Source organism: Microbacterium sp. SZ1, from assembly GCF_002362255.1.
In the GTDB taxonomy this organism is placed as follows: Bacteria; Actinomycetota; Actinomycetes; order Actinomycetales; family Microbacteriaceae; genus Microbacterium.
Map to the genome: position 1 here is coordinate 337,895 of NZ_LPVV01000004.1, position 82,877 is coordinate 420,771.

Annotated in this window: 87 protein-coding genes and 3 tRNA genes (1 of these 90 cut by a window edge); 39 read left to right on the forward strand and 51 right to left on the reverse strand. The window is 68.8% G+C overall.

Annotated features, from left to right (window positions below; translation table 11 throughout):
• Positions 1-1,152, forward strand: the 3' portion of a protein-coding gene (locus AUC47_RS05055; protein ID WP_096714107.1) for an MFS transporter. Its footprint begins 84 nt before the window's first position; the window shows 1,152 of its 1,236 coding nt (coding positions 85-1,236); the start codon falls outside the window, past its left edge; it ends in the stop codon at positions 1,150-1,152.
• A 34-nt stretch (positions 1,153-1,186) separates the two neighbouring features.
• A complete protein-coding gene (nucS, locus tag AUC47_RS05060) occupies positions 1,187-1,882 on the forward strand; it encodes an endonuclease NucS (RefSeq protein ID WP_096714108.1) in 696 nt (231 codons plus the stop codon).
• Positions 1,883-1,884: 2 nt separating this feature from the next.
• On the opposite strand, the gene AUC47_RS05065 is transcribed toward nucS, so the two are convergent.
• On the reverse strand, positions 1,885-2,154 hold the full coding sequence (locus tag AUC47_RS05065; protein ID WP_096714109.1) for a response regulator: 270 nt from the start codon (positions 2,152-2,154) through the stop codon (positions 1,885-1,887).
• A 129-nt stretch (positions 2,155-2,283) separates the two neighbouring features.
• Here AUC47_RS05065 and AUC47_RS05070 point away from each other — a divergent pair, with 129 nt between their 5' ends.
• Positions 2,284-2,949 (forward strand): HAD hydrolase-like protein, encoded by a 666-nt coding sequence (locus AUC47_RS05070; protein ID WP_096714110.1) that lies wholly within the window; start codon positions 2,284-2,286, stop codon positions 2,947-2,949.
• Between the two features lie 91 nt (positions 2,950-3,040).
• Here AUC47_RS05070 and AUC47_RS05075 read toward each other — a convergent pair whose 3' ends face one another.
• Positions 3,041-3,247 carry a cold-shock protein gene (locus AUC47_RS05075; RefSeq protein WP_067356903.1) on the reverse strand — a complete coding sequence of 69 codons (207 nt, stop codon included), beginning with the start codon at positions 3,245-3,247 and terminating at the stop codon, positions 3,041-3,043.
• A gap of 552 nt (positions 3,248-3,799) precedes the next feature.
• On the opposite strand from AUC47_RS05075, the gene AUC47_RS05080 reads away from it, so the two are divergent.
• Positions 3,800-4,618 carry a shikimate 5-dehydrogenase gene (locus tag AUC47_RS05080; protein ID WP_256999448.1) on the forward strand — a complete coding sequence of 273 codons (819 nt, stop codon included), beginning with the start codon at positions 3,800-3,802 and terminating at the stop codon, positions 4,616-4,618.
• Positions 4,619-4,624: 6 nt separating this feature from the next.
• On the opposite strand, the gene AUC47_RS05085 is transcribed toward AUC47_RS05080, so the two are convergent.
• Entirely contained in the window at positions 4,625-5,815 is a 1,191-nt protein-coding gene (locus AUC47_RS05085; protein ID WP_096714111.1) for an MFS transporter, read from the reverse strand.
• Positions 5,816-5,945: 130 nt separating this feature from the next.
• Between AUC47_RS05085 and AUC47_RS05090 the strand changes: the two genes are divergently transcribed.
• The gene (locus tag AUC47_RS05090; RefSeq protein WP_096714112.1) at positions 5,946-6,395 is read left to right on the forward strand and encodes a MarR family winged helix-turn-helix transcriptional regulator; all 450 of its coding nucleotides are present in this window, start codon (positions 5,946-5,948) and stop codon (positions 6,393-6,395) included.
• A gap of 10 nt (positions 6,396-6,405) precedes the next feature.
• On the forward strand, positions 6,406-7,101 hold the full coding sequence (locus AUC47_RS05095; protein ID WP_096714113.1) for an aspartate/glutamate racemase family protein: 696 nt from the start codon (positions 6,406-6,408) through the stop codon (positions 7,099-7,101).
• Between the two features lie 7 nt (positions 7,102-7,108).
• On the opposite strand, the gene AUC47_RS16670 is transcribed toward AUC47_RS05095, so the two are convergent.
• The 3 genes from AUC47_RS16670 to AUC47_RS05105 form a co-directional block, all read right to left on the reverse strand.
• Positions 7,109-7,255, reverse strand: a complete 147-nt coding sequence (locus AUC47_RS16670; protein WP_179297521.1) for a hypothetical protein — start codon at positions 7,253-7,255, stop codon at positions 7,109-7,111.
• Positions 7,252-8,439 (reverse strand): NAD(P)/FAD-dependent oxidoreductase, encoded by a 1,188-nt coding sequence (locus AUC47_RS05100; protein WP_096714205.1) that lies wholly within the window; start codon positions 8,437-8,439, stop codon positions 7,252-7,254. Before AUC47_RS05100 ends, AUC47_RS16670 begins: the two co-directional genes overlap by 4 nt.
• Before the next feature lie 99 nt (positions 8,440-8,538).
• Entirely contained in the window at positions 8,539-9,483 is a 945-nt protein-coding gene (locus AUC47_RS05105; RefSeq protein WP_256999449.1) for a LacI family DNA-binding transcriptional regulator, read from the reverse strand.
• Between the two features lie 172 nt (positions 9,484-9,655).
• Between AUC47_RS05105 and AUC47_RS05110 the strand changes: the two genes are divergently transcribed.
• The 5 genes from AUC47_RS05110 to AUC47_RS05130 all read left to right on the forward strand — a co-directional run bounded on the left by AUC47_RS05110 (position 9,656) and on the right by AUC47_RS05130 (position 15,831).
• Positions 9,656-11,170 (forward strand): mannitol dehydrogenase family protein, encoded by a 1,515-nt coding sequence (locus AUC47_RS05110; RefSeq protein ID WP_096714114.1) that lies wholly within the window; start codon positions 9,656-9,658, stop codon positions 11,168-11,170.
• Positions 11,167-12,171, forward strand: coding sequence for an L-idonate 5-dehydrogenase (locus AUC47_RS05115; protein WP_096714115.1), 1,005 nt, complete (start codon positions 11,167-11,169; stop codon positions 12,169-12,171). The genes AUC47_RS05110 and AUC47_RS05115 overlap by 4 nt, the downstream gene beginning before the upstream one ends.
• 50 nt (positions 12,172-12,221) lie before the next feature.
• Positions 12,222-13,613, forward strand: coding sequence for an MFS transporter (locus tag AUC47_RS05120; RefSeq protein WP_096714116.1), 1,392 nt, complete (start codon positions 12,222-12,224; stop codon positions 13,611-13,613).
• Between the two features lie 85 nt (positions 13,614-13,698).
• A complete protein-coding gene (gene manD, locus AUC47_RS05125; RefSeq protein WP_096714117.1) occupies positions 13,699-14,925 on the forward strand; it encodes a D-mannonate dehydratase ManD in 1,227 nt (408 codons plus the stop codon).
• Positions 14,926-15,072: 147 nt separating this feature from the next.
• Positions 15,073-15,831, forward strand: coding sequence for a Pr6Pr family membrane protein (locus AUC47_RS05130; protein WP_096714118.1), 759 nt, complete (start codon positions 15,073-15,075; stop codon positions 15,829-15,831).
• A gap of 48 nt (positions 15,832-15,879) precedes the next feature.
• Here AUC47_RS05130 and arr read toward each other — a convergent pair whose 3' ends face one another.
• From arr to AUC47_RS05145, 3 genes are read right to left on the reverse strand one after another with little or no spacing between them, the layout of a single operon-like run.
• Complete coding sequence (gene arr, locus AUC47_RS05135; protein ID WP_096714119.1) at positions 15,880-16,290, reverse strand: NAD(+)--rifampin ADP-ribosyltransferase; 411 nt, start codon at positions 16,288-16,290, stop codon at positions 15,880-15,882.
• Positions 16,291-16,333: 43 nt separating this feature from the next.
• The gene (locus tag AUC47_RS05140; RefSeq protein WP_096714120.1) at positions 16,334-16,591 is read right to left on the reverse strand and encodes a hypothetical protein; all 258 of its coding nucleotides are present in this window, start codon (positions 16,589-16,591) and stop codon (positions 16,334-16,336) included.
• A complete protein-coding gene (locus AUC47_RS05145) occupies positions 16,588-16,821 on the reverse strand; it encodes a hypothetical protein (protein ID WP_096714121.1) in 234 nt (77 codons plus the stop codon). The genes AUC47_RS05140 and AUC47_RS05145 overlap by 4 nt, the downstream gene beginning before the upstream one ends.
• A 154-nt stretch (positions 16,822-16,975) precedes the next feature.
• Between AUC47_RS05145 and AUC47_RS05150 the strand changes: the two genes are divergently transcribed.
• Positions 16,976-17,965, forward strand: coding sequence for an aldo/keto reductase (locus AUC47_RS05150; RefSeq protein ID WP_096714122.1), 990 nt, complete (start codon positions 16,976-16,978; stop codon positions 17,963-17,965).
• A 20-nt stretch (positions 17,966-17,985) separates the two neighbouring features.
• Here the strand turns inward: AUC47_RS05150 and AUC47_RS05155 are convergent, their stop codons facing one another.
• Positions 17,986-18,462 carry a heme-binding protein gene (locus AUC47_RS05155; RefSeq protein WP_096714123.1) on the reverse strand — a complete coding sequence of 159 codons (477 nt, stop codon included), beginning with the start codon at positions 18,460-18,462 and terminating at the stop codon, positions 17,986-17,988.
• Positions 18,463-18,532: 70 nt separating this feature from the next.
• Between AUC47_RS05155 and AUC47_RS05160 the strand changes: the two genes are divergently transcribed.
• The 3 genes from AUC47_RS05160 (at position 18,533) to AUC47_RS05170 (ending at position 20,722) form a co-directional block, all read left to right on the forward strand.
• Complete coding sequence (locus tag AUC47_RS05160) at positions 18,533-19,099, forward strand: mismatch-specific DNA-glycosylase (RefSeq protein ID WP_256999450.1); 567 nt, start codon at positions 18,533-18,535, stop codon at positions 19,097-19,099.
• Positions 19,096-19,818 (forward strand): hypothetical protein, encoded by a 723-nt coding sequence (locus AUC47_RS05165; RefSeq protein ID WP_096714124.1) that lies wholly within the window; start codon positions 19,096-19,098, stop codon positions 19,816-19,818. The genes AUC47_RS05160 and AUC47_RS05165 overlap by 4 nt, the downstream gene beginning before the upstream one ends.
• A 67-nt stretch (positions 19,819-19,885) precedes the next feature.
• On the forward strand, positions 19,886-20,722 hold the full coding sequence (locus AUC47_RS05170) for an aldo/keto reductase (RefSeq protein WP_096714125.1): 837 nt from the start codon (positions 19,886-19,888) through the stop codon (positions 20,720-20,722).
• An 83-nt stretch (positions 20,723-20,805) separates the two neighbouring features.
• Here AUC47_RS05170 and AUC47_RS05175 read toward each other — a convergent pair whose 3' ends face one another.
• The 5 genes from AUC47_RS05175 to AUC47_RS16675 form a co-directional block, all read right to left on the reverse strand.
• On the reverse strand, positions 20,806-21,072 hold the full coding sequence (locus tag AUC47_RS05175) for a DUF6510 family protein (protein ID WP_096714126.1): 267 nt from the start codon (positions 21,070-21,072) through the stop codon (positions 20,806-20,808).
• Positions 21,072-21,791, reverse strand: coding sequence for an FAD-binding oxidoreductase (locus AUC47_RS05180; protein WP_096714127.1), 720 nt, complete (start codon positions 21,789-21,791; stop codon positions 21,072-21,074). Before AUC47_RS05180 ends, AUC47_RS05175 begins: the two co-directional genes overlap by 1 nt.
• Entirely contained in the window at positions 21,788-22,381 is a 594-nt protein-coding gene (locus AUC47_RS05185) for a sulfite oxidase-like oxidoreductase (RefSeq protein ID WP_096714128.1), read from the reverse strand. Before AUC47_RS05185 ends, AUC47_RS05180 begins: the two co-directional genes overlap by 4 nt.
• A gap of 73 nt (positions 22,382-22,454) precedes the next feature.
• Positions 22,455-22,817, reverse strand: a complete 363-nt coding sequence (locus AUC47_RS05190) for a GntR family transcriptional regulator (protein ID WP_096714129.1) — start codon at positions 22,815-22,817, stop codon at positions 22,455-22,457.
• Positions 22,814-23,836: a hypothetical protein gene (locus AUC47_RS16675; RefSeq protein WP_179297522.1), complete on the reverse strand. Its 1,023-nt coding sequence runs from the start codon at positions 23,834-23,836 to the stop codon at positions 22,814-22,816. The genes AUC47_RS05190 and AUC47_RS16675 overlap by 4 nt, the downstream gene beginning before the upstream one ends.
• Positions 23,837-23,968: 132 nt before the next feature.
• Between AUC47_RS16675 and AUC47_RS16680 the strand changes: the two genes are divergently transcribed.
• Both AUC47_RS16680 and AUC47_RS05205 read left to right on the forward strand, forming a co-directional pair.
• Entirely contained in the window at positions 23,969-24,586 is a 618-nt protein-coding gene (locus AUC47_RS16680) for an RNA polymerase sigma factor (protein WP_179297523.1), read from the forward strand.
• Positions 24,583-25,092: a hypothetical protein gene (locus AUC47_RS05205; RefSeq protein WP_096714132.1), complete on the forward strand. Its 510-nt coding sequence runs from the start codon at positions 24,583-24,585 to the stop codon at positions 25,090-25,092. The genes AUC47_RS16680 and AUC47_RS05205 overlap by 4 nt, the downstream gene beginning before the upstream one ends.
• Before the next feature lie 27 nt (positions 25,093-25,119).
• On the opposite strand, the gene AUC47_RS05210 is transcribed toward AUC47_RS05205, so the two are convergent.
• From AUC47_RS05210 to AUC47_RS05265, 12 genes are all read right to left on the reverse strand, one after another.
• The gene (locus AUC47_RS05210; protein ID WP_096714133.1) at positions 25,120-25,971 is read right to left on the reverse strand and encodes a siderophore-interacting protein; all 852 of its coding nucleotides are present in this window, start codon (positions 25,969-25,971) and stop codon (positions 25,120-25,122) included.
• The gene (locus tag AUC47_RS05215) at positions 25,968-26,783 is read right to left on the reverse strand and encodes an ABC transporter ATP-binding protein (protein ID WP_096714134.1); all 816 of its coding nucleotides are present in this window, start codon (positions 26,781-26,783) and stop codon (positions 25,968-25,970) included. The genes AUC47_RS05210 and AUC47_RS05215 overlap by 4 nt, the downstream gene beginning before the upstream one ends.
• Positions 26,776-27,837, reverse strand: a complete 1,062-nt coding sequence (locus AUC47_RS05220) for a FecCD family ABC transporter permease (RefSeq protein WP_096714135.1) — start codon at positions 27,835-27,837, stop codon at positions 26,776-26,778. The genes AUC47_RS05215 and AUC47_RS05220 overlap by 8 nt, the downstream gene beginning before the upstream one ends.
• The gene (locus tag AUC47_RS05225; protein WP_179297524.1) at positions 27,834-28,880 is read right to left on the reverse strand and encodes a FecCD family ABC transporter permease; all 1,047 of its coding nucleotides are present in this window, start codon (positions 28,878-28,880) and stop codon (positions 27,834-27,836) included. The genes AUC47_RS05220 and AUC47_RS05225 overlap by 4 nt, the downstream gene beginning before the upstream one ends.
• A complete protein-coding gene (locus tag AUC47_RS05230) occupies positions 28,877-29,806 on the reverse strand; it encodes an ABC transporter substrate-binding protein (protein WP_256999451.1) in 930 nt (309 codons plus the stop codon). The genes AUC47_RS05225 and AUC47_RS05230 overlap by 4 nt, the downstream gene beginning before the upstream one ends.
• A 135-nt stretch (positions 29,807-29,941) precedes the next feature.
• Positions 29,942-30,952 (reverse strand): Gfo/Idh/MocA family protein, encoded by a 1,011-nt coding sequence (locus AUC47_RS05235; RefSeq protein WP_096714136.1) that lies wholly within the window; start codon positions 30,950-30,952, stop codon positions 29,942-29,944.
• Positions 30,949-31,641, reverse strand: coding sequence for an N-acetylmannosamine-6-phosphate 2-epimerase (locus AUC47_RS05240; protein WP_096714137.1), 693 nt, complete (start codon positions 31,639-31,641; stop codon positions 30,949-30,951). Before AUC47_RS05240 ends, AUC47_RS05235 begins: the two co-directional genes overlap by 4 nt.
• Before the next feature lie 2 nt (positions 31,642-31,643).
• Positions 31,644-32,546 carry an N-acetylglucosamine kinase gene (locus AUC47_RS05245; protein ID WP_096714138.1) on the reverse strand — a complete coding sequence of 301 codons (903 nt, stop codon included), beginning with the start codon at positions 32,544-32,546 and terminating at the stop codon, positions 31,644-31,646.
• The gene (locus AUC47_RS05250; protein WP_256999452.1) at positions 32,543-33,295 is read right to left on the reverse strand and encodes a glucosamine-6-phosphate deaminase; all 753 of its coding nucleotides are present in this window, start codon (positions 33,293-33,295) and stop codon (positions 32,543-32,545) included. Before AUC47_RS05250 ends, AUC47_RS05245 begins: the two co-directional genes overlap by 4 nt.
• Positions 33,292-34,125, reverse strand: a complete 834-nt coding sequence (locus AUC47_RS05255) for a carbohydrate ABC transporter permease (RefSeq protein ID WP_096714139.1) — start codon at positions 34,123-34,125, stop codon at positions 33,292-33,294. Before AUC47_RS05255 ends, AUC47_RS05250 begins: the two co-directional genes overlap by 4 nt.
• Entirely contained in the window at positions 34,122-35,090 is a 969-nt protein-coding gene (locus AUC47_RS05260) for a carbohydrate ABC transporter permease (RefSeq protein ID WP_096714140.1), read from the reverse strand. Before AUC47_RS05260 ends, AUC47_RS05255 begins: the two co-directional genes overlap by 4 nt.
• 32 nt (positions 35,091-35,122) lie before the next feature.
• Positions 35,123-36,469, reverse strand: a complete 1,347-nt coding sequence (locus AUC47_RS05265) for an ABC transporter substrate-binding protein (RefSeq protein WP_096714141.1) — start codon at positions 36,467-36,469, stop codon at positions 35,123-35,125.
• A 182-nt stretch (positions 36,470-36,651) separates the two neighbouring features.
• On the opposite strand from AUC47_RS05265, the gene AUC47_RS05270 reads away from it, so the two are divergent.
• Positions 36,652-37,350 carry a GntR family transcriptional regulator gene (locus tag AUC47_RS05270; RefSeq protein ID WP_096714142.1) on the forward strand — a complete coding sequence of 233 codons (699 nt, stop codon included), beginning with the start codon at positions 36,652-36,654 and terminating at the stop codon, positions 37,348-37,350.
• Between the two features lie 3 nt (positions 37,351-37,353).
• Here the strand turns inward: AUC47_RS05270 and AUC47_RS05275 are convergent, their stop codons facing one another.
• Complete coding sequence (locus tag AUC47_RS05275; protein ID WP_096714143.1) at positions 37,354-37,644, reverse strand: hypothetical protein; 291 nt, start codon at positions 37,642-37,644, stop codon at positions 37,354-37,356.
• Between the two features lie 253 nt (positions 37,645-37,897).
• Here AUC47_RS05275 and AUC47_RS05280 point away from each other — a divergent pair, with 253 nt between their 5' ends.
• The 3 genes from AUC47_RS05280 to AUC47_RS05290 are packed head-to-tail and all read left to right on the forward strand — an operon-like array spanning position 37,898 to position 39,983.
• Positions 37,898-38,353: a hypothetical protein gene (locus AUC47_RS05280; protein WP_096714144.1), complete on the forward strand. Its 456-nt coding sequence runs from the start codon at positions 37,898-37,900 to the stop codon at positions 38,351-38,353.
• A 29-nt stretch (positions 38,354-38,382) separates the two neighbouring features.
• Positions 38,383-39,000, forward strand: coding sequence for an RNA polymerase sigma factor (locus AUC47_RS05285; RefSeq protein WP_096714145.1), 618 nt, complete (start codon positions 38,383-38,385; stop codon positions 38,998-39,000).
• A complete protein-coding gene (locus AUC47_RS05290; RefSeq protein WP_096714146.1) occupies positions 38,997-39,983 on the forward strand; it encodes a hypothetical protein in 987 nt (328 codons plus the stop codon). The genes AUC47_RS05285 and AUC47_RS05290 overlap by 4 nt, the downstream gene beginning before the upstream one ends.
• Positions 39,984-40,126: 143 nt before the next feature.
• Here AUC47_RS05290 and AUC47_RS05295 read toward each other — a convergent pair.
• Positions 40,127-40,209: transfer RNA gene (locus AUC47_RS05295), tRNA-Leu, on the reverse strand.
• A gap of 203 nt (positions 40,210-40,412) precedes the next feature.
• On the opposite strand from AUC47_RS05295, the gene AUC47_RS05300 reads away from it, so the two are divergent.
• The 7 genes from AUC47_RS05300 to pknB are packed head-to-tail and all read left to right on the forward strand — an operon-like array spanning position 40,413 to position 49,283.
• Positions 40,413-41,138, forward strand: a complete 726-nt coding sequence (locus tag AUC47_RS05300) for an FhaA domain-containing protein (protein WP_096714147.1) — start codon at positions 40,413-40,415, stop codon at positions 41,136-41,138.
• The gene (locus tag AUC47_RS05305; protein ID WP_096714148.1) at positions 41,138-41,662 is read left to right on the forward strand and encodes an FHA domain-containing protein FhaB/FipA; all 525 of its coding nucleotides are present in this window, start codon (positions 41,138-41,140) and stop codon (positions 41,660-41,662) included. The genes AUC47_RS05300 and AUC47_RS05305 overlap by 1 nt, the downstream gene beginning before the upstream one ends.
• Positions 41,663-41,669: 7 nt before the next feature.
• A complete protein-coding gene (locus AUC47_RS05310) occupies positions 41,670-42,965 on the forward strand; it encodes a PP2C family protein-serine/threonine phosphatase (RefSeq protein ID WP_096714149.1) in 1,296 nt (431 codons plus the stop codon).
• Positions 42,962-44,347 (forward strand): FtsW/RodA/SpoVE family cell cycle protein, encoded by a 1,386-nt coding sequence (locus AUC47_RS05315; protein ID WP_096714150.1) that lies wholly within the window; start codon positions 42,962-42,964, stop codon positions 44,345-44,347. Before AUC47_RS05310 ends, AUC47_RS05315 begins: the two co-directional genes overlap by 4 nt.
• A 1-nt stretch (position 44,348) precedes the next feature.
• Positions 44,349-45,806, forward strand: coding sequence for a peptidoglycan D,D-transpeptidase FtsI family protein (locus AUC47_RS05320; RefSeq protein WP_096714151.1), 1,458 nt, complete (start codon positions 44,349-44,351; stop codon positions 45,804-45,806).
• Positions 45,803-47,524: a protein kinase domain-containing protein gene (locus AUC47_RS05325; protein WP_096714152.1), complete on the forward strand. Its 1,722-nt coding sequence runs from the start codon at positions 45,803-45,805 to the stop codon at positions 47,522-47,524. The genes AUC47_RS05320 and AUC47_RS05325 overlap by 4 nt, the downstream gene beginning before the upstream one ends.
• Positions 47,525-47,579: 55 nt before the next feature.
• Positions 47,580-49,283, forward strand: coding sequence for a Stk1 family PASTA domain-containing Ser/Thr kinase (pknB, locus tag AUC47_RS05330; protein WP_096714153.1), 1,704 nt, complete (start codon positions 47,580-47,582; stop codon positions 49,281-49,283).
• A gap of 70 nt (positions 49,284-49,353) precedes the next feature.
• On the opposite strand, the gene AUC47_RS05335 is transcribed toward pknB, so the two are convergent.
• From AUC47_RS05335 to AUC47_RS05340, 3 genes are read right to left on the reverse strand one after another with little or no spacing between them, the layout of a single operon-like run.
• On the reverse strand, positions 49,354-49,989 hold the full coding sequence (locus tag AUC47_RS05335; protein WP_096714154.1) for an anthranilate synthase component II: 636 nt from the start codon (positions 49,987-49,989) through the stop codon (positions 49,354-49,356).
• A complete protein-coding gene (locus tag AUC47_RS16685; RefSeq protein WP_179297525.1) occupies positions 49,986-50,141 on the reverse strand; it encodes a hypothetical protein in 156 nt (51 codons plus the stop codon). The genes AUC47_RS05335 and AUC47_RS16685 overlap by 4 nt, the downstream gene beginning before the upstream one ends.
• Positions 50,142-50,162: 21 nt before the next feature.
• The gene (locus AUC47_RS05340; protein ID WP_096714155.1) at positions 50,163-50,957 is read right to left on the reverse strand and encodes a class E sortase; all 795 of its coding nucleotides are present in this window, start codon (positions 50,955-50,957) and stop codon (positions 50,163-50,165) included.
• Positions 50,958-51,043: 86 nt separating this feature from the next.
• On the opposite strand from AUC47_RS05340, the gene AUC47_RS05345 reads away from it, so the two are divergent.
• A complete protein-coding gene (locus AUC47_RS05345) occupies positions 51,044-51,283 on the forward strand; it encodes a cell division protein CrgA (protein ID WP_096714156.1) in 240 nt (79 codons plus the stop codon).
• Between the two features lie 191 nt (positions 51,284-51,474).
• Here AUC47_RS05345 and AUC47_RS05350 read toward each other — a convergent pair whose 3' ends face one another.
• Positions 51,475-52,374 carry a rhomboid family intramembrane serine protease gene (locus AUC47_RS05350; RefSeq protein WP_096714157.1) on the reverse strand — a complete coding sequence of 300 codons (900 nt, stop codon included), beginning with the start codon at positions 52,372-52,374 and terminating at the stop codon, positions 51,475-51,477.
• A gap of 21 nt (positions 52,375-52,395) precedes the next feature.
• The gene (locus tag AUC47_RS05355) at positions 52,396-52,953 is read right to left on the reverse strand and encodes a peptidylprolyl isomerase (RefSeq protein ID WP_096714158.1); all 558 of its coding nucleotides are present in this window, start codon (positions 52,951-52,953) and stop codon (positions 52,396-52,398) included.
• Positions 52,954-53,098: 145 nt separating this feature from the next.
• Between AUC47_RS05355 and AUC47_RS05360 the strand changes: the two genes are divergently transcribed.
• Together AUC47_RS05360 and AUC47_RS05365 are read left to right on the forward strand one after the other, a co-directional pair.
• A complete protein-coding gene (locus tag AUC47_RS05360) occupies positions 53,099-53,611 on the forward strand; it encodes a DNA helicase (RefSeq protein ID WP_096714211.1) in 513 nt (170 codons plus the stop codon).
• A 47-nt stretch (positions 53,612-53,658) separates the two neighbouring features.
• Complete coding sequence (locus AUC47_RS05365; RefSeq protein ID WP_179297530.1) at positions 53,659-54,120, forward strand: aminoacyl-tRNA deacylase; 462 nt, start codon at positions 53,659-53,661, stop codon at positions 54,118-54,120.
• A 9-nt stretch (positions 54,121-54,129) separates the two neighbouring features.
• Here AUC47_RS05365 and AUC47_RS05370 read toward each other — a convergent pair whose 3' ends face one another.
• Positions 54,130-54,552, reverse strand: a complete 423-nt coding sequence (locus AUC47_RS05370) for an NUDIX hydrolase (RefSeq protein WP_096714159.1) — start codon at positions 54,550-54,552, stop codon at positions 54,130-54,132.
• Between the two features lie 154 nt (positions 54,553-54,706).
• Between AUC47_RS05370 and AUC47_RS05375 the strand changes: the two genes are divergently transcribed.
• The 3 genes from AUC47_RS05375 to AUC47_RS05385 all read left to right on the forward strand — a co-directional run bounded on the left by AUC47_RS05375 (position 54,707) and on the right by AUC47_RS05385 (position 57,348).
• Positions 54,707-55,153 (forward strand): iron chaperone, encoded by a 447-nt coding sequence (locus tag AUC47_RS05375; RefSeq protein WP_096714160.1) that lies wholly within the window; start codon positions 54,707-54,709, stop codon positions 55,151-55,153.
• 79 nt (positions 55,154-55,232) lie between these two features.
• Entirely contained in the window at positions 55,233-56,141 is a 909-nt protein-coding gene (locus AUC47_RS05380) for a lytic polysaccharide monooxygenase (protein ID WP_096714161.1), read from the forward strand.
• A 91-nt stretch (positions 56,142-56,232) separates the two neighbouring features.
• Entirely contained in the window at positions 56,233-57,348 is a 1,116-nt protein-coding gene (locus AUC47_RS05385; RefSeq protein ID WP_096714162.1) for a M24 family metallopeptidase, read from the forward strand.
• Positions 57,349-57,474: 126 nt separating this feature from the next.
• Here AUC47_RS05385 and AUC47_RS05390 read toward each other — a convergent pair whose 3' ends face one another.
• Positions 57,475-63,495 carry a GH92 family glycosyl hydrolase gene (locus AUC47_RS05390; RefSeq protein ID WP_096714163.1) on the reverse strand — a complete coding sequence of 2,007 codons (6,021 nt, stop codon included), beginning with the start codon at positions 63,493-63,495 and terminating at the stop codon, positions 57,475-57,477.
• Between the two features lie 192 nt (positions 63,496-63,687).
• On the opposite strand from AUC47_RS05390, the gene AUC47_RS05395 reads away from it, so the two are divergent.
• The 3 genes from AUC47_RS05395 (at position 63,688) to AUC47_RS05405 (ending at position 65,868) form a co-directional block, all read left to right on the forward strand.
• Positions 63,688-64,695 carry a LacI family DNA-binding transcriptional regulator gene (locus AUC47_RS05395; protein WP_179297526.1) on the forward strand — a complete coding sequence of 336 codons (1,008 nt, stop codon included), beginning with the start codon at positions 63,688-63,690 and terminating at the stop codon, positions 64,693-64,695.
• A 71-nt stretch (positions 64,696-64,766) separates the two neighbouring features.
• Entirely contained in the window at positions 64,767-65,270 is a 504-nt protein-coding gene (locus AUC47_RS05400) for a DUF3253 domain-containing protein (protein WP_096714165.1), read from the forward strand.
• 124 nt (positions 65,271-65,394) lie between these two features.
• Positions 65,395-65,868, forward strand: a complete 474-nt coding sequence (locus tag AUC47_RS05405) for a DUF4383 domain-containing protein (protein ID WP_096714166.1) — start codon at positions 65,395-65,397, stop codon at positions 65,866-65,868.
• 31 nt (positions 65,869-65,899) lie between these two features.
• Here AUC47_RS05405 and AUC47_RS05410 read toward each other — a convergent pair whose 3' ends face one another.
• The 3 genes from AUC47_RS05410 to ilvD all read right to left on the reverse strand — a co-directional run bounded on the left by AUC47_RS05410 (position 65,900) and on the right by ilvD (position 69,096).
• Entirely contained in the window at positions 65,900-66,655 is a 756-nt protein-coding gene (locus tag AUC47_RS05410; protein ID WP_096714167.1) for an MBL fold metallo-hydrolase, read from the reverse strand.
• 74 nt (positions 66,656-66,729) lie between these two features.
• Positions 66,730-67,020, reverse strand: a complete 291-nt coding sequence (locus tag AUC47_RS05415) for a hypothetical protein (protein ID WP_256999453.1) — start codon at positions 67,018-67,020, stop codon at positions 66,730-66,732.
• 171 nt (positions 67,021-67,191) lie between these two features.
• Positions 67,192-69,096, reverse strand: coding sequence for a dihydroxy-acid dehydratase (gene ilvD / locus AUC47_RS05420; RefSeq protein ID WP_096714169.1), 1,905 nt, complete (start codon positions 69,094-69,096; stop codon positions 67,192-67,194).
• 76 nt (positions 69,097-69,172) lie between these two features.
• On the opposite strand from ilvD, the gene AUC47_RS05425 reads away from it, so the two are divergent.
• Together AUC47_RS05425 and AUC47_RS05430 are read left to right on the forward strand one after the other, a co-directional pair.
• Positions 69,173-69,997 carry a helix-turn-helix transcriptional regulator gene (locus AUC47_RS05425; RefSeq protein ID WP_096714170.1) on the forward strand — a complete coding sequence of 275 codons (825 nt, stop codon included), beginning with the start codon at positions 69,173-69,175 and terminating at the stop codon, positions 69,995-69,997.
• 57 nt (positions 69,998-70,054) lie between these two features.
• A complete protein-coding gene (locus AUC47_RS05430; protein WP_256999454.1) occupies positions 70,055-70,474 on the forward strand; it encodes a GNAT family N-acetyltransferase in 420 nt (139 codons plus the stop codon).
• An 86-nt stretch (positions 70,475-70,560) separates the two neighbouring features.
• Here AUC47_RS05430 and AUC47_RS05435 read toward each other — a convergent pair.
• The 12 genes from AUC47_RS05435 to AUC47_RS05490 all read right to left on the reverse strand — a co-directional run.
• Positions 70,561-70,633 (reverse strand) — tRNA-Ala (locus tag AUC47_RS05435).
• Between the two features lie 26 nt (positions 70,634-70,659).
• Positions 70,660-70,733: transfer RNA gene (locus AUC47_RS05440), tRNA-Ile, on the reverse strand.
• Between the two features lie 83 nt (positions 70,734-70,816).
• Positions 70,817-71,761, reverse strand: a complete 945-nt coding sequence (locus AUC47_RS05445) for a DUF4097 family beta strand repeat-containing protein (RefSeq protein ID WP_143740704.1) — start codon at positions 71,759-71,761, stop codon at positions 70,817-70,819.
• Entirely contained in the window at positions 71,758-72,447 is a 690-nt protein-coding gene (locus AUC47_RS05450; protein WP_096714171.1) for a LuxR C-terminal-related transcriptional regulator, read from the reverse strand. Before AUC47_RS05450 ends, AUC47_RS05445 begins: the two co-directional genes overlap by 4 nt.
• Before the next feature lie 52 nt (positions 72,448-72,499).
• Positions 72,500-73,768 carry a sensor histidine kinase gene (locus tag AUC47_RS05455; protein WP_096714172.1) on the reverse strand — a complete coding sequence of 423 codons (1,269 nt, stop codon included), beginning with the start codon at positions 73,766-73,768 and terminating at the stop codon, positions 72,500-72,502.
• 159 nt (positions 73,769-73,927) lie between these two features.
• A complete protein-coding gene (locus tag AUC47_RS05460; RefSeq protein ID WP_096714173.1) occupies positions 73,928-74,332 on the reverse strand; it encodes a DUF3566 domain-containing protein in 405 nt (134 codons plus the stop codon).
• A complete protein-coding gene (gyrA, locus tag AUC47_RS05465) occupies positions 74,329-76,887 on the reverse strand; it encodes a DNA gyrase subunit A (protein WP_096714174.1) in 2,559 nt (852 codons plus the stop codon). The genes AUC47_RS05460 and gyrA overlap by 4 nt, the downstream gene beginning before the upstream one ends.
• Before the next feature lie 172 nt (positions 76,888-77,059).
• Positions 77,060-79,129 carry a DNA topoisomerase (ATP-hydrolyzing) subunit B gene (gene gyrB / locus AUC47_RS05470; protein ID WP_096714175.1) on the reverse strand — a complete coding sequence of 690 codons (2,070 nt, stop codon included), beginning with the start codon at positions 79,127-79,129 and terminating at the stop codon, positions 77,060-77,062.
• Positions 79,130-79,247: 118 nt separating this feature from the next.
• Positions 79,248-79,751: a DUF721 domain-containing protein gene (locus AUC47_RS05475; RefSeq protein WP_096714176.1), complete on the reverse strand. Its 504-nt coding sequence runs from the start codon at positions 79,749-79,751 to the stop codon at positions 79,248-79,250.
• Positions 79,744-80,970 (reverse strand): DNA replication/repair protein RecF, encoded by a 1,227-nt coding sequence (recF, locus tag AUC47_RS05480; RefSeq protein ID WP_096714177.1) that lies wholly within the window; start codon positions 80,968-80,970, stop codon positions 79,744-79,746. Before recF ends, AUC47_RS05475 begins: the two co-directional genes overlap by 8 nt.
• 49 nt (positions 80,971-81,019) lie before the next feature.
• Complete coding sequence (dnaN, locus tag AUC47_RS05485) at positions 81,020-82,162, reverse strand: DNA polymerase III subunit beta (protein WP_096714178.1); 1,143 nt, start codon at positions 82,160-82,162, stop codon at positions 81,020-81,022.
• Positions 82,163-82,655: 493 nt separating this feature from the next.
• Positions 82,656-82,877 (reverse strand): helix-turn-helix domain-containing protein (locus AUC47_RS05490; protein WP_306453242.1); only part of this gene is annotated, 222 nt, incomplete at its 5' end.

Consider the following 82,877-nt stretch of genomic DNA (forward strand, 5'->3'; position numbering starts at 1 on the left):
GCGACCTGGGCGTCGCGGGTGCCCAGCATCAAGATCGCCCTCGAGATCGACAAGGCCCAGGTCGGGTTGCTGCTGCTCGGCGGCGGCATCGCGTCGATCATCGGCATCTCGTCGAGCCCCGCGATCTTGGCGCGCACGGGTGCGCGTCTCGGCATGACGCTGTCGATCGCCACGTTCGCCTCCGGCGTCGCGCTGATCGGCATCGGTGCGAACCTCTTCGGCTCGTTCCCGGTGGTGCTGATCGGCCTGGCTCTGTTCGGCCTCGGCAACGGCTGCATCGACGTGATGATGAACGTGGAGGCGACCGCGATCGAACAGCACGCGAGCAAGACCATCCTGCCGCTGTTCCACGCCTTCTTCAGCTTCGGGACCGTCGCCGGGGCCGGCCTCGGCGCCCTCGCCGCGCAGCTGCACATCGACGTCTTCCTGCACACCCTCGCCACGGCGATCCTCATCGCGGCGATCGGGGCAGTCAGCATCATTAACGTCCCCGCGCGCAGCGAGGCGCTCGACCCCGAGGTCGGCTCGGGCGAGAAGCCGCACTGGCGCGAGCGCATGCACCTCGCGCTGGCGGCCTGGCGCGAACCGCGCACCTACGCGATCGGCGTGGTCATGCTGGGCATGTCCTTCGCGGAGGGCGGCGCGAACGACTGGCTCGCACTCGGCGTCGCGGAGGACCACGGCGGTGGTACGGCTCTCGGCGCCGCGGCCCTCGCGACCTTCTCCGTGGCGATGACCGCCGTCCGAATCCTCGGCGGCCCGCTCGTCGACCGCTTCGGCCGCGTCGTCGTGCTGCGCATCCTCGCGCTCACGGCCGCCTCCGGCATCCTGCTGTTCATCCTCGCCCCGTCGCTGCCGCTCGTGTTCGTCGGCGCCGCCCTGTGGGGCGTAGGTGCCTCGCTCGGGTTCCCGCTGGGCATGTCGGCTGCGGCCGACGACCCCGCCAAGGCGGCGGCGCGTGTGAGCGCCGCCGCGACCATCGGGTACATCTCGTTCCTCGGCGGCCCGCCGGTGCTCGGATTCATCAGCGAGCACATCGGGCTCCTCAACACGCTGTTCATCCTCGTCGGACTCGCCGTGCTCTCCGGGCTCTTCTCAGGAGCCGCCCGTCCACTGCGCGAAGACGAGAAGACACCGGTCTCGACGGGCTGACGTCGTCCGCGCCCGATGCGGTTAGGCTCGTCGGGTGCGTCTCGTCATCGCCCGCTGCTCCGTCGATTACTCCGGGCGGCTGAATGCTCATCTGCCTCTCGCCACGCGCCTGTTGGTGCACAAGGGCGACGGCAGCCTGCTCGTGCACTCGGACGGCGGCAGCTACAAGCCCCTGAACTGGATGAGCCCTCCCTGCTCGCTCTCGACCGAGGCGCCGGGCGAGGAGGAGTCGATCGCCGGGGTGACCGAAGTCTGGCGGGTCACGCACAAGAAGACCGGCGATGCCCTGCGCGTGCAGATCTACGAGGTCATCCACGACTCGAACCATGACCTGGGGATCGACCCGGGCCTGCAGAAGGATGGCGTCGAGGCCGACCTGCAGCGTCTGCTGGCCGAGCAGGTCGATCGCATCGCCGACGGTGCGACGCTCGTGCGCCGCGAGTACCCGACCGCGATCGGTCCGGTCGATCTGCTGGTGAGGGATGCCGACGGCGTGGCGATCGCGGTGGAGGTCAAGCGCCGCGGAGACATCGACGGGGTCGAGCAGCTCACGCGCTACCTCGACCTGCTCCGCCGCGACCCCCACCTGTCGCCGGTGCAGGGGGTGTTCGCCGCGCAGGAGATCAAACCGCAGGCGCGCGTCCTGGCGGAGGACCGCGGCATCCGCTGCCTCGTGCTCGACTACGACGACATGAAGGGCATCGAGTCCGGCATCCCCCGACTGTTCTGACGTCAGCGAGACGTGACGAGTCGCGGGAGCGGGCCTTCGAGTCGCGCGATCGCGACCTTCACCTGGGACAGCTCATGCTCCACCCCGCCCATGCGAGTCTCGAGACGATCGATCCGGGCGTCCGCCGCCGCGAACCGTGCCTCCATCCGGGCGTCCGCCGCCGCGTACCGCGCGTCCATCCTGGTGAGGAACCAGCCGCAGGCGCTCACGAACGCGACGATCACCGACACCGCGCAGGCGATGATCGCGATGAGTTCCATCGACACGTACATTCCCCCAGTCTTCTCCGCATCCGCGGCGATGTCCCGACGGTAACCGCATGAGATCCGGCATCCCAGTATCCGTGGAGAAGCCCATCGGGGCGGATTCTGTGCAGGACCGGTGCCCATAGGCTGGAAGGTATGCCTCTCTCCCCTTACTCCTGCGTGCTGTGGGACGTCGACGGCACCATCGTCGACGCCTCCGTCGGCATCCTCCGTCGACTGAACGTGGCGCTCACGCACTTCGGTCGGCCTGCGCCGACGCGCGAGGAGCTGATCCACTGGATCGGCCCGCCCATGTTCGACTCGTTCCAGGCACAGGCGGGGATGACGCCCGAGCAGGCGACGGAGGCCGTGTCGTTCTACCGCACGCTCGGCAAGGCCGACGGCTACACCACGGACATCGCCACCTACGTGGGGGTCCCGGAGATCCTCCGTGACGTGCATGCCGCCGGCATCCCGCAGGCCACCGCCAGTTCCAAGCCCGAGATCCAGGTCGACGCCATCGTCGACTTCCTCGAGCTGCGCCCGTACTTCGTGACGACGGTCGGCGCGACGCCCGACGAGGCGACTCTCGCCACCAAGACAGACATCGTGGCCGAGGCGCTGCGCCGACTGGCCGCCCACGGCATCGACATCTCGCGGCCCGTGCTGATCGGAGACCGCCACCACGACGTCGAAGGAGGCGCCGCGAACGACGTGCCGGTGATCTTCGTCGACTGGGGTTTCAGCGACTCGCACGAGGGCGACGACGCGGCTTACCGCGTGTCGACGGCCGACGAGCTCCGCTCGCTCCTGCTCGGCTGAGACCCGTCAGGACCTGTGAAAGCACAGAACTCCCCGCCGGATGCCGCACTCATTGCGGCACCCGGTCAGGGAGTTCTGTAGGTCGCCCGCCTCAGAGAGGACGGATGTTCTCGGCCTGCAGGCCCTTGGGGCCCTGCGCGACGTCGAACTCGACTCGCTGGTTCTCCTCCAGCGAGCGATAGCCGGAAGACTGGATGGCGGAGTAGTGCGCGAAAACGTCAGCGCCGCCGTCGTCGGGGGAGATGAAGCCGAAGCCCTTCTCCGAGTTGAACCACTTGACCGTGCCCTGGGTGCTCATTTACTGCCTGTTCTGCTGGGAAAAGAAGCCGACGCAGGATGCACCGACGTGGTCCACGCTAGTGGAGCACCGCCGGAGCGGAAGTCCCGGTGTCAGCCCGTAACCCAAATGTTGCATGAGCGACCTCTCGCCGTCACAACAGCGTGACGGTCGCCGGCGTCGCCAGGCCGGAAAATGGTGTGGCCCTCACCGCGGGGGGAGCGATGAGGGCCGAAGACGACCGGAGGGTGCGTCGGAGACCATGCTACCCCCTTCGCGGAGGATTTGTCCCCCATTTGGGGGACAACGGCGAAAATTGCGGAAACCCACAACGATAGCGGCCCCCTCGAGCGGCCCATTGGGGACTGAGCGACTCGAGGGGGCCCAATCGCATGCACGGATCGCCTTTGCCTCTGGGGAAGGCAGCCCGTCATCTGGGGTAGACGGAGCGATCAATCCCCTGTGCATGCACCTTCACCATAAACGAGGAAACGCGTTCGCGCCATGGGGTCCTCGCCGTGTCACGGGAGCGCTCCCGCAGCGCGGCTGCGCGCCCTTGGGTAGCCTGATGCGGTGACCATGCTGAACAAAGACATGACGCTGTGCATCTCGCTGTCGGCGCGGCCGAGCAACAACGGCACCCGGTTCCACAACTTCCTCTACGAGGAGCTCGGACTCAACTGGATCTACAAGGCGTTCGCTCCGACCGACCTCGGGCAGGCGATTGCCGGCGTGCGCGGTCTCGGCATTCGCGGCTGCGCCGTGTCGATGCCGTACAAGGAGGATGTGATCGCTCTCGTGGATCGCATGGACGCCTCCGCCGCCGCGATCGACTCGGTCAACACCGTCGTGAACGATGACGGCGTGCTCACCGCGTACAACACCGACTACAGCGCGATCGCCCAGCTCATCGAGCGGAACGCGCTCGACCCGAAGTCGTCGGTGCTCCTGCGGGGATCCGGCGGCATGGCCAAGGCGACCGCCGCGGCCTTCCGCGACGCGGGCTTCTCTGCAGTGACGATCGCAGCGCGCAACGAGGAGCGTGGTCGCGCCCTCGCCGACCTCTACGACTTCGCGTGGATCCCGGATGCCGACGGCGTCGCCGCAGACGTCATCGTGAACATCACGCCGATCGGCATGGCCGGCGGCGCCGAGGCACAGTCGCTGTCGTTCGACCAGGAGCAGATCGCTGCGGCATCCGTCGTGTTCGACGTCGTGGCCCTCCCCGCTGAGACGCCGCTCGTCCAGGCGGCTCGGGCTGCGGGCAAGACGGTGATCACCGGCGCCGAGGTCGCGACACTGCAGGCGCTCGAGCAGTTCGTGCTCTACACCGGCATCCGCCCGACGTCCGAGCAGGTGCGCGCGGCCGAGGAGTTCATGCGCGCGCAGTGACGCGGCTCAGGCCGAGACGGTCTGCAGCGTGCCCGTCGCCGCGGACGCCGTGCCTCGCCGAGCGAGAACGCTCGCGACCACCATCACCACGAGAGCGGATGCCGTGATCGCGGCGCCGATCCAGATGGGCGAGGTGTAGCCGAGCCCGGCGGAGATGCCGAGTCCGCCTGCCCACGCACCGAGCGCGTTGCCGATGTTGAACGCGCCGATGTTCGCACCGGAGGCGAGCGTCGGTGCACCGCCCGCATACTGCATGACACGGCTCTGCAGTCCGGGGACCGTGCCGAAGCCGAAGGCGCCCATCACGACGAGCAGGCCGATCGTCGCGGGCTGCGACCACGCCAGCATCCCGAAGAGGACGAGGATGACGGCGAGCGCCGCGATGAACCAGAGCAGCGTCCGGTCGATCGCCCGATCGGCGAGCCGGCCACCCACCCAGTTGCCGACCACGAGCCCGGCTCCGAAGAGCACGAGGAGCCACGGCACGGCCGACGCCGAGAATCCGCTGACGCCGGTGAGCGTGTAGGCGATGTAGGTGAAGGCGCCGAACATGCCGCCGAAGGCGAGGGCCGTCACGATGAGCGAGAGCCACACCTGACCGGAGGCGAAGGCACGCAGCTCGTGGCGGAGGCTCACGGATGCGTCGGATACACGAGGAGCGGAGACGAGCAGGGCGATGCCGAGGAACGCGACGACGCCGATCGCGGAGATCACCCAGAACGTCGCGCGCCAGCCGAACTGCTGTCCGATGAAGGTGCCGAACGGCACGCCGAGCACGTTGGCGGCCGTGAGACCGGTGAACATGATCGCGATCGCGCCCGCCTTCTTCGCCGGAGCGACCAGGCTCGCGGCGACGACCGAGCCGATGCCGAAGAACGCCCCGTGGCAGAGGGCGGCCACGATGCGGCCGATCATTGCCGTGGAGTAGTCGGGCGCGATCGCGGTCAGGGCGTTGCCCGCGATGAAAAGCACGACGAGTCCGAGCAGCACGGCCTTGCGCGGCAGACGCGTGGTCGCGGCGGTGAGCCCGAGAGCTCCGACGACGACGCTCAGCGCGTAGCCCGAGATGAGCCAGCCGGCCGTTGCTTCGGTGACGGCGAAGTCGGAGGCCACCTCCGGCAGCAGGCCCATGATCACGAACTCGGTGAGTCCGATCCCGAAGGCGCCGATGGCGAGGGCGATGAGTCCGAGTGGCATGAGTGCGCTCCTTGGTGCTCTGATAAAGTAGTTGCAGACGCGGGATATTGCGTCCGACGCATAATCATTGCACACGCAATTAGTCGGCGCAAGCAACTATCTGCGTCAGCAACGACTCAGGAGGTCACCAATGGGCATCTCGGACGACGCCGTCGAGATCCGCGCGCGCGGCTGGCGCACGCTCGCTGCGCTCCACGGACTGATCGACGCCGAACTCGAGCGGGCGCTCGGCGAGGCCGTCGGGCTCTCGGTCGTGGAGTACACGGTGCTCGACGCGCTCAGCCGCCAGGACGGCTGGCACATGCGGATGCAGCAGCTCGCCCGCGCGACGGCCCTGAGCCCCAGCGCCACCACGCGTCTCGTGACCCGGCTCGAGGACCGCGGTCTGCTCACACGCATCCTCTGCGCCGATGACCGCCGCGGCATCTACACCGAGCTCACCGCCGCCGGGCAGGCGCTCTACGAGAAGGCGCATCCGATCCACGACGACGCCCTCGAACGCACGCTGGGCGACGCCGTCACGCAGCCTGAGCTCGCCCCGGTCGTGCACGCGCTGCAAAGCGCCGCGGTCGGCGTCTGAGAGGCTGAGCATGCAGACGATCGGCGTTCTCGGCGGCATGAGCTGGGAGTCCTCCCTCGAGTGGTACCGGCTCGCGAACGAGCGGGTGCGCGAGCGCCTGGGCGGCCACCACTCCGCGAAGATCGTGCTCGACTCGGTCGACTTCGCCGAGGTCGAGGCGATGCAGGTGCGGGGCGACTGGGATGCGGCGGGCGACCTCCTCGCCGATCGCGCTCGCGCCCTCGAGAGCGCCGGTGCGGAGCTGCTCGTGCTCTGCACCAACACCATGCACCTCGTCGCGGAGCGGATCCAGGACGCCGTCGGCATCCCGTTCCTGCACATCGGCGACGTCGCGGCCGAGGCCGTGAGACGCGCGGGAGTGTCGACGGTGGGTCTGCTCGGGACGGCCTTCACCATGGAGCAGCCGTTCTATCGGGATCGACTGGCCGAGCACGGCATCCGCGCCCTGGTCCCCGACGCCGACGACCGCCTCGCGGTGCACACGATCATCTACGACGAGCTCGTGCACGGCGAGATCCGCGAGGAGTCGCGTGAGCGCTATCGCGAGGTCATCGACCGTCTGGTCGCGCAGGGCGCCGAAGGCGTCATCCTCGGATGCACCGAGATCGAGCTGCTCGTGTCGTCGGCGGACGCGCCGGTGCCGGTGTTCCCGACCACCGCGCTGCACGTCGCGGCGGCCGTCGATCGGGCCCTGGGCGACGTCTGAACAGCCGTCAGCGACCTTCGCGGCGTCGATCGCCCACGTAGAGGAGCTCCCCGGACCCCTCTCCCTCCCTGGCCTCGAGGTGTGCGGTGATCACCGCCTGCGCATCGGACTCCTGCGGTGTGCCGACATTCGACGGTGTGCGCTGCTCGGTCATGCTCTCCCCCTGAGGATCAGGTTCCAGTACACCCACGGCAGAACCCGTCTGTCCATGAGATACGTGAAGCGGCGTTCGCGGTAGAGCGTCCGCCACCACGGGATGGAGGGTTGCAACCGCCCGTGTCGATCGAACTCCGCGAACACCGCCGTGCGACCGGTGACCGTGAACGGCGTCTCGCTGTAACCGTCGTAGCGTCGGCGCCTGCGGGGTCGTGTGAGCGCGTCGGCGATGATCTTCGCCTGCGATCGGATCGCCCCGCCCGAGCGGATGCGGGTGAGAGCGGCGACGTCGCCGAGTGCCCAGATGTTGTCCCACCGCCGGTGGCGGAGAGTCTCGCGATCGACGTCGACGAACCCGTCGTCGCCGTGAAGACCGCTCTCGGCGATCCACCCGGCGGCGGCCTGAGGGGGCGACGCGTGCAGCACGTCGTAGCCGAGCGTGGTCGTCTGTCCGTCGATGACGATGTCGATCTCCGACGCCTCCGACCGCACGCCGACGACGGTCGCGTCGTAGAACGTCTCGATGCCGTACGCGTCCAGTGAGCGACGGAGTTCCGACGCGACGGCCTCGATGTGAAAGGGCGACGACTCCGGAGTGACGAAGACCACCCGTATGCGGTCGAGCACCCCGCGCTTCCGCCATCGATCGCACGCGAGGTACATGGGCTTCTGCGCGACGCCGGCGCAGGATGCCGGTTCCGCCGCCTGGGTGAAGACGACCGTCCCGGAGTCGAGATCCCGCAGCGCTGTGGACGCCGCATCAGCCAGGTCGAGCGTGTAGTTCGAGACCACGGATGCGCTGGCGGCCGCTTCCTGCAGACCGGGGATGGCGTCCCAGCGCTGCTCGATGCCCGCCGCGACGATCAGCTGGTCGTACCTGATGCGTTCGCCGGACGACAGTTCGACCGAGTTCTCGGCCGGCAGCACCGATACGACACGATCGCGCACCCAGGTCACGCCCCGGGGAGTGACCTTCGCCTGCGGGCGGACGACCTCGCGGCGGTCGGCGACACCACCCGCGATATGGGACTGCAGCGGTGCGTAGACGTGCTCCTGACGCGGCTCGATGATCGTCACGTCGGCGACCCCCCGCCGGCGGAGGCGCGCTGCGATCGAGACACCGGCGTTCCCGCCGCCGACGATGACGACGGAACCTGATGCGTTCGACGCAGATCTGCTCATGACACCGAGCATCCCGCTGAATGTCGATCTGCGCCAGGCTCTTGCGCCCAGGGGCGTCATTGCCTGTCGACGGCGAGCGGACAGACGGCCGAGCCGCGATCAGGCGGGCGGGGCCGCCGTCGAGGCGCGCACGATCAGCTGCGATGCGAGCGGCGCGAGGTCGCCCGCCGACCCGCCGGCGAGGAGCTGCAGGAGCAGGTCGACCGCGACCGAACCGCTGCGGTCGATCGGCATCCGCACCGTCGTGAGGGCGGGCGTCACGGCGCCGGCCAGGTCGATGTCATCGATGCCCACGATGCTGACATCGGCGGGGCACCGTCGGCCGAGCTCGAGCATGCCCGCTTCCAGGCCGAGCGCCACGAGGTCGTTGTAGGCGACCACGGCCGTCGCGCCGCTCGCCACAGCCGGAGCTGCGGCCGCCCGTCCCCCTTGAATCGATGCGGCCTGGTGACTGAGCAGGGTGAGGCGGATGCCGTGGCGGTCGCACGCGCGGGCGACGGTGTCGGCGCGACGGATGTCGGCCCAGGATCCGCGCGGTCCCGACGCGTAGGCGATGTGCGTGTGCCCGAGGGCGGCCAGGTGCTCGATCGCCTGGGCCGGCCCGTGCTCGGCATCCATGACGACGCAGGGGGCGCCGTCGATCTGTCGGTTGACCACGACGAACGGGGTGTCGCCGACGAGCGCGAGCACCTCCTCGTCGGGAAGCCGCGGCGAGCACAGCAGCATCCCGTCGAGCTTGCGGGCCTGCTCGATCTGCTCGCGTTCGCGGCGCAGGTCCTCGTCGGCGTCGAAGACGACGATCCGGTGCCGTCCGTGCCAGGCCTGGCCCTGGATCGCCTTGAGCAGGGTGCCGTAGACCGGATTCGCGACGTCGGGCAGGATCACGCCGAACGTGCGAGTGGCGGTGACGGCGGACTGGGGCGTCGCATAGCCGAGTTCCGACGCGGCTTCGAGAACGCGACCGAGGGTCCCAGGAGCGAGGCGGTCGGGTTCGCCGAAGGCTCGTGACGCCGTCGCGATGGACACGCCTGCGTGGCGTGCCACGTCCGTCAATGTCGCTGCCACGAGCACCCTCCGTCTTTCGTGCAATCCTACGATCCCGCCTGAGCATGTAAACCTGCTTGACAAGTTTGTACAACTCATACACACTCGTTTACATGACGATCATCGCCGATCACCCGCAGTGGTGCGCGGCCCACAGCGAAGGAGCCACCGCGTGAGCACTCCCGCATCGGCCCTGAGCCGCACCGCTCGCATCTCGACCACCGCGCCGGCAGCCCCCGCCCGCGCCGGGATCCTGCACCTCGGACTCGGAAGCTTCCACCGCGCGCACCAGGCGGTGTACACCGCCGCGGCTCTGCAGGCGGAGGGCGGCGACTGGGGCATCGTGGGCGTCGCCTCGCGCTCCCGCACCATCGTCGACGCGCTGCACGCGCAGGACATGCTGTACTCCGTCGCGACCATCTCGCCCGAGGCGACGTCACTGTCGATCCCCGGAGCGCACACCGACGCCTTTGTCGGCGCGGAGCAGCCCGACCGCGTCGTCGCGCAGATCGCCGACCCCGGCATCCGCATCGTCACCCTCACGGTCACCGAGAACGGGTACAGCTACTCGGCCGCGACCCAGCGACTCGACCTCGACGACGAGACGGTGCGGGCCGACCTGCGCGGAGGCGCCCCGCGCTCGACCATCGGACAGTTGGCGCGCGGACTCCAGGCCAGGGCAGCCGCCGGCGGCACGCCGATCTCGATCCTCAGCTGCGACAACCTCGCCGCGAACGGCAAGCACACCGAGAAGCTCGTCCGAGAGTTCCTGCAGGAGCTCCCCGGCTCCGAGGGTGCGGAAGCGCTGGCCTTTCTCGATCGCGCCGTGGCGTTCCCGTCGAGCATGGTCGACCGCATCGTGCCGGCCACGACCGGCGAGCTGCGCACACGCGTCAGCACGCTGCTCGGCGCGCGCGACGACATCCCGGTGCCCGCTGAGCCGTTCACGATGTGGGCGATCGAAGACGCCTTCGCCGCGGGTCGCCCCGCATGGCAGGCCGGCGGCGCCGTGTTCACCGACGAGGTCGCGCGGTACGAGCAGATGAAGGTGCGCCTGCTCAACGGCACGCACTCGCTCATCGCCTACCTGGGGGCCCTGAGCGGCCTCGCGACGATCCCGGCCGCGATCGGCATCCACGGCATCGAGCGCGCCGCACGGGCGGTGCTCCGCCACGAATACGAGCCCTCGATCGAGGTCCCGTCTGGTGTCGATATCCGCGCCTACGAGACCGAGCTCTTCGAGCGCTGGGCGAACACCGCCCTCGGCCACCGCACCAGCCAGGTCGGCACCGACGGCTCGGTCAAACTGCGCCAGCGCATCCCTGAGCCGGCGCTGCTGTCGCTGTCGCGCGGCGAGATGCCGCACCTCATCGCGCTGACGGTCGCCGGCTACCTGTCGTGCATCGCCCCGCTGCCGGACTTCGACCCCGGCGTGCACGCCGCAGCCATGACGGATGCCGCGCGCGATCGCCTCGCCTCCCTCGCCGCCACGGCGCGGGACGGCCGCGAGCTCGCCCGACGCGTGATCGCCGAGCTGCATCTGTTCGGCGCCGAGCTCGGAGAGCAGGATGCTTTCATCGAGCGCGTCGGCGAACTCACCGACACCATCCGGCGCCACGGCGTCGACGCGGCGATCGCCGACGCCGTCGGCGCCTCTGTGACCCCCACGAAGGAGATGCTGCCATGAAGGCTCTCGCCATCCACGGCAAGGAAGACATCCGCTGGGAGGACCGCGAAGTCCCCGCCCCCGGCGACGGAGAGGTGCGCCTCCGCGTGAAGTACGTCGGCATCTGCGGATCCGACCTGCACTACTACTTCCACGGCGCGAACGGCGAGTACACGATCCGCGAGCCGCTGACGCCCGGACACGAGCTGTCGGCCGTCGTCGACCTCGACCCGTCCGGCCGTCTCGCGCCCGGCACACCCGTCACCGTGCACCCGGCCCGTTACGGGGCGTCGGTCCCCGGTCTCGAGGATCGTCCGCACCTGCGGTCCGGGGGCGACTACCTCGGCAGCGCGGCGGCGAACCCGCACCGGCAGGGCGGAGCATCCGAGTTGCTGATCGTCGAGGACCACATGATCCGCCTTCTCCCCGAGGCCCTGCCCCTCGAGCGGGCGGCCCTCGCCGAGCCGCTCGCCGTCGCGATCCATGCCGTGCACCTCGCGGGCGACATCGCCGGCAAGCGCGTGCTGGTGATCGGAGCCGGACCCATCGGTCTGCTCGTCGTCGCGGCCGCCGCGCATGCCGGCGCCGCCGTGGTCGGGGCGAGCGACGTGCGCGAGGAGCCCCTCGCCCGCGCGCAGGCGCTCGGCGCGGCCGAGGTCGCCCTCGTCGGCCGCGACACGATCGCCGACGAGTCCTATGACGTCGTGTTCGAGTGCTCAGGAGTGGGCGTCGCTCTGACCCAGGCAGTCCGTGCGGCTCGCCGCGCCGGCACGGTCGTGCAGGTCGGCATGCTCGCGAACGCCGAGATCGGGGTGAATCTCGCACCCATGCTCGCCAAGGAGCTCACGATCCGCGGAGCATTCCGGTTCTCCACCGAGATCGACGACGCGGTCGCGATGCTTGCCGAGTCCGACTCCCTCGACGCGGTCATCTCCCACGTCCTTCCGGCATCCGACGCCGTCCAGGCCCTCGAGCTCGCCCGCGACTCGTCGGCCTCCGCCAAGGTCCTGCTCTCCCTGTAATCACCACCCCACCCAGACACACCCGTTCCCGGTCCGAAGGAGTACCTCCCATGTCAGAACAGCAGACGGCGGCGACAGCCGCCGATCCCGCCGCGAAGAGGTCGGTCCGCGACCTCGTCCGCGCCGCCGTCTCGGGGTGGCTCGGCACCGCTCTCGAGTTCATGGACTACCAGCTCTACTCGCTGGCCGCTGCACTCGTGTTCGCCGACCTCTTCTTCTCCTCGGAGAATCCCGCCGTGGCGGTCGTCGCGGCGATGGCCACCTACGGTGTCGGCTACGTCGCCCGCCCGGTCGGCGCGTTCTTCTTCGCGCGCCTCGGCGACAGGACCGGTCGCACCAAGGTGCTGTTCTACACGATCCTGCTCATGGGCCTCGCGACGACCCTGATCGGCGTGCTTCCCACGTACGACCAGGTCGGCATCCTCGCTCCGATCCTCCTCGTGGTGCTGCGCATCGCCCAGGGCTTCGGCGCCGGTGCCGAGATCTCCGGCGCGGGCGTCATGCTCGCCGAGTACGCTCCGGCCAAGCGCCGCGGCATCATCGCCTCGCTCGTCGCACTGGGCACGAACTGCGGCACCCTGCTCGCCTCCGCCATCTGGGCGATCCTCCTCGTCGCGTACAGCGAGGACGAGGTCATCGCGTGGGCGTGGCGCATCCCGTTCATCGCCAGCGCCGTGATCATGCTGTTCGCGATCTGGGTGCGCTTCAACCTCAAGGAGACCCCTGTCTTCGAGGAGCGCGAGGATGTCGTCGACGGCAAGGCGCTCTCCCGCGAGGAGACCATCCAGCTCGCCACCGAGACCAACGACATCCGCACGCTCGAGGCAATGCAGCGCAAGCCGATCAAGGCGTTCGTCATCGCGCTGCTGCTTCGCTTCGGCCAGGCCGGCAACTCGGGCATGATCCAGACCTACCTGATCAGCTACATCACCGTCGTGCTGCTGCTGGACCGCTCGATCGGCGTGAACGCGGTCATCGTCTCGTCGCTCGTCGCGTTCATCACGGTGCCCCTCTCGGGCTGGCTCGGCGACCGCTTCGGCCGCAAGCGCATGTACATGGTCTGGGCCGTCATCGCTCTCATCGTGATCGTGCCGACCATGCTCATGATCAGCAGCAAGGACACCCTGCAGGTCTTCGTCGGCTACGTCGTGCTGCACAACCTCGCCGTGATGAGCTTCGCCTCCCTCGAGAACCTGACCCTTCCCGAGATCTTCGGCGCCCGGAACCGGTACACCTACACGGCCATGGCCCGCGAGATCGCCGCGATCGTCGCGACCGGCGCCGGCCCCGTCATCGCCGCCGCGTGGGTGTCGGCCGTCACCGGCTCGTTCATCCCGATCGTCATCATGCTCGTGTTCTTCACGCTGTGCGCGCTCGTGGCATCGATCTGGATGCCGGAGGTCGCCGGCCGGGATCTGACCGATCCGCGCGACGCGATCTGAGCGCACCGACGATCACAACCAGGGGTGCGGCCGACCCGAGCGGCCGCACCCCGCACCTCTCATCCCGCACGATCAGGAGAACGCCATGGCCATCGAGCACGTCGACGTCATCATCACCAGCCCAGGACGCAACTTCGTCACGCTCAAGATCACGACCTCCGACGGGATCGTCGGCTGGGGCGACGCGACGCTCAACGGACGCGAGCTCGCCGTGGCCTCGTACCTTTCGGATCACGTCGCCTCGACCCTCGTCGGACGCGACGAGGACCGCATCGAGGACACCTGGCAGTACCTCTACCGCGGACCGTACTGGCGCCGCGGCCCCGTCACCATGGCGGCGATCGCCGCAGTCGACATGGCGCTGTGGGACATCAAGGCCAAGAAGGCCGGGATGCCGTTGTACCAGCTGCTCGGCGGCGCGAGCCGCGAGGGCGTCCGCGTCTACGCGCATGCCTCCGGCACCGACTACCAGGCGCTCAAGAACGCCATCGCCGGATACGAGGAGCTCGGCTACACCGCCGTGCGGGTGCAGACCGGAGTGCCCGGGCTCGGTCAGATCTACGGCGTCTCGAACGCGGGCCCCGGAGTGCGCTACGACTACGAGCCGGCCAAGCGCTCGGGCGACCGCCCCAGCGAGGAGACCTGGGACACGCGCAACTACCTGAACCACATGCCGGGGATCTTCTCGCGCATCCGCGAGGACTTCGGCTCCGATCTGCGAATCCTGCACGACGGCCACCACCGCATGTCGCCTATCGAGGCCGCTCGCTTCGCGAAGGACATCGAGCCGTACGACCTGTTCTGGCTCGAGGACTGCACCCCGGGCGAGGACCAGACCGCGCTGCGCCTGGTGCGCCAGCACTCCACCACGCCGCTCGCGATCGGCGAGGTCTTCAACTCGGTGTACGACTACCAGACGCTCATCACCGAGCGCCTGATCGACTACGTGCGGTCGGCGGTGACCCACACCGGCGGCATCACGGCGATGAAGAAGCTGCTCGACTTCGCCGCGATCTACGGCATCAAGTCCGGCATCCACGGCCCCACCGACATCTCGCCCGTCGGCATGGCGGCGGCTCTGCACCTCGACCTCGCGATCCACAACTTCGGCATCCAGGAGTACATGCCGCACAACGAGCAGACGCTCGAGGTGTTCCGGACGTCGTTCACGTTCGACAGGGGCTTCCTGCACCCGAGCGAGCAGCCGGGACTCGGCGTCGAGCTCGACGAGGAGGCAGCGGCCGGGCACGAGTACACCAAGGCGTATCTGCCGGTGAACCGCCTGCTCGACGGGACCGTGCACGACTGGTGAGCCTCCGCGCGCGGCACGTTCTGCGGCCATGAGCACCTTCTGCGGCCACGGCACCCGCCCGTGGCCGCAGAAGGTGACGATGGCCGCAGAAGTGACGCTCCGGAGTTGCCGGACCGGACGGCCCCGCAAGGCGCGTAGCCTCGAAGCATGTCGAAAGCCGTCGTGACTCCGCCCGCGGCATCCGACCTCCCGGCCATGGAGCCGGGCCCGCGTCTGCTCTCCCGGGCTGCCGTCAACTGGCGGCCGCTGGCCCTCGCGTACCGGGTCATCGCGCTGGCGATCATCGCGACCGGAATCGCGCGGAACGCCGGCATCGTCGACGGAGCCATCGACCACACGACGTTCCTCTACTACACGATGGTCAGCAACCTCCTCTGCGGAGGATGGACCTTGCTGCTCGTCGGCCGCACGATCGGCGACCTTCGCCGCGTCGGCTCACGCGGCACGTCGACGCCGAGCGCCCGATGGAGCGGCGCGGTGATGATGGCGATCACCGTCACGATGCTCATCTACCTGGTCGTGCTGGTGCCTACGCGGTTCGATGCGGGCGACACCGACGTCTTCTCCCTCACCGACAACCTCATCCACATCGTCACACCGGTACTGCTGATCGTCGACTGGCTGCTGTTCGTGCCGAAGGGCGCGTTCCGGTGGGGCGACCCGGTGCTGTGGACGCTGATCCCGTACGCCTATCTCGCGTGGGCGTTCGTCTACGGCGCGCTCGGCGGCGAGTTCGTGACGGGCCAGCGCTACCCGTATCCGTTCGTGGACGTCGACGCACTCGGAATCCCCGGGGTCACGCAGTGGATCATCGCTCTGTCGATCGCCCTGATCGCGGTGGGGTTCGTGTTCGTCGTCCTCGATCGCGCCCTCGCAGCCCTCGCGCGCCGCACCGCAGGTCGTTGAGCGAGCCAAGTGAGACGAAACGCGCCGCCCTCACACGCCGTCCGCGGGTCAGTTGATGATCTCGGCCCGCGGGTCGGAGTGCAGGGCGGCGAGCTTCTCCCGCCAGTCGGCGAGCGCTTCGGGCGAGAGTCGCGTCCAATCGTGCACCTCGCGCACGATGCGCAGCGGATCAGCGCTGCGATACGACCTCGTCGGGTTGCCGGGGAACTTCTTGTCGGTGACGTTCGGGTCGTTCTCGAACTCGCCCACCGGCTCGACCTCGTACACGCGCGGTTCTCGCTCGCCCGGAGCGAGCTCGGCCGCGAGGCCGGCGCCGTCGCGCAGCGCGGTGAAGTAGATGTGATTCATCACGATCTCGGGCCGGTAGTTCGACCGGAACCCCGCGGTCAGCAGGTCGCCGGGTCGCAGATCGGCCTTCGTGCCGTGGAAGAACGGACCGTCGTCGAGTGCGTCTGTCACCCGCACAGCCTACGACTGCGCGGGCGACAGGCAGAAGGGGATCTCAGTCGCCGGAGCGGCGGGTGCCGATTCCCGGCTCGTCGTTGTGGATGGACTCGTCCTTGACTTCACCCTTCGAGGCGGGGTCGACGCGGACCGCGCCGGCACCGCCGGAGTCTGCGCCCGCGCCGCCGGCCGGCACGTCGTCCACGGCATCCGGGTCGTCGCCTCCGCGATCGTCGAGCATCGCGGCGATGCGGTCCTTCGCGTCGGGCTCGGCCGCGGCATCCCGTGCGTCGCCGGCGCTGTCTGAGTGACTCACTCTTCGACCCGAAGATCGTCGGGGGCGTCGCCGCTGTGCTGCGACCCCTCGTCCTCGGGAGCCAGGTCGCCCTGTCCGTCCTCACCGATCTCGGCCTCGAGCGGCTCGTCGCCCTGCGTCTCGGGCTGCTCGGTGTCGGTCGGGAAGGTGCCGTCGGTCGGGTCCTCCGTGCGCGGCACGCCGGGCATCTCCGGCTCGAAGCTGTTGGCGAATGCGTCGATGTTCGTCATGGAGTCCTCCTGTGTGGGTGGCGGATGTCCATGTTCGCGCGCATCCCCGGGGAGCGCAGGGCGGTTGACAGCCGCGTTGCACGGCTGTATCCGCTGCCGACACCTCGGCTCCGCGCATAGTCTTGCCGGTACACGACGAGGACGGGAGAGACGGATGCTCGAGGCGAAGGACAGCGTAAGACTCGGCGGCTCGGGGTTGCGGATCTCCCCCGTGGTGCTCGGATGCATGAGCTTCGGCGTCCCGGACCGCGGGGCGCACCCGTGGTCGCTCGACGAGGAGGCGAGTCGTCCGCTGATCCGACATGCGCTCGAGGCCGGGATCACGACGTTCGACACGGCCGACGTGTACTCCGACGGCACGAGCGAGGAGATCGTCGGGCGCGCTCTCGCCGACGTCGCGCGCCGGGACGAGATCGAGATCGCCACGAAGGTGCACGGCCGCATGGGCCGGGGAGCGAACCAGGCCGGGCTCAGTCGCGGGCACATCCTGAGCGGGATCGATGCGAGTCTGCGCCGCCTCGGCACCGACTACGTCGATCTGTACCAGATCCACCGGTGGGATCCCGAGACGCCCATCGAGGAGACCATGGAGGCGCTGAACGACGTCGTGCGCTCGGGCAAGGCGCGCTACATCGGCGCCTCATCGATGTGGACCTGGCAGTTCGCGACCGCCCAGCACGTCGCGCTGCAGAACGGATGGACGCCGTTCGTCTCGATGCAGGACCAGTACAACCTGCTGCAGCGCGAGGAAGAGCGCGAGATGCACCCGTACTGCCTCGACTCGGGCGTCGGCGTGCTGCCGTGGTCGCCACTCGCCCGCGGACGTCTGACCCGGGACTGGGACGACACGACCGCCCGGACCGAGTCGGATGCGTTCGGCGCGACGCTCTACCGGAGCGAGGAGCAGTCGAACCGCGCGATCGTCGAGGCCGTCGCGCGGGTCGCCGAGGCGCGCGGGGTCTCGCGCGCGCAGATCGCGCTGGCCTGGGTCGCTCAGCAGGATGCCGTGACAGCGCCGATCGTCGGCGCGACGCGCGTCGGGCACATCGACGACGCGGTGGCTGCCGTCGGCATCCGTCTCGAGGAGTCCGAGGTCGAGGCGCTCGAAGCCGCGTACACGCCCCGCGCACCCGAGGGGTTCTGAGCGCGACCCCGCACCGGCCGTCAGCCGCGCTGCGCGGCCGCGAGCTCCCGCAGTGCCGAGGCGACGAGCGCGTGGTCGTCGGCGGACGGCAGACCCGACACCGTCGCCACGGCCACGACGCCCACGCCGCGAACGCGCACCGGAACGGCTCCCCCGGCGACGGCGTAGGTCGCGGCATCCAGCCATCCCGGCTCCATCGGGTCGCGTCCCCCCGCTGCCACCCGCGCTTCCAGCAGCGCCGTGCTGGTCTCGAAACGCAGCGCGGTCGCCGCCTTCTTCGCGACCCACGAGTCGTTGTCGGCCGTCGCGCCGGGCAGCGAGGCGTGGAAGAGCACGCCGGATGCGGTGCGGATGTCGATCGCGATCGGCGCCGACTTCGTCAGTCCGCGCTCGGCGATCTCGCGGCCGAGCCTCCACGCGTCGGCCCTGTCGAATCGGTCGAGCTCGAGCTCCGAGTGCTCCTCCTCGAGGCGGCTGAGCCATGCGTCGTCGGTCATCGTCGTCGATCCTTCCGTTCCGTGGGTGCTCCCCCAGTCTGCCGCCCCGTAACGGGCGTAGAGTCCGAGTGTGCCCGATCCTCGCCCCGCCCTGATCATGCCGCCGCTCATCGACGAGCGGACGCGGCTGCTGTTCGTCGGCATCAACCCCGGGCTGCGTTCGGCCGAGGTCGCGGCACCCTTCGCCCACCGCAGCAACCGGTTCTGGAAGGCGCTGCATGCCGCCGGCATCCTCGACCGGGTGATCGACGCGTATGACGGGGTGGCGCCGGCCGATCGCGAGCACGTCCTCGCGCGCGGTGTCGGTGTCAGCACCCTCGTGCAACGGGCGACCCGCGCGGCCGACGAGCTCGCCCCGGAGGAGCTGGTCGCGGGCGTCGACGGCCTGCGGCGCCTCGTCGCCGCGCACGACCTCGCGGTGGTCGCGATGCTCGGCATCGGCGCCTACCGCACCGGTTTCGGGCGTCGGAAGGCTCGCCAGGGCGTGCAGGAGGAGACGCTCGGCGGCGCCGAGCTGCGGGTGCTGCCGAATCCGAGCGGACTGAACGCCGGGTCGACACTGGCCGACTTGGCGACCGCGTTCCGCGAGGCGGCCGTCGCCGCCGGGATCATCGAGTCAGGGGGAGGCACGCCATGACCGACGCGGATGCCGAGCTCCGCGCCCTGCAGTCGCGGGCGTACGGGCGCGATGCGGACATCACCCGCGACCCCGAGGCGATGCGGCGCCTGGCAGACCTCGAAGCACCTCAACCCGTCGAGCCACCGGTCGCCGTCGCGCCTCCGTCGGCGACGCCCGTGACGGCGGCGAAGGCGTCATCCACGGCTGCGGAATCCGTCGAGTCCGGGCCCGTCCGGCGCACCGGTCCGTTCGATCCACACCCGCGTACGGCGTGGATCGCCCTGGCGTGCGCGGCCGTCGCGGTCGCGGCCGCCGTCTCGGCATCCGTGGCCACGGCCGTCACCGCGGCGGCTCGTCCCGTCGAGCCGGGTCTCGTCGACACGATCGCGGTCGACCCGGGAGCGGACTGGTGGGACGCCCTCGGCGAGCGCACCGACGGATCGGTGCTCTTCGAGGACTGGTACGGCCTGACGTTCGTGCGCAACGAGGGCTGGAGCGAGATCGACGACCAGCGCTGTCTTCTGGGGGTGCCGACCGAGACCGTTCGGTCGGCGTCGAACGGCTTCACCGCCATCGGGATGGAGTGCTCCGCCGGCGCGTTCCCGGCATCCCTCCAGATCATCGTCGACGCCGGGCAGCCAGCGGCGGTGCGCGACCGATTCCCGGAGGGGACGGCCTTGAAGTTCACGCTGCGCGGCGACACGGTCGAGGTCCGCGCCGACAGCCAGGACGGATGATGACGTTCCGCGACAGCAGTTGTCAACGTCTGGCCTCTCAGGCCGGGGCGGCTTCTAGGCTGGAGTCATGACTGTTCCCACCATCGACCTGAACTCCGGCCACTCCATCCCCCAGCTGGGCTTCGGCGTCTTCCTCGTGCCAGCGGATGAGGCCGAGCAGGCCGTCTCCGAGGCTCTCGAGGTCGGCTACCGCCACATCGACACCGCCGCGATCTACAAGAACGAAGAGGGCGTCGGCGCCGCCATCGCGAAGAGCGGCATCCCGCGCGACGAGCTGTTCATCACCACGAAGCTCTGGAACGACCGTCAGTCCGGCGAGCAGCCGCACGAGGCGATCCGCGAGAGCCTCGACAAGCTCGGCCTCGACTACGTCGACCTGTACCTGACGCACTGGCCCACCCCCGAGAAGAACACCTACGTGAACGCGTGGACCAAGCTCATCGAGATCCGCGACGCCGGCCTCTCGCGCTCCATCGGCGTCTCGAACCACCTGCCCGAGCACCTCGACCGCCTCGTCGCCGAGACCGGCGTCGTGCCGGCCGTCGACCAGATCGAGCTGCACCCGGCCTACCAGCAGCGCGACGTGCTCGCCTGGGCCGAGAAGAACGGCACGAAGATCGAGTCGTGGGGTCCGCTCGGCCAGGGCAAGTACCCGCTGTTCGAGAACCCCGCGGTCGCCGACGCCGCCGCGGCGCACGGCGTCACCCCCGCCCAGGCCGTGATCCGCTGGCACCTGCAGAAGGGCTTCATCGTCTTCCCGAAGTCCAGCCGCAAGGAGCGCATGGAGCAGAACTTCGACGTGTTCGGCTTCGAGCTGACGGATGCCGAGATCGCGGCGATCGACGGTCTCGACCCGCTCGACGGCTCCGGCCGCGTCGGCACGCACCCGCTCGACTTCAACTGAGCGAGCGCGTCTGCCGCTGACGGAGAGGGGCGGATGCCGGGTGAGCGCCCGGCATCCGCCCCTCCTTCGTCTGCTGTCCGAGCTCAGGCGCTGAGCGACCGCAGGCTGCCGAACACGAGACGCGGCCGCTCCTCCGTGTGCAGCACGGTGAAGAGGGTGCGCGTGCATGCCCGGCAGCGCACGATCGCGGCGCTGTCGTCGAGCTCGACGACGGCCTCGGCCAGGCAGGCGTCATTGCCGCATCCGTCGCACGTCCCGCGAAGCCCGGTGATGTCGATGCCGAGGATGTCGAGCACCTGACCGGCGATGGCGTTGCCGTCGACGCGGGCGGCGGGGTGGTCGTGACTCATCAGCTGCCTCCGAACCTCTCGGTACGCACGCGCCCGGGCTCGTGGCCCAGCTGCACGAGGATGCTCGACACGTGCTCGACGAATCCGGTCGGCCCGCAGACGAAGACGAGCGGCCGTCGATCCGCCGGCCAGACGGCGTCGGCGACGGCATCCGCGTCGAGCCTTCCCGCCCTGCCGTTCCAGCCCGGAGGAGCCGACCGCGTGTACGCCCAGCGCACGTCGACCGCCACGTCCTCGGCGGCCAGTTCCGCCCCGAACATCGCATCGCCCGCACTGCGAACGGAGTACAGCAGGCGCATCGACGATCCGACGCCCGCCGCGTGCGCCGCACGTGCCATCGCGACCAGGGGGACGATGCCCGACCCTCCGGCGATCAGCTGCACCGGCCCCTCCTGCTCGGGCCGCCACACGAAGAACTGCCCGAGCGGGCCCTTGACCTCGAGCTCATCGCCGACCATCACGTCGCGCACGAGGTAGGGCGAGACCTCTCCGGTCGGGATCTCGTCGACCCCGAGCTCGATGACCGTCGAGTCACCGGACGACGCGAGCGAGTACGAGCGCACGGCCTGATAGCCGTCTTCAGCGGTCAGCCGCACGTCGACGTGCTGACCCGGATCGTTCCCCGGCCACCCGGACACGTCGAGCAGGATGCTGCGCGACGACGCGGTCTGCTCCGTGACGCCGACGACGCGCGCCGGGCGCCATCCGGCGACGATCACCAATAGCGCTCCTCGGTCCAGGGGTCGCCGTGCATGTTGTAGCCGTTCTGCTCCCAGAATCCGGGTGCATCCTCATCCATCAGGGTGAGGCCCCTGACCCACTTGGCGCTCTTCCAGAAGTAGAGGTGCGGCACGATGAGCCTCGCCGGTCCCCCGTGCTCGGGGTCGAGCGGCTCGCCCTCGAACTCGGACGCGATCCATGCCTGGCCGCCGAGCAGGTCGTCGAGGGGGATGTTCGTGGTGTACCCGCCGTAGGAATGGGCCATCGCATACGACGCACTGGTGTCGATGTCGGCCAGCAGGGTGTCGAGCGACACCCCGCGCCAGTTCGTGCCGAGCTTCGACCAGCGCGTCACGCAGTGGATGTCGGTGTGCACGTCCTCGATGGGCAGCGCATGGAGCTCGTCCCAGGTCCAGGACTTCAGGGCGCCGCTCTCGTCGCGGATGCCGAAGCTCCACTCCGACGTGTCGATCCGCGGCGTGGGGCCGGCGGAAAGAACAGGGAAGTCCTCGGTGAGGTACTGCCCAGGAGGGAGGTTCGGCTCGCTCTCGCGCCGCCGCCCGCCGAATCCTCGCGAGATCACAGCCATCCGTCATCCTCTCCCGTGCGCATGGCGCCAGCTTGGCCCGATATATGGGTTGCACGCAAGCGCTGAGCCGGAGTCAGCCGTGCGTCCAGACCACGCGGAGCACGTTCACCACGTCCGCGCTGTCGATCCCGGCGGCCCGGGCGTCGTCGACGAGGTCGCGGATGCGGCGAAGCACCGGCCCGGGGAGCACCGCCGCCTCCGGCGCGACGCGGGTGCCTGCACCCGTGCGGCTGATCACGAGACCGTCCTGTTCGAGCAGCTTGTAGGCCTTGGCGACGGTGCCGGGGGCCACGCCGAGGTCGCTCGCCGTCTGCCGCACCGTCGGGAGGCGCTCGTCGGCGCCGACCTGGCCCGACACGATGAGTCCGCGCAATTGCCGGTAGATGTCCGCGGCGGGGCTCGTGTCGGTTGCGGTCAGCGAGAGGTCCGCCGTCATCGGACGCGCTCCGACTCGCGCGGGGTATTCGCCGAGACCGGGTGGTGCGACATCCGGATCACGACGAGCAGGAGGATCGTGAGAGCGCACACCTCGAGGATCGGAGCACCCCAGCTGGCGACGGAGGCCAGCTCGGTGTGCCGCCATGCCACCTCATACGGCCGCCCCTCGTTCTCACCCATGATCTCCAGACTCGAGACCGACGCCGATCGTCCGATCAGCCGCCAGGCATCGGCGGTCGTGAGCAGCGCGACGGAGGTGAAAATGCTGATCACACCCGCCGCGGTCTTCCTGCGGAGTTCGCGTTCGGCGGCGACGAGACCCGGGCCGAGGAACGGCACGGCGGCGGACCCGTGCAGCACTGCCCAGGTGAGCAGCAGAAGGACTCCCAGCATCACGAGGACGGGGCCGCCGTACGCCCAGCCGTAGAACGAGACGCGGACCGGATCGACGCCGGACACGTTCGGTACGGGGATCTCGAGCATCGTGAATCGCCCCTCGGCATCCGTCGACGAGGCAGCCCCTCCGATCAGACTCGTCGCGACCAGGAGGATCGCGGCGAGGGCGCCTGGGAGAAGGGCGGAACGATGGGTGAAGGTCGCCCAGGTACGGCGGATGCCGAGTACGGGTTCGCCTGGTCGATCATCACGTCGCCGCAGGATGACGACGAGGAGCGCGGCGAAGCCGGCGGCGGCCACGATCAGGAGAAGCGTGAACCGCAGCCACGGCGTCGCGCTCGCCTCGGAGGGCACGAAGACGCGGAAGAGATAAGCCCCGAAGAATGCGACTCCGACGGACGCGGCCAGGATGCCGAGCCCGACGTGCTGCGGCCGGTAACGGCGGCGAAGCCCGTCGTCGACCATCGCAGCGGCGCCCGGCGCGACGTTCGCCTCCGCGCGCGCGCGCCATGCCGAGATGACCAGCGCGAGGAATACGGCGGCGACGAGCGATGTCACGGGAACGGCGAGGAGGAAGGCCGCGATGTCGCCGGCGGTCCAGGCTGTCGTGAGCTGGCGCATGGATGCTCCTTCGTTTGTGCCATGAAGCTAGCACAATTTGTGTCGAATAGTCGATACAAACGAAGGCGGCGCGGAATCGCCGGGAAATCTGCGGCATACACTCGAAAGGTTCGCCGGGTCGGGAGATCGGGTGTGAAGTTCGAAGGTGAGATCGTGCCGCTGTCCGAGACGTCCGGAGGCCCCGACGACGGGGAGCTCCTGTATCGACTCTCGCGCGGCGACGAACCGGCCTACCGGTCGCTGCACAACAGACATCAGGCGACGGTCTTCCGCATCGCTCTCCTCCTGACGGACACGGTGAGGGATGCCGAAGAGGTCGCCGCAACGGCGTTCCTCGAACTGTGGCGAAGACGAGCCAGGGTCCGCCTCGTGCGCACCTCTGTGCTGCCGTGGCTGCTGGTCGCCACGTGCACCGCGGCGACCGACGCGCTGCGATCACGGCGACGATACCGCCGCCTGCTCCGCAGGATCCACGCGGACGGCGGGGCGTCGGATCACGCTGAAGCGGTCGCGCGGGCCGTCGACGCGCTGAAGCTCTCCGATGCCGTCGCCGCAGGCCTGAGACACCTCGGTCGACGCGAATCCAGCGTCGCGGTTCTCTGCCTCGTCCAGGGGCTCGCCACCGCGGAGGCAGCCATGGTCCTCCGCGTTCCGGAGCAGACCGTCGCGTCCCGTCTGACCCGCCTCCGAACCCGACTGCGTCGCGCGCCGAGCCGATACGCATCCCTTACCGAGGAGGCGAACGCATGACTCGATCGGACGGCAGGATGCCGCACCACGACGAGATCCAGGAACTCCTCGTCGAGCAGATGCGCCGTGATCTCGCCCGACCCGTCTGGTGGAAGACGCTCTGGGGCCGCCTGACTATCGCAGGCGGCATCGTCTCCGTCGCGGGGTTGGCTGTCGCCGGTGTCGTCCTCCTCGATGATCGAGCGGTCAGCGAGACGAGCATCGTGTACTGCCTCGAAAACCCGTATCGGAATCCCGACGGCACGCTGTCCGGCGCGGGGGCGAGCGTGGCGACGCCCGACGGCGTCCTCTCGATCGAGGACGCGGAGGCGCTGTGCGTGCAGATGTGGGAGGGCGGGGCGTTCGAGGACAACGACCCGCTGTCGGCCACTCCGACTCCCGGCGTCGCGCCCAGCGACTTCACGACCTGTGTCACGGATGAGGGTGAGGCCGCCGTGGTCCCCGGGATCATCGAGTGCTCGGTCCTCCGCCTCCACCCCTACCGACCCGCAGCGCCCACCGACTGACCGTGCGGGTCGGCCGCGCACTCGACCTCACCCGGTGAGCGGGCCGCCGACACGCCAGTAGCCGAGAAACGCGACCTGTGCCTTGGGCACCCCGACCTCTGAGGTGAGGACGCGGCGGATCCGCGTGGTGGTGCCGGTCTCGCCCGCGATCCATGCGTAGAACCGGGGATCGTCCTTCACGTCCGGTCCGTGCTCGGCGGCCCAGGCGGCGACGGCGCGCTCGGCACCCGTCGGCTCCGTGTCGCCTCGCTCGACGACGTGAATGCCGACGCCGTCGCGCGCGAAGAGCGACACCGTGTCGTCGGCAGGGTCGTCGCACTCGAGGATCACGTCGGCACGACTGTCCGTCGGCATCGCCCCGAGGATGTTGCGCGCGGCCGGGTACGCCGTCTCGTCGGCCACGAGCAGGAAGCGGGTGGCATCGCGCGGTACCCAGTGCAGACCGTACCCCGTCCAGCCCATCCGCTGATCCGGGCCCGTGATGACGGCCGGGTCTCCGGGCTGAGCCGCCGCGGCCCAGGCCGAGGCCGGGCCCGCCGGGTCGTGGAGGTAGAAGTCCACGTCGATCTCGCGCGCTGCCGGTCGGATGCCGGCGGGCGTGTAGGTGCGGAGGACGTTTCGCTTCCCCTCGGGAAGAGCTTTCCAGCGTGTGTACCAGTCGGACGGGTGCGGTGTGGGCTCGTCGAGCAGGCCGAATTCAGCGATCTCCCCGCCGGCGAACGGCAGCACGAGCTTGATGCGCTGATCGGTCCCCCACTCCGCGAAATGTGCGAGGTCGTCACCCGCGAACGTCAGGCGGATGAACCGGGGGCTCAGCACCCGGCGGGCCGAGACGGTCACGCGGAAGGCGCTGTACGCCCAAGGCCGGTCGGGGGTCATGCTCTCTCCGTTCGCAGAGTGCGCAGCGGTACGACCAGAGGGCCGCCGGTGACGGGGTCGTCGATGACGACGTTCGCCAGCCCGAACACCTCGTGCACCCGCTCGCTGGTGATGACGTCTGCGGGGGCGCCCTCCGCGACGATCCGTCCCTCGCGCATCGCGATGATGTGCGTCGCATAGCGGGCGGCGTGGTTGAGGTCGTGCAGCACGGCGACGATCGTGCGACCGCGTCGGTTCAGGTCGGCGAAGAGCTCCATGAGGTCGACCTGGTGAGCGACGTCGAGATACGTCGTCGGCTCGTCCAGCAGAAGCAGGTCGGTCCCCTGCGCGAGGGCCATCGACACCCAGACCCGCTGGCGCTGGCCACCTGACAGCTCGTCGACGGTCCGCTCGCGGAGGTCGGTCGACCCAGTCCACTCGAGCGCCTCGCGGACGGCATCCTCATCGCTCTCCGACCACTGGCGGAACATGCTCTGGTGCGGGTAGCGCCCGCGCGCCACGAGATCCGCGACCGTGATGCCGTCCGGTGCCGTCGCACTCTGGGGCAGCAGTCCGATGCGGCGCGCCACCTCCTTGGCCGGGTAGCTGGAGATGTCCGCGCCATCGAGGATCACGGTGCCGCTCGACGGGCGGAGCAGCCGCGACAGCCCTCGCAGCAGCGTCGATTTGCCGCAGGCGTTCGCGCCGATGATGACGGTGAACGACCCGGGCGGTACCTCCGTCGTCAGGTCGTGCACGATCTCGGCACGGTCGTAGGAGAGGCTGATGTGCTCGGCGCGCAGGCGCGCGGAGTCGGGAGCGAGGTCAGGCACGGCGACGGATCTCCAGAACGATCATGAGGACGAGGTAGGCGCCTCCCACCGACACGGTGACGACGCCGACGGGAAGCACGACGGGGAGCAGGTGCTGGGCGACGAGGTCGGAGGCCAGCAGAAGGACGGCTCCGACCAGGGCCGACAGGCCCGGCGACAGGTACGGGGTGCGGGCGAGCAGGCGCGCCACCTGGGGTGCCGCCAGCGCGACGAACGCCACCGGGCCGGCGACCGTCGTCGCGGCGGCGACGAGCACCACGCCGATGAGGAGCGCCGCGCTGCGGACCAGCGCGGGGCGTGAGCCCGTCGCTGCTGCCACGTCGTCGCCGAGATCCAGCTGGCGGAGCCGCGGCCCCAGGCCGGCGGAGGCGATGACGAACGGCGCCGCGCAGACGAGAGCGGTGAAGAGCGTCTCCGAGGTCACGCCGTTCAACGACCCGGCACCCCAGGCCGACGCGAACATCGCCGTCTCCAGTTCGATCTGCAACAGCATCCACGTGTTGAGCGACGCGAGCATCGCCGAGACCCCGATGCCGACGAGGATCAGGCGGAACCCCTGCACCCCGCCACGCGCTGCGAGGAGCCAGATCACGGCCGCGGCGGCGACCCCGCCGACCAGAGCGCCGACCGTGCGGACGGACGGGCTCGGCGAGACGAGCACGAGGGCGGCGAGCATGCCGGTGAAGGCGCCGTTCGAGAGTCCGAGAATGTCGGGGCTGGCGAGCGGGTTGCGCGTGACGCTCTGGAACAGCGCCCCGGCGATCGCGAGCAGGGCACCGACCGCAATGGCGGCGAGCGCACGCGGCAGCCGCCATTCGAGCACGACCGTGCGGTCGAGCCGGTCTCCGCCGCCGAGCAGCACGCCGAGCACGGCATCCGGACTCAGCGGGAACGTGCCCATCCCGAGAGCGAGGACGAGTAGTGCGGTCAGGGTGACGACGCTCGCCGCGCCGACCAGCAGGCTGCGGACCGGGACCGGAACACGGATCGAGCCGGCGCTGAGCAGCAGTCGGCGGGGGCGAGACGCGAGGAACGACCGACGGATGGAGGTCATAGCGCACGCGCCTTGCGTCGCCGCGCCAGCGCGATGAGGACCGGGGCACCCACGAGGGCCGTGACGATGCCGACGGGCACCTCGGCCGGAGCGATGATGACGCGGCCGAGCACGTCCGACAGCAGCACGATGACGGGCGCGAGCACGGCGGAGAGCGGGATGATGACGCGCTGGTCGACGCCGAAGACCGCGCGGATCACGTGCGGCACCATCAGGCCCACGAACGAGATGGGGCCGGCTATCGCCGTGGCCCCTCCGGCGAGGAGGGTGACGGCCGCGATCACGCCTGTGCGGATGCCGGTGACGTTCGCGCCGTGGCTGCGGGCGATGTCCTCGCCCAGGCTCACGGAGTTCAGCCCCGGTGCGAGGATCAGCGCGATGAGGAGCCCCACGGCGAGGAACGCCAGCACAGGCAGGGTCTCGGCGACGCTCCGCCCCAGGAGTGACCCGGCGTTCCAGCTGCGCATCGAGTCGAACGCGTCGGGGTCGCTCAGGGTGGAGCCGGTCGTGATCCCCGAGAGCACGGCGCCCAGCGCGACTCCCGCGAGCGTCAGACGGATCGGGTCTGCGGCACCGCGCCCTGACGAGCCGACGACGTACACGGCGACGGTCACGATGAGGGCGCCGAGGAACGCCAGCCAGATGAACTCGGATGCCGTGCGCAGCCCGAGGAGCGAGACGCCGAGCGCCACCGCGAGGGCCGCGCCCGCGTTGACCCCGAGGATTCCGGGGTCGGCGAGCGGGTTGCGGGTGAACGCCTGCACGAGCGCCCCGGCGACGCCCAGGGCGGCCCCCGCGGCGGTGCCGATCAGCGTGCGGGGGATGCGCAGCTCGAGGAGGACGTACCTGCTCTCGGAGGAGCCGTGCCCCGCGAGCGCGCTCCACAGCTGGGAGAACGGCAGCGGATTCGCTCCGACCGTGAGCGAGAGCACCACTGCCACGACGAGGGTCGCGCCGAGCAGGACGAGTCCGACGAGCAGCGGTCCTCGGCGACGCCGTCGGGGCGGAGCCGCTCGCGACCCCGCCCCCGCGGTTGCGGTCACCGCTTCGCTTCGAGGTGCTTCTCGATGTCGTCGAGCACGGCGTGCGCGCCCTTCGGACCCACACCCGACACCCAGTAGCTCGTGTCGACGAGGGTGACAGAGGGGAACGCCGCGGCGTTCTGGGTCACTGGCGCCGGGACGGTGCCCTGGTCCTCGACGTCGGCGGTGGTGACGAACACCTCGTCGGCCGTCGCGTCGAGGATGTTCTCCGGCGAGATGTCGGCCTGCAGCCCGTCGGCCCAGTCCTGATCGGGGATCGTGTAGCCGGCGCACTCCAGCAGGCTCCCCGCGAACGACACCGGTCCGTAGAGGCTGAGCGTGGTCTCGTCGCGCGGACGGATCAGCTGCGCCGTCTTGCCGTCGACGCCGTACTGGTCACTGAGATCTTCGCAGCGCTGGTCGACCTCGGCGAGCAGGTCGGCGACCTCGTCCTCCTTGTTGAGGGCCTCGCCGATCAGCAGCGCGTTGTTGCGCCAGGGGTCGGCCTGGGTCTCGATGAAGACGGTGGGGGCGATGGCCGAGAGCTGCTCGTAGAGAGCGGAGTGGCGGGCCTCCGTTCCGAGGATCAGATCGGGCTCGAGCGCGGCGATGGCCTCGAGGTCGGGCTCCGGCACGGTGCCGACGGCTCGGACCGCGTCGACACCGAGATAGGAAGGAGTGGACGCCACGTTGGACGCCACGGCGGCGCCGACGGGTGTGATGCCGACAGCCACGGCGGTGTCGAGCTCGAGCGGCTCGAGGGTGACCACGCGCTCCACGTCGGCCGGCACCTCGGTCGTGCCGCGCGCGTGCGTCACCTCGTGGATGTCACCCGTATCGTCGGTCGCGGGCGTTTCCGCATCCGCCGCGCACCCGCCCAGGAGGAGGATCGCGGAGGTGGTGAGGGCGAGCAGAGGGAGCACGGAGCGTCGAACGCGTGAGGGCACGGCGGAGGCCTTTCTCTTCAAGGGGTTAGGTAATGCTAACCAAAGAGGGCCCGTCCACGTCAAAGCGAGCACTCGGCGCGACTCCGGACACAGCAGCGGGTCCCCGTCGTCCGAGGACCCGCTGCGTCGTTCGTCTCAGCGAGCGACCTCAGCCCACGTACGAGTACGCAGCGACTCGTCGATCGCATCGAGGACGCGTGCGGCGGAGACCGCCTCGTCGATGCCGATGCGGCTCGGCAGGTCGAACTCCACCATCTGCAGGAAGTAGTCGAACTGCTGAGGCACCACACCTTCCAGACGCCCGTCGAGCTCGGGGTCGAGCATCGTATTGGGCAGGCGGAAGTCGTCGAGCGTGTCGAGAGAGATGCCCTCGGCTGTGACGTCCACCTTGATGTTGCCGTCGGTCCCGTAGAGGTCGAACTGCGAGGCGAGACCGCTCGGGGTGGATTCCGGCAGCACCCAGGAGATCTCGATCGTCCCGATCGCGCCGTTCTCGAGCTCGGCGAGGATGAGCGCGACGTCGACGCCCTCCTTGCCGGCGGCCGGCAGCACCTTGGCTGCGGTGGTCGCCGAGACGCGAACGATGGGGCTGCCGGAGATCCACTGCACCAGATCGATGTCGTGGATGCCCTGGTACATGTAGATCGGAGACGCGCCGTTGTTCGCGAAGCCGACGCCGCGGGGAACGATGCGGGCGGCCCGGAAGTGCACGGGCTCTCCGACCGATCCCGCCGCCACCGTCTTCGCCGCAGAGCGGAAGCGCGGGTCATGGCGCAGAACGTGCCCGACGAGGACCTTGGAGTCGGTGGCCTTCGCCGCGGCATCCGCGATGGCGCGCGCCCCCTCGAGGGTGTCGGCGAGCGGCTTCTCGACGAGCACGTGCAGACCGGCCTGCAGAGCCTCGACCGTCACCCCGACGTGGAGCCTGTCGGGCACCGCGATGATGACGCCGTCGAGGGCGACCGCCTCGCGGGCGGCGTCGAGGGTCGGATACCACGGCGCCCCATACTGCTCGGCGACCCGACGACCGCTCTCCTCGAACGGATCCACGACCGCGGCCAGGGTGGCCCGCGGATTCTCTGCGACGATGCGACAGTGCACCTGGCCCATACGGCCGGCGCCGACGACGGCGATGTTGGTGGTCATGCTGATGCTCCCTTCGTGAGCGTGGGCACGGCGGCCAGATAGCGCTTGGTCAGCGCCATCGGCTCCGTGATGGATGTTCCGACGACGACCGCGAACGCCCCGGCGTCGAATGCCGCCCGCAGCTCGTCCGGGGACTTGATGCGTCCCTCGGCGATGACGGGCGTGGGAAGAGCGGCGAGCCGTCCGACGAGTGCGATGTCGGGGTCGCCGTCGCGATTCTGCGGAACGCTCGTGTAGCCGGAGAGGGTGGTGCCGACGAGGTCCGCACCGAGGTCCGCGGCGTGCGTGCCCGCCTCGAAGCCGTCGATGTCGGCCATGACGGGGGCGCCCAGTTCACGGACGGCGGGAAGCAGGGCGTCGACGTGCGGGAACTCCCCTCTGGTGCGCAGCGTCGCGTCCAGAGCGACGATATCCGCCCCGGCATCCAGAAGCATCTTCGCCCGGTCTACCGTCGGCGTGATCCACTGGACGCCGTCCTCGACCACCTTCTCGAGGCCGATGATCGGAACGTCGACGCGGGCGCGCACGGCGGCCACGTGCTCGGCGCTGTTGATGCGTACGGCCGAAGCGCCCGCGAGGACCGCGGCTTCGGCGATGGCCGCGATGATTCCCGGGTCGCGCAACGGCGACCCGTCCGGCGCCTGACAGGACACGATGAGGCGTCCGCGTAGCGTCTCGAGGTCGAGCATTCTTACTCCTTCACTGCGATGAGACCGGCGAACGCCGATCGGATAGTCACGTCCTCCGCGACCACGCGCGCGCCCTCGAGCGCCGCGTCGGCCCGGACCAGCAGCTCATCGGCCGGCACATCGGCGCGTCCGAGCGCTGCACGGACCTCGCGGACGAACAGTGGCGAGCGCACCAGACCGCCTGTGAGGCCGACGGGTCCGACCGCGATGCGGGCTGCGCGAATGGTCCGGGCGAGTTCGGCGGCTGCGGCGCGAACGATGTCGAGGGCGACGGCATCTCCCTCGCCCGCGGCTGCGAGGACATCGGGGGCGAACTCGGCCACGAACTTCGGCGGCGGCGTCGAGCCCATCGCCTGGATGTAGATGTCGGCTGCCGAGCCGAGGCGACGAGTTCGATCGGAGAGCGTCGTCGGCTCTCCGCGCCCCTCCTGCGCGTCGAGAGCCGCCTGCAGGCCTCTCTGCCCGATCCAGAATCCGCTTCCGAAGTCGCCGAGCAGGTATCCGCGGGCGTCGATGCGGCGGGGTGGAGTGTCGGCCCCGATGCCGAGCGCAGCCGTTCCGGTGCCGCAGATCGCCACGGTTCCGAGACGTGCGCCGACGGTTCCGAGGAACGCCGTCACGGCATCCGCTGCGATGACGACGCGGCGAGCGCCGAGGGACTCGTGCAGCAACGCGGCGAGAGCCGCCGGCGCATCCGATCCCTCGACGAATCCCGAGAGTCCCACTCCGATGCGCGCGGGACGAGCTGCCGTCGGCACCCGATCGCTGATCCGGCGCGCGAGCGCGCGCACGTGATCGCCGTCGGTGAGGGCGGTGACACCGAGGGACGACCCGACCACGTCGCCGTCGTCGACGCGCAGGCGGAAGCCGGTCTGCCCGACGTCCACCGCGAGTGTGCCACTCATAGCGCGCACCGGCCGTGACGGGCGCGGGAGGACAGCTGCGATGCGGCGGCCCGGTCCAGGAACCAGGTCACGTCGGGGTGCTCGCGCAGCACGCTCGCGGGCATCTCCTCGGTCCGCGGTCCGTCGATGGCGGCGGCGACCGCGGCGGCCTTCGCGTCTCCGGATGCTACGACCACCAGCCGACGGGCTTCCATGATGGTGCCGATGCCCTGGGTGACGCTGCGCTGCGGGACGTCGTCGGGAGAGTCGAAGAAGCGGGCGTTGGCCTCGCGGGTGGCGGGGGCGAGGTCGACGACGCGGGTGCGCGACCGGAACGACGACCCCGGCTCGTTGAACCCGATGTGGCCGTTCCGGCCGATGCCGAGGATCTGCAGATCGATGCCGCCGAGCGCCGCGATGAGCCCGTCGTACGCGTCGGGCCTGTGCCCGTCGGGCAGGTGCACGCGAGCAGACGGGACCCCGAGTGGTACCGCGATCTCGCGCTCGACGACCGCGCGGTAGCTCTCGGGATGACCGGCCGGCAGTCCGATGTACTCGTCGAGCGCGAACAGCGTCACGTCGGAGAGATCGAGACGGCGCCGCGCCATCTCGCTGTACACAGGGCTCGGCGACGACCCCGTGGCGACGCCGAGGTTGCGAAGGTCGCCCCCGCGGAGCAGCTCTTCGATGACGTCGACGGTCGCTGATGCCGCAGCAGCGGCCGTCGGATAGGTCCCCGCGACGGTCTTGCGCAGCGCGATGTCTGTCACTTGACCCCTCCGAACGAGAGGCCGCGCGCCATGTGCTTGCGGACGATGATCGCGAAGATGACGATGGGCAGTGCGCCGATGACACCTGCGGCGGTGAGACGGGCCCAGTTTGTTCCGAAGAAGCTGAGGAAGCCCGCGATCGTGACCGGGACGGTCTGGCTGTCGCCGCTGGTGAGCACGAGCGCGTACAGGAACTCGTTCCACGACTGGATGAGGGCGAGCACGAACGTCGCGAACGCCGCGCCCCAGACGTTGGGGAGAACGCACTGGAAGAGGGTGCGCCACTCGCCGAGGCCGTCGATCATCGCCGCCTCCCTGATCTCGCGGGGGAACGCCACGAGGAAGGAGCGGAAGATGAGGACGGCGAGGAGGATCGCATAGAACGAGTGCACGATCGTGAGCCCGACCGGGTTGCCGGTGAGTCCGATGCCGAAGAACGCCCGGTAGAACGGCGTCAGCGTCAGGACAGGCGGAACCGTCGTGAGCAGCAGGATGCCGAGCGTGACGCGGGCGGACCACGCCGACTCGGGAGGCCACACCTGGGTCGTCAGGTACGCGAGCGGCAGACCGACGAGGATGCCCACGAGGCTGCTGACCACGGCGACGAGGGTGCTGACGACCATCGCCTGGCCCATTCCACCGTCGACCCAGGCGCTGACGTAGCTGCCGAACTGGGGAACGAAGAACCACACCGGCTCTCGACTGAAGGCGTCGACGTCGCTCTTGAGCGAGGTGCTGACCAGCCAGACCACGGGCAGGATGCACCAGATGACGAAGACGTAGACCGCGACGACGCGGAGGGTGTGCAGGATGTTGCGACGCGTTCTCATCGACGTGCCTTCCAGATTCGCAGCCCCATGAGGCGAGTGGCAGTGGGGAACAGGACGATCAGCACGACGAGGGAGACCAGTGCACCGACGGTGGTGGCGTACCCGATGTCGAACGTCTCGAAGCCGAGTCGGTAGACGTAGTTGCTGATGGCGAGGGTGGAGGTGCCGGGGCCGCCCTTCGTCATCGTGTTCACGATCGCGAAAGTCTTGACGGCGTCGATCACGCGCAGGAGCACGACGATCGACAGCACCGGCGCCAGCATCGGCAGGGTGACGTTCCAGAGCAGCCGGAACCCGCCCGCGCCGTCGAGCTGGGCCGCCTCGAACGGGGACGGATCGAGCGACTCGAGTCCTGCAAGGACGATGATGACGACGAATGGCGTGTTCTGCCAGACCTCGACGAGGATGACGGCGCCGAGCGCCGTGGCGGGATCCGCGAGGAAGGCATGGCCGCCGATGCCCACCGTGTCGAGGAACCAGTTGATGAAGCCGGATGTCGGGTCCATGAGCAGGCGCCACATCAGGCCGGCGACGACCGGGGTCAGCACCATCGGGATGAGGATGAGTGCTCGCAGCACCCCCTTGCCCGGGATCCGCCCGTGCAGGGCGAGCGCGATCGACACCCCGAGCACGAGCTCGATGGCCACGCCCGCGACGACGTAGATGAGGGTGACACGGATCGATCCGAGGAGTGTCTGGTCCGACAGCGCCCTGGCGAAGTTGTCCCACCCGACGAAGATGTTCTCGCTTCCGGGGCGGAGCAGGTTCTCCGCGTGGGTGACGAGGTTGGCGCCCTGCATGACGATGATGACCAGCAGGGGAACGATGACGATCAGTGCGGGAAGAGCCAGGCTCGCCTGAGCGAGCCGCGGGCGGAGGGACTTGCGCCGGGGGGAACGCCGGAACGGAGGGTCCGAGACTGCGCTTTCGGCATCGGGACGTGGGGGCGTCATGAGCTTCGTCATCGTCTTGTTCTTCCGTTCCGGCGTTCGTTCTCTCAGCCGAGCTGAGCCTGGAGCGCTTCCTGCGCGGCGTTCAGAGCCTCTTCGGCATCCGCTTCCCCGGCAAGGGTCCGCGAGAGCGCCTGACCCACCTCGGTGATGATGGCGTTGGCGTCGGTGCCCGCCGGCAGGTAGTCGACGTTGCCGGTCGCCAGCTGCTCGAGCAGAGCGTCCTTGAACGCGCCGTACTTCTCGTCGTAGGCCGGGCTCTCCAGCACCGCGTTGAGCGTGACGCCCACGGCTTCGGTGTTCTCGACGGCGTTCGTCTGCACCTCTTCACTCGTCGCCCAGGCCATGAACTCGTAGGCGGCATCCTTCTTCTGCGAGAACGAGCTGAGGTACAGCGCGTGCACGTTCAGGGAGTTGTCGGTGTTGCCACTCGCGGGCGGATCCGAGATCGCGTAGGGGATGGGCGCATAACCGACCTTGCCGGCGATGACGCTGGCTTCGGCGTCCTCGTTGAACGGTCCGTTGGCGGTCGCGTCGATGGTCATCGCCGCGTTCCCCTGGGTGAAGGCGATGCGGTTCTGCTCCCAGTCGAAGTTGCCGACGCCGGACGGACCGTAGTTCTTCAGCAGATCGGCCCAGAACTGCGCGGCCTCCACCGACTCGGGGGAGTTCACGGCGAGCTCGTCGCCGTCGTAGAAGTCTCCTCCGAAGGCGCGGAGGAACCCGGCCCAGGGGTAGACGCTCTGGATGCCGGGGGCGCCGCGCAGCGTGATACCGGCGACATCTCCGCCGGAGCCCTCGCTGATCGTCTTCGCGGCTGCCTCCAGCTCCTCCATCGTCTGGGGTGGGCCGTCGATGCCGTACTGCTCGAAGAGGTCGGTGCGGTACATCAGCCACGTGCTCTCGCCGTAGACGGGGAGGCCGAACGTCGCGCCGTCCTTCTGCATGGGGGCGAGATACGGCTCGTAGAACTCGTCGAATCCGACGAAGTCCTCCCCCTTCGCCTCATGCTCGGAGAGGTCGTCGATGTATCCGGACTCGAAATACCCGGTGCCGTACGTGTTGTCGGTGAACACGACGTCGTAGTCGCTGGACTTCTGGCTGAAGTTCAGCAGGATCTTGGCGGCCTGGTCGCTGTAGGGCACGGTCTCGATGTTGACCTTGATGCCGGTCTGCTCCTCGAACTCGGGGAGCAGCTCCTTCCAGTTGTCGGTGTAGGAGATGTCCTCTGCCAGGACGTTGATGGTGACGCCGGAAGCGTCGCCCCCGTCGCCGGAGCCGGACGGTGCGCAGGCGGTGATGCTTCCGGCTGCCGTCGCGAGGCCGACGACGCCGACGCCGATTCGGACGGCGAGCCGTGGTGCACGCGAGCGGGCGGTTGGTGCAGCGCTCATGGAATCCTCCGTTGGAAAGTGGTGCGTTCGGGTGGGGTCTTGATTACCATAGGGTAGAAATAGCACCCTAGGGTTACAAGGAAGTTACATGGTCCGGCGAGGATGCGCAATGACTTCCTGGATCGGATGCAACGTCGGAAGCGTGATAGTCATGAACCTGACCATCCGCGAAAGGAGGGGACGTGGCCGCGAAGTACGAGCTCGTGATGAAGGAGCTCTCGGCAGAAATCGCGGAGATGCGAGCAGGTGATCAGCTGCCCACCGAGCAGCAGCTCGCGGCGCGCTTCAACGTCTCCTCGATGACCGTGCGGCGCGCACTGGAGGCGCTCACCCACGCGAAGAGGATCGTGGGAATCCGCGGCAAGGGCACGTTCGTCGCCGAGCCGGCCCTCACGAAGCGGATGACTCTGGCGTCTTTCACGGAATCGATGCGCGCAGCCGGGCGTACCGCGCGTGCCGAAGTGCTGTCGGCGGGCATCGCTCCCGCATCCGCCGACGTCGCCGACGGACTCGGCCTCGAGGCTGCGGCATCCGTGTACACGGTCGAGCGGCTCCGGTTCGGCGATGACACCCCGCTGAGCATCGACCGATCCCAGCTCCCCGCCGAGCTGTTCCCGAACCTGCTCGGCAACGACCTCACCGGCTCGCTCTACGAGATCCTCCGACGGCGGTATGACGTGCACCTCACACGGGCCTCGTCTCGCGTGGCCGCCGTGCTGCCGACAGAGCGTGAGGCCGAATTGCTCGGGATCACGGCGGATCAGCCCTGCCTGCGCGTCGTCGCGCGCGGAAGCCTCGGAGACGGGCGAGTGGTCGAGGTCACCCGGTCGATCTACCGGGGAGACCTGTACGAGCTGCTCATCGAGCCGGAAGACACCTGAGCCTCAATCAAGACTACGGTCGCCCTCCGCCTCGAGTTCGGCTCTCGCCGCCGAGGTGTCGAGGGAGTCCAGGTCGAGTCCGGACACGAACTGTCGCGCCTGCAACACCACCTCCGCGTCGGGGGCTGCACCGTCCGGCTTCACCACGAGGCCGGCGAAGCAGGTCTGGCCGCTCGGTCCGGGGATCTCGTACACGGCATCGGCCGTCCAGCCCCAGGGCGTCTGCGTACCGTTTCCCGCCACCGCGACGGTCCCACCGCCGATAAGCGCCAAGGAGGCGGTCGCGGCGGCCACCCACGCCCCACTCGGACGACAACTGTCCATCGCATCTCGAACTTCGCGGCACCGACACGGATGGGGGTCCTTGGAGCGATGCAGGCGAACGCCTTCCGCACCGTTGCAGAACAGATGTGTAAGGAACTCGCTGCACGCGCAAAAAGGTGCGCGACACCGTCGCGCTCCCCCGGCGGATACTGAGATCGCAGGGGCTGCTGGCGGAGCAGATGCCGTGGCCCGGCCCTCTCACACCCCGAGCCCGGGAGGCATCGTGAAGCGCACCATCACCGCGGTCATCGCACTCGTGCTGGCCCTCACCCTCACGCCAGCGGTCGCACACGCTGACGCCGACGACGTGCACCCGGATGTCGAGTACGCGTTGAACACGGTGCCGGGTGGCATCGCCGTCGGCGACGCCGCAGCAGTGTGGCCGGCGCTCGGAATGATCCTGGAAGCGCAGTCAACCCTGCAGCGCGCGGTCGGCAGCTGCGCCAGCGGCACGTACTGCGCATACGCGCTGCCCGGCCTTCGCGGAACGAAGCTGACCTTCACCGTCTGCACGAACGTCACCACCGCCGCTCTTCAGGCGGTGGGTTCGATCGCCAACGGTCGGTCCTCGGGTAACGTGCGCGCTCGCAACGCGGCGGGTACGACCCTCGCCACCGCCGGGCCCAACGGCTCAGCCAACGTCGTCTCCGGCACCACCAATCTCCTCTGCACTCTGTGATGCACAGGTAGCCTGGGAGGACGAGCGAGGTGAGCGAGGCGCCGGTGATGATGGGGGTGGGCCTCTTCGACAGCCTCCGTGTCGTCCTCACAGCCGCCGACCATCTTCCGGCGATGCCCCCGTTAGGTTCGAGCACTCACGCTCGCTCCGCAGAACCCCACAAAGCGGTCGTCTTCCGGGAGCTCTTCGACGAGTACTGGCCGCTCGTCCGTCACCATCTCTCCTGTTTCCTCGAGAATCAGGCGGAGGTCGATGAGATCACCGCCGAAGTGTTCGTCGTGGCGTGGCGGAAGCTGCGCCCGGAGAAGCCCATGGGCCTGCGCTGGTTCATCCGCACCGCCGACAACAAGGTTCGCGACGCCGACCGTCGTGCTCGGTCGCGCGGGAGGGCACTGGACGCGCTGAGCCGCGGGCTCCGAAATGCTGCTGAGACGATCCATCCGTTGGAGGCGCTCGCGCTGCGTCAGGCCATGAAGTCCCTGAATGCCCGCGAACGCCAGGTCGTAGTCCTCACGTACTGGGATGGCCTCAACGCGGGGGAGGTCGCAGAGGTCTTGCATTGCAGCACGGCGGCGGTGTGGACCACGTTGACCCGAGCGCGAGCGAAACTGCGCACGCAGCTGGAAGCGAAGGAGAACGGGCGATGAACGTCTCCGACGATGAGCTCGACCGGTTGCTCCGAGCCGCGAACCCCGCCCCAGGTGCGCGCTTCGCGCCGCTCACCGCACGCGAGATCGCCGTCCGCGAGGGCATCATCCGGGGGACCTTCGACACCTCTCGCACTCCTCGGCGTCGAGCGGGCTGGGCATGGGGAGGTTTGACGGCGGCCGTGGCATCCATCGCCGTCGTCGCCGTCATCGCGGTGAACGTCCTCGGACCGACCCAGTCGGCGGTCGCGCTGACCCCGGCACCGTTGCAGTACGCCAATGCTCAGCCTCTGTCCGTTGTGGTCTCAGATGCTCAGCAGAGACTCGACCTGCCGGACGACGTCGTTCAGCAGTCTCGAGTGAGAACGGTCGGGTGGGGGTGGGACATCGACATCGCCGAGGAGAACGTCGAGGTCGTCCCCCAGGAGGCGACCTTCGAGTGGTCGCCGGAGACAGGGTCGGTGAGCACTGTCGTCGCGGCGGAGTCCTACTGGGCCGACGGGGAGCGGCCCGAGGGCATCGCTCCCAGCCCATATGAGCCCGGCGACGTCATCAGCGAGGTCGTCACGAGCGCCGACGATCTCGACATCCCGGCAGGCGTCGTCAGCCTGGAAGGATCGAGTCGCGAAGAGCTGTTCTCAGCGCTCGCTGAGCTCGGCGCGACGCCCGACTCGTCGTCCGGAGAGCTCCTGCTCGCCATCGGCCAGCTTCTGAGCTATTGGACGCTGACCGACGCGCAGCACGCCACGCTGATACGCATGCTCGTCGACGCCGGCGGCGTGACGGTCCTCGGCGAGACGAAGGACAGACTGGGCCGCGATGTGACCGGACTTCGTGTCACCGATGACGACAGCGACTACCGCAACACTCTCCTCGTCTCCGAAGCCACGGGCCGAATAGTCGGCATGGAGAACGAGCTGACGAAGCCGATGGAGTTCATCCCGGCCGGTGTCGTTGGATACACCCTGTGGGACGTCGAGTAGCCGTGGTCGCGGCTCGCTGGACAACAGGATCGAAGGTCGTCGGAGTGCGCGGGTGAACGCCAAGAGCCCGGCCAGATATGCAACCTGACCGGGCTCCTATGACCTACGAACACGTGCCCTGAACAAACGAACAGGGCCTACTGTGCGCGAGGGGGGACTTGAACCCCCACGTCCATACGGACACTGGCACCTGAAGCCAGCGCGTCTACCATTCCGCCACTCGCGCGAGTCGTCTCGTTCCGAAGAACTCAACTTCGCAAGGCTATCACGCGCTCCACCCCCGCACGAAACCGGCCGCAGCACGACACTCCCCCGCGCGCTCGCACCCGATACAGGCGTCCGAATCGCGCCGGAAGACCTCTCGGAACGGCGTACTTCCAGAACACCTGGCTACGATGTCCCTACCGGTCGGCATGCCAGAGGAGCCCAGTGGGACTACTTGACAGCTTTGAGAAGGGTCTCGAGCGCGCTGTGAACAGCGCCTTCGCGAAGACCTTCCGCAGCGGCATCCAGCCCGTGGAGATCGCTTCGGCGCTTCGGCGCGAGGCGGATACCAAGGCGGCTGTGGTCAGTCGTGACCGCATCCTCACGCCCAACAGCTACGTGGTGCGCCTGAGCACCGACGACGCCGAGCGGATGCGGGGACTCGGCGGTGCGCTGACCGACGAGCTGCACGCGCTGCTGACCAAGCACGCGAAGTCCCAGGGCTACAGCTTCGCCGGCCCCCTCTCGATCAGCCTCGAGTCCGACGACAAGATCCCCACCGGAACCGTGCGCGTCAGCTCCGGAACCGTCGAGGGCCGCGTCAACTGGCAGGCCGTGATCGACGTCGACGGACGTCGCCACTCGCTCACCCGTGCGCGCACGGTGATCGGGCGCGGCTCCGACGCCGACATCACGATCGCGGATGCCGGATCGAGCCGCAAGCACGTCGAGGTGCTGTGGGACGGCGAGCGCGCCATGATGCGCGACCTCGGCTCCACGAACGGCACGAAGGTCAACGGATCGAAGGTCAGGGAGGCCGCTCTGCCCTCCGACACGACTCTCACGATCGGCCGAACCGACCTCGTCTTCCGCATCGTGCCGGTCGCGGCACCCTCGCGCCCTGCGCGCCCGCGCGATGACGACGCGACCCGCGCGTTCGGAGCCATCTGATGACTACGCCCAGTGAGCTCGTCCTCCTCCTCATGCGCATCGGCTTCCTGGTGCTGCTGTGGTTCTTCGTGTTCGGCGTCGTCTACTCGCTGCGCGCCGACCTGTTCGGCATGAAGGTGCGCAAGCTCCCGGCAGACGGCGACGCGTCCGCGGCATCCCCCTCCACTCCCCCGGCACCGGCCAAGCGCCCGTCGTCGGCGAAGGCGAACACCGGACCGGCGACGGTCGCGACGGCCAAGCGCCTCGTGATCACGTCGGGTCCGAAGGCGGGACTCGAGCTGCCGCTGGGCACCGACACCCTCACGATCGGCCGCTCGAGCGAGTGCGCGCTCGTGATCCGCGACGACTACACGTCCAGCCACCACGCACGACTGCTGCTGCGCGGCGACGCCTGGGCGATCCAGGATCTCGAATCCACGAACGGCACCTTCGTCGCCGGCAACCGCGTGACGGGCGGACCCGTCGCCCTGGGCCTCGGCGTTCCCATCAAGGTGGGAGCCACGACCTTCGAGCTGCGAGCCTGACCCCGGCATGGTCTTCGAGGGCTCGAGCGCCGCGATCTCCCATACGGGCAAGGTCCGCTCCAACAACCAGGACTCCGGGTATTCCGGCGCGAACCTGTTCGTCGTCGCCGACGGCATGGGCGGGCACGCCGGCGGTGACGTCGCGTCGAGCATCGCGATCTCGCGCATGCAGCCCCTCGACCAGCCGTACGCGTCGACCGACGACGCTCAGGCGTCGCTGCAGGCGGCAGCGACGACGGCCGCCGTCGACCTGATCCGCGCCGCGAAGGACCGGCCAGAGCTCGCGGGCCTCGGCACGACCCTCAGCGCGATCATCATGGTCGACGACTACGCCGTCATCGGGCACATCGGCGACTCGCGCATCTACCTCTACCGCGACGACGCGCTCACGCAGATCACGGCCGACCACACCTTCGTGCAGCGGCTCGTCGACTCCGGCCGCATCACTCCCGAAGAGGCCCGCTATCACCCGCGGCGCTCGGTGCTGATGCGCGTGCTCAGCGACATGGACTCCGACCCGGAGCTCGACATGTTCGTCATGCACACGCAGCCCGGCGACCGCTGGCTGCTGTGCTCCGACGGACTCTCCGGAGTCGTCGACGAGGCGCACATCCTCAAGGCGATGCGCCTCGGACTCCCCCCGGGCCGCACGGCCGACAACCTGCTGAAGCAGGCCCTCGACGGCGGAGCCCCCGACAACGTCACGATCGTGCTGGTCGAGGTCGGCGGAGCGCACGCGATGCACTCCGGCACGGCGACCATCGTCGGCTCGGCATCGAATCCCGCCAACATCACCGTGCCGCCCGTGCGCGCTCCGCGCAGCAGCTGGCTGCACCCGGTTCGCCAGGCCGCGAACGACCCCAGCCACTTCGAGCCCTCGTCCGAGTACCTCGAGGAGCTCATCGAAGAGGATCGCCGCCGCGCCAAACGCCGTCGCCTCGGCTGGATCGCCGGGATGCTGGTGGTCCTCGCCGCGCTCGCCTTCGCCGCCTTCGCGGCCTACAGCTGGACGCAGACCCGCTACTTCGTTGGCGCCGACGAGGACAGCGTCGTGATCTACCAGGGCGTACAGCAGAACATCGGTCCGATCACGCTGTCGACGCCGATCCAGGACACCGACATCCTTCTGGCGAACCTGCCCCCGTATCAGCGCGACTCCGTCGAACGCACGATCACGGCACGATCGCTGTCGGATGCCGAGGCCATCGTCGCGCGTCTGCAGGCCGGAGCCGACCGCGTCACCGGCGAGACACCCCTGCCCACGCCCGTACCAACGCCGACGACGACGGAGGGCGGGGGATGAGCACCGACGTCCAGGCGGACACCACCGTCATCAAGGCGCTCCGCCGACTCCGGATGCCGCAGACGCAGCGCAACCGAGAGTTCTGGCTGCTGCTGTTCGCCGTCGTCCTCAGCGGCGCATCGCTCACGCTCGTGCAACTCGGTGCGCTCGGACTGATCGACCCGATGATCCTCGCGATCGGCGGCGGCCTCGCCGTGCTGGCGTTCGCGGTGCACTTCGTGCTGCGCGCCGTGGCATCCGACGCCGACCCGTTCGTGCTCCCGATCGCGACGCTGCTCACGGGTCTGGGCATCGCGATGATCTACCGCATCGACATCGCGAAGGCGCTGACCGGCTGGAACGCGTACTCCACCAAGCAGCTCGCATGGACGGCCATCTCCCTCGCGGGCGCGATCACGGTCGTGATCATGCTGCGCAACTACCGGGTGCTGTTCCGGTACACCTACATCTTCGGCCTCACCGGCATCCTGCTGCTCCTGCTGCCCTTCGTCCCCGGCCTGCGCATCCCCGACGCGAACGCCCAGGTGTGGGTGTCTCTGGGCGGCATGTTCGCCTTCCAGCCGGGCGAGCTCGCCAAGATCTGCCTCGCGATCTTCTTCGCCGGCTACCTCGTGCGCACGCGAGAGAGCCTCACCTCGGTCGGCACGAGGGTGCTCGGCATCACGTGGCCGCGCATGCGTGAGCTCGGGCCCGTGCTCGTCGTGTGGGCCATCTCGCTCGGCATCATCGTGATCCAGCGCGACCTCGGCACCGGAACCCTGATCTTCGGCATGTTCGTCGCGATGCTCTACGTCGCCACCGGCAAGACGAGCTGGGTGCTCATCGGTCTCGCGCTCGTCGCCGCGGGCGTCGCCGTCGCGACGCAGATCCTCAGCTACGTGCAGGGGCGCTTCACGAACTGGCTGTTCCTGTTCGACCCCGACAAGGTTGATCCGAACGGCGCCGGATACCAGCCGATGCAGGGCCTGTTCGGTCTCGCGCACGGCGGACTCCTCGGCACCGGCTGGGGCCAGGGGCGCCCGGAGGAGACTCCCCTCGCCCACAGCGACTACATCATCACGAGCCTCGGCGAGGAGATCGGCCTGATCGGCCTCTTCGCGATCCTCTGCCTCTACATGGTGTTCATCAGCCGCGGCATCCGCATCGGCCTGGCGGGTCAGGACGACTTCGGCAAGCTGCTCGCCACCGGCCTCGCGTTCACGATCGCGCTGCAGGTGTTCATCATGGTCGGCGGCGTGACCCGCGTCATCCCGCTGACCGGCCTGACGACGCCGTTCCTCGCGGCCGGTGGATCGTCGCTCGTGGCGAACTGGCTCATCGTGGCGATCCTGCTGCGCATCTCCGACGGAGTGCGCAGCCAACCGAGGACGGTGATCGGCTGACATGACCAAGGAGCTCCGCCGCCTGAGCATCGTGATGCTCTTCATGTTCCTGTCGCTGTTCGCTGCGACCAGCTGGATCCAGGTCGTCCAGGCCGACTCCCTCGGGCAGAACAGCAACAACCGCCGCACGCTGCTCGACAGCTACGAGATCCAGCGCGGATCGATCATCGTCGACGGCGTCGCGATCGCGACCTCGGTGCCGTCCGACGACAAGTACCAGTTCCAGCGCGTCTACACCGATGGCGCGATGTGGGAGCCGGTGACCGGCTACTTCAACCCGGCGCTGCAGTCGGCGACGGGGATCGAGCGAGCGCTGAACGCCGACCTCTCCGGAACGGGATCGAGCGCGTTCTTCTCCGAGATCGAGCGCATCCTCTCGGGGCAGCCGCAGGCCGGCTTCAGCGCCCAGCTCACGCTCGACGCCGCAGCTCAGAAGGCCGCCTACGACGCCCTCCAGGGACTCGAGGGCGCCGTGATCGCGATCGAGCCGAGCACCGGCCGCATCCTCGCCATGGTCTCGACGCCCGGCTTCGACACGAATGCTCTCGCCACGCACGACGCGGATGCCGCGAACGCGACCTACGATCAGCTCGACGCCGACCCGGCGAAGCCCCTGTCGAACCGCGCGATCGCCGGCGACCTGAATCCGCCGGGGTCGACGTTCAAGCTCGTGGTCGCGGCCGCGGCCTACGCCTCCGGGGACTACACACCCGACTCCGCCCTGCCGAATCCCGCCCGGTATCAGCTACCCGGCTCGACGAATACGGTCGCGAACGCCTGGGGCGGCACCTGCGGCGGCGGCGACACCGTGACGATCTCCGAAGCGATCCGCCTGAGCTGCAACATCCCGATGGCGGAGCTCGCCGTGCAGCTCGGCGACGACCGCATCCGAGAGATGGCTGAGAAGTTCGGGTTCAACCAGAGCTTCTCGACCCCGCTCGAATCGACCGCCTCCAGCTACCCGCGAGCACTCGACGACGCGCAGACCGCGCTCACCGGTTTCGGGCAAGGCAAGGTCATCGCGACCCCCCTGCAGATGGCAATGGTCGCCGCGGGGATCGCGAACGACGGCGTCGTCATGAACCCGCGCCTGATCGACTCGGTGATCGGCAACGACCTCTCGGTCGTGCGGTCCTACGACGACACCGAATTCGGCCGCGCACTGGAGGCGGATGTGGCCGATCAGGTGACGGCGTCCATGGTCGCCAGCGTCTCAAACGGCGCTGCGCAGGGTGCAAGAATAGACGGGGTCGACGTGGCCGGTAAGACCGGCACGACCGAGAACGGGAACGACAGGCCGTACACGCTGTGGTTCACCGGTTTCGCGCCGGCGGACGACCCGACGGTCGCAGTAACGGTCCTCGTCGAAGACGGCGGCGGACAGGGGCAGTCAGGATCCGGCGACACCATCGCCGCCCCGATTGCAAAGAAGGTCATAGAGGCGGTGCTGGGCAGATGAGACCGACGCAGGGTGTGTCGTTCGGTGGTCGCTACGAGCTGCAGTCGCGAATCGCGATCGGCGGCATGGGCGAGGTGTGGGAGGCGACGGATCACGTCATCGGACGCACCGTCGCGATCAAGATCCTCAAAGACGAGTACATGGGGGACCCCGGGTTCCTCGAGCGGTTCCGCGCCGAGGCGCGCCACGCCGCACTCGTCAATCACGAGGGCATCGCCAGCGTGTTCGACTACGGCGAGGAGAACGGCAGCGCCTACCTCGTCATGGAGCTCGTCCCCGGCGAGGCCCTGTCGACGATCCTCGAGCGCGACGGCTCGCTGAGCGCCGACAAGACGCTCGACATCGTCGCGCAGACGGCATCCGCTCTCCAGGCCGCGCACGCGGCCGGCCTCGTGCACCGCGACATCAAGCCGGGCAACCTGCTGATCACGCCCGACGGCCGCGTCAAGATCACCGACTTCGGCATCGCGCGCATCGCCGACCAGGTGCCGCTCACCGCGACCGGCCAGGTCATGGGCACGGTGCAGTACCTGTCGCCGGAGCAGGCCTCCGGTCACCCGGCCTCCCCCGCGACCGACATCTACTCGCTCGGCATCGTCGCCTACGAGTCCCTCGCCGGCAAGCGTCCGTTCACGGGCGAGTCGCAGGTCGCGATCGCGATGGCGCAGATCAACGAGCAGCCGCCGCCGCTGCCGCCGACCGTGCCGATCCCCGTGCAGAACCTCGTCATGGCGATGATCGCGAAGAAGCCGGCCGACCGGCCGTCGTCCGCGGCGACCGTCGCCCGCGCCGCTCAGGCCCTGCGCCGCGGCGACCTGAACTCCGCCGCGATCGCCGTTCCGGCCATCGCCACCGGCGGGGTCGCGGCAGACGACGCGACCCGGCTGCTCACGGCATCCGGCGACGACGGCGCCACGCGTGTGCTCCCCACCACAGCCCAGGTGCCCACCGAGGCGGCCGCGGAGGAGGAAGCCGAGAAGAAGAAGCGCAGCCGGTGGACGTGGCCTCTCGTCGCGCTCATCGCTCTGCTCGTCATCGTTCTCGGCGGCACGATCTGGGCGCTCATGAACCAGGGCGACGGGAAGGATGCCGACCCCACGCCCTCTCCGTCGATCTCGTCGGCTCCCCCGCAGACGCCGACGCCCACGCCGACACCGACCGACACCTCGGTCAACGTCGACTCGCTCGGCCTCGTCGGCCTGTCGTGCCAGGAGGCGCTGAACACGGCGACGCAGGCGGGGCTCGTCCCCCAGTGCCGCGTCGGCAACACGCCGGCCCCGTCGGACGACCTCGTCGACGTCGTCGAGACCGTCGACCCGCGCGGAACCCTCGAGAAGGGCGACGCCATCACGCTCATCACCTACGCGCCCCGCGTGGAGATCGGCGCACCGGGTTCGGCGCCCAGCCTGTCGGGCACCCCGCAGGCCGCACAGCCGATCGCCCTCAACTGGACCGCGTTCTCCTGCCCCTCCGGCGCCGGCACGGTCAGCTCGTACGAGGTCTCGATCACCAACGCCACGTTCAGCGACGGCAAGACGACCCGCGCCTTCGGCCCGGGCGAGCTGACCACGCAGATCACCCCGGCCAACGATCCCGCTCTGCAGGTCACGGCCACGTATCGCGCGTTCTGCGGCGACCGCCCCTCGGGCAACTCGCCTCAGCTCACCGCTCAGATCACTCCGGCCGATGGCGCCGGCGGCGAGGACACAGGGGATTAGGGGTTTCCACGCCGTAGGCTGAGCACTTCATCAGGTCGTATCAGGGGGTCAGTACGTGTCGACAGAGCCACGCGTTCTCGCGGGTCGCTACCGCGTCGACGAGCTCATCGGGCATGGCGGAATGGCCAAGGTCTACCGCGGGTACGATCTGACGCTCGGTCGCGCGATCGCGATCAAGATCCTCGACGCCGATCTGGCCCGAGACACGGCGTTCCGCACGCGCTTCCGCCTGGAGGCGCAGTCCGCGTCGCGCATGTCGCACCCGTCGATCGTACGGGTGTACGACGCCGGCGACCCGTCGAGCAGCACCGGCGACGGGTCGGGTGAGCCGCCGTACATCATCATGGAGCTCATCAGCGGCACGCTGCTGAAGGACATCATCGCGCGCGGACCGGTTCCCGTGGAAGACGCGGTGCGGTACGTCGACGGCATCCTTGAGGCGCTCGACTACTCGCACCGGGCCGGTGTGGTGCACCGCGACATCAAACCGGGCAACGTCATGGTCACCGACAAGGGCCAGGTCAAGGTCATGGACTTCGGCATCGCCCGCGCCGTGTCCGACTCCTCCTCGACCGTCGCCGAGACCACGCAGATCATCGGCACCGCCGCCTACTTCTCCCCGGAGCAGGCGAAGGGCGAGCCGGTCGACGCGCGCGCCGACCTCTATTCGACCGGTGTCGTGCTGTACGAGCTGCTCACCGGGCGCCAGCCGTTCCGCGGTGAATCCCCGGTCGCCGTCGCCTATCAGCACGTCAGCGAGACCCCCGTGCCGCCGACCGAGGTGAACGAGGATGCCCCGGCCTCCCTCGACCCCATCGTGCTGCGCGCGCTCGCGAAGGACCCCTACCAGCGCTACCCGGATGCCGCGCACTTCCGCGCCGCGCTCGACGCCGCCGTCTCGGGCCAGGCGCCCAGCCGCAAGGAGATCGGCGCACTGACGAGCGAGCTGTACGGCCCGAGTCCTCGCCAGGCGCAGGAGACCGCGCGGTCGCTGCGGCAGCTCAGCACCGACACCACCATGGCACGCACGCAGTCCGGTCCCCCGGTCGCGTGGATCTGGGCCGGTGTCGCACTGCTTGCCGTGCTGCTCGCATCGGTGCTGTTCTGGGTGTGGACCATCAGCATGCGGCCCGATGACATCCCGTCGAGCTCCCGCACGGTGCCCGACCTCGTGAACGTGTCGTCCGAGCGCGCGCAGGAAGACCTGAACGAGCTCGACCTCACCGCGAAGCTCGTGCTCGAACCGAACAACGACATCGCCGAGGGCAACGTCACCCGCACCGACCCCGAGGGCGGGACGACGGTGAGCGAGGGCGATTCGATCACCGTGTACGTCTCGTCCGGCAAGGAGACGGTCGTCGTGCCGACGCTCGAGGGCCTGTCTCTCGCCGCGGCGCGAGACGCGCTGACCCAGGCCGGCCTCGAGCTCGGCACCGTGATCCAGCGGAACGACAAGGGCCTCGCGGCCGACACCGTCATGGAGGCGAGCGAGGCCGCCGACTCCGAGGTCGCACCCAAGACTGTCGTGAACCTCGTGGTCGCCAGCGGACGCGTGACGTTGACCGACGTCTCCGGCTGGACGATGGATGCCGCGACAGCCGAGCTCGAACGGATCGGTCTCACCGCCAGCCCTGTCGAGCTCACGGACTGCCCGCCGACCAACCCGCCCACGGTCGCCTCGATGTCGGTCGCTCCCGGCGACGTACCTGTCGGATCCACCGTCGAACTGCGCTACTGCGCAGCCGCCGCCGGCGGCTGATCACCACCTTCCCGTTCCCGTCCCCCGCGGGTCGTCGAGCGAGGGAGCGAAGCGACCGAGACGAAACGCGCTACCCCCGCACGAGCGGATGCAGTCGTTCGGCGCGGGCGACCGCATCACCGTCGCCGCATCGCGCAAGCCAGTTGGCGAGCAGGCGATAGCCGCCCTCGGTGAGGACGCTCTCGGGGTGGAACTGCACGCCCACGACGGGCAGGGTCGTGTGCGCGACGGCCATCACAGTGCCGGTGTCAGTGCGCGCGGTGACGACAAGCGATTCGGGCAGCGATTCCTCATCGAGCGCGAGGGAGTGATAGCGCCCGACGGCAAACGGGGTCGGGATGCCGTCGAACAGCGCCGACCCGTCGTGCGTGACCTGCGACACCATGCCGTGCATGAGTTCCGGCGCCTCTGTCACCGGAGCGCCGAGAGCCTCGCCGATCGCCTGATGGCCGAGGCACACGCCGAGCAGCGGCAGGCGCCTCGACATCGCGATGCGAGCGGCGGCCAGGCTCGCCCCCGCGTCGGACGGCGTTCCGGGTCCGGGCGACAGCATGAGGCCGTCGAAGCGGGGCAGCAGCTGTTCGAGGTCGGCGGCGTCGACAGCATCCGCCTCGACCATCTCGACCTCGGCGCCGAGCTCATTCAGATACCCGACGAGGGTGTGCACGAAGCTGTCGTGGTTGTCCACGACGAGCACCCGGGTCATTCGAGGTCGACCTCACCCGGAGCGATGATCGGGCTGACCCACGGGAACACGAACCAGAACAGCGCGTAGAGCACCGCCGCGACGAGCACGAGCAGGATGAACAGCTTGACCCACCACGGGCCGGGCAGCAGGCGCCAGAGTGCGGCGTACATGATTCCTCTCGGTCCCTTCGGTCAGATCGACGGCGCGGCCGGGGGTGGGGGCGGGTCGGTCAGCGCCTTCGGCGGTCCTTCGGCGCGGGGCTGGAAACTCTCGAAGACGCCGTAGGCGACGATGCGCTCGGCGAGCGAGTAGAGCGGGGAACAGGCGGTGAGCGTGATGTACTGCTCGCCCGTCTGCGCTCCGGGAATCTGCGGAACGTCGAGCAGCACGTCGGTCTGCGTCGGCTTGACGTACTCGAGCGTGCGGAAGCGGTAGGTGAACCAGCCGTCGACCGTCTCCACGACGATCGCATCGCCGATCTGCAGCTTGTCGAGCTGGTTGAACGGCTTTCCCCAGGTCGTGCGGTGTCCGGCCATCGCGAAATTGCCGGGCTCGCCGGGCATCTTCGAGTTCGTGTAGACGCCGATCCCGAGCTTGTCGAGCGTGCGGGCACGGCTGGTGCCGCCGAAGATGCCGACGTTGTACTCGGATCCGAAACGCGGGATGTGCATCTGACCGAGCTGCTCGGTGTCGGCGGGACGGGCAGGGATCACCGGCTGATACACCGTGGTGCCGTCCGGACGCTCGACCTTCTCGGGCAGCGCAGGCAGCGGCGCCTCGGCCCATTCGCGCGACACTGCGGCGCCCTCGTCGTTCTTCTGCGCGCTGATGATGATGTCGCCGATCCACATCTGCCACGCGACGAACAGCAGCACGAGCACGCCGGCGGTGAGCAGCAGCTCCCCCAGCACGCTCGTGACGGTGGCGCGCGATCGAGGGCGACGGCTACGGCCACGTCGCTCCCCCGAGACGACGGATGCGGTCATGGCGAGATCCTATCCCTCCGGCCTGTGCACGGAGCCGGAAGCCTGCTTTCTCGCGGGAACAAAGGCGACCCGGGTACAATGTCGGCATGGCCCGAGACCCGAAGACCGAAGAGCCCGACGCACCCCGCGCCGAGGGCGAGTCCGCCCCCAACGCCGTGTGGTTCAAGCCGGTGATGATCGGCTTCATGCTGCTCGGTCTCGCCTGGATCCTCGTGTTCTACATCTCCGGGATGCAGTTCCCGATCCCCGGCCTCGACAACTGGAACCTCGCGATCGGTCTCGGCATCGCTCTGATCGGCTTCCTGATGACGACCCGCTGGCGCTAGATCGCCCGCTCACGCAGGAAGGCCCCTCGCATCGCGAGGGGCCTTCTTCGTCGTCGCGAGGCGGTCGTCCCCAGGTCTCCACAGCGTGTCCACAACGTCACCACAGAGTTATCCACAGGGTTGTTCACACCTGGGGATGAATTACACCCGTGTTATTCAGACCTGTTAACGAGTCTGTTAACAACCGCTAATCAGGAGTAGATCGACGTGATGAGCAGCGGAGGGATGAACGCGACGATCACGAGGAGGGCGACCGCCACGGCCGCGAGGAGCACGATCTGCCACACCCGCTGATCGCGGCGGCGCGTACGGGTGAGGATGAACGCCAGCAGTGCGCCGACGACAGCGCCCCCGAGGTGCGCCTGCCAGGCGATGCCGCCGATGAAGAACCCGACGACGAAGTTGATGCCGAGGATCACGAGGATGCCGGTGACGTTGGCGCCGATGTGACGGCCGACGATCAGCAGGGCGGCCATGAGACCGAAGACCGCGCCGGAGGCGCCGACCGTCGCGGTGCCCGGGGCGAGCAGCGCGACGGCGACGGAGCCGCCGAGCCCGCTGATGAGGTACAGCGCGAGGAAGCGCACCCGGCCGAGCATCGGCTCGAGGCTCTGACCCAGCATCCACAGCGCCAGCATGTTCAGAGCGAGGTGGATGAATCCGCCGTGGGCGAAGACTGCGGTGAGCAGACGCCAGGGCTCGAACGGGGCGCCGAAGAGATCCGGGTAGAGGTAGGGGCCGGCGAACAGCAGCTGCTGTGTGATGGCGGGGCCCATGCCGGGGACAAGCTGCAGCAGGCCGATGATCGACGTGATCAGCATCAGCGCGTAGGTCACGACCGGGTTGCCGCTGCGCACGGCTGCCATGGTCGACGAGCGTCCGCCCCAGCGCCGCTCAGCGCGCTTCTGGGCGGGAGTGCGGTTCTTGCGCTCCTCCTTCATGCACTCCGGGCAGATGACGCCGACCGCGGCCGGGGTCTGGCATTCGCCGCAGATGGTGCGGAGGCACCGCTGGCAGAGCACGAAGCTCTGCCGATCCGGATGCCGGTAGCAGAAGTTGTCGCGGTTGTCCGCGAACTCAGGCGTGGTCATCCGGATCGGCCAGCCTCGGTGTCAGGCCGCGACGATGTCGATCGACTGCAGCACGACCGGCTCGATCGGACGGTCGCCCGCGGCGGTCGGCACGGCGCCGATCGCGGCGACGACGGCCTTCGAGGCGTCGTCGGCGACCTCGCCGAAGATGGTGTGCTTGCCCTGGAGCCACGGGGTCGGGTCGGTCGTGATGAAGAACTGCGACCCGTTCGTGCCCTCAGCCTTGCCCGTGATCGCGTTGCGGCGCAGACCTGCGTTCGCCATGGCGAGGACGTAGGGCTCATTGAAGTTCAGTTCGGGGTGGATCTCGTCGTCGAAGTTGTATCCGGGTCCGCCGACGCCCTGACCGAGCGGGTCGCCGCCCTGGATCATGAAGTTAGGGATGATGCGGTGGAAGATCACGTCCTTGTACAGGGGTCCCTCGCCGGGCTTGCCGGTGGCGGGATCGGTCCACTCCTGAGTGCCGTCGGCGAGACCGACGAAGTTCTTGACCGTCTTCGGGGCGTGGTCGCCGAAGAGGTTGATGACGATGTCACCGTGGTTGGTGTGCAGTGTTGCGACGTGAGAAGCGTGAGGCATGACCTCATTCTCGCAGAGCTTCCCGTGTGTGAGCCCTGATCTAGCGCCGATCGTCGCCTGACGCAAGGCCTCGGTGATTCCCTCGCCCCTTCCAGGGTGGCGTGGCAAGATGGGGAACCCGTACTCCAAGCGACAGGAGAGCATCGTGAGCATCAGCCGCAAGCGGAAGAAGGAACTGCGCCGTCTCCAGAAGGAGGCCAACCAGCTCTGGGAGAACCAGCAGGTCCTCGTCGGCCACGCTGCCGATGTGGCGCGCGAGGCGGGGCGTCAGCTCGGCAACTTCGGGCGCGAGCAGGTCGGTCCGGCCGTGCAGCACACGTACGACCGCCGCGTGGCACCGGTCGTCGACCAGGGCGTGCGCTTCGGCAAGCACGTCGTCGACGACAAGGTCGTTCCGATCGTCGGCGGGGTCGTCGGCAGCGCACTGACCGCCTGGGACGTCGCGAACGCCAAGCGTCACGGCATCGAGAAGAAGATCGAGAAGAAGGTGCGCAAGGCCACCAAGCCGCAGAAGAAGGGCCCGGGCATCGGCTCGGTCGTCGCCCTGGTTCTCGGCGCTGCCGCCGCCGTGGGCGTCCTCTACGCCGCATGGCAGGCCCTTCGTGCCGACGACGAGCTCTGGGTCGCCGACGACCCGCTGTCCGCGCCTGAGGCGTGACCGAGTTCGAGTCCCCGGCCGTCGAGCCGGCGGACGTCCACGCCCGCGTGCGTGAGGCCGCCGCTGCTCGCGATCTCGACATCGAGATCCGCGAGCGGCCGGCGGCCCGCAGTCTCTTCGAGGCGGCCGAGCTGCTCGGCATCCCTCCGGAGGGCATCGTGAAGACCCTCGTGGTCAAGCGCTCGGACGACACCTACCTGTTCGCACTGGTGCCCGGCGGTCGCTCGATCTCCTGGGCGAAGCTCCGTGCGGTCGTCGGCGTGAACAAGCTCCGGCTTCCGGAGGCGGAACTCGCCCTCGCCGCGACAGGGTACGAACGCGGCACGATCGTGCCGATCGGCAGCACCACGGACTGGCCCGTGTACGCCGACGAGACGATCGTCGGTCAGCGCATCGCGATGGGCGCGGGCACGCACGGCTACAGTCTCTTCGTCGACGCCGACGATCTCATCGCCGCGTACGACGCCACCGTCGCCGACATCTCGGTGCCGGAGCAGCCTCGCGACTAGCCCTCCGCGTCAGATCAGACCTGCCATGCGCAGCGAGATGTCGACGAGCTTGACCCGCTGCAGGTCGGCGATCGCCGTCAGCGGGAACCACTCCGCCATGTCGGTCGAGCCGTCGGCCTCGTACTGCAGGCGCCCGCCCGACACGGTCGCGCGATAGACGATGCGCAGCGTATGCAGCGGCTGATCCGACTTCTGGACGCGCCGCGACGCCGGGATGACGCGGGAGTGGATGCCGAGCAGCTCGCCCACCTTGACGCTGTAACCCGTCTCCTCGCGGAGCTCGCGACGCACTGCCGTCTCCGGCGCCTCCCCGGGCTCGAGTCCTCCGCCGGGCATGGTCCACGCGACGCGGCGTCCTTCGATCCAGCGCGCCAGCAGTACCCGCCCGTCGTCATCGGTGACGACTGCGTATGCCGCGACACGCATGTCCATGCGTCCCACCCTAACCGGCGGGGAATGGAACGCGGGCGGATGCGTCGACGCGGATCGATCACGAATCGAGAAGCGGGCATCGCCGCGGCCTTCGTAGGGTGAAGTCATCATCAACGGATCACCGATGAGAACCGCGACACGAGAGGAGCCGACCATGGCGGATAAGGAGACGGGTTTCAGCGCGGAGGAGCGCGAGGCCATGAAGGCGGCTGCGGCCGACAAGCGCAAGACACGCTCTCGGGCGAAGAAATCGCCCGAGGAGGTCAGAGCCGAGGGCGAGGCCGACCTGAAAGAGGCGATCGCGAAGCTCAGCGACGAGGATCGCGCGATCGCCCAGGGGCTGCACGCGCTCGTCTCCGAGGCAGCCCCCGAACTGATCCCCCGCACGTACTACGGCATGCCGGCGTGGGCGAAGGACGGCAAGGTGCTGTGCTTCTTCCAGCCGGCGAGCAAGTTCAAGACGAGGTACGGCACCTTCGGATTCGAGCAGCCCGCCAACCTCGACGAGGGAACACTGTGGCCGACCGCGTACGCCGTGCTCGAGCTCGACGATGCGAATCGGAAGTTCCTCGCGGAGCGCGTGCGCGCCGCGGTGAGCTGATCGGGGGACCGGTCGGCGACACGGCGCTATATACCGGTTGATTCTTGGATGCCGTCCACGAAGTCGGTATCTCTGAGGAGTGAAGACTCTCCCCAGAATCGGAATAGCATCCCTCGTCGTCGCCGTGATCGCCGCTTCCGGCCTGCTCGCGGCTCCCGCGCCGTCCGCCTCCGCGCACGGGTATGTCGGAGGCAGCGCGTCGTCGCTGATCTCCCGTGCCGCCTGGGCGGCGAACACCGACCGCGGCGGCGTCGCCTTCGAGCCGCAGAGCCTCGAGGCTCCCAAGGGCTTCCCGGCCGGCGGCCCGGCCGACGGTCAGCTCGCCTCGGCGGGCGGTCTCTTCGGCGGCACGCTCGACGAGCAGTCGGCCACGCGGTGGGCGAAGAACGTCGTGCAGGCCGGACCCGTGCAGGTCTCGTGGACGCTCACGGCCGCCCACCGCACCGCACAGTGGCGCTACTTCATCACGAAGCAGGGCTGGAATCCCGACGCACCCCTCGATCGCGGCGACTTCGAACCGCTCGCGACGTTCGAAGGGCGCGCGGAGATCCCCAGCGTGCCGACGACCCACACCCTGTCGATCCCGTCGACCCACACCGGCTACCACGTGATCTACGCCGTGTGGGATATCGCCGACACGACCAACGCCTTCTACAACACGATCGACATCGACGTGCGAGCGGGGGGAACGGTCACCACGCCGCCCACGACGCCGGTCACGCCGACAACGCCGGTCACGCCGCCTGTCACACCGACGACCCCGACCAGCCCGACGACCCCGACCAGCCCGCCGGCGCCGACCACTCCGACGACGCCAGAGCCGTCCGACGACATCGCCGCGTGGGACCCGACCGGTTCCTACACCGTCGGTGATCTGCGCCGGCACGACGGCGGCACCTACCGGGCCGTGCAGACGCACCGCGCATGGGGAGATCCCTCGTGGATCACGGCTCCGTCGCTCTGGGAGCCGGTGACGCACAGTCACTGATCCGCACCTGTTCGCCCCGACGTCGCCCTTCCGGTCTCCGGGAGGGCGACGTCCGTTCCCCGGCCAACGGCGGGACACTAGCGTGGATGCCGTGAGCACAACGCCCTTCCCCGCATCCGTGTACGCCGCCCGCCTCGACCGCGCCTCCGCCCTCGCCGCCGACGCCGGTCTGGACGCGATCGTCGTCGGTCCTGGTCCCGACCTGCAGTACCTCGTGGGCGTGGACGGCGACACGATCGAGCGTCTGACGGCCCTCGTGCTCGGCCCGGGTATCGCGCCGACGGTCGTCGTTCCGCGCATGGAGCTCGCGAAAGTGCGCAGCACCGCCGTCGGCGAGCTGGGCCTCGCCGTCTCAGACTGGGTCGACGGAGACGATGCGCACACCCTCGTAGCCGACGTGATCACCGGCGCCACCCGCGTCGGGGTGTCGGACGCCCTCCCCGCCCTCCACGTCATCCCGCTCGCCGACGGCCTCGGTCTGCCTCTCGAGCTCGCGACTCCCGTGCTGCGGGAAGGGCGCATGATCAAGGATGCCGACGAGATCGCAGAGCTGCGCCGAGCCGGCACCGCCATCGACGCGGTGCACCGCCGCGTTCCGGAGTGGCTGCGCGCCGGGCGGACCGAGCGTGAGGTCGCCGTCGACATCGCGGAGGCGATCGTCGCGGAAGGCCACCGCACCGTCGAGTTCGTGATCGTCGGATCGGGCCCGAACGGCGCCGACCCGCACCACGAGGTGTCGGACCGCGTGATCGAAGACGGCGACGTCGTCGTGGTCGACATCGGGGGAGCGGTGCCGAGCGGCTACAACTCCGACAGCACCCGTACCTATGTGGTGGGCACGCCCGACGCGACCGCTGCCGAGCGCATCGCGGTGCTCGTGCGCGCCCAGCAGGCCGCGGTCGACGCCGTGCGGCCGGGCGTCACGGCCGAGCAGGTGGATGCCGCCGCGAGAACCGTGCTGGCCGACGCCGGACTCGGCGACGCGTTCCTGCACCGCACGGGCCACGGCATCGGCGTCTCGGTGCACGAGGAGCCCTACATCGCCCCCGGGAACGACCTGGTGCTGCGCGAGGGCATGGCGTTCAGCATTGAGCCGGGGATCTACTTCGCCGGCGAGTGGGGCTCGCGCATCGAGGACATCGTCGTGGTGACGTCCGACGGGTGCGAGCGGCTGAACGTGGCACCGCACGGTCTCACGGCCGTCTGACGGGGGCGGCACCGCGGCATCCGTCCTCGTCACCGCATCCGTTCGGAGGGATCTCCGGCTCGGGAGGAGGAATCGCTGCGATTCCTCGTCCCGAGCCCGAGGTTTCCCGCCGAGCCGGTGCGGGGGTCAGACCTCCGTACGGCGGCGCCGCAGGAGCAGCACTCCGCCCGTGGAGAGCAGCCCGAGCGTCAGCACGATCAGCGCGATCGGCACCGCACCACCCGTTCCGGCCAGGCCGTCTCCCGTCGACGCCGCAGCCGTGACCGTGAGCGCACCCTGCGCGCTGAGCCCGGATGCCGTGCCCTCGGCGACCAGCGTGTGCTGCCCGACCGCGGTGTTCGCCGGGATGGTCACCGTCGTACGGAACGCACCCGACCCGTCAGCCGTGACCTCGGCGAGGCGCACCGGCTCCGAGAAGAGCGTGATCGTCATGAGCTCGCCGGCGCCGAAGCCGCGTCCCGTGAGCTCGAGCGTGCCGCCCTGCACCACTCGCGACTGGCCGATCACGAGCTCCGCCTGCAGCACCGGGGCGCTGCGGACCTCGATCGTCAGCGGGGCCGAGGTCGACGGGCGGAACGCGACGTCATCCGACGGGACGAACCGGGCCGTGTAGGTGTGCTGCCCCGAGGTCGCGATCGTGACGTCGGCCGTGGCGACTCCCGCGGAGACGCCCGCCGAGCCGACCACGACGTCGCCCTCGAGGAACTCGACCTGGCCGGCCGCACCGGCGGGCTTCACCGTGGCGATCAGCGGCACGGATTCCCCGGCGACGGGGTCGTCGGATCCGGCCTTCAGCGACACCGAGGTGTTCTTCGGAGCCGTCGGATCGCCGACGACGAGGAGCGATGCACGCGCCTCGACCTTCGAGACGTCGCCGAGCGCGACCACCGGGTGGTCGCCGTCGACGGCTCCGCTCGGCACCGTGATCGATCCGCTGATCGATCCGTCCTGCTCGGCCTGCACGACGACCGGCTGCTCGTCGTCGATGCGCAGCGCGACGTTCTCGCCCGCGGCGAAGCCGGTTCCGGTGATCGTGACCGTGTCGCCGGGCGCGGCCTGCTGAGGTGCCTGGATCTCGGGCTCGTACACCGGCACGGGATCGGCCACGACGATGGTCAGCTGCGTCGCCGCCGACTTGACGCCGTCGTCGGCCGTGACCGTCACGGTATAGCTGCCGGCCTTCGCGTACGTGTGCGTGCCCTGCACCGCGCCGTCGGTCACGTCGACCGCGGAGACGGAAGTGCTGTCGCCCCAGTTGACCACCGCCGACGTCTCGCCGAGACCGCCGGTGACGGTCGCCAGCGTGGCGTCGAACTCCTCGCCCGTGACCTGCTCGTCGACCGAGCCCGCCGTGACCGACAGCTCAGCGGCCGCGGCGCGGTCCCCGTCCGACGCGATCGCGAACACGTGCACACGTCCGTCGTTCAGGGAACCCGACTCTTTCGGCATCGTCAGCGACTCGACCACCTTCGGGGCACCGTTCCCATCGACCGCGAGGGCGATCGGGGCGGTGGCGTAGATCGCCGTGTTCTTCACGCTCGATTCCGCTCCGGTTCCCGAGAGGCGACCCTCGGAGATCGTGAGCACGGAGTTGCCCTTGTACGGGTTGCCGGATGCGCCGACCCAGTCGCCGAAGCTGATGGTGACGGTCTGGGTGCTGCCGTCGGTGAAGTGCAGCACGGCATCCGAGTCGCGGTTGCTCTCGGTGGCGGTGCCGATGAACGCGATCTGCGACGCACCGGTACCCAGCGACAGCTTCACCGTCTGACCCTCGCCCGTGATGTTGTCGGGCGCGCCGGCGGGGACGGCGGGCAGGTCGTACGTCAGCGTCGTGCCGGGCACGGTCAGGGTCTGTCCCTGCACGAAGCCGTCGGCGTTGAGCTTGTCGCGGAAGTAGCCGTGGCCCTGCGAGTCGCAGTTGGCGGCGGTGACGCCGAGGTCGCCGATGCAGACGTTGTTGAAGCCTCCGATCAGGGTCTCGTCACGGAACACCTCGACCGACGCGGTGGCCTGGGCTACCGCGCCCGACGAGTCGCGCACGGTGATGACGGGCGAGTAGGTGCCCGGCGCCGCGAACGTGTGCGGGGCGCTGACCTTCCAGCCGCCCAGCTCGTCGCGCGTGAGGGTCACATCCTCCGCTGCCTCGCCGTCGCCGTAGTCCACCGTGACGTCGTAGCCCGACGCGTCGGTCTCGGTGCCGACGATCGTGGCGAGCGACCCCGAGAACTCCGTGCCCACGGCGACGCGCTGCGGAGCGCCCGCCGCGATCGACAGACCGTCGGCGGCGGATGCCGAGGCGAACAGCTCGACCTCCGACAGCGCCAGCGGGGAACCATCGCTCTTCAGGGAGAGCTTGACGCTCGTGTATCCCCCGGCGGTCTGCGTCGTGAACGGTCGTGTCTGCGAGTCCCACGTGAAGGTCTGGCCCTCACGGCTGTCGAGCTCGGTCCACGTCGTGCCGTCGAGTGAGCCGGAGAGCGTCCAGCTCGCGGGAGCCGCCGCCTTCGACGCACTGGTCAGCGTGTACTGGCCGATCGAGACCGGACCCGACTGCGACGTCCACACCAGCTCGGCCGAGTCGCCCGGGAAGGTGACGGTCGAGTTCATGTTGTCGTCGACGAGCGAGCCCACGGACGTGCCGTCCGCTGCGGCGAGCGCACCGCGTCCGGGCTTGGTCGCGTCGACGAGCGTGGTGGGCACCTCGAGCTTCTCGGTGAGGTCTTTCGCACCCCACGCCTGCGGCGTCGTGCTCATCGTGAAGTCGAGGGTGCCTCCGGCACGCAGCAGGTCGCCGTCGAAGGTCGTCTCGGTGATCGGCTGCCCGTTGAGGCTCACACCGCCCACGTAGTCGGCGCCGGCTGATGCTCCCGGCGCGTTCACGACGAGGTCGGTGTCGCCGATCGACAGCGTCGCGCTGTCGAAGAGCGGGGTGCCGATCGTGTAGTCGCCCGAGCCCACCTCGAGCGGGTAGAACCCGAGTGCCGAGAAGACGTACCAGGCCGAGAACTCGCCGTTGTCCTCATCGCCCGGGTAGCCCTGGCCGATGTCGGAGCCGACGAAGAGGCGGTCCTGGATGTCGCGGATCAGTTCCTGCGCCCCCGAGGGGTCGCCGGCCTCGGCGAGCACGTAGGGGATGTGGTGGGCGATCTGGTTCGACATGCCCAGCATCCCGAGTCGCACGTCGCGTGCTTCGCGCGCCTCGTGGATGCCGGAGTAGTCGGCCTTCTCGCGGACCGTGAGGAAGTCGTGCATCACATCGAGCAGGCCCTGACGGCCGCCGTACAGCGCGGCGAGGCCGTCGACGTCGTGCGGGGCGTGGAAGCCGAAGGTCCAGGCGCTGGCCTCGGTGAACGCACCGCCCCATGCCTTCTTGTCGAACTCGGCACCCGAGGTCCACGAGCCGTCGGCGTTCCGCGAGGTGAATGTGCCCGCCTCGGGGTTGAACATCTCGACGTAGTGCTCGGCGCGCGCCTCGAAGTAGGTGGCCTCCTCCTTCAGCTGCTCGACCCGGTCGGTCGGCGTCGCCGGATCCTCCGACAGCTTCTCGGCCATCTCGGCGATGCCGAAGTCGTTGATGTAGCCCTCGAGGCCCCACGATGCGCTCTCGTGAGTCGTCGCCTCGGTGTAGCCGAGGAAGATCGACTGCGCGAGTCCCTTCCGGCCGACGGCGTTGGATGCCGGCAGGACGGTGGCGTTCTTCACGGCGGCGTCGTAGGCCTCGAGTGCGGTGTCGGTGTCGAGCGCTCCCGCGAGGTAGGCGTCGGCGAACGCGACGTCGGAGCTCGTGCCGGTCATGAGGTCGGCGTACCCGGGGGATGACCACCGGGCGACCCATCCGCCGTCGCGGTACTGCTGCACGAAGCCGTCGACGAGCTCGTCGGTCACGTCGGGGTAGAGCAGCGAGTAGAGCGGCCAGGCGGTGCGGTACGTGTCCCAGAAGCCGTTGTTGACGTAGATCTTGCCGTCGACGATCTTCGCGTTCGTGCGGGTGTCGCTCGCGCTGCCGCTCGTCGCGGACACCGGGCTGGCGTACTGGTAGACCGGATCGGCCTTCGACCCCGTGTTCTCGAACTGCGAGTTGGGGTAGAGGTTCAGGCGGTACAGGCTCGAGTACAGCGTCACGAGCTGGGTGTCGGTGGCGCCCTTCACGTCGTGGATCACGCCCAGTCGGTCGTTCCACGCGTCGCGCACAGCGGCGTGCGCCTGCTCGAACGAGACGCCCTGCAGCTCGAACTCGTGGTTCTTCTGCGCCTGGTCCTGCGAGATGAACGACGACGACAGCCTGAGCTCGACTATCTTGTCGCCGCTCGTGTCGAAGGCGGCGTAGCGGGCCGTGCCGTTGCGGTCGCCCTGAGTGGTCGCTCCGGCGTTCAGCGGCGCCTTGTCGAAGGTGCCGTACACGAACATGCGGGTGCGTCCCGGCCAGCCGGATCCGCCGTCGACCCAGCCGGAGACGGTGTCGCCGGCGATCTGGAGCTTGGAGGAGTTCACGAGCTGGTCGATGAGCACGGAGCTCGTGTCGCCGGTGAACTCGAAGCGGTAGATCGCGCCGTGGTCGGTGGCGGTCACGGACGTCTGGATGCCGTTGTCGAACTCGACGCTGTAGATGTCGGGCCGCGCGGTCTCGTTCTCGTGGTGGAATGCGAGCTTGCGGTCGTTCAGCGACGAGGTCGGGCTGCCGTTCGCGGCCGGGAGCACGGCGATCTGGTTGCGGTCGCCCATCCAGATGCTCGGCTGATGCGAGAAGCCGATGCCGTTCAGGGCAGGAAGGTTCTGCGCGTTGTTGGCCCGCTGGTACTGGTAGATCGTGCCCACGTTGTCGGCGTTCGTCATCGGGGTGATGAAGTTGAAGCCGTTCGGCCAGGCGGTGGCGGGCAGGTTGTTACCGCGCGAGAAGCCTCCGGTCGAGTTCGTGCCTCGACGCGTGTCGACGTACGACACGAGACCGTCCGAGGTGTCGAGCTGTGCGGCCGCGCCGATGCTCACGTCGTCGAGCCAGCCGCTGAAGGCCGTCGCGCCGGTGGGCACCTCCACGCCCTTCACATCGGTGCCCGGGTGGTCGTAGCGGAAGAGGATGTCGTCGATCGTGCGTCCGGCGAAGGAACCGAGGTCGATCGTGACCTTGTTCCACTGGTTCGGCCACAGCACGTTGGCCTGTCCCTGAGCGCGCGCGTTCGCGCCGTAGCCGTAGGAGTCGGTGGCGTCGCCGGCCGACAGCGTCGAGCCGTCGTCGAAGGTCAGGTCGACGGCCACGAAGGTCGCGGCGTAGGTCTGCTCGCCGTCGAGCACGGGGAAGACGAGGTACGACAACTCGCTGTCGTCCGCCACCTCGATCGCGACGTCGTCGTAGAGCACGCTGGTCGAGGACGCGGGACCCGCGTCGAGGTGGCGGCCGACGTACTGCAGCGCCTTGGTGCCGGTGAAGCCGACGCCGGTCTTGGCGGTGTCGGAGCTCGTCGGGCCGCTGCCGACCTGCAGCATGAGGTCTCCGGGCACGGGGGTCGCGCCGTCGACGGCGATCGGCTCCCAGCCCGCGAGCTGCACGATGCCGGTGTTCGGCGTACGCGTGGCGAGCACGTCGAGGCGGTAGTAGAGATACGGCTCGCTGGGGGTCGCGAGCTCGAACGTGCGGGTCTCGCCGCGGCCGGAGAACTGCTCGCCGGTGCGCTCGTCGACCGTCACCCAGTCGGTGCCGTTCTGCGAGGCCAGCACCCGGAAGTCGCGCGGGTCGCGTTCGGGCGCGTCGTTGCCCGACGTGAGGGTGTAGCGCACCATCGGCTGCGGCGTCGTCAGCTCGTACTGCGCCCAGGCCGCGCTCTCGAAGGCCAACCATTTCGACGACGCGTTGCCGTCGGCCAGGAACGACGCGACCTCGTTCGGCGTGTTCTCGGCGGATGCCGTCACCGCGGCCACGTCACCGAGGACGCTGCCCGGGGCGAAGCGACTGCCGGTCACGTTGACGGGCTGACCGGTGCCGGTGAGGACGGGCGCCGCGTCGCCGGACTCGAACGACGAGACGAAGGTGGTCTCTCCGGCCGCTGACGCCGCCATCGGCGTCAGCATGCCGAGCCCGACGGTGACGGCGACACCGGCCGCTGCCCAGGATCGTCTGGCGGATCGGTGGTTCCTCGGGCTGGGGACCCTCATGGTTGCTCCTCTAACTCCACTACGGTGTGTCGCTGATGGGGGTCCTCCCGACTCCGACGCCGGGATGACCGATATATGACATCGCTGTCATACGCTGGACGCTATCACAGTGACCGCGACCGGCGGAAGAGGTCGGTTCCTCCGGCAGCCGCCATAATGAGCTATCCGCCTTCGCGGACGACAAGGGGATGCATGACTCGTACGGAGAGCGGCGCGACAGCGCGCCCGACGCTGGCCCAGGTCGCGGAGCGCGCCGGTGTCAGTCTGAAGACGGCGTCCCGGGCGCTCGGGGGAGAGTCGTACGTGAGCGAGAAGACCCTCGCCAACGTGCTGTCGGCTGCGGCGGAGCTCGACTATCAGCGCAATGCCGCGGCGAGCCTCCTCGCGAGCGGTCGCCTCGCGGCATCCATCGGTCTCATCACCGGCGACTTCACGAACCCGTTCTACTCCGCGCTGGCACAGGCCGTCGAAGACGAGATCCGACCCCGCGGCATCCACCTCTCCGTCGCGAACTCCCGCGAGTCGGCCGAGCAGGAGCAGAGGGTCGCGCGTGACTTGGCCGACCGGCAGACGACGGCGGTGATCACCGTCTCGGCCATGACAGACCACAGCGAGTACGCGCAGCTGCAGGCCCGCGGCATCCCTGTCGTCTTCGTCGACCGCCCTGCCGAGAATCTCGCCGCCGACTCGGTCGTCTTCGACAACCGCGAGGGAGGGCGACTGGCCGCACAGCATCTCCTGGATGCCGGGCACCGTCGCATCGCCTTCATCGGCGACTACGCGTGGCTGCCCACGTACCGCGAGCGTCTCGCCGGCATGGGCGACGTGCTCGATCCGGCCGATGCCGACTGGCGCCGACTCCTCCGCACCGACGCTCACGACGCGGCGTCCTCTCGCGCGTGCATGCGCGATCTGCTCGCCCTCGACGAGCCGCCCACCGCCGTCGTGGCCGGAAACAACCGCATCCTGCTGGGTGTCATGGAAGCTGTCGCCGAACTCCCCGACCGGCCGGCCGTCATCGGCTTCGACGAACCGGAGTGGGCGCGCGTACTGGGGGTGAGCGTCGTCTCGGGCGACATCGAGGCGCTCGGGCGACAGGCCGCCCGCCTGGCCGTCGCCCGGCTGAGCGATCGCACCCGTCCCTACGAGAGCGTGACCGTTCCGATGCGACTCGTCGCTCGGGCCTCGACCGACTCCTGACCACGGCGGTCGCGCGAGCACCGCGCGTCAAGACCCTGTCGCAGGCCGGTCCCGCGCGCGACACTGACTCCATGACGAAGGCGAACGACGCGGGGGACGGCCCGGAGCGCACGGCGGACGGTCATCACGTCGTCATCGACGGCCGCAAGTGGCGGGCCACCGATCCGAGCATCCCCGACACCTTCCGGCAGGAGCTCGTCGACGAGCTGATGGCTGCACGCCGCGCCGTCAAAGCCTCCGAGCCGGACGCGCGCCGACGGGTGAACGACGCGAAGACCGCCCTCGGCGAGCGCGGCACCCCCTGGTGGGAGGAGCGCTCGGGTGAGGGTTTCGACGAACGGATCGCCGCCGCCATCCGAACCCTCGTGCGCAAGCGCTCCGAAACCTCGATCTGCCCGAGCGACGTCGCCCGCACGGTGGGTGGGGACTCATGGCGGACGCTCATGCCAGACGTGCGGCGGGTCGCCGCGCAGCTCGCCGACGACGGCCAGGTCGTCGTGACGCAGAAGGGCTCGGCCGTCAGCATCCGCGACGCACGGGGACCCGTGCGAATCGTGAAGGGTCCGTCGCTCTGACACCTCGCAGCCGCAGGGAGCGCGCGAGCATATTGCCCACGGGAGCGCGGCGTCAATGCCCTGCGACGGAGCCTCAGCTGATCGATAGCCTCAGGCACCCCATCGCACCGTTACGGAGGACATCATGAGTGACACCGCGCGCGTCGAGCGCTATGCAGGAACCCCTGTCCAGAAGACCGCCCTCATCGTGGGCATCGTCTTCCTCCTCGTCGGCATCGCCGGCTTCATCCCCGGGCTCACGCACTCCGCGGAGCACCTGCACGGCGCGGGAGCCGGATCCGAGGCGCATCTGCTCGGTCTCTTCCAGGTGTCGGTGCTGCACAACTTCGTGCACCTCGCCTTCGCGGTCGCCGGCATCGCGCTGGCCGCTCGCGCCCGCGCGGCGCGGCTGTACCTGATCGTCGGCGGTGCCGCGTACCTCGTCGTCTGGATCTACGGCCTCATCGCCGTCGGCAACGACCAGCTCAACTTCATCCCCGTGAACGACGCCGACAACTGGCTGCACCTCGTTCTCGGCATCGGCATGATCCTGCTCGGCGTGTTCGTCTCGCGCGCGCCGCGCGTGCCCGGCAACGACGGGCGTGCAGCACGCGCCTGATCGTCGCCCATCCGGGATGACGGAGCCGGGGTCAGCTGCGACCGACGCGACGAGCGTGGGTGACAGCGGCCCCGGCTCCGTCATGCCACGGCTCGCCGTGGCCAGGCAGCAGCGTGCGCGCCGACGATGTGAGGAGAGCGTCGAGGTCGCTCAGGGCTCGTGCGCTGTCGGCGGTCGCCGCTCCGGCGACGATCCGCGGTCCTGTTCCGCCCGTGTACGGGTCGAGGGTGACGATCGCGTCGCCGGTCATCAGCACGTCGAGATCCTCGAACCAGAATCCGCAGTGGCCTTCGGTGTGCCCGGGACTCCAAAGGGCGATGGGTCGACCCGGTGCCTCCACCGCCGTCGCGTGGTGCACGGTCGGCGCCGCCTCGATGCCGCGCACGCCCAGTGCGCCTTTCGCGGTCATCGCGAGCAGCGTCGGCACCGCCTTGGGGTACCGGAACGGGTAGGTGATCCGGGCACGCTCGTGCGCATATCGATACGGATGCCGCGCCAGACGCTGATCCCGCGGATGGACGTGCACCGGGGTGCGGCGCTCCGAGACCAGGCGATGAGCCATCCCGACGTGATCGAAGTGCGCGTGGGTGAGGATGACCGCATCGATATCTCCCCGATGGGCGCCGAGATGAGCGAGGAGGTCGTCGAGCAGCGGAAGCGTGCCCGGCAGACCGGCGTCGACGAGTGTCATCCCCTCCGCCGTGACGACGAGATAGCAGTTCACGTTCGCGGTCTCGAGGCGGTGCACGCCGTCGACGACCTCGGTCCACCGGGTTGGGATGCTCATCGCACCACGGTGGGCCCGCCGCGTCGCAGACGCAGGAGCCTTGCCGGATGCAGCTCGCGGTGGTAGCGGTTCGGTCAGAGCAGGTCGTAGTACCCGCCGAACGGCGAGTCGACGTCACCGGTGTCGCGCGCGTCGAAGGGCACGGTCGCCTCGGTGATCGTCACGTGACTGCGGGGCGTGATGAGCACGCTGAGTTTGCGGTTGCCCACCACGACGAGGTCGACGAAAGTGCCCGAGGTGCCCATCGCGGCCTCGATGCGGTGCTTCAGATCGGTTGGATCCTGATCCTGAGCGAGGAGGAAGCCGCGTCCGTCGAAGGTCACCTCGATCTGCACCATGGTCTGCACAGTCTCGACGTTACTCATGAATGAACCGTACGCCGCATCGGGATGCGACAAAAGGGGGCTTGCAATCTTGGCTCCGGAGTGCCAGAGAACCACCGATTTTCATTCCTGTGAATTTCATGAATCCCAGGTCAGAGTTGTTAACAGCTTCATCCACAGCTGTGGATGAATCCGCCCCTCGCACCCCGTTTTTCACACCAGGGAGGACGCCGTGCGAAGCTCCTGTTCGCGCAGCGCGCGCTCGACGGATTCGACATCGCGCACCGCTCCGCGGTCGGCCGAGGTCGCCATCGTCGCGTACGAGCGCAGCGCCAGCGACACCGTGCGCTGACGATCACGCGGGCGATAGCCGCCCTGGTCGAGCAGAGCCGTGCGACGGCGCTCGAGCTCGGCTTCGTCGACCTGCAGCGTGAGCTCACGCGTCGGGATGTCGATCGAGATGATGTCGCCGTCCTCGACCAGCGCGATCACTCCGCCGGACGCCGCCTCGGGAGACACGTGTCCGATCGACAGACCAGACGTCCCGCCCGAGAAGCGGCCGTCGGTGATGAGCGCACACACCTTGCCGAGCCCGCGTCCCTTGAGGAACGAGGTCGGGTGCAGCATCTCCTGCATGCCCGGTCCACCCTTCGGCCCCTCGTAGCGGATCACGACGACATCGCCCGGCTGCACCTTCTTGCCGAGGATCTTCGCAACCGCCTCTTCTTGCGACTCGCACACGACCGCGGGGCCGGAGAACACGAGGATGGACGGGTCCACGCCCGCCGTCTTGACCACCGCGCCGTCGACGGCGATGTTGCCGCGGAGCACCGCGAGGCCGCCGTCGGCCGAGTACGCATGCTCGGTGTCGCGGATGCAGCCGCTCTCGGCATCCGTGTCGAGCTCGAGCCAGCGCTCGGACTGCGAGAACGCGCTCGACGATCGCACGCCGCCGGGTGCCGCGTGCCAGAGGTCCTTCGCCTCGTCGGAGACCGAACCGCCGCGGATGTCCCAGTCGGCGAGCCACGATTCGAGAGAGGGTGAGTGGATCGACGACACATCGTCGTTCAGGGCACCGGCGCGTCGCAGCTCGCCGAGGATGCGCGGGATGCCGCCGGCTCGATGCACGTCCTCCATGTAGTACATGCGGCCGTACGCGGGGTTCGGGGCGATCTTCGCGAGGCACGGCACGCGGCGCGACACCGCGTCGATCTCGTCGAGACCGAAGGCGACGCCGGCCTCGTGGGCCGCGGCGAGGAGGTGGAGGATCGTGTTCGTCGAGCCGCCCATCGCGATGTCGAGCGCCATGGCGTTCTCGAACGCGTTGTAGCTCGCGACAGCGCGGGGGAGCACCGACGCGTCGTCTTCGTCGTAGAAGCGCTTGGTGATGTCGACGGCGACCTGGCCCGCGCGCTCGTACAGCGCGCGCCGAGCGGTGTGGGTGGCCAGCACCGAGCCGTTACCGGGCAGCGCGAGCCCGAGCGCCTCGACGAGACAGTTCATCGAGTTCGCGGTGAACATGCCCGAGCACGATCCGCACGTCGGGCACGCGTTCTCCTCGATGCGCTGGATGTCGGCGTCCGACACCGTGTCGTTCGCGGCCTCCGAGATCGCGTCGACCAGGTCGAGCGTGCGCACACTGCCGTCCACGAGCGTGGCGCGGCCCGATTCCATCGGACCACCTGACACGAACACGGTCGGGATGTTGAGGCGCAGCGCGGCCATGAGCATGCCCGGCGTGATCTTGTCGCAGTTCGAGATGCACACGAGGGCGTCGGCCTGGTGCGCGTTGACCATGTACTCGACCGAGTCGGCGATGAGGTCGCGTGAGGGGAGGGAGTACAGCATGCCGCCGTGACCCATCGCGATGCCGTCGTCGACCGCGATGGTGTTGAACTCGCGGGGGATGCCGCCGGCCGCGCTGATCGCGTCGGAGACGATGCGGCCCACCGGCTGCAGGTGCGTGTGGCCGGGGACGAACTCGGTGAAGCTGTTCGCGACGGCGACCATCGGCTTGCCGAAGTCGGCGGCGTTCACACCGGCTGCGCGGAAGAGGGCGCGGGCGCCGGCGGCGTTGCGGCCGTGGGTCACGGTGCGGGAGCGGAGGGGAGTGGGCATCCTCCCACCCTCGTGTGTTCCCGGGATTCGCGGAAGTCGCCGCTGACACTAGTAGTGAGAGCACTAGGTTTGTCAGGTGGCCACCGACGAGCAGCAGCGCAAGGAGCTCGGCGCCTTCCTGCGCGCCCGACGAGAACAGCTCGACCGCACAGGCTACGGCCTGCCCCCGGCCGGGCGCGGCTGGACGATCGGGCTCCGCCGGGAGGAGATCTCCTACCTCTCCGGCGTCAGCGTCACCTGGTACACCTGGCTCGAGCAGGGACGCGACATCAACCCCTCGCGTCAGGTGCTGGATGCCGTCGCCACGACCCTGCGCCTCACGGTCGCCGAACACGACTACGTGCTCACCCTCGCGGGCTTCGCTCCGCAGCGGCCGGGGGGAGGCGAAGCCGTCGAGACCGCGCCCGCGCACGTGCAGCGATTCCTCGACGCCCTCGACGAGCATCCGGCGTACGCACTCGCTCCCGACTGGGGCATCGCCGGGTGGAACGCCGGGTACGAGAAGCTCTACCCGAACGTCGCGAGCACCCCGCCGGAGGAGCGCAACCTACTGAGGCTCATCTTCACCGACCCCGCGGTGCGGTCGCTGCTCGACGACTGGGACGACACCAGCCGGCGGTTCCTCGCCGAGTTCCGGGCGGAGGCGGGTCCCCGGCTCGGCGACCCCCGGTACCGCGATCTCATCGGGCGACTCGTGCAGGAGAGCGACGACTTCCGCGAGCGATGGGAGAGCCACGGCGTCGGCGGGTTCGAGTCGCGCGAGCGGGTGTTCCAGCATCCGACCCTCGGCCGCCTCGTCTTCGAGCACCACCAGCTGCGCCCATCGGACCAGACCGACGTGCAGCTGGTCGTCTACACCGCGGATGCCGAGACGCGCCGCCGCTTCGCGGGTCACGCCTGACCCACGCGGCTGTTGACAGCGCGATCGGGGAACGGGCCGTCTCGTTAAGCTCCATCCATGACTTCGATCGCACGGATCACGCTCGACGACCACGCCGAATGGCTCGACCTCTGGAACGGGTACCTCACGTTCTACGAAGCGCGCCTCGATGACGCCACGACGGCGGCGACGTTCGCACGTCTCATCGATGGTCGCTCGGACATCCATGGCGCGATCGCGCGCGACAGCAACGGCGCCACGGTGGGCATCGTCCATTGGTTGACGCATCCCGCGACCTGGACGACGACGGACTACTGCTACCTCGAGGACCTGTTCGTCGCCCCCGACGTTCGCGGGGGCGGAATCGGGCGCGCGCTGATCGAGCACGTCCGGGCCTGGGCCGAGCAGAACAGGTCGGCCAAGGTCTACTGGTCACAGCGGAATCGAACACCACGGCACGAGCGCTCTATGACCGGGTCGCATCGCACACCGGCATGACGCATTATCAGATCGCTCTCGGCTGACCACAGAAACGAGAAGGCCCCGCACACGGCGGGGCCTTCTCGAACTGTCTCAACACAGTGTGGAGCCTAGGAGATTCGAACTCCTGACATCCTGCTTGCAAAGCAGGCGCTCTACCAACTGAGCTAAGGCCCCGTGAGGGTACTTCTTGAGTTAAGGAGTGGGGCTACCAGGACTTGAACCTGGGACCTCTTCATTATCAGTGAAGCGCTCTAACCGCCTGAGCTATAGCCCCGTCAACCTCCAAGACTTTACCGGAGATTCTCGGAAATACCGAATCGAGGGCGGGACCCGGGAGAGTCCCGCCCTCGATGCGGATCAGGCGCTGGGGCGGATAGTGACGCTTCCGGCGGACAGCGACACGTCGATGGTGCGCGAGCTGCTCGATCCCTGGTCGACCTTGGCGTCGAGCGTGCCGGCACTGACGTCCTGCGTGATGGCGTACGACGTGTCGGGCAGCGTCAGATCGAGCGACCCGGCGCTCACATCGATCGTCGTCGACGACGGGGCGGTGCCCGCGAGGTCGACGTTCATGTCGCCGGCGGAGACGCTGAGGTCGGCCCTGCCCACGCCGTCGAGAGCGACGTCCGCACGGCCGGCGCTCATGTCGACGGCCAGGCTCTCGGCCGAGCCCTCGACGTCGAGCGCCCCGGCGTTGACGGTGAGGTCGAGAGCGCCGAAGTCACCGACGACGTCGAGGCTGCCCGCATCGAGCGTCAGATCGGCGTCCACGGCGTCTCCTCGGAGGTCTTCGGGGAGGGTCAGCACGGCCGACTGGTCATCGCCGAACCATCCACCGAACCACCAGCCCCACTCGAAGTCGGGGCTGCGGACGACGAGCTCGTCGCCTTCTCGCTCGAGCGTCCATCCGGGATTCCGGGCGTTGGTGACCGACAGCTCCGCCTCGTCGACATCGCCGAATTCGACGCGCATGTTGCCCGCGTCGACGTCGAGATCGATGCTGGTGAGGCCCTCGGCATCCATCGTCTGCACCGAGTCTCCGCGCTCGCCCGAGGTGGAGAGCATCGTGCCGGTTGCAGCGACGGCGGCGGTGGCTCCGGAGCCGAGCAGTGCGATGCCGCCGATCACCGCGGTGGTGACGAGGATCGCGGTGACGCCGGGTCCGCGCCCTGAGCTGTCGGGGGCGCCGGTCGGCGGCACTGCGGCGGCAGGAGGAACCTCGGCTCCGGAGGCCGGGGGAGGAGTGAGCGGGGTCTGCCCGCCCTGGGGGTCGCGTGCGGGGTCGTGCTGGGGAGTGGTCATCGTGCGGCTCCTGTCTGGCCGGTGGGCGGGGTGGTTCCGCCGGTGTTCTCGATGTGGGCGAGGGCTGCGAGGACGCGTCGGTTGCCCGACTCGTCGGGCTCGAACCCGAGCTTCTGGAAGATGGCGGTGATGTGCTTCTCGACGCTCGCCTCCGAGAGGAAGAGCAGTCCGGCGATCGCCTGGTTCGATTTCCCCTCGGCGATCAGTGCGAGCACGGTGCGCTCCCGCTCGGTCAGGCGCATCATCCGGTCGTCGCGGTTGCGCCGGGTGAGCAGCTGCGCCACGACTTCGGGGTCCAGCACGGTCGCACCCTCCGAGATCCGCTGCACGGATCCGAGGAACTCCGCGACGTCGGCCACCCGGTCCTTGAGCAGGTACCCGAGCGGGCCGCCCTGAGCGGCGATGAGGTCGGACGCGTAGCGCTCCTCGACGTACTGCGACAGCACGAGCAGCGGCAGAGACGGATCTGAGGCCCGCAGCTCGAGCGCCGCGCGGATCCCCTCGTCGGTGAACGTCGGAGGGAGGCGGACGTCGAGGATGCAGAGCTCCGGCGCCTCGGCCCGAACCGCCTCGGTGAGACCGTTCGTGTCGGGCAGAGCCGCGACCACGGTGTGACCGGCGTCCTCCAGCAGCCGGACGAGACCCTCGCGAAGCAGGACGGAGTCCTCGCAGATCAGGATGCGCATGGGAAGCCCCCGTCCGTGTCGATGTCAGTGCGCTGGTCGAAGAGCAGGCAGATCAGGATGCGCATGGCACGTTCACCTCCAAACTGGTGGGTCCGCCGGCCGGGCTGTCGAGACGGAACGTCCCGCCCGCAGCGAGGATGCGGTTCGCGATGCCGTCGAGGCCACCGCCTGGCTGCACCTGCGCGCCGCCCATTCCGTTGTCCTCGACTCGGGCCCAGAGCACACCGCCCTCACGCAGCCGCACGGTCACGCGGGCCTCACTCGCCCGAGAGTGCTTGGCGGCGTTGGTCAGCGACTCGGCGATGGAGAAGTAGACCGCGGCCTCGGCCTCACGGCTGCACCGCCCGTCCATCCGCACGTCGAGCTGAACGGGGATGTGCGACCGCCCGGCGAGCGCCGACAGTGCGGCGTCGAGACCGCGGTCGTCCAGGACCGAGGCGTGGATGCCACGGGCCAGCTGCCGCAGCTCGGTGATCGCCGCCTTGGTCGACGTGTGCGCTTCGGTGATGAGCTCTTTCGCGGCATCCGGATCGGTGTCGATCTTCTGCTGCGCGAGCCCCAGCGTCATGCCGACCGAGACGAGCCGGGGCTGGACCCCGTCGTGCAGGTCCCGTTCGATGCGGGTGCGCTCCACGTCGGCGGCACGCACCGCACCTTCGCGCTGCGCAGTACTCGTGCGGACGCGCTCGGTGAGCTCGGCCTCCTTCGCGCGGATCACGATCGCGAGCGACAGCACACGGTGAAGGGCGGCGAGGCCGATCATGCCGGCGATGCAGACGGCGATCCCGAGGATGCCGACGAGCGGGGCCCACGGAGCGGTGATACCCATCCCTCCGAACGGACCGATCACGGTGCCGGCACCGACGAGCGGGGCGAAGCAGATGGCGATCGACCACACGAGGCCCCAGGCCAAGCGCAGCACGATCCAGCCGAGCACGGCCGAGATGGCGAAGTTCGCGATGGCCCGCCACATACGGCCGTCGATGGCCTGCCGGCCGAGGGCGCGGATCCAGCCCGAGAAGCCCGGACGGTCGCGGGGGCGCCAGCGCAGCGGCGCGATGGGCCTGCGGTAGAGACCGCTGACTCTCGCGACCTCGAACCAGCCGACCGCGAACAGCGCGTAGACGAGACCGACGAGCAGGACGATGCCGATGCCGGCGACGAGCAGCAGACCGAGCCCGGCGCTGAGGAGTCCGGAGAGAGCGGTGAAGATGATCCCGCCGAGCACCCCGACGCCCGCGAGATGGAGCAGGGTGAGGAAGAGGCGCAGCGGCGGCTTCGCGGCCGTGGCCTGGGAAGGCGTGGCTGTCTGTGTGATCATGCTTCCAAAGTACGGGCGCGGTGATCACGCCGACACCGAGGGAACCGGAGAGACCCGTTCGGGTTTTCCCTACCCGATCGCGCGGGAAACACGAGAGGGGCGGATGCCGCAGCATCCGCCCCTCTCGTCGTTCGGCTGAGTCTCTGACCCTGGCGAGCGTCAGTTCGACATGAAGCCGACGAGCAGGCCGCCCGTCACCTTCACGGCGAGGTTGTAGATGCCGGCGACGACTGCGCCGAGCACCGTGAACACGATCAGGTTGAGGATCGACACGACCGCCGCGAAGGCCATGACCTGCGGCAGACCGGCGATCTCGGAGATCCGCACCGAGTTGTCGGTGATGGTGCCGATGAAGTCGTCGGCCTGGGACAGGATGCCCGTGGCCTGCAGCACGAGGTAGATCAGGAAGAACGACACCATGGTGACGATCGCGAGCGCGACGGCTCCCAGGAACGAGAGCTTCACGGCCGACCAGAAGTCGACGTAGACGAGGCGCAGGCGAACCTGCTTGCCACCGGTCTTGCGCGTGGACTTCTTCGCCAGCTTGTCGGCTACTGTGCTCATGCGTCTGTGTCCTCAGGGTTCTGTGTCTCGGGGGAGGCGGTGGGGGAGTCCGACTCCGCCTCGGCCGATTCCTCTTCCTCGGCGAGGCCCCGCTCACCATTGCGGGCGATGGCGAGGATGCGGTCGGCTTCCGACGTCCGTGCGAACACCACTCCCATGGTGTCGCGGCCCTTGGCGGGCACCTCGGCCACGGCAGAGCGTACCACCTTGCCGCTGGACAGAACCACCAAGACCTCGTCGTCCTCCGAGACCATCAGACCACCCGCGAGAGTGCCCCGATCGTCGTTGAGCTTGGCGACCTTGATGCCGTATCCGCCGCGTCCCTGCACCCGGTATTCGTCGATCGCGGTGCGCTTCGCGTACCCGCCGTCGGTGACGACGAACACGAACTGACCGGGAGCGGCGACCGAGGCCGACAGCAGGCTGTCGCCCTCGCGGAACTTCATGCCCTTCACACCGGCGGTGGCACGGCCCATCGGACGCAGCGCCTCGTCGGTGGCGCTGAACCGGACCGACATGCCCTTGCGGCTGATGAGAAGGATGTCGTCTTCGGCGTTCACCATGAGCGCGGAGACCAGCTCGTCCTCGTCGTTCAGACGGATCGCGATGACGCCGCCCTGACGGTTGGTGTCGTAGCTCGCGAGGCTCGTCTTCTTGACCAGTCCGTCGCGCGTGGCGAGCACGAGATAGTCGGCCACCTCGTAGTCGCGGATGTCGAGGATCTGCGCGATCTTCTCGTCGGGCTGCAGGGCGAGCAGGTTGGCGACGTGCGTGCCCTTCGCGTCGCGACCGGCCTCGGGCACCTCATAGGTCTTCGAGCGGTACACGCGGCCCTTGTCGGTGAAGAAGAGCAGCCAGTGGTGCGTGGTCGTGACGAAGAAGTGCTCGACGATGTCGTCGGCGCGCAGCTGCGCACCCTTCACTCCCTTGCCGCCGCGGTGCTGCGAGCGGTAGTTGTCGCTGCGCGTGCGCTTGATGTAGCCCTCGCGCGTGACGGTGACGACCATCTCCTCCTCGGCGATGAGGTCTTCCATCGAGACGTCGCCGTCGAAGCCGTGCAGGATGTGCGTGCGGCGATCGTCGCCGAAGCGGTCGACGATCCCGGTGAGCTCCTCGCGGATGATGTCGCGCTGCAGAGCCTCGTCACCGAGGATCGCGTTGTACTCGGCGATGAGTCGCTCGAGCTCGGCGGCCTCGTCGAGGATCTTCTGGCGCTCGAGGGCGGCCAGTCGACGCAGCTGCATGTCGAGGATCGCCTGCGCCTGGTCGTCGTCGATGTCGAGGAGGGTCTTCAGACCGTCGCGCGCATCCTCCACGGTCGCGGACCGGCGGATCAGCGCGATGACCTCGTCGAGCGCGTCGAGCGCCTTCAGGTATCCCCGCAGGATGTGCATGCGCCGCTCGGCCTTCGCGAGGCGGAAGCGCGTGCGGCGGACGATGACCTCGAGCTGGTGGGTGATCCAGTTCGTGACGAAGCCGTCGATCCCGAGCGTGCGCGGCACGCCGTCGACGATCGCCAGCATGTTCGCGCCGAAGTTCTCCTGCAGCTGGGTGTGCTTATACAGGTTGTTCAGCACGACCTTGGCGACGGCATCCCGCTTGAGCACGACGACGAGACGTTGACCGGTGCGGTCGGAGGACTCGTCGCGGATGTCAGCGATGCCGGTGATCTTGCCGTCGCGTGCGAGATCGCCGATCTTCACGGCGACGTTGTCGGGGTTCACCTGATACGGCAGCTCGGTGATGACGAGGCAGGTGCGACCCTGGATCTCCTCGACGTTGACGACCGCACGCATCGTGATCGAGCCGCGCCCCGTGCGGTACGCCTCCTGCACGCCCTTGGTGCCGAGGATCTGCGCGCCGGTCGGGAAGTCCGGGCCGGGGATGCGCTGGATCAGACCCTCGACGAGCTCCTCGCGCGGCAGTCCCGGGTTGTCGAGCGCCCACAGCGCCGCAGCCGAGACCTCGCGGAGGTTGTGCGGCGGGATGTTGGTCGCCATGCCGACCGCGATGCCCACCGACCCATTGACGAGCAGGTTCGGGAAACGCGCGGGGAGCACGGTCGGCTCCTGTGTCTGCCCGTCGTAGTTGTCGGTGAAGTCGACCGTGTCCTCTTCGATGTCGCGCACCATCTCGAGCGCGAGCGGAGCCATCTTGGTCTCGGTGTATCGAGGAGCCGCGGCGCCCATGTTGCCCGGAGAGCCGAAGTTGCCCTGGCCGAGAGCCAGCGGATACCGCAGGGACCACGGCTGCACGAGGCGGACCAGGGCGTCGTAGATCGCGGAGTCGCCGTGCGGGTGGTACTGACCCATGACCTCGCCGACCACGCGAGCGCACTTCGAGAACGACTTGTCGGGGCGGAACCCGCCGTCGTACATGCCGTAGATCACGCGGCGGTGCACGGGCTTGAGTCCGTCGCGCACGTCGGGGAGCGCGCGCCCCACGATGACGGCCATCGCATAGTCGAGGTAGCTGCGCTGCATCTCGGACTGCAGATCGACCTGGTCGATCCGGCCGTGATCGTGTTCCGGCTCGGGGCGGATGTCGTCAGTCATGTGGTTTCGATTCTGTTGGTGACCGGGCTACGGAATCTTGTCTTCGTTCGCAGAGCGGGTTCCCTCCCGCTTCGCGGGCCCCTCCCTATGCTCACTCCGACAAGACTCCTCCGCCCTCTGCCGTCCGCCGGGTCTGCGCCCCGAGCGGTATGTAGATATGTGTGTAGTGGGGTCAGATGTCGAGGAAGCGGACGTCCTTGGCGTTGCGCTGGATGAAGCTGCGTCGCGACTCGACGTCCTCACCCATCAGCACGCTGAAGATCTCGTCGGCCGCCGCGGCGTCTTCGATGGTCACCTGGCGGAGCGTGCGGGTGGTGTGATCCATCGTGGTCTCCCACAGCTCCTTGGCGTTCATCTCGCCGAGGCCCTTGTAGCGCTGGATGCCGGCATCCTTCGGGATCCGCTTGCCGTTGTCGAGGCCGTACTTCAGCAGCGCGTCGCGCTCGGCATCGCTGAACACGTACTCGTGCGGCGAGTTCGACCACTTCAAGCGGTACAGCGGCGGCATCGCGAGGTAGACGAAGCCGGCCTCGATGAGTCCGCGCATGTAGCGGAAGAGCATCGTGAGCAGCAGCGTCGTGATGTGCTGGCCGTCGACATCGGCATCCGCCATCAGCACGATCTTGTGATAGCGCGCCTTCTCGATGTCGAAGTCCTCGCCGATGCCCGTGCCGAAGGCCTGGATCATCGCCTGGACCTCTTTGTTGCCGAGGGCCTTGTCGAGGCGGGCCCGCTCGACGTTGAGGATCTTGCCGCGGAGCGCGAGGATCGCCTGCGTGTGCGGGTCTCGGCCCTGCACCGCGGAGCCGCCGGCCGAGTCACCCTCGACGAGGAAGATCTCGCTGATCGACGGGTCCTTGCTCGTGCAGTCCTTGAGCTTGTCGGGCATCGCCGCGGACTCGAACACGCTCTTGCGGCGGGCGGTCTCGCGCGCCTTGCGGGCGGCGAGACGAGCGGTGGCCGCGTCGATCGCCTTGCGGATCACGTTCTTGGCCTGCGCGGGATTGCGGTCGAACCAGTCGCCGAGCTGATCGCCGACGACCTTCTGCACGAACGCCTTCGCCTCGGTGTTGCCGAGCTTCGTCTTCGTCTGACCCTCGAACTGCGGCTCGCCGAGCTTGATCGAGATCACTGCCGTGAGGCCCTCGCGCACGTCGTCACCCGAGAGGTTGTCGTCCTTCTCCTTGAGCAGGTTGTTCGCCCTGGCGTAGCGGTTGACCAGCGTGGTCAGCGCTGCGCGGAACCCCTCCTCGTGCGTGCCGCCCTCGTGGGTGTTGATGGTGTTCGCGTAGGTGAACACGTTCTCGGTGTACGACGTGGTCCACTGCATCGCGACCTCGAGCGAGATCTTGCGCGCGGTGTCCTCCGACTCGAACGCGATGATCTCCTCGTTCACGACCTCGGCGTGACGCACCTTGTTCAGGTACTCGACGTAGTCGACGAGGCCGCGCTCGTAGAAGAAGACGTCGCTCGGCTGCTTCGTGATCGTCTCGCCCTCGTGCTCGACCTCGTAGGCGGAGCCGGGGCGCTCGTCGGAGAGCTCGATGCGCAGGCCCTTGTTGAGGAAGGCCATCTGCTGGAAGCGGGTGCGGAGGGTGTCGTAGTCGAACTCGACGGTCTCCTGGAAGATCTCGGCATCCGGCCAGAACGTGATCGCGGTTCCGGTCTGAGCGGTCGCCTCGCCCTTCTCGAGCTTCTGCTGCGGGGCGCCGCCGTTCGCGAAGCTGTGCCGCCAGACGAAGCCCTTCTGCTTGACCTCGACCTCGAAGCGGGTGGAGAGAGCGTTCACGACCGAGGATCCGACGCCGTGCAGACCGCCGGAGACGGCGTACGCGCCGCCGCCGAACTTGCCACCGGCGTGCAGGATCGTCAGCACGACCTCGACGGTCGACTTGGACGGGTCGGACGAATGCGGGTCGACGGGGATGCCGCGGCCGTTGTCGATCACACGCACTCCGCCGTCTTCGAGCAGCGTGACGAGGATGGTGTCGGCGTATCCGGCGAGAGCTTCGTCGACGGAGTTGTCGACGATCTCGTAGACGAGGTGGTGCAGACCGCGGGGTCCCGTCGAGCCGATGTACATACCGGGTCGCTTGCGGACCGCTTCGAGACCTTCGAGGATCTGGATCGAGTCGGCGCCGTACTCACCGGGCTGCTGAGCCTTCGGTGCCGGGGTGCCCGCGTTCTCGGGGGTGCCTCCGTCGGTCGATTCCGTCTCGTCAGCAGGGGATTCAGGCGTCATCAGCGGGCAGTCTCCACATCGATATGTCGAACTCCCAGTCTAGCGGGCTTTCGACCGGAAATGACGCTCAGAGGCCGCGTGTGGCCCTCTGAGCGTGTCAGACCCCTTGCATGGTGCCCTACCCGTAGGTATCGCGTGGACCCCGTCCTGGAACGACTCTGGGACCCCATTTCCAAGAGGGTACGTCCGGTCCGATGAAACGGAGGTTCTCGACCCCGGCATCCGGATACCGTCGTCCGATCTCGGTGAGGATGGTGCCGCGCATGTACTGGAGGTTCTTCGCCCAGGCGGTCGAATCGCACTTGACGGTGAGCAGACCCCGCTCGAGTGAGACGGGTTCCGAGTGCTTGGCGGTGTCGGCGCCGGCCAGATCGCCCCACTGTCGCACGAGATCCTCGCGAGCGAGCGTCGTCTGCCAGCCCGCGTCACGCGTGAGCTTGTCGAGCACGGCTCCGAGCGAACCGGGATCGCGTCCGGGGGTGAAGGGTGCGTTGTCGTCATCGGTGACGATGCGCCGCTTGCGCTTCCAGTTCTTCGAACTCGGCTGGAGCCCGCGCAGGCGCAGATACGTCGCGACGGTCTCGGGGGCGTCGGATGCCGGAGCGGTCGGCGCATCAGTCATCGTCGGTCTCCTCTCCGCTCGCATCCTCTGCAGGCGCGGTCTCGCCGGGCGCGAGCGCGCGTTCGTCGCTGATGGTGCCGGCGGTGATCCGCACCACATGGGCGTGCAGCACCTCGGGGATATCCTCCTCCACCGCGGCGGTGACGACCACCTGTTCGTAGCCGGCCGTCAGCGACGCGAGCCGCTGACGACGATCGGCGTCGAGCTCGGCGAAGACGTCGTCGAGGATCAGCACGGGATCGCCGGCGGGCGATTCACTGCGCAGCAGCTCGGCCGACGCGAGTCTGAGCGCGAGCGCCACCGACCATGACTCCCCGTGCGAGGCGTAACCCTTCACCGGGAGGCCGCGGACGCGCAGGATCAGATCGTCGCGGTGGGGTCCGGTCAGCGTGAGGCCGCGGTCGAGCTCCTGGGTGCGTTTGGCCAGCAACGACGCCCGGAACATCTCGGCGCACTTGGCGAGACTGAGTGATCCGTCGTCGCCGATGAGCGTCTCGGCCTCGCCTTCTTCGGGGTCGCCGCCCCTGATGGAGAGCGCCCATTCGAGCTGAGGCTGATGATCGGCACCGGCGATCGCGGTGTAGGCGTCGCTCACGGGCTGCTGCAGATCGGCGGCCAGTCGCTGGCGCGCGGCGATGATCTCCGATCCGAGGGCCACGAGCTTGTCGTCCCACACGTCGAGCGTGCTGAGGGCGTCGCCTCGGATGCCGCGGGCTCGCGCCGACTTGAGCAGGGCGGTGCGCTGCTTGAGCACGCGGTCGTAGTCGGCGAGAACCGCCGACAGACGGGGGGTTCGCTGGATCAGCAGCTGATCGGCGAAGCGACGTCGCGACGAGGGGTCTCCGCGCACGATCTGCAGATCTTCCGGGGCGAACAGCACGACGTGCGCGTAGCGCGGGAGCTCACTCGTCTTCGACGGCGAGCCGTTTATGCGGGCCTTGTTCGAACCCTGTCGGTTGAGCTGCACCTCTGTGAGGACTCGGCGCTCACCGTGGGACAGTCGAGCACGGATGATCGCGAACTCCTGGCCGTCGCGCACCATGGGGGCGTCGGACGACACCCGGTGCGAGCCGAGTGTGGCGAGGAAGACGACGGCCTCAGCGAGGTTCGTCTTGCCCTGTCCGTTCCGCCCGACCAGCACATTCGGACCCTTGTGGAGAGCGAGTTCGGCGGTCGCGTAATTGCGGAAATCCACCAGGCTCAGATGCTCCACGATCACGGAGTCAGCCTACCTTCGGCCTCCGACAGTGAGCCGCCGGCGACGAGGATCAGCGGAGCAGCAGGTTCGGCTGCAGCAGGTACTTGAACGAGTCCAGACCCGCTTGGTCGACCGAGGTCTGGCTGGTGATCAGGACCGGGCTCAGCTTGTTCGCGTTGTCGCTCGACGTGAACGTCACGCGCACGAACTCGCTCTTCACCGCGCCGAGGGCCTCGATCAGGTACTGCGGGTTGAGGCCGAGCGTGACCTCGTCGCCGCCGGAGAGGATCGCGTCGACCGACTCCGAGGCCCGGGCGTGCTCGCTGCCCGATGCGTCCATCGTGACGCTGTCGGTCGAGAACGTGAAGCGCAGCGGAGCCGCGCGGTCGAGCACGAGGGACACACGACGGACGGCCTCGACGAGGTCGGCGGTGTTCACGACCGCGTAGTGGTCGGTCTGCTCGGGGAACAGTCGACGCACAGGCGGGAAGTTGCCCTTGATGAGCAGCGACGTGACCGTCTTGTTGCCGGCGGTGAACGCGATGATCTCGCGGTCGCCCGCACCGGAGAACGCGACCTGGATCGTGCCGGCGTGACCGAACGTCTTCCCGACCTCGAGCAGGGTGCGCGCCGGAACGAGAGCGGTGCTCTCGACGGTCTCGCCGTCCCACGGAACGTCGCGCAGCGAGACGCGGTAGCGGTCGGTCGCGACGAGGCTGAGGCTCTGACCCGATACCTCCAGCTGCACGCCTGTGAGCACGGGAGTCACGTCGTCGCGGGACGCGGCGAAGCCGACCTGCGAGATCGCGGTGCCGAACTCGTCGGCCGGGACGACGCCGGAGGAGCCGGAGACCTCGGGAATCGAGGGATATTCCTCGACGGGCATGGCAGCGAGGGTGAAGCGTGCGGATCCGCAGGTGACCGTGATGCCTCCGTCGTCCTCGACGGCGATCTCGATCGGAGCGTTCGGGAGGCGGCTCGCGATGTCGGAGAGCAGACGGCCGTGGACGAGGATCGTCCCCGGCGTCTCGACGGTCGCCTCGATGGTCGTGCGCGCGGATGCCTCGTAGTCGAACGCCGAGAGGGTCAATCCTGTGTCATCCGCCTCGATGAGCACTCCGGCCAGGATCGGCTGCGGGTTGCGCTGCGGCAGGAGCTTGACGACGAAGGACACAGCCTCGCTGAAGACATCGCGGTTGACCTGAAACCTCACGGGTGCTCCCTTGTCGTCGTTCTGTGACGCGTCGTGATCGGTCCTGCCAGTGCAGGGCTTCCCATGCTAGCCCCACAGATGCTCCGATCCCTACGCTCGTGTGATTCGACCGGTCCGTCGGACTTTCCCCACCGTCTGGTGATCGGATCGCCCTTGAATCGAATTAACTTCTTAACGGTGTTAACGCCTGTGGATACTGTGGATAAGTCGGTGGAAAGCAGACGCGAGTAGGGAACTACACGACTGTCAGTTGTGGAATCCCTGAGGAATCCGCGGGTGGACGGCATCCCCTCGTCAGTCTCCGGTCACGCGGTTATCCACAGGTTGCCGACTTTCCCCCACATCCGTCCCGATCTCGAGCGCCGTCATCCACAAGTTATCCACATGTGCAAAAAGGCATCGAGCGGATGCCGGAATCGGCACGCACCGCGACGAGAAGAGGGGTGCAGCGTCCTGACGGACCCTGCACCCCTCTTTCGGAGGACGACGAGCGTCAGCGTCGTCCGAGCTGCGTGGTGATCTCGGTGACCTGGTTGTAGATCGAGCGACGCTCCTTCATGAGCTCGCTGATCTTCTTGTAGGCGTACATCACCGTCGTGTGATCGCGGTTGCCGAACAGCTGCCCGATCTTCGGCAGCGACAGGCTCGTGCGCTCACGGCACAGGTACATGGCGATCTGTCGCGCGGTCGCGATCTGCTGCGACCGGCTCGAGCC

Coding starts and splice junctions, on each gene's coding strand:
- AUC47_RS05190 (WP_096714129.1), bottom strand. CDS start 22,817: ATGACGGCGGACCTCTCGCTGACCGCAACCGACACGAGCCCCGCCGCG.
- AUC47_RS05260 (WP_096714140.1), bottom strand. CDS start 35,090: ATGACGAAGCTCATGACGCCCCCACGTCCCGATGCCGAAAGCGCAGTC.
- AUC47_RS05210 (WP_096714133.1), bottom strand. CDS start 25,971: ATGACCCCCGACCGGCCTTGGGCGTACAGCGCCTTCCGCGTGACCGTC.
- AUC47_RS05345 (WP_096714156.1), top strand. CDS start 51,044: ATGGCCCGAGACCCGAAGACCGAAGAGCCCGACGCACCCCGCGCCGAG.
- AUC47_RS05415 (WP_256999453.1), bottom strand. CDS start 67,020: ATGAGTAACGTCGAGACTGTGCAGACCATGGTGCAGATCGAGGTGACC.
- AUC47_RS05090 (WP_096714112.1), top strand. CDS start 5,946: ATGGGCATCTCGGACGACGCCGTCGAGATCCGCGCGCGCGGCTGGCGC.
- AUC47_RS05205 (WP_096714132.1), top strand. CDS start 24,583: ATGACTCGATCGGACGGCAGGATGCCGCACCACGACGAGATCCAGGAA.
- AUC47_RS05400 (WP_096714165.1), top strand. CDS start 64,767: ATGACGAAGGCGAACGACGCGGGGGACGGCCCGGAGCGCACGGCGGAC.
- AUC47_RS05265 (WP_096714141.1), bottom strand. CDS start 36,469: ATGAGCGCTGCACCAACCGCCCGCTCGCGTGCACCACGGCTCGCCGTC.
- AUC47_RS05430 (WP_256999454.1), top strand. CDS start 70,055: ATGACTTCGATCGCACGGATCACGCTCGACGACCACGCCGAATGGCTC.
- AUC47_RS05165 (WP_096714124.1), top strand. CDS start 19,096: ATGACCGACGCGGATGCCGAGCTCCGCGCCCTGCAGTCGCGGGCGTAC.
- AUC47_RS05065 (WP_096714109.1), bottom strand. CDS start 2,154: ATGTACGTGTCGATGGAACTCATCGCGATCATCGCCTGCGCGGTGTCG.
- AUC47_RS05305 (WP_096714148.1), top strand. CDS start 41,138: ATGACTACGCCCAGTGAGCTCGTCCTCCTCCTCATGCGCATCGGCTTC.
- AUC47_RS16685 (WP_179297525.1), bottom strand. CDS start 50,141: ATGTACGCCGCACTCTGGCGCCTGCTGCCCGGCCCGTGGTGGGTCAAG.
- AUC47_RS05245 (WP_096714138.1), bottom strand. CDS start 32,546: ATGAGTGGCACACTCGCGGTGGACGTCGGGCAGACCGGCTTCCGCCTG.
- AUC47_RS05335 (WP_096714154.1), bottom strand. CDS start 49,989: ATGACCCGGGTGCTCGTCGTGGACAACCACGACAGCTTCGTGCACACC.
- AUC47_RS05450 (WP_096714171.1), bottom strand. CDS start 72,447: ATGCGCATCCTGATCTGCGAGGACTCCGTCCTGCTTCGCGAGGGTCTC.
- AUC47_RS16675 (WP_179297522.1), bottom strand. CDS start 23,836: ATGCGCCAGCTCACGACAGCCTGGACCGCCGGCGACATCGCGGCCTTC.
- AUC47_RS05445 (WP_143740704.1), bottom strand. CDS start 71,761: ATGACCACTCCCCAGCACGACCCCGCACGCGACCCCCAGGGCGGGCAG.
- AUC47_RS05310 (WP_096714149.1), top strand. CDS start 41,670: ATGGTCTTCGAGGGCTCGAGCGCCGCGATCTCCCATACGGGCAAGGTC.
- AUC47_RS05395 (WP_179297526.1), top strand. CDS start 63,688: ATGACTCGTACGGAGAGCGGCGCGACAGCGCGCCCGACGCTGGCCCAG.
- AUC47_RS05370 (WP_096714159.1), bottom strand. CDS start 54,552: ATGGACATGCGTGTCGCGGCATACGCAGTCGTCACCGATGACGACGGG.
- AUC47_RS05255 (WP_096714139.1), bottom strand. CDS start 34,125: ATGAGAACGCGTCGCAACATCCTGCACACCCTCCGCGTCGTCGCGGTC.
- AUC47_RS05095 (WP_096714113.1), top strand. CDS start 6,406: ATGCAGACGATCGGCGTTCTCGGCGGCATGAGCTGGGAGTCCTCCCTC.
- AUC47_RS05240 (WP_096714137.1), bottom strand. CDS start 31,641: ATGCTCGACCTCGAGACGCTACGCGGACGCCTCATCGTGTCCTGTCAG.
- AUC47_RS05185 (WP_096714128.1), bottom strand. CDS start 22,381: ATGGCTGTGATCTCGCGAGGATTCGGCGGGCGGCGGCGCGAGAGCGAG.
- AUC47_RS05350 (WP_096714157.1), bottom strand. CDS start 52,374: ATGACCACGCCTGAGTTCGCGGACAACCGCGACAACTTCTGCTACCGG.
- AUC47_RS05455 (WP_096714172.1), bottom strand. CDS start 73,768: ATGATCACACAGACAGCCACGCCTTCCCAGGCCACGGCCGCGAAGCCG.
- AUC47_RS05170 (WP_096714125.1), top strand. CDS start 19,886: ATGACTGTTCCCACCATCGACCTGAACTCCGGCCACTCCATCCCCCAG.
- AUC47_RS05340 (WP_096714155.1), bottom strand. CDS start 50,957: ATGACCGCATCCGTCGTCTCGGGGGAGCGACGTGGCCGTAGCCGTCGC.
- ilvD (WP_096714169.1), bottom strand. CDS start 69,096: ATGCCCACTCCCCTCCGCTCCCGCACCGTGACCCACGGCCGCAACGCC.
- gyrB (WP_096714175.1), bottom strand. CDS start 79,129: ATGACGCCTGAATCCCCTGCTGACGAGACGGAATCGACCGACGGAGGC.
- AUC47_RS05175 (WP_096714126.1), bottom strand. CDS start 21,072: ATGAGTCACGACCACCCCGCCGCCCGCGTCGACGGCAACGCCATCGCC.
- AUC47_RS05390 (WP_096714163.1), bottom strand. CDS start 63,495: ATGAGGGTCCCCAGCCCGAGGAACCACCGATCCGCCAGACGATCCTGG.
- AUC47_RS05145 (WP_096714121.1), bottom strand. CDS start 16,821: ATGACGAACATCGACGCATTCGCCAACAGCTTCGAGCCGGAGATGCCC.
- AUC47_RS05130 (WP_096714118.1), top strand. CDS start 15,073: ATGTCGAAAGCCGTCGTGACTCCGCCCGCGGCATCCGACCTCCCGGCC.
- AUC47_RS05150 (WP_096714122.1), top strand. CDS start 16,976: ATGCTCGAGGCGAAGGACAGCGTAAGACTCGGCGGCTCGGGGTTGCGG.
- AUC47_RS05410 (WP_096714167.1), bottom strand. CDS start 66,655: ATGAGCATCCCAACCCGGTGGACCGAGGTCGTCGACGGCGTGCACCGC.
- gyrA (WP_096714174.1), bottom strand. CDS start 76,887: ATGACTGACGACATCCGCCCCGAGCCGGAACACGATCACGGCCGGATC.
- AUC47_RS05375 (WP_096714160.1), top strand. CDS start 54,707: ATGGCGGATAAGGAGACGGGTTTCAGCGCGGAGGAGCGCGAGGCCATG.
- AUC47_RS05100 (WP_096714205.1), bottom strand. CDS start 8,439: ATGAGCAGATCTGCGTCGAACGCATCAGGTTCCGTCGTCATCGTCGGC.
- AUC47_RS05405 (WP_096714166.1), top strand. CDS start 65,395: ATGAGTGACACCGCGCGCGTCGAGCGCTATGCAGGAACCCCTGTCCAG.
- AUC47_RS05290 (WP_096714146.1), top strand. CDS start 38,997: ATGAACGTCTCCGACGATGAGCTCGACCGGTTGCTCCGAGCCGCGAAC.
- AUC47_RS05235 (WP_096714136.1), bottom strand. CDS start 30,952: ATGACCACCAACATCGCCGTCGTCGGCGCCGGCCGTATGGGCCAGGTG.
- AUC47_RS05355 (WP_096714158.1), bottom strand. CDS start 52,953: ATGCCTCACGCTTCTCACGTCGCAACACTGCACACCAACCACGGTGAC.
- AUC47_RS05155 (WP_096714123.1), bottom strand. CDS start 18,462: ATGACCGACGACGCATGGCTCAGCCGCCTCGAGGAGGAGCACTCGGAG.
- AUC47_RS16670 (WP_179297521.1), bottom strand. CDS start 7,255: ATGACCGAGCAGCGCACACCGTCGAATGTCGGCACACCGCAGGAGTCC.
- AUC47_RS05070 (WP_096714110.1), top strand. CDS start 2,284: ATGCCTCTCTCCCCTTACTCCTGCGTGCTGTGGGACGTCGACGGCACC.
- manD (WP_096714117.1), top strand. CDS start 13,699: ATGGCCATCGAGCACGTCGACGTCATCATCACCAGCCCAGGACGCAAC.
- AUC47_RS05460 (WP_096714173.1), bottom strand. CDS start 74,332: ATGAGCACAGTAGCCGACAAGCTGGCGAAGAAGTCCACGCGCAAGACC.
- AUC47_RS05315 (WP_096714150.1), top strand. CDS start 42,962: ATGAGCACCGACGTCCAGGCGGACACCACCGTCATCAAGGCGCTCCGC.
- AUC47_RS05220 (WP_096714135.1), bottom strand. CDS start 27,837: ATGACCTCCATCCGTCGGTCGTTCCTCGCGTCTCGCCCCCGCCGACTG.
- AUC47_RS05085 (WP_096714111.1), bottom strand. CDS start 5,815: ATGCCACTCGGACTCATCGCCCTCGCCATCGGCGCCTTCGGGATCGGA.
- AUC47_RS05475 (WP_096714176.1), bottom strand. CDS start 79,751: ATGACTGATGCGCCGACCGCTCCGGCATCCGACGCCCCCGAGACCGTC.
- AUC47_RS05115 (WP_096714115.1), top strand. CDS start 11,167: ATGAAGGCTCTCGCCATCCACGGCAAGGAAGACATCCGCTGGGAGGAC.
- AUC47_RS05120 (WP_096714116.1), top strand. CDS start 12,222: ATGTCAGAACAGCAGACGGCGGCGACAGCCGCCGATCCCGCCGCGAAG.
- AUC47_RS05320 (WP_096714151.1), top strand. CDS start 44,349: ATGACCAAGGAGCTCCGCCGCCTGAGCATCGTGATGCTCTTCATGTTC.
- AUC47_RS05325 (WP_096714152.1), top strand. CDS start 45,803: ATGAGACCGACGCAGGGTGTGTCGTTCGGTGGTCGCTACGAGCTGCAG.
- AUC47_RS05075 (WP_067356903.1), bottom strand. CDS start 3,247: ATGAGCACCCAGGGCACGGTCAAGTGGTTCAACTCGGAGAAGGGCTTC.